The following is a 115343-nucleotide window of genomic DNA, read 5'->3' on the forward strand; positions in this document are numbered from 1 at the left end:
ATCAGGTTCTCGACCGACGCCTTGGTGGCCTGCACCTGCGTCTTCACGTTCGGAATCTTGTCGCCGTAGATCTTCCCGATCGCGACCCCGAGCGGATAGTAGACGCCGGAGGTGCCCCCGGTCAGCACGTTGATGAAGGATTGCGCCTGCGCGCAAGATGCCGACGCCGCCAGAGCAAAAGCCGCGGCCACGCCGAAAATCGTTCGTTTCATGGTTGTTGTACTCCCCAAACCGGCCGGGAAATTGGCCGGATGAGGAGTTCGGGTCAACCCATCCAAAAGGCAAAACAGGACTGCGGTAAATGGCCGTTCCGGCTGGACTTTTGGGAACCGGGCGAGATGCGGCCAGGTGGCGCAGGCAAGACGTGGCGGCCCCGGCAAGCCTTATTGGAACGTCATGTCCAGGCATTTGGAGATGTCGGAGCCGAGGCCGGAAGAGATGGTGATGCAGCCGCGGATCTTCCGCGCGGCCGTGTCGGCAGCCCAGACCGAGTAGCCGCCGGGGCCGAAGAACGAGTTGGTGTTCGGCGGCTCGGTCTCGGTAGCGTCGAAGTCGTAATGACCGTCGGTCTCGAAGACGCGCGGCTTCTTGGTGCAGCCGCCGTCCGTCTGGACGTTGATGACTTCCTTGTTGTCACGGGTCAGCGCCAGGGAGACCTGGCAGCGGAAATATTCCGAGGTCTTGGTGTTGAAGAGGTAAGTATAGGACTTGCAGGTCGCCGTGTTCAGCTTGCCCGGGGCAAGACCGCGGCTGCACGAAATCCGCTGGTTATGACTGAGTTGATAATCATCGGCCCGGGCGGCCGGCGCCAGCGCCGTCAACGACAATGCAGCAGCCCAGCAAAGTTTCACATGGCGCATCCGAATCATCCCCACCAATAATTTTGTCGAGTTGCGTTCTAGACGGAAAGCGGAACATAGTCGCGCGGGGTCGAAGGGAAAATCACAAACTGCTGGGCAGGATTTGATGCGCTGCGGCGCTTTCGCAAATTGACCTGTAAATGCCGTTCGTGATTTGTTCGAGACGGACAACCCCAATGGCGGGGAGGATGGATGATGGCATTTTCAAAAATGACATTTGCAGTTGTTTCGGCTGCACTCGCAGCCGCGTTCAGCGCGCCTGCGGTGGCACAGACCGCGGCAACGCCGTGGGAGCTCAAGCCCGACACGGGCTATGCCTATGACAAGGACGGCAAGACCTATTCGTACAAGATGGGCACCAGCAATGCCGGCGAGCTCCTGAAGGGCGCCAAGAAGGTGCCGAAGGGCACGCTGTTCTTCATTGGCCATAACGGCCAGCTCTACATGCGCAGCGGCCCGTATCTGGAAGGCGACGGCAAGTTCAAGTTCGGGCCGGATCAGTAAAGGACGCGGCGGCGCTCGTACCCGCTGTCGTCAACCACGTCATGCGCAACTGGTTGTCGCAGGCGCTGACGCCGCGGCTGGAGCGGTGTCTCCTCCGGCAATTCTGAACATCAATCGCCATCAAACGGCCGTTGCCGCCCTGCGCCAAACTGCGCATCATCTCACTGGTGAAGCGCAGGAGCATGTCATGGCCAGATCGGAATGGAGCTTCAAGAGCGCGGTCGAACTGTCGGCCGCATTGACCGCAAAGAAGGTCTCCGCGGTCGAGCTCACGCAGGATGCGATCGACCGCATCGAGCGGCACGACGGCAAGGTCAACGCCATCTGCGTCAGGGATTTCGACCGCGCGCTGAACGCGGCGCACGACGCGGACGCCGCATTGGCCCGCGGCGAGCGCAAGCCGCTGCTCGGCCTGCCCATGACGGTGAAGGAATCCTTCAACGTCGCCGGCCTGCCGACGACCTGGGGCTGGACACCGCAGAAGGATTTCAAGCCGGCGGAGGACGCGCTGTCGATCTCTCGCGTGAAGAGCGCCGGCGGTGTCATCCTCGGCAAGACCAACGTTCCCGTCGGGCTCGGGGACTGGCAGAGCTACAACGACATCTACGGCACGACCAACAACCCCTACGATCTCGGCCGCACGCCCGGCGGCTCATCGGGCGGCTCGTCCGCGGCGCTCGCGGCAGGCTACGGACCGCTCTCGCTTGGGTCGGACATCGGCGGCTCGCTGCGCGTGCCCGCCTTCCATTGCGGGGTCTATGCGCACAAGCCGACCTACAATCTCTGTCCAACGCGCGGACATACCCCGCCACCATTTCCGGCCGTCCCGATGGACCGCGATATGGCGGTGATCGGTCCGATGGCGCGGAGTGCAGCCGATCTGACCCTGCTCCTGGACGTGATGGCAGGCCCCGATCCGCTGGACCTCGGCATCGGATACAAGCTCGCACTGCCGGAGGCGCGGCACCAAGCCCTGAAGGATTTCCGCCTGCTGGTGATCGACAGCCACCCGCTGCTGCCTGCGAATGCCGATATTCGCGGCGCGATCGAGAAACTGACGGGACAATTGTCTCGCGCAGGCGCGAGCATCGCGCGCGAAAGCCCGCTGTTTCCCGATTTCACGGAAGCCTCGCGCCTCTACATGCGCATGCTGATGAGCTTTCTCGGCGCCTTCCTTCCGCCGGACGTTCTTGCCGGCGCGCGCGCCGGCGCCGCGCAGCTCTCGCCCGACGACAAGAGCCTTGCCGCCGAGCGGCTGCGCGGCATCACCAGCACCCACCAGGCCTGGGTGTTCGACGAGGGAGCCCGCGCCGGACTGCGCGCGCAATGGCGGCAATTGTTCAAGACATTCGATGCGGTGATCTGCCCGATCATGCCGACCCCGGCCTATCCCCATGATCATTCACCGCAGCAGGAGACGCGCCGGATCAACATCGACGGCAAGGACCACGTCTACCCGGACCAGCTTGCCTGGCCCGGCATTGCCACGCTGACGGGCCTGCCGGCAACGGCCATTCCGCTCGGCCTGTCGAAGGACGGCCTGCCGGTCGGTGTTCAGATCATCGGCCCCTTCCTCGAGGACCGCACGCCGCTCAAGCTCGCCGAGCTGATCGAGCGCGAGTTCGGCGGATTCGTGCCGCCGAAGGCATTCGAGGATTAGGCCCACCCGTCATTGCGAAGAGCTTTTGCGACGAAGCAATCCGCGCTCAACTATCGAACATGATCACACTGCGCAGCGTCTTGCCCGCTTTCATGTTGGCAAAACCTTCGTTGATCTCCGACAGCTTCAACTTGGCGGAGATCCAGTCCTCCAGGTGCAGCCGGCCGCGCAGGTAGAAGTCGACCAGCCTTGGCATGTCGACGCGAAAATGGTTCGAGCCCATCGACGAGCCCTGAATCCGGCGCTCGCGCAAAAAGTCAAAACCGTGCAGCTCGATCTTTTGGCCAAACGGGATCATGCCGACGATGGTGGCGGTACCGCCCGAGGCCAGCATCGCAAAGGCCTGCTCGGCGGTTTCCTTGCGGCCGAGCACCTCGAAGGAGTGATGCACGCCGCCGTTGGTGAGATCGCGCACCTGCTTCACGACGTCGCCGTCCGCGGGATTGATGATGTCGGTCGCGCCCAGCTTGGTTGCGAGTTGGAGCTTTGCCGGATTGGTGTCGATGGCGATGATGCGCCCCGCGCCTGCGATCTGCGCGCCGTTGATCGCGGCCATGCCGACGCCGCCGCAGCCGATCACGGCGACGGTCTCGCCGGCCGTCACCTTTGCCGTGTTCACCACCGCGCCATAGCCGGTGATGACGCCGCAGCCGATCAGCGCGGCGAGATCAAGCGGCATCTCCTTCCTGATTTTGACGATTGCGTTCTCGTGCACCAGCATCTGCTCGGCGAAGGACGAGAGGTTGAGGAACTGGTGTAGCTTCTCAGGCCTGGACCATTGCATGCGGTCGGAGACGCCGGGCAGCATCTTCACCGTGGTGTCGGTACAGAGCACGGTACGGCCCGTGGTGCAATTGTCGCACGTGCCGCAGAACACGGACAGGCAGGTGACGACGTGGTCGCCCGGCTTTACATAGGTGACATCGGAGCCGACCTGCTCGACCACACCGGCGGATTCGTGCCCGAGCACCGCAGGCAGCGGATGCGGATAAAGGCCCTCCATGAAATGCAGATCGGAGTGGCAGAGGCCGGCGACCGCGGTGCGGATCAGGACTTCGCGCGGGCCGGGCTTCGGCAGGCTGACCTCCTCGATGACCAGCGGCTGGTTGATTTCATGGAGGACGGCGGCCTTCATTGAACACTCCCTAACGTGTTTTTTTGTTTGATCGTAGCGCGCAGCCTACGCCGCCAGAACAACTTCGCCAACCTCGCTCATGCCGGCTGAGCTGTCGCCGAGCAGCAGCGCGGCGATCTTCTGCTGCGCAGCATTTTCCGTCAGCCGGAACGGATCGCTCGGCGATACCCGATGATCGATCACCAGGCGCGACAACAGCAGCCGGCGTGCGTCGCCGCGCATTTCGTGGATGCGATGCGCTTCCCAGGCGAGTGCGACTGCGCTCGCGACATGATAGAGCAGGCTGGTGGCGCGGCGCGCATCGGCCTCGTTCTCGGAAGTCCCTGCAACTTCGCGCGCAAAGCTGACCGCGCGATCGGTGAGGCCGGCCAGCCGGTCGCGCCAGGCCTGCGGCACCAAGGCGCTGTCGTCGAGCCGCGCGTGCAGATCGGCCGCGAGCGCGGATTCCGCGCCGTGACGGCCGACCGCGCGCCGGAGCGCATCGATGGCGACGATGTTGCCGGTGCCTTCCCAAACCGAACCGAGATGCGCATCGCGCAGCAGCCGCGCGGTGGCGAATTCCTCGATATAGCCGATGCCGCCGCGCATCTCGAGCGCATCGCCGCAAACCTTTCGCGCATCGCGCGTGGCGCGGAATTTCAGCGTCGGGGTGAGGATACGCAGCAGCGCCGCCGCATCCTGGCTGCCAGCCTCGGCGCGGTCGAGCGCGTCCGCGGTGAGGAAGCTCATCGACAGCGCCTGCTCGACCGGCAGCATGATTTTCAGCATCTGCCGCCGTCCGAGCGGCAGGTCGATGATGCGATTGCCGAACACCACGCGGTTCTTCGCCACCGTCATCGCGTCGTGATAGGCGCGCCGCATCAGCGCGGCGGATTTGACGCCGTTGGACAGCCGCGACGAATTCACCATCTCGGCCATCTGCACAAAGCCACGGTCGAGCTTGCCGACGGCGTAGGCGATCGCGCCATCGAGCTTGATCTCGCCCGAGGCCATCGAGCGGGTGCCGAGCTTGTCCTTCAGCCGCACGATCCGGTAGTGGTTCTGTGCGCCGTCGTCGAGGAAGCGCGGCATCAGGAACAGGCCGACGCCGCGCGTACCGGGGCCGGCGCCTTCGGGCCGCGCCAGCAGCATCACGACCTTGGCGTCGGCATTCGAGCAGAACCATTTCTCGCCGTACAGCCGCCAATGGTCGCCCTCCTCGACCGCGCGCGTGGTCAGCGTGCCGACGTCGGAGCCGCCCTCCTTCTCGGTCATGAACTGGCCGCCCTGGGTCAGCTTGCTCATGTCGGTCTGGGTGAGGCCGTCGAGATACTTCGCCTTCAGCGCCTCGCTGCCGAAATTCGCCAGCAGCTTGGCGCAGCCGTCGGTGACGTTGATCGGGCAGCCCATGCCGAATTCGGTCTGGTTGAAGAGGAAGGTGAAGGCGTGTTTTGCCACCACGGGATATTTTTCCGGCCAGCCCATGATGCCCTTGCGGATCGAGAGCGCGTGGATGCCGAACTCGCCGAACGCCGCGTTCTCCAGCTCGCGATAGGCCGGATGGTATTCGATCCACTGCACGTCGCGGCCGAACTTGTCGCGCTGGTGCAGAATGGGCGTGTGCCGGTCGGCGAGTCGCGCGCAGTCGTCGAGCGGGCCGCCTGCGAGTTCGCCGAGGCGGTCGAGATGTGGCTCGATGTGACGGAACAGCATCTCCGGCAAGTGAATGCGCAGCAGATCCGTCAGCGCCGGATCGGCCCGATAGAAATTCATGCCGGTGGTGTCGGGGGCCAGCAGCCCGGATTGCCCGGCCGCGACATTCTCTAGCTGACCTGTGGCCGGCTTGTGCATGATCGTCCTCTTCGTTCCCGCCCGACGGCAATTCTTTAGTGCTTGCCGCTTTGGATGATGTCGATCATGCTCCAGTGGCGAATGCGGTTAAAGCCGCAAATTGTCAGGGAGGCATGATCGCGGCGAAGGAGCCGTCCGCTCTGCGGAATTGTGGTTGTCCCCGCTGGTTGTCCGCGCGGCGGATGCATAGATCAGCGGCGTCCCGTCCCCGAGAGATCACGCCATGGAACACCCGAACTACAAGATCGCCCTCATCGTCGGTGCCGGCGAGGGCCTGAGCGCCTCGCTTGCGCGGCTGCTGTCTGCCCAAGGCATCCGCGTCGCGCTTGCCGCACGCAAAATCGAGAAGTTGGGCGCGCTCTGCAGCGAGACCGGCGCCAAGGCCTATGCCTGCAACGCCACCGAACCTGACGAGGTCGAGCGCCTGTTCGGCCTCGTCGAGCGCGAGATCGGCACGCCCGACGTCGTCGTCTACAACGCCAGCGGCCGCACCCGCGGGCCGTTCGTGGACCTCGTTCCGGCCGACGTCGCGCAGGCGATCGCGGTCAGCGCCTATGGCGGCTTCCTGGTGGCGCAGCAGGCGGCGAAGCGCATGCTGCCGAACCACCACGGCGCGATCCTGTTCACCGGCGCATCCGCGAGCGTCAAGGGTTATGTGCAGTCGGCGTCGTTCGCGATGGGCAAGTTCGCGCTGCGCGGTCTCGCGCAGAGCTTGGCGCGCGAACTGTCGCCGCAAGGCATCCACGTCGCGCATTTCGTCATCGACGGCGGCATCCGTAGCGCGGCGCGCACCGAACCGGCCGACAAGCCGGACTCGATGCTGGATCCCGACGCAATCGCGGCGAGCTACTGGAATGTGCTGCAGCAGCCGCGCAGCGCCTGGAGCTGGGAGCTGGAGCTGCGGCCCTGGGTGGAGAAGTTTTGAGGGCGGTATTTTGAGGCAATAACGTCACAATAACCGTCATTGCGAGCGAAGCGAAGCAATCCAGAGATGTCTCCGCGGAAGCAGTCTGGATTGCTTCGCTTCGCTCGCAATGACGAAAGAGAGGGAGCGACAATGACCACGGAAACCACCGTCGAGACCGGCACTAATGAACTGCTCTGCGTCATCCGCGACCGCGTCGCGGTGATCACGCTGAACCGGCCGGAGGCGCGCAACTCGCTGTCGGACGCGCTGACGCCGGCCCTGCGCACGATGATCCGCAGCTGCGGCGAGAACCCCGGCGTCGGCGCGCTGCTGCTCACCGGAGCAGGCGAAGCGTTCTGCGCCGGCGGCAACGTCAAGGGCATGGGCGCGCATCGCGACAAGGCCAAGCTCGATATGTCCTTTGACGACAAGGTCGCCGATCTTCAGGAGCGGCAGCGGCTGCTCACCGGTGCGCTGGTGTCGGTGCGCAAGCCGACCATCGCCGCCCTGCCCGGCCCCGCGGTCGGTGCGGGACTAGCCATCGCCATGGCCTGCGACATCCGCATCGCCGCGCAATCGGCCTTCGTTGCCGCCGGCTATGCCCGCATCGCGCTCAGCGGCGACTACGGAATCGCCTGGCTGCTCACCCGGCTCATCGGCACCGCGCGGGCGCGCGAATTGATGTTCACCGGCGATCGGGTCGATGCCGCGCGTTGCGAGGCGATCGGTCTCGTCAACCGCGTCGTGCCGGATGACAAATTGCAGGCCGAGGCATTTGCGATGGCCAAATCGCTGGCCGAAGGCCCGCGCCTCGCGCTGCGCTACATGAAGGACAATCTCGACGAGGCCTTGCAATTCGACTTCGAGACCGCGCGCGATCATGAGGCCGAACGATTGATCCGCTTGACCACGACGGCCGATCACAAGGAGGCCGTGCAGGCCTTCATCGAGAAGCGGAAAGCGGTATTCACGGGGAAGTAAGGGCAGTAGCCCGGATGCAGCGCAGCGAAATCCGGGACGGCTGCGAATGTGGCGCGAATCCTGGATTACGCTTACGCTCCATCCAGGCTACAAAAAAATGCCCGGCTCTGGTTTCACCAGGCCGGGCTCGCAGTGATGTCAGGCCGAGGCTGAGGGGCTTTCGGCCTGACGGGAAAGTGCTGCAAGGCGCCAGCTCGCGCAGGGAATGTCTTTCGGTGCGAGCCTGATCTCCTTGTCGAAGCGCACCAGCTTCCAGTCGTCCGGATGATTGACGAAGGCGAAGCCGGATTTGCGCGCGAGCGCGATCATGGTCTCGTTGGATCGCAACGTGTCGCCGAACATGTGCTCGGCGCCGAGCGCAGCGGCGCGGCATTCGAGATTCTTCATCAGCACGCTCGCGATGCCGTGGCCCTGCCAGCGGTCGTCGACCGACAGGCCGAACTCGAGTGTTGCGGTTTCGGCATGCAAGGCGTAGCGCGTTTCGGCGACGATGGTCTCGAAGCCATCGACCATCTTGGTCGCGACGACCGTGAACCGTTCGCGCTCGCCGACCTGAAGGAAGTCGTTCAGCAGGCCCTTCGGCAGTTCACTGATCGCACCGAAGAAGCGGTTGTAGCGAGAGCGAGTCGAGAGCGAGCGGAAATAGTGCTGAAGCTCTTCGGTGTCGCGCGGCTCCACGAAGCGAACGTTGATCGGCTCGCCGTGCCGGGTCCGCAGCACGTCCGAATATTGCTTCAAATCTTCCAGGCGGAGGGTGCTCATCACACGTGCTCGAGACGGAGGGGGACCGCCGGCGCCCCTGTGATCAGGCGGCGCCGGCCTGGCGGCCGATCAGGCCCGCCAGAAGGGTTTCTCTGCCTCGACGGCAATGTCCGACCAGGACAGCCCGACGTCGTTGAGATCGCGGCTGCTCCATTGCGCCAGCTCGCGACGGGTCCGGTAGCGCTCATGCCAGACATGGAGGCTCTCGCCGATCTGCTGGAGCAGGCCTGGCGCATGATCATTTGTCATCGAATTCTGGGTCAACGTAGACATTTTCAGCTCCTTGAGCTAACTTGACCGCCAATATCTGCTTCTTAGTGCACTGCGACAAACGACATTTTGTACCCTTTCGCATGAAATAAGCTCATGCATCCTGCTGCCCGATGACTGCCAGATTACCCTCCCTGAACGGATTGCGGGCCTTTGAGGCCGCCGCGCGCCATCTCAGCTTCACGCTGGCGGCGTCCGAGCTGAACGTGACCCAGACCGCGATCAGCCATCAGATCCGGCGGCTCGAGGAGGAGCTCGGCATCCGCCTGTTCATCCGCCAGAACCGCGCGCTGGCGCTGACGCCGGAGGCGCGCGACTATCTGCCGGGCGTCCGCGCCGCGTTCAACGACCTCCGTCTCGCCACCGACCGGCTGCTGCGCCGGGACGACGACAAGGTGCTGACGGTCTCGACGCTGGCCTCGCTCGCGGCAAAATGGCTGCTGCCGCGGCTGACCGATTTCCAGGAGAGCCATCCCGGCATCGACGTCCGCATCACCACCTCGACCAGCCTCGTCGACTTTCAGCGCGACAATGTCGATGCCGCGATCCGCTACGGGCGCGGCCAGTGGCCGGGCCTGCGCGCCGACTGGCTGATGGCGGACGAGCTGTTTCCGGTGTGCAGCCCCTCGCTGCTCCGGGGCACCAAGTTGCTGCGCACGCCCGAGGACCTCAAAGACCATGTGCTGCTGCACACCAACAACAGCGACGACTGGCGCCTATGGCTGACTGCGGCAGGCCTGCCTGCCGGCATCTCACGGCAGCCGGGCATCACCTTCGACATGACCTTCATGACGGTGCAGGCCGCGATCGACGGCATCGGCGTGGCGATGGGGCGGACCTCCTACGTCCAGGACGACATCGCCAAGGGCCGGCTCGTGGTGCCCTTCAAGATCGCGCTGCCGGCCGATGCCGGCTTCTATCTGGTCGCGCCGGAGGGCCGGCGCGAGGCGCCCAAGCTGGCTGCATTCCGCGAGTGGATGATTGCTGCAACGCAGAATAAAGCCTGAAAAATCATCAGTTTTCCCGGCAAATTCGATTGACTCCCAACGTCCCGCGCGAGAGGGGTATGACAGATTGTCGCAGCATCAATCTGTCGCCTTGCCGTGAACTCAGTTCCGGTCCGGCCACGCCTTTCAGGGGAGTCAATTCATGGCTGGATCAGCAACCAATCCGCCCGAGATCAAGTCGCGCATCGGCGCGATCCTGCGCGCCACGTCGGGCAATTTCCTCGAGCAATTCGACTTCTTCCTGTTCGGCTTCTATGCCGCCGCAATCGGCAAGGCGTTCTTTCCCTCGACCGACGAGACGGCATCGCTGCTCAACACCTTCGGCGTGTTCTGGCTCGGCGCGTTGATGCGTCCCGTCGGCGCGATCGTGCTCGGCGCCTATATCGACCGCATCGGCCGCCGCCAGGGCCTGATCGTCACGCTCGCCATCATGGCGATCGGCACGGTGGTGATCGCGTTCTGCCCGAGCTATGCGAGCATCGGCATCGCCGCACCCGTGATCGTGCTGATCGGCCGTTTGCTGCAGGGCTTCTCCGCCGGCGTCGAGCTCGGCGGCGTGTCGGTGTATCTTGCGGAGATCTCGACGCCCGGCAATCGAGGCTTCTACACCTCGTTCCAGTCCTCGAGCCAGCAGGTCGCGATCTTCGTGGCCTCGATCCTCGGCTTCATCCTCTCCGAGGTGATGCCGGCCGACACCGTCGCCGCCTGGGGTTGGCGCATTCCCTTTTTCGTCGGCTGCATGATCATCCCGCTGATCTTTTTCCTGCGGCGGACGCTGGAGGAGACGCCGGCCTTCCTCGCGATGAAGAAGCATCCGACCGCAAACGAAGTGTTCGCCTCCGCGCTCTCCAACTGGCGCATCGTCCTGCTCGGCATGATGATCGCGATCCTGACGACGACGACGTTCTACTTCGTCACCGTGTACACGCCGACCTTCGGCAAGACCGTGCTGAAACTGTCGACACAGGACGCGCTGCTGGTCACGCTCCTCGTCGCCGTCACCAACTTCTTCTGGAATCCGGTCGGCGGCGCGCTGTCCGACCGCATCGGCCGCAAGCCGGTGCTGCTCGCCATCGCCGGCCTTGCGCTGGTGACGGCCTATCCGGCGCTGCACTGGCTGGTGGCCGCGCCGAGCTTCGGCAAACTGCTCGCCGTGGAGATGATGTTCTCGTTCTATTTCGGCGTCTACAGCGGCACCATGCTCGGCGCTCTCGTCGAGATCGTGCCGGCGCACGTCCGCACCACCTGCTTCTCGCTCGCCTTCGCGCTCGCTGCAGCGCTGTTCGGCACCTTCACGCCGTTCGCTTCGACCTTGCTGATCGAGCACACCGGCGACAAGGCCTCGCCCGGCTATTGGCTGATGCTTGCGGCGCTGCTCGGTATCATCGCGGCCTCGACGGTGTATCGCGGTGGCAAGACGGTGCCGACATATGACGCGGTGGCCGAGCCGGTGGCGGGGCATTAGCTCGCTGTCATTCCGGGGCGCCCAAAGGGCGAGCCCGGAATCCATTTCTCCCAGCATTCCTGCCGCACAATGGATTCCGGGCTCGATGCTTCGCATGGCCCCGGAATGACGGTGGAGAGACTACAACTCCACCACCACGTAATCGCTCTCGACTTTCACCGGGATGGTCTCCGCGACATACGGCCCCTTCACCACGCTCGCGCCCGGCTCGACATGGGCCGGATAGGCCTTCACGCGGAAGCGGCGGGGATCGCAATAGGACTGGCCGGTGCGAATGTCGAATTCCCAGCCGTGCCAAGGGCAGCGGATGATCTCGCCCAGTTTCGTGTACTCGATCTCGCCCGGATCCTTTGACTGCGCAAAACCGATCAGCGGGCCCTCGCACAGCGCCGCGCCCTGATGCGGGCAGCGGTTCATCAGGCCGAAATACTCACCGTTGATGTTGAAGACCGCAATCGGCCGTCCGTCGATCTCCAGAAATTTTCGCGTGCCCGGCGGGAGCTCATCAACCGCGGCAATCACATGCCGCGCCATCAACTCATCCCGTACAGCTTGCGCGCATTGCCCAGATAGAACGCCTGGCTATTGGCCTCGCTCACGCCAGCCGGCAGCACACGCGACGGCTCATCATAATCCCAATGCGGATAGTCCGTCGCGAACAGCAGGCGATCCCAGCCGATCCACTTGATGACGTCGAACAGGTCCTCGCGCCGCTCCGGATCTTCCATCGGCTGCGTGGTCCACCACACCTGCTCGCGAATGTATTCGGATGGCGGGCGCTTCACATGCGGCACCTCGCTGCGCAGGCGCTGCCAGACCTTGTCCAGCCGCCAGGCGAGCAACGGGGCCCAGCCGAAGCCGGCCTCGATCATCACCATCTTCAATTTCGGAAAGCGCTCGAACACGCCTTCGAGCACCAGGCTTGCCAGCGCCGATTGCTGGCACTGCGAGTGGCCGACCATCTCTTCAATGTAGTAGCTCGGCCAGCCCGACGGCGTGATCGGATTACCGCCGAAGCCAAAAGCATGGACGCCGATCGGAAGGCCAGCCTCTTCCGCGGCCTGGTAGATCGGCCAGTAGCGGCGCTGGCCGAGCGGCTCGACATTGCGGCTGAGCAGCAGCACCTGCACGAAGTTCTTGTCGCCGGCGCGCTCGCGGATTTCGGCGGCGGCCGACAGCCCGTCCTCATTGCCGACGACGATGGACGCCTTGAGCCGCTTGTCCTTGCTGGTCCATTTGTCGATCTGCCAGTCGTTGATCGCCGAACACAGCGCAGCCGAGAGCTCGTGATTGCGGATGCCCTGCCCGGTGTTGAGCGGGTTGAGCACGCCCAGCTGCACGTTGTTGGGGTCGAGCAGCTGCTTCTGCATGAAAGACAACGAAGAGCCTTGCGGTCCACCCTCCGGCGGATAAGCATCGCGGCGCGAGGCGTTGGGCTGCGCCTTCGGATAGGGCGGCCCTTCCATCATGCCCTGATAGGCATGGACTCCGTAGACTTCGAGATGATGCTGCCAGCGTTTGGCCAGGTAAGGATAGAGCTCGGTGCGGGTGGCGCGTGCCGGATGGATATCGCAGTCCGCGATCGCGGTTTTGACGGTCAGCGGGGAAGCGGCGTCTTGGCTCTCGCGAAACTGGATATTCATCGCCTTGCCTCCTTTGGCAGCGGGCTCACGTCAGGCGGGGATAGGTCGCATGTGGATTGTCGATCATGATCTTGCGCACGAGATCGGGGGTGAGGCCCTCCGGCAGCGCGTCCTGGCCATCGAATTGCCAGTGCGGATAGTCAGTGGAGAATACGACCAATTCGTCCGACTGCATATGATCAAACAGGCGAATTAATGTCGCGTCATCTGGCGGCGCATCAAATGGCTGTAACGAGAAGCGGATGTTGCTTCGCACAATCTCCAGCGGCGCGCGATCGACCCAGGGTGTCTCCATTCGTACCCCGCGCCAGAACTTGTGCAGCCGCCAGAGATAGGGCGAGATCCAGGAGACGCCGGATTCCAGCATCACCATCTTCAACCGCGGATATTTGGCGAACACGCCCTCGACGATCAGGCTGGTGAGCTGGGTCTGGAACGCTTGGGCCTGACCGACATAATCCTCGATGTGGTAGGAACCCCAGCCCACCGCGGTTGGCGGATTGTGATAGGCGGAACCGGCATGGATGCCGACCGGAAGTTCCAGGCGTTCCGCAGCTTCATAGATCGGCCACAGCGCGCGCTTGCCGAGCGGCGTATCGCCCATCACCAGCATCAAGACCTGCACGAAGCGCCGGTCCTGCGCGCAGCGCTCGATCTCGGCGACCGCCTTCTCGACGCGTAGCGTCGGGATCACGATCGAGCCGCGCAGCCGCTTGTCGCGATCGAGCCATTCCTTCACCAGCCAATCGTTCAGCGCGCGGCAGAAGGCGGCCTGCAAATCTTCCGAAAACACCATCTGCACGCCGTAGAGCGGATTGCAGATGGCGTAACTCAGCTGGAAGGGATCGAGCACATGGCGCTGCATGTCCTCCAGCCTTTCGCCGGGCTTGCAGGTCTCGGGGCGCCAATCGGGACGCGCCGTGATCGGTGAGTTCTGCGGATAGGATTGTGAGACAAGGTCGACCATGCCGCGCGTCGTCACCTGATCGCGCCAATAGTCGTTCAGATACGGCAGCAGGCTGGTCAGATGCGGCACGGCCGGATGCACATCGCAATCCACCCCGCCGGCGATCAGGGACGCCATGACGTCTCCCTTCTCACGTTTCCTCGCATGTCTCTTCTTGTGCCCACCATTCAAGCAGGCCTGCCCGTCGCCCGCAACTCGGCCAAGCAGGCCACCGTATGCTAAGAAGGCGCATCTCGGTTGCGGGGAATGAGAGGTTGAAGGAATGAAAGAGCTCGTCAGCATTGCGGAACGGGTCGCGGCCCAACTGATCGCGCGCAAACAGACCATTGCTGTGGCCGAATCCTCGACCGGCGGCCTGATCTCGGCCAGCCTGCTCGCGGTGCCCGGCGCATCCGCCTACTTCCTCGGCGGTGGCGTGGTCTACACCCGCGATGCCAGGCGCGTGCTGATGGATATTTCGGATGAAGGCATGAAGGGCTTTCGCTCCTCGTCGGAGCCCTACGCAAAACTATTGGCCGAACGGATGCGCGGCCGCTTCGGCTCGGACTGGGGCCTCTCCGAAACCGGTGCAGCCGGCCCGACCGGCAACCGCTACGGCGATGCCGCCGGCCATAGCTGCATGGCGGTCGCTGGACCTGCGGCGGAGGTGATCACGCTGGAGACGGGCAGCAATGACCGGCTTGGCAACATGCAGGTGTTTGCGGCGACGGCGCTGAAGCTGTTGCTGAAGAAGCTGGAGGAGTGAGCAACATCGACGGTGCCAGTGACTCGGGTCGTTCTAACCACAAACACCGCCGTCATCGCCCGGCTTGACCGGGCGATCCAGTATTCCGAGACGATTGTGATTGAATCGATTGGCTACGGCGTACTGGATGCCCCGGTCAAGCCGGCGCATGACCGCGGAGAAATTGGGGACCCTCACCGCCCCAAATGCCGCATGAAAATCCGCACCACATAGCCCCTGAACCGCGGCGCCTCGTCGTAGAGATCCGACGCGATCCGCTCGACGGTCTCGCGCAGGGACAGGAACTGCGCCTGCCGCGCGCTGCTTTCGGTACCCTGCATGCCTGCAAGCTCGTCCATCGCGGCATCGCTGATCTGGCATTGCACGACCTCGTCGCCGCTCAGCATGGTGAAGCGGAAGGCCAGCCGTTCGAGGTCGTGGCCGATGATCCTGTCGCGCATGAGCGGCATTGAAACAGTCCGGTCGGCCCCGCGCCGATGCTGAATATCCCCGCCCTGCCAGCAGCGAACAGCGGAAGGATCGCTCCTACTGGAACGCAACTTCGGCAAAACTGCGGAGCTTTCGCGAATGCAGACGTTCCGATTCCTGCTGCTTGAGCCGCTCCAGCGCCTTCAGGCCGATCTCGAGATGCTGGCCGACGCGGCGGCGGTAGAACTCGCTGGCCATCCCTGCGAGCTTGATCTCGCCATGGAGCGGCTTGTCGGAAACGCAGAGCAGCGTGCCGTAGGGGACGCGGAAGCGGTAGCCGTTGGCGGCGATCGCAGCCGATTCCATGTCGAGCGCGACCGCACGCGATTGGGACATGCGGCGGATCACCTCGGGCCCCGAGATTTCCCAGTTGCGGTTGTCGACGCTGGCGACGGTGCCGGTGCGCATCAGCCGCTTGAGCTCAAAGCCTTCGAGGCCGGTGACGTCCTCGACCGCCTCCTCGAGCGCGACCTGCATTTCGGCCAGCGCCGGGATCGGCACCCACAGCGGCAGCTCGCGGTCGAGCACATGGTCCTCGCGCACATAGCCGTGGGCGAGAACGTAGTCGCCGAGCCGCTGCGTGTTGCGCAGGCCCGCGCAATGGCCGAGCATCAGCCAAGCATGGGGGCGCAACACCGCGACGTGGTCGGTGACGTTGCGCGCATTCGACGGGCCGGTGCCGATATTGATCAGGGTGATGCCGCGATAGCCGGGCGCGGCCAGATGGAAGGCCGGCATCTGCGGCGCGCGGACGGGCGCCACCCCGCTCGTTGCACCGCCGTTGCGCGTGATCACATTGCCGGGCGCGACAAAGGCTTCAAGGCCGGCCTCGCCGGACTGGAGCCGCTGCTGGCAGAGCTGCGCAAAGGCGTCGACATAGAACTGGTAGTTGGTGAAGATGACAAAGTTCTGGAAATGCTCGGGGTCGGTGCCAGTGTAGTGATAGAGCCGGCGCAGCGAATAGTCGACGCGGGCGGCGCGGAACAGCGACAACGGCTCGGGCGCGCCAGGCTGAAGCTCGAAGGTGCCGTCGGCGATGGAATCGTCCATGGTGGCGAGATCAGGCACGTCGAACGCGTCGCGCAACGATCGCACCACAGGCGAATTCTCGCTGGTGGTGATGGCAGCCTCGATGTTGATGTCGCGGCGATAGGCGAAGTGGACGGGGATGGGTTCGCTGGACTCACCGATCTCGACCGGGACACCGTGGTTCTGGATTAGCAATCCGATCTGCTCGGTGAGATAGGTCCGGAACAAATCCGGCCTGGTCACGCTGGTTTCATGCACACCGGGCCGTGCGACGAAGCCGTAAGCGAGACGCGAGTCCAGCCGTGCATGCGTCGCGGTGGTGACGCGGACGAAGGGATAATAGGCCCGCACCCGCGTCGTGATCGCCTCGCCGCCGACGTAGGCCTCGAACCGGTCGCGCAGGAACTTTGTGTTGCGCTCGTAGATCTCCTCGAGGCGGGCGACGGCAAGGCCGGCGTCGGAGAAGGACTCGGTGGCGATGGAGGGTGGGGATTGCATGGTTCGACCGCCGGGTTGCTGTTTGCAATCGCAGTATAGCAAACTGGCAGCCCACCCGTCATTGCGAGCGCAGCGAAACAATCCAGAAATGTCGCCGCGGGGACAGACTGGATTGCTTCGCTACGCTCGCAATGACGGGCGGGATGCCGCGCTTACGCGCGTCATCTCTCGCGGAACGCCCGCATCAGCTGGTCGTGCAGGGGCTTCATCAGATAGGACAACATGGTGCGGTCGCCGGTCTGGACGAACGCCTCCACCGGCATGCCGGGGATCATCTTGACCTCGCCGAGCTTGGCGACCTCTTCCGCCGGCATCGAGACGCGGATGGTGTAGTAGCTCTGGCCGGTGCGCTGGTCGGTGGTGACGTCGGGCGAGACACGGCTGACGACGCCGCTGAGCTCGGGCGTGGTGCGCTGGTTGAAGGCGGAGAGGCGCAGCAGCGTCTTCTGGCCGATCTGGAGCTTGTCGATATCGACCGGATTGACCTTGGCCTCGACCTGGAGATCGTCGGCCTGCGGCACGATCAGCATCAGCGCGTCGCCGGCGGTGACGACGCCGCCGACGGTGTGCACCGTCGATTGTAGCACCATGCCGTCCTGCGGCGCGCGGATGTCGACGCGACGAAGCTGATCCTCCGCTGCAACCTTGCGCTCGACCATTTCGCCGATCTTGTCATTGGTCTCGCGGAGATCCTTGGAGACCTCGCTGACCATGTCCTTGTCGACCTGGATGATCTGGAGCTCGGTCTCGGTGATCTTGCCCTTGGCCTGTGCCCGCGCGGCAATGTATTGGGCACGCTCGCCGTTGAGGCGGGCACTGTCGCGCTCGAGCGTGGTCAGGCGTGAGATCTGCACCAGACGCTTCTCATAGAGATCGCGTACACCGACGAGTTCCTGCTGCACCAGCGCGATTTCCTTGTCCTTGGCCTTCTCCTGTGCGGAGAGGCCCTGGATCTCCTCGTTGAGCTGCTGAATGCGCTCGCGAAGCTGCGCCTTCTGGCCGGCGCGGCCATTGACGCGGACGTCGAACAGCTTGGTCTCGGCAGAGAGCAGCACATTGACGTCAGGGTCCTTGGCGCGATCAATCAGCTGCTGCGGGAACTCGATCGTGTCGATACCACGCTGCTCGGCTTGGAGCCGGGCCGTCCGCGCCAGCGCGGCGTCGAGATTCTTGGTGACGATGGCGAGGTTGGCCTTGGTGACGGTGTCGTCGAGCCGAATCACGATGTCGCCGGCCTTGACCAAATCGCCATCGCGGGCGCGCAATTCACCGACCACGCCGCCGGTCGGGTGCTGCACCTTCTTGACGTTGGACTCGACCACGATCTGGCCCGGCGCGATCAGCGCGCCCGAGATCAGCACCGTCGATCCCCAGCCGCCGAGACCGACGACGAGAACCAGCACGATCCCGAGCCCGAGCATCAGGTGAAATTGGATCGACTGCCGCACGGTCTTCTTCGCAGCGGGCTTGCCGCCGCCAATCGCCATCGTGCTCATGACTTGGCCACTCCGCCTTCGCTGACGATCTTGATCGGCGCCGGTGGCGTCACACGCGGCTGGAGCACCTGGGCGAGGATCTGCTCCTTCGGTCCGAACGCCTGCATGCGGCCGTCGCGCAGCACCAGGATCTGGTCGACCGCCTCGACGCCGATCGGCCGGTGCGCCACCACGATGACGATGGCGCCGCGCTCGCGCGCGGAGCGGATGGCGCGGGTCAATGCCTCGTCGCCCTCGGTATCGAGATTGGAGTTGGGCTCGTCGAGCACGATCAGGAACGGATTGCCGTAGAGCGCGCGCGCCAGCGCCACGCGCTGCGCCTGGCCTGCGGAAAGCGAGGTGCCCTGCTCACCAACCTGCGTGTTGTAGCCCTCGCGCATCTTGATGATCATCTCGTGCACGCCGGCTTCCTTCGCCGCGGCGATGATGCCGTCAGAGGTCGCCTCGGGATCGAAGCGGCTGATGTTCTGCGCGATGCTGCCGCCGAACAGCTCGACGTCCTGCGGCAGATAACCGATGTGGCGGCCGAGCATGTCCGACGACCATTGATCGAGCGCCGCGCCGTCGAGTCTCACCTTGCCACGCACCGGCTGCCAGACGCCGACCAGTGCGCGGATCAGCGACGACTTGCCGGAACCGCTCGGCCCGATCACGCCGAGGCCGGTGCCGGCTTCGAGCGCAAAGGTGATGTCCTGGACGATGAGGCGCTGATCGCCCGGCGGCACCATGGCGATGCCTTCGACCGAGAGCCGGCTGGTGGGCGCCTGCAACTGGGTCGGCATGGTCGGCGCCGGCATCTGCTCCAGCAGGCGCGTAAGGCGCTGCCAGCTCTGACGTGCGGCGACAAAGGATTTCCAGTGCGCGATGGCGAGATCGACCGGCGCCAGCGCACGGGCAGAGAGGATCGAGCCGGCGATGATGATGCCGGCGGTCGCCTCCTGGTGGATGACGAGATAGGCTCCGACCGCGAGCACGGCCGATTGCAGCATCATGCGCAGCACTTTTGCGACCGCGCCGAGGCCACCGGCGACGTCGCTCGCACGCTGGTTGCCGTCGAGATATTTTTCGTTGGCCTCGCTCCAGCGCTGGTTCATCCGGCCGGTCATGCCCATCGAGACCATGACTTCGGCATTGCGGCGGCTGGAAGCAGCGAGATCGTTGCGCTGGGCGGCAAGGCCCATCGCATCCCGCGCCGGCTGGCGAGACAGGAACTCGGTGAGGACAGTCAGCCCGACCAGGATGATGGCGCCGACCAAGGCGGTCACGCCGATCATGACGTGGAAGGCGAAGCAGATGGCGAGGTAGAGCGGCAGCCAGGGCAGGTCGAAGAACGCGCTCGGGCCCATGCCACCGAGGAAGGACCGGACATTGTCGAGATCGCGCAGCGGCTGCAGGCCCTCGTTGCGGCTGCCGACCAGAAGCGGCAGGCGCACGACGGTGTCGAACACGCGCTTGTTGAGGGCCTCATCAAGTGCCGTACCGATCCGCCCCAGGATCCGGTTGCGGATCATGTCGAGCACGCCCTGCGCCATATAGAGGAAGCTGGCGAGGATGATCAGGCCGACGAGGGTTGGAATGCTGCGGCTCGGCAGCACGCGGTCGTAGACCTCCAGCATGAAGATCGACCCGGTCAGATAGAGCAGGTTGATCATGCAGCTCATCAAGCCCACGCCGACGAACGCCGTGCGACAAGCGCGCAAGGCGTCACCGAGCTCTGAACGGCGGACGCCAGGTACGGCTGCCATCAGTCTGATCTCTTTCGGGTAAGGGGCAAAGCCCCTGATTTCAAAGGCAATTCAGGGATACTCGCCCCGGATTAACATCGTGTTCTCACCTGCGACAGGCACAGCGAATTAATCCAGGACCCTGATGGGCCACATCTACCCCTGATAGCCCCGTGCGCAAGTCCGGTATTTCACAGTCTTTTGCGGCTTTTTATGGCAGAGATCGTGCCTCTCCCTGGGCTGGGAGAGGCGGAAAGTGCCGATCGACCGGGCAAAAGCGGCGGCTAGAACCGGCCGCCGCCGCGTACCAGTCGCACCACCAGGAGCAGGATGACCGCGCCGATGGCGGAATAGACGATCTCGGACACGAGGCCGGTGCCGAGACGAATGCCAAGCTTGGGAAACAGAAAGCTCGCCACCAGCGCGCCCGCGATGCCGACCACGATGTCGCCGATGATGCCAAAGCCGGTTCCGCGCACCACCTTGCCGGCGAGCCAGCCGGCGACGAGGCCGACGAACAGGATGACAAGCAGGCCTTCGTTGGAAATGTACATAAGTCAGATCCCTCTCCCTGAACGGCCGCATGGAACGGGAACCGGGATGAATGGGGCCTGAATGGTGTGCATCGCACTCCGGTCGAGGGAGCGCATCCGCTACGACGCGATCACCGTTTCCGCCAGCACGCACCTTGCCGCCCGGCCCGGCCCGGCCTCCACATTCGCAGGCAATTGCTCGAGGCAGCGCGGCTCCGCAAACCTGCAACGGGGGGCGAAGGAGCAGTTGTGGGGCTTTTCGGCCAGCGACGGCGGGGTGCCGGGGATGGTCTCAAGGCGCTGCCCACGCTTGGCGCCGTGGATGGTGGAGGCGAGCAGGCCCTTGGCGTAGGGGTGCACCGGCGAACGAACGATGTCGCGAAGCGTGCCCTGCTCTACGATCTGGCCGGCATACATCACCGCGACACGGTCGCAGATCTCGATGGCGACGCCGATGTCGTGGGTGACGAAAATGACGGACATGCCGAACTCGCGCTGTAGTTCACGCAAGAGCAACAATATCTGGATCTGCACGGTGGCATCGAGCGCGGTGGTCGGCTCGTCCGCGAGCAAAATCTTGGGACGGCAGGCGAGCGCCAACGCGATCATCGCGCGCTGGCGCATGCCGCCGGACATCTCGTGCGGATAGGCATCGAGCCGACGTTTTGCGGAAGGGATGCGCACGACCTCCAGCATTTCGAGCGCTCTCGCGCGGCCCTCCGCATAGCTCTTGCCTTCGTGGCGCACGACGCTTTCGGCGATCTGCGCGCCGATGGTGTAGACGGGATCGAGTGCGAGCGCCGGCTCCTGAAAGATCATCGACACGGTCTGGCCGCGGAACGACGACAACTCCTCGTCGTTCATGGCGAGCACGTCGCGGCCCATGACGTTGACCTTGCCCGTGATCTGCGTGCGCTTCTTCGGCAGCAGCCGCATCAAGGCACGCAGGGTCACGCTCTTGCCCGAGCCGGATTCGCCGAGCAGGCCCAGCACCTCGCCGTCGCCGAGCGAGAGGCTGAGATCGTTCACGGCGTAGACCGTGCGCTCGCCGGTGAAGCGGATGTTGAGGCCTGAGATGTCGACGAGCTTTGTCATGACGGCAGTTTCGGCAATCGATCGTGATAATCGGTGACGCGCTGGAAGGCGGCGCCGATCGTGAGCAAGGTCGCTTCATCGAAGGAGCGGCCGATCAGCTGCATGCCCACAGGCAGGCCGCTCTTGGTGAAGCCTGACGGCACGGTAAGCGACGGCAGGCCGAGGAAATTCACCGGGCGGGTGAACAGCGTCAGGCGCTGCACCATCGCCGGCGCATTCGGCCCGCCGCCGAGGTCGCTCTCCTCGATCGTCGGCGCCGGCACCGGCGATGCCGGTGCGAGGATCGCGTCGACACCGGCCGTGGCCGCATTGTGCGCGGCGAGTGCCGGACCACGCCAGCGCATTGCCTCCAGATAGGTGATGGCGGGAACGGCGAGACCGTTCTGAAGCCGCATCAGCACCTGCGGGCCATAATCCTGCGGACGCTCGATCATCCAGCGCTTGTGGAAGGCGGCCGCTTCCGCCGCGAGCACGAGCTGGCTCGCCGCGGACAATTGCCGCTGGTCGGGCAGCTCGACCGTGACGATGTCGGCGCCTTCGCGCTTGAGCACGGTGATGGTCTCGTCGAGTACGCGCGCGACCTCGCTGTCGAGATCGTCGACGTAGAAGGACGTGGGCACGCCGATCTTGAGGCCCTTCAGCGAGCCCCTGGTCGCGGCCACATAGTCCGACAGCGGCTCGTGGCTGCAGGTGGAATCCGCAGGGTCCGCGCCGGCCATCAGCGCCAGCAGCAGCGCGCAGTCTTCCGCTGTCCGGGCGAGCGGGCCGACGGTATCGAGCGATTGCGACAGCGGCATCGCGCCGGCGCGGCTGACGCGGCCGACGGTGGTCTTCAGTCCCGTGACGCCGCAGAAATGCGCGGGCATGCGGATCGAGCCGCCGGTGTCGGAGCCGAGCGCGGCATAGGTCAGGCGCGCGGCGACCGCCGAGCCGGAGCCGGAGGACGAGCCGCCGGTGATGTGCGCGACGTTCCAGGGATTGCGCACCGGGCCGTAATGGGCGTTGTGGCCGGTCGGACCATAGGCGAATTCGGCCAGATGCAACGTGCCGAGGCGGACCTGGCCGGCATCCTTGAGCCGCTGCAAGGCGGTGGACGTGGTGGTCGGCACGAAATCGCGGCGGATCAGCGAGCCGCAGGTCGAGACCTTGCCGGCATCGTAATACATGTCCTTGTGCGCGAGCGGCACGCCATGCAGCGGACCGCGCACATCGCCCTTGGCGAGCTCGGCATCGGCGGCCTCCGCGGCCTTCAGCGCAGCCTCGGCTTCAATCGAACTGAAGGCGTTGAGATGCGGCTGCCACTGCGCAATGCGATGCAGCAGCGCGCGCGTGACCTCATGCGAGGACAATTGCTTCATCGCGATCGCACGCGCGACCTCGGTGAGCGTCATCAAGGCAGGCTCGGTGCTCATTTCGACACCTTCTGCGTCTGCACGATCGGATAGAGCGCGGGCTCGAGATCGAACGGCAGCGTGCCGGCGATGGCCGCAAAACCTTCGAAAGAAGGTCCGATGGAGTTGGAGATGCGCGTCGCGATCTCGTCATCGACGGGAACGCCGGCGATCTGCGCGATTGGCTTGATCTCTTTCGGTGTCGGTCTTGTCATGCGGTTTCCTCTGCGGGCGCGCGGCTATGGCCTGAACCCGGTATCGCCATGTAGCACGCGGCCTCGTGGCCTATCTTATCGACGGCCGTGAGCTTTGGTGCGGCATTTGCGCAGAGCGGCTCCGCAAACGCGCAGCGGGTGTGGAAGCGGCAGCCCGGGGGCGGATCGATCGGATTGGGCGGATCGCCCGTGATCGGCGGCTTCTCGGTTCGACGGTCCGGATCGGAGGACGGCATCGCGGCGAGGAGTGCGCGCGTATAGGGATGCGCAGGGTTATCCCAGACCTGATCGACAGGGCCGAGCTCGACGACCTCGCCGAGATACATCACCAGCACGCGGTCCGAGATGTAGCGGACGACCTTGAGATCATGGCTGATGAAGAGATAGGTCAGGCCGAATTCGCGCTTGAGATCGGCGAGCAGGTTGAGCACCTGCGCCTCGACGGATTTGTCGAGCGCGGAGACGGCTTCGTCCAGGATCACCAGACGCGGCGACAAGGCCAGCGCACGCGCGATGTTGACGCGCTGGCGCTGGCCGCCGGAGATTTCGTGCGGATAGCGGTTGGCGAAATTTGCAGGGACCAGGCCGACCTTGCCGAGCAGCTCGCGCGCCAGGATGCGCGCCGCGCCGTCGGCCATGCCGTGCACCTTGGGGCCGAACGCGATCGATTCCTCGATCGTGAGGCGCGGATTGAGCGATGCGTAGGAATCCTGGAACACCATCTGCATGCCGCGGCGCAGCTCGCGCAAGGACAGCGACTGGCCGACGGCCATGCCGTCATAGATGATGTCGCCGGTATCGCGCGGCATCAGATGCATTAGCAGCCGCGCGGTGGTGGACTTGCCGCAACCGGACTCGCCGACGATGCCGACGGTCTCGCCCTTGGCGACGGAGAAGGAGACATTGTCGACGGCGCGCACGGTGCGTTTCGCGGCGAACAGCCCGCCACGCACCGGAAAGTGCTTTGTGAGGCCGTTGACCTGAAGCAGCGGCTGCGCGACGCCGCCAAGGTCTTCGATCGGCTCCAGCATAGCGACGGAGGTGTTCGTTTCGCTCATGGCTAGTTCCTGATATCCATGGCGCTGCGCAGGCCGTCCGAGAGCAGGTTGAAGCAGATCGAGACCGCGAAGATCATCGCGCCCGGAAGCGCCGCGACCCACGGGTTGACGTAGATCGCGGTGCGGAGCGTGTTCAGCATCAGTCCCCATTCCGGCTCCGGTGGCTTGGTGCCGAGGCCGAGGAAGGAAAGGCCGGCCGCCAAAATCATCGAGACCGAGATCAGGCTGGTGGCATAGACGAAGATCGCGCCCAGCACGTTGCCGAGGATGTGCACGCGCATGATGGTGAAGGGCCCAGCGCCTGAGGCGCGCGCGGCCTCGACGAAATCCATGTTGCGCACGCCGGTGGTAACGCTTTCGGCGACGCGGGTGATCTGCGGCACGAACACGACCGTCAGCGACACGATGGAGTTGATTATGCCGGCGCCGAGCGCGCCGGAGATCGCGATCGCCAGCAGCACGGATGGGAACGCGTAGAACACGTCGATCGTGCGCATGATCGCGGTGTTGAGCTTGCCGCCGACATAACCGGCGATGAGCCCGAGCGAGGTCCCGATGCAGAAGGCGAGGATGACAGGCAGAATGCCGATGACCAGCGACAGTCGCCCGCCATAGATCAGCCGCGCCAGCATATCGCGGCCGAGTTCGTCGGTGCCGAGCGGGTAGCCTGATGTGCCGATGTGGCGCAGGCGGCGGATCATCGAGCCCTTATACGGATCTTCGAGACCGAGCCATGGCGCAAGCACCGCGGACAGGAAGATCAACAGCAGCACCAGCGCGCAAGCCATGCTGACCTTGTCACGCCGGATGCGGCGGCCTACGGTCGCCCAATAGCCGCGCGCCTTGGTGGCGGGCGCCGCCTGCAGCGCTGCGTCGCTGGTGACGGACAACGGAAGCTCGCTCATCAGCTAGCCCCGCTTGATGCGCGGATCGATCGCGGCTTGTGCGATGTCGACCAGCAGGTTGAGGAAGACGAAGAACAGCGCCAGGATCAGGATCGTACCCTGCAGCAGCGGCAGGTCGCGCTGGAAAATTGCCGAATTCAGCAGGAAGCCGGAGCCCGGCCAGGAGAATACCGTTTCGATCAGGATCGAGCCGCCGAGCATATAGCCCAGTTGCAGCCCCATCACCGCGAGTGCGGTCGGTGCGGCGTTCTTGATGACGTGGCGGAACACGCCGGTTTCGTGCAGCCCCTTGGCGCGTAGCGCCTCGACGAAATCCTGCGAGAGGATATCGCCGGTCAGCGCGCGCACCGTGCGGGTGACGATGCCCATCGGAATCACCGAGGTCGTGATCGCCGGCAGCACGAGATATTTCAGGTGCGCCCAATCCCAGGCCCAGGAATTGGAGCCGTTGGGTCCAGCGCCGACCGCGGGCAGCCAGTTGAGCTGCACCGAGAAGATGATGACGAGCACCATGCCGAGCCAGTAATGCGGCACTGACACGCCGGCGATGGCGAAGGAGGTCGCGACCTTGTCGATCCAGGTCTCGCGGAAATAGCCGGCGATCAGGCCGAGCAGGATGCCCATCGTGAAGCCGATGATGGCGGCCGCGATGGCGAGCGAGACGGTGTTGCTGACCGCGCGCATGACCTCGGCGAGCACGGGACGCCCCGTCGCGATGGAATTGCCGAGATCGCCGTGCAGCGCGCGCAGCAGCCAAAGCCCGAACTGCACCGGCAGCGGACGATCGAAGCCATAGGCGGCGCGGAGCTGCGCGGCGAGCTCCTGCGAGGCATCGGCCGGCAGCACGGCAACCAGCGGATCGCCCGGCGTGATGTGCACGAGCAGAAAGCACACCAGCGCGACGCTGATGACGATCGGGATGACATAGACGATGCGTCTGGCGATATAGGCGAGCACGTTTGGTTACTCAGGTTGGCGCGTAGATGCCGTCATGGCCGGGCTTGTCCCGGCCATCCACGCGCCTCCTGCTCCGTCATTCCGGGGCGATGCGAGGCATCGAACCCGGAGTCTCGAGATTTCGGGTTCGCCCTGCGGGCGCCCCGGAATGACTGTGCAAGTGGACGAACGTGGATGCCCGGGCCAAGCCCGGGCGTGACGCGTTGATAGAGCGAGGGCCGCCTCACTACTGCATCGACACCAGCGAGAAGTCGATGAACCAGCTCTTCGGCTGCACGACGCCCGTCAGCTTCGGGCTCATCGCGCGGGGGCCGACGTCGTGGGCGACGTAGAGGAAGGCGGCGTCATCCACCGAGGCTGCGTGCAGTTCGGCGAGCGCGGCGTCACGCGCGGCCGGATCGAAGGTCTGGCGCGCCTTCTTCACCAGCTCGTCGAACTTGGGATCGTTGATGAAGCCCCAATTGTTCGAGACCGGCGGCGCCATGCCCGATTGCAGGAAGCGCACCAGCGCGAAGAACGGGTCCATCGCCGCATAGGTGACGTTGGTCGCATTCGCGCCGTTGGCCGAGGGATCCTTGGCGCCGCGGCGCCAATTGGTGAACAGCGTATTCCACTCGATGACGTCAAGCTTCACGTCGAAATAGCATTCGGCGAGCGCCTGCTGGAGATATTCGTTCATCGGTAGCGGCTGCATCTGGCCCGAGCCGGATGCCGAGGTCTGGGTCTTGACCGTCAGCTTCTTGTTCGGACCGAAGCCGGCCTCCTGCATCAGCTTTTGCGCCGCCGCCTTGTCATACTTGATCTCGAAGGTCGGCTTGCCGCGCCAGGGATGGCCGGGCTCGAAGGTGCCGGTCGCCGGCACCATCAGGCCGGCGAGCAGGCCGTCCTTGAGGCCTTCGCGATCGACACAGAGGTTGGCGGCCTTGCGCACGCGGATGTCGTTCCAGGGCGAGCCCTCGACACGCGAGAACTGCCACGGCCAGACATGCGGCTGCTCGTTGGCGTAGAGCTTGAAGCCGCGCTGCTTGAGCTCGGGCAGCGCGTCCGGCGCCGGCGCCTCGACCCAATCGACCTGTCCGGAGAGCAGCGCCGCGGTGCGCGCGTTCGCTTCCGGCATCGGCAAGAGCACCATCTTGTCGACCTTGGGCACGCGCGCCTTGTTCCAGTAGCTCGCGTTCTTGATGAGCTCGAGCCGCTCGCGCGGGGTGAAGCTCGCCATCTTCCACGGGCCAGTGCCGGAGGCGTCCTTGGCAAACGCGGTCCAGGCGGCCTGCGACTTGGCCTTGGCGTCGGCACCTTCGGCCTTGTCGTAGAAACCCTGCCACTTCGCCGGGCTCGCCATGAACAAATTGGTGAGATTGATCGGCAGGAAGCTGTCGGGCTCCTTGGTGGTGAGCTCGACCGTCATGTCGTCGATCTTCTTGGCGGAGGCCAGCGTCGGCATGCGTGACGCCGTGACGCCGACCTGGCTGGCGTCGAACTGCGGCGCGTCCTGCTTCAGCACCTTCTCGACGTTCCACACCACCGCATCGGCATTGAAGGGCGAGCCATCATGGAAGGTGACGCCGGGGCGCAGCTTGAAGGTCCATTTGGTCTTGTCGGCATCGTCGACCTTCCATTCGGTGGCAAGGCCGGGGACCACCGTGCTCGCCTTGTCGGCGGAGGACAGATCCCAGCCGGTCAGCGCGTCGTACATGGTGAGGCCGGTGAAGCGATTGCCTTCAAAGCCCTGATCGGGCTGGCCGAGCGTGCGCGGAATATCGGCAGCGGTCATGCCGATACGCAGCACGGTCTCTGCACTGGCCACGCGCGGCCATGCGGCCGCACTGCCGAGCGCCAAGAGCGCGATCAGCGCCGCGCGGGTCTTGTTCTTCTTGATAAGCATTACCTCAGTCCTCTTCCGGCTTTCGATGACTAATTTTGATGCAATCGTATGCAATGGCTATGCCAATGAGAAACCTATTCTGCAAATTGCCCCTGCGACGACAAGTCCTTGTGATCGGACGAGGGCAAAGTAGTCGCACTGCCTATTCTGGCATCAAGATTGCAGGTTTGGCTCCGAAATCTCCTGGGAGCTTTGGGCCATGCGTATCCGTCTATCGACTTGTCTCGCCGTGCTTGCGCTGGCGTCGTTCGCAATCTCGGCGCGCGCCGAAACGGTGGTGCGCTACGGCATCTCGATGGCGGATATTCCGCTGACGACCGGCCAGCCCGACCGCGGCGCCGGCGCCTATCAGTTCACGGCCTACACGATCTACGATCCGCTGGTCGCCTGGGAGATGGACGTCGCCGACCGGCCCGGCAAGCTGGTGCCGGGCCTCGCCACCGAATGGAAGGTGGACGACAACGACAAGACCAAATGGCGCTTCACGCTTCGCAAGGGCGTAAAGTTTCACGATGGCAGCGAGTTCAACGCCGATGCCGTGATCTGGAATCTGGACAAGGTGCTCAACGACAAGGCGCCGCAATTCGACAAGCGCCAGAGCGCGCAGGTGAAGACCCGGCTGCCTTCGGTCGCGAGCTACGCCAAGATCGACGATTCCACGGTGGAGATCATCACCAAGACGGTCGATTCCTTCTTCCCCTATCAGATGCTGTGGTTCCTGGTCTCGAGCCCGGCGCAATATGAAAAGCTCGGCAAGGATTGGGACAAGTTCGCCAGCCAGCCCTCGGGCACCGGCCCGTTCAAATTGACCAAGCTGGTGCCGCGCGAGCTCGCGGAGCTGACCAAGAATCCGGACTACTGGAACAAGAAGCGCATTCCGAAAGTCGACAAGCTGGTGCTGGTGCCGATGCCGGAAGCGCTGACGCGCACCAACGCGCTGCTCGCGGGACAAGTCGACCTGATCGAGACGCCCGCGCCGGATGCCGTGCCGCAGCTCAAGGCGGCCGGCATGAAGCTCGTCGACAACGTCACGCCGCATGTGTGGAATTATCATCTCAGCGTGCTGCCGGGCTCGCCCTGGACCGACATCCGGCTGCGCAAGGCGCTGAACCTTGCCATCGATCGCGAGGCGGTGGTGGGCCTGATGAACGGTCTGGCAAAGCCCGCCAAGGGTCAGGTCGACCCGTCGAGCCCATGGTTCGGCAAGCCCAGCTTCGAGCTGAAATACGATCCCGCTGCCGCGAAGAAGCTGGTCGAGGAAGCCGGCTACTCCAAGGCAAAACCGCTGAAGGCCACCTTCATCATCGCGCAGGGCGGCACCGGCCAGATGCTGTCGCTGCCGATGAACGAATTCCTGCAGCAGAGCTTCAAGGAGATCGGCATCGAGGTCGACTTCAAGGTGGTCGAGCTCGAGACGCTCTATACCCATTGGCGCAAGGGCGCTGCCGACGAGATGAACGCCGGCATCACAGCCAATAACATCGCCTATGTCACCTCGGATCCGCTCTACGCTATCGTCCGCTTCTTCCATTCGGGGCAGATCGCGCCGGTCGGCGTCAACTGGGGCGGCTACAAGAATCCCGAGGTCGACGCGCTGATCGACGAGGCCAAGAAGACCTTCGATGCCACCAAGCAGGACGAGCTGCTGGCGCAGGCCCATGCGCGGATCGTCGACGACGCCGTGCTGGTCTGGGTCGTCCACGACACGAATCCGCATGCGCTGTCACCGAAGGTGAAGCAGTTCGTGCAGGCGCAACACTGGTTCCAGGATCTGACCACGATCGGGATGGAGTGAGAGCTCAGGCTGCCGCGTCAAATGCCGCTGTCGTCCCGGGGCGCGACGTAGTCGCGAGCCCGGGATCCATAACCACGGGGCGTGGTTTTGCGAAGACTCGGAGTTACCAGCTTGCACCACAACATTTCGCTGGGGTTATGGGTCCCCGCCTACGCGGGGACAACACCTCTAGCGGAACGGCGGTAACGCCCACTCACAACGCTACTTCGTCAGCAACGCATACGCTCCGGTCCAGCCGTCCGCCGGCGGATTGACCTGGAATTCCCTGATGCGCACTTCATAGAGCTTGAACAGCTTTTCCAGCGTGTCGGCGTCCTCGCTACGGCGGCCGCGCTCGATGGCGTCGAGTGCGCCCTGCCAGTCGCGGCTGCGGTAGCAGCCGAGCATCTCGATGGTAATGTTGCGCAGGCGCTGGAACGCGCCGGAATGCATCACGTCCTCGCGGCCGGCGATGGCGTAGATCACCTCCGGTTCGCTCTTGCCCTTGACCATGATGAAGTCGAGCTCGAGGATGGCGAACTTGTCCTTGGCGGCGAGCGCGGTCTTGGATCCGACGATGATCGGGAAGCCGTATTCCTTGGTCTGGCCCTCGAGGCGCGATGCAAGGTTCACACTGTCGCCGAGCACCGAATAGTTCTTCTTCAGGTCGGAACCCATGTTGCCGACGACGCCGATGCCGGTGTTGAGACCGATGCCGACATTGAGCGGGATGTAGACGTGGCCGCCGTCGGCGGCTTCCTGCTCGCGTTCCTTGTTGACCGTGTCGATCTGCTCCAGCATCTGGATCGCGGCTTCGCACGCGTTGACCTCGTGCTCGGTATCGTCGAGCGGCGCGTTCCAGAACGCCATGATGGCGTCGCCCATGTATTTGTCGATGTAGCCCTTCTCTTCGATGATGACGTCGGTCAACGGCGTCAGGAAGCGATTCATCAGCGCAATGAGCCCCTGCGGATCGTGCTTGTAGCTCTCCGAAATCGAGGTGAAGCCGCGCACGTCGGAGAACATGATCGTCATCTCGCGCTCCTCGCCGCCGAGCACGAGCTTCTCCGGCGACTGCACCAGCTGCTCCACCAGCACCGGCGACATATATTGCGCGAATTGTCCGCGGATCTGCACCCGCTGCCGCTGCTCGCGCACGAAGCTCGCGAAGATCAGCGTCAGATAGATCGCGGTGGTCGAGAGCAGCGGATAGGTGAAGTCGATCAAATAGCGGTACTGCGCGTAGAAGAACCAGGACACACCGACCAGGATAGCGGCGAAGGCAGCGCCGGCGAGCACGAGGCGCACGGGGCCGAGATTCGGCGTGAAGATGATGACGAGCAGGCCGATGACGAGCGCGGCGAGCAGCTCGACACCGAGGGCATAGTTCGGCTGCGAGATCACCGCGCCGCTCAGCACGCTCTCCAGCACCTGGGCATGGATTTCGACACCCGGCATGGTCGAGGACACCGGCGTGGTCTTGATGTCGTTCAAACCGACCGCGGAGGTGCCGACCAGCACCAGCTTGCCGGCGATTTTTGCAGGCGGCGCGGTGTTGTCGAGCACGTCCGCGGCGGAGACGTAGATCGAGGGATCCTGGCGCGCATAGTGCACCCAGAGCTGGCCGTTCCTGTCGGTCGGAATCTCCGCGCCCTTGAGACGCACGGCCCTGATGCCGGACTTGTCGGTGCGGACCAGCAGCGTCGGCGTTCCCGTGACGACGCGCAGGATCTCGAGGCTGAGCGAGGGCATGATGTTGCCTTGCGCGCGCATGATCATCGGCACGCGGCGGATCAGGCCGTCGCGTTCGGTCCTGATCGAGAACAGGCCACGCCCCGCCGCGACCTTCTCGATGACGGGCACGTTGCGCAGCAGGCCGGGGAATTCGAACATGAAGCGTTCGGGGTTCTCCTCCCCGACGGTGGCGACACCGGTGAACGGCAGCGTCTTGTCGAGCTCGGATGAGATCGCCCGCTGCCCGGTCTCGCCCAGCACCACGCGCGAGCGCTTGATCGCGTCGGCGAGGATCTGGTCGTTGCTTGGCAAATCGCGCAGCCTGGCACGGGTGGCCTCGTCGAGATAGCGCATCTGGCTGGCGACCAGGTCCGGATTGAGCCGGTCCGCTTCCGAGAACACCATGTCGAAGCCGATCACAACGGCGCCGTTAGCGGTGAGATTGAGGATTAGGTCGGCAATCCGCGTGCGCGGCCACGGCCACTGGCCAAGCTTGGCCAGGCTTTTGTCGTCGATGTCGACGATGGTGACCGGCCGCGCCGCCTTGTGGCGCGGGTCGATCAGCTGAAACATGTCAAACGTGCGCAGCCGCAATTCCTGGATCGGCGGCGGATCCCACAGCCGGGCGCCGGCGAACAGGATCAGCAGCGCAAGGCACATCAGCCGCGCAAGGCCGAACTTCCGCGCAAACCACCGCCGCAGGATCTTGAGACGTTTCATGGTGGTTGAATATCACGCTTTCGCGGCGAACGGCAGCGCGGATCAGGCTTGCAGACGGCCGGCCGCGCCGCTCAAGCGGCGATCAGGCATGGAGTATGTCGCTCGCCTGAAGACTGCTGATGCCCTTCAAGAGAATTGTATCTGCTGCATCGATCGTGATCAGGGTGTCGGCCGTCCCGGACGCCGCCACATGTTGGGTCATCCACGCCCCGATGTCGCCGATCGCCCCTAAGGCCGTCAGGTCGATATGGTCCGTACCGGAGGTGAAGTCCAATATCTTGTCGTGGTTGGAGTTGGCCGCGAACACGAACTGGTCCTGATAGCCGGTCCCGAACAACACGTCCTTGCCGGTCGTGCTGGCGAGCGTCACCGGGCACTCTTCCGTCAGGTTGAAGATCAGATTGACCGTGTCGGTCGCACCGTGACCGTCGGTCACGGTGACTGCGACCTTGTCGGTCGCAGGGCCGTCCCACGGCTCGGAGTAGGTCAGCTCCTGGAGCGCCGAATTGACGTTGGCGAGGGTATCCGTCGTCGAGGAGGGGTCCACACTAGTGCCGGAATCCGCCGTCGCGGTGAGCGTGAAGCTTTCATCGGTGCCGGCATCGACGTCGGTGATCGAGAGCCCGTGGACGAAGACCTGGTCTCCCTCCTGCGTAACGCTGATCTGATCGGTATTGACGACAGGCGCGTCGTTCGCACCGTCCACGTCCACCGTGAGCGTCGCCGTGGCGGTGGCGTTATGCGCGTCCGTCGTCTGTACCGTGAACGTATCTGTATGGGGCCCGTCCGGCAGCGCGTTGATCGACGCCGCGTCGGGAACATAGGTGTAGCTGCCGTCGGGGTTGACCGTCAGAGCCCCGTACAGACTCGTCGCTGTCCCATGGCTATCCGCGTTCTGAACAGCGTAGGTCAGCGTGTCGCCCGTGTCGACATCGGTCGCGGCCAACTGGCCGGTGAAATCGGAGAAGTGGTCCACGATGGCCGTGTCGGTGAGCATCCCGATGCTGCCATCGGACAATGCCGGCGCGTCGTTGGCGCCGGTCACGTTCACCTTGAACGTCGCCGTGCCGACAGCGCCCTGCGCGTCCGTGGTCTGGACCGTGAACGTGTCAAAATAATCTCCTTCCGAGAGCGCGTTGATCGCCCCGGCATTCGGAACGTACTTGTAGGTGCCGCTGTCGTCGACCGTCAGCGCGCCGTAATCACCAGCGAGCGTCGCCACTGCGGTCGCCCCATCCAGCACGGCATAATGCAGCGTTGCCGTCTCGCCATGGTCGGCGTCGGTCCCGACCAGCGTCCCCGTGATATGCGAGAAGGTGTCGGAGATAGCTGTATCGACGAGCGGACCAGTCGTCACCGCGGCCAGTGCCGGCGCGTCGTTCTTGCCGGCGACCGTGATCGTGACGTCGGCCGTGTCGGTCTTGCCGTAATCGTCGGTGAGCGTGATGGTGGAGACCATCTTTGCGGTCTGGTCCCTGGCCAGGAAATCCAGAACGCCGTCGGCGATCGAATAACTCCAGGTGACCGTGCCGTTGTTCAGGCCGGCCTGTGGCAGAAGCGTCAGCCCGCTCTTGAGCGCAGCGATCTCGTCGAGTGTCAGCGATGCGGTGAGGTCGGTGCTGTGATCGGCGCCGAGCGAGGTCACGGCCTGGCCCGTGATCTGTGCGGTCGGCAGATCGGTCAGGTCGATGTCGGTGAAACCGATCGCGCCGGTCGCGGGCGTTGAAGTATCGATCGTGGCGAAGTCGCCAGTGGTGTCCGCCTGTTCGGAGACGCTGGCGGCCAGCACCCCGCCGTCGGTGATGGCCGGCGCGTCGTCGTCGGCATGGATCGTGATCAGCGTGTGACCGCCCTCATCACTGCCCGCGAAGTGCGCGTTGCGATAGTCTCCGACGAGCGTCAGACTGATGCTCTGGCCATCGTCGCCGGTGACGGTCAGCACGCCGCCGCTCTCGGGATGGTCCGCATCGGGGACGTAGACCGCGCTGGTGCCCAGCCCGTACTTGATCATGGTCAGGTCGATCTTGTCGTTCGCGGACAGCTCCGCGATCGAGCCGCCGAACGTCGCCGTATCGATCTCGAGTTCGGCGCCGTCGCCGTCGAGCGTGATCGTCTGCGAGACCGCGCCCTTGACCTCGAGCGTCGCATCGGCATCGACGATGACCGAGGCCGTGATCGAGCCCGACAGCGAGCCAAACAGCGTCAGCGTCCCGGTGTGAACCTCGATTGATCCGGTGCCGGTGTTGACGATGTTGCCCTTGATCGACGCGGTGCCCCAGCTATCGATGTCATCGTAATTCTCGATGCTCAGCCCGGTCCCGGAGATCGACGCACCGTGCAGATCGATATCACCATGGTTGATGATCGAGGACGCATTGCCGAACACGCTGCTGCCGGCAACCGTCCAGGTGCCGCCGGCATTGTTGTTGAACGTCGCGGTGGCGACCGAGATATTGCCGTTGATGTCGCCGTTGTTGTTGATGATGATGGCGCCGCCGGTCTCGACGATCGCATAGGTCGCCGCGGTCACGGTGCCGGCATCGTCGGGCCCGATGGTGCCGGAATTGTGGATCGTCGCCGTGCCGGACGTGTTCTCCTGGATATAGATCGCCGCGTGAGCGGTCGGAGCCACGATCGAGCCGGTATTGGTGATATGCGTCGAGCCGGTCGCGCCGGCCTCGTTCTGGGTGACGCTGATGCCGGCCAGGCTCGTGCTGGCGATATCACCATCGTTGACGATGGTGATATCGCCCGCGCCAGTTGCAAGGGCGGCCAGGCCGACAGCGCCTGTGGCGGAGCCTTCATTGGTGACGCTGACATCGCCGCCGCCGTGATCGAAGGCGCCGATCGCGGTGCCGGCAGCGGCAATCGATGAAAGCGCGCCGGTCGTGACCGTGACGTCGCCGGCGCCCCAGGTGAACGCCTCGATGCCATAGCCCGCGGCAGCGGTGATCGTCGCGTCGCTGGTGACGATGACATCACCGTGGACGGCACCCGAGAAAGTGCCGTTCCCGCCAGGCTTGTAGCCGGCGATGATCGCGCCGGGGGTCGTGCCGTCGTTGTTGAGCGTGGAGCCGGAATGGATGATGCCGTGCGCCTCGACAGCGATCGTGCTGCCGATGCCGCTTGCGATCGCGGTCGCGAAGTTGACGGCCACGATGCCCGAGCTGCCGGACGTGATGCTGTCGCCGTTCGCCATGGTGACGCTGATGTCGCCCTGGTCGACGCTGTAGGCCCGAATGCCGTAGCTCGTCGCACCCGAGATCGTGACATTCTCGCCGAGCGTGACGGTCACGTCGCCGGTGCCGCCGCTCAATGCCGCGGCGTTGATGCCGACGCTCTGGGAGCCCGACACAGCGATCGTCGTCCCGGCGAAGCTGTTCACGGTGACGTCGCCGTTCCCGTAATTATAGGCATTGATGCCGTAACCGGCCGAGGCGGTGATGTTGGCGTGGTTATTGACGACGACCGTGCCATAGACGCCGGTGTTTGCGCTGGTGCCGTTCGTGGCGCCGGTGTAGCCGGCTTCGATGCCGCCCGGCAAATTGCCGCTCAGGTTCGGGCTGCTGCCCGAATTGATCGCGCCGGAGGTGTTGACGGTGATGGTGCTGCCGGATGCCGCGCCGAGCGCGGTCGCGCGATTGACGGCGACGATGCCGGAGCTGCCCGAGGTGATGGTGCTGCCGGCCTCCGTCGTGACGGTCTGGCTGCCACTGCCATAGCTGCGCGACCGGATACCGTAAGTGGAGCCGCCCGTGATCGTGCCGCCGGCGTCGATCATGACGTCGCCACCGCCCAGGGTGACCACGTCGAGGCCGTACGAGCCGCCCACGGCACCGCCGAGCTGGGTGATCGAGATGTTGCCGCCGTTCGCGCTGTTCAAATTCTCGACGAAAACGCCGACCGAATTCGCACCGGTGCCGCTCGCCTTGCCGGTGATGTTGTTGACCGTGATATCGCCGGCGCCGGTAGCGCTGTCGCGCAGCGTGATGCCGTTGCCGGCGAACCCCTTGATATCCCCGGTCGCGGTCAGCGAGATGTCGCCGGTGCCGTTCTGCGTCACGACCACGCCACCGGCCGCGCCGGTCAGATTTCCCGTGGGCGTGAGGACGATGTCGGCAGGCTTGGCAAGCGTGCCGCCCGACGCGGTGAAGCCGAGCGCGTTGCCGCTCGACGTCGTGATGTCGGCCGCGCCCGTGATGGTGAACGTGCCGCCCGTCGACGACTGGCCGGCGATGGTGCCGGTAAAGCTCTGGCCCGCGACCTTGTCGAGCTTGAGCGTGTCGGCGCCGCCGGCGAACGTGACTGTCTGTGCCGTGGCTCCGGCAAGCTCCAGCGTCGCGCCGTCGTCGATGATCAGCGAGCCGATGCCGGTGATGCCGCCGGACAGGTTGAGCGTGCCGGCCTGGACCTCGATGGTGCCGGTGTTGGTAACGCTGCCTGTGACCGTATTGAGGCCGACGCTGTAGAGATTTCCGGCATTGGTCAGGCTGCCGCCGTTGATCGAGACGTCGGTCAGATAGAGCTTCGAGGTGCCGTCGACCGCGATCGTCGCGCCGGTATTGGCGATGGTGGCGGTCGTCAGCTTCAGCGCGCCGCCGGTCACTGCCTCGATCCGGCCGTGATTGGTGATGGCGTGAAGAATGCCGGGATCGATCGTCAGCGTTCCGCTGGTGACGGAGATCGTGCCCGCGCCGGCAATGGTGATGTCGGCGTTGTCGACGGCGCTCGTGCCGGTCGATTCCAGCGTACCTGCGACCGTCACCGTACCACCGTCGATCGTTGCACTGACGAGATCGAGCGTGGAGCCCGTTCCGACCGACACCGTACCGCCGGTGTTGGTCACCGTCATCCCGATCAGCTTCAGCGTGCCAGCATCGGTCGCCGCCAGGGCGCCGGTGTTGGTGACGTTCTGATGGTCGATGTCGAGCTCGGCGCCCTTCGCCTGAAGCGTGCCGGCATTGGCAATGGCGGTCGAAGTCGTGGCGGCAAGCGTCAGCAGGCCGCCAATCGCTTCGATCAGGCCATTGTTGGTGATGGACGCATTGGTGGCCGTGGTCGTGCCGGTCGAAGCCAGCGTGCCGGAGACGTTCAGCGCGCCCCCCGTCAGGCTCGCACCGTTCAGCGTCAGCTTCTTGCTTGCGTCGACCTTGACGGCGCCGTGGTTGGCGATCGCCGTGCCCGCAACGGTCGCGTCGCCGAACGTCAGCGCGATGCCGTTCTCGACCGTCACCGCGCCCTGATTCAGCGTCGCATCGCCGCCGATCTTGCTGTCGCCGGTAATGTCGATCGTGCCGCCCTGCGCGCCGCTGTAATTGTTGATCGTGCCGCCTGATATCTCGGTGCCGGACAGCGTCAGCGTCTGGCCATCGTCGATCTCGATGACGTGGCCGCTGTTGGTCAGGACGTCGTTGAGCAGCGTCGCGGCGCCGGCGATCTCCAGCGTGCCGTTGTTGGTGATCGCGCCCTTTGACGCGGCGGATGCGCCCTTGATCGTGGCGCCGTCCTTGAGCTTGACGGTGTTGGCGAGCGCGATGCTGGAATTGTCGGTGATGAGGGTGCCGGAGACGGTGACGCCGTCCAGCGTCAGCGCGGCGTCGGCGGTGATCGCGCTGACGCTGACCGTGGCCCCGCCGTCGATCTTGCTGTCGCCGCTGACATCGATCGTGCCGGCGCCCGTGATGGCACCGCCGCTGATCGTGGCCTCGTCCAGCGTCAGCGCGGCGCCACCGTCGACGGTGATGCTGCCGGCCGAATTGGCAACGGTCGAGCCCTGATCGATCGCGAGCGCGCCGCCCGCCACCACTTCGATGGCGCCGGCATTGGTGACGATCTCGTCATCCAGCGCATTGCCGCTGCCGCTGACCTTGAACGTCGCGTTGTTGTTCAGGATGCCGCCGCTCAGCACGGCGTTGCCGGTCAGATCGATCTCGCCGTTGCCGGTGACCGTACCGGCGCCGCTGATGGTGGCAGCATTGACGGTCAGCTTGCCGGCGGCATCGACGGTGACCGCGCCGCTGTTGGTGACACTGGAACCCTGGTCGACGGTCAGCCAGCCATTCGCCAGCACCTTGATCGTGCCGCTCAAGGTGTTGGAGACGGTCTCATTGGCGAATTCGGCCGTGCCCTTGACGTTGACGGTGCCGGAATTGTTCAGCGCGCCGTTCTCGATCAGGCTGGCGCCGTCGAGCTCCAGCGTGCCCAGAATGGCGACGGTGCCGCGATCGATCGTCGTGCCGTCGACGATCAGCGTCGTGCCGGCACCGGCCTTCAACGTGCCGCCGGCATTGTGGATTTCGGCGAGCGTCTTCAGCGTGCCACCGGACAGCTCGATCGTGCCCGAATTGGTGATCGTAGTGCCGCCGGCGAAATCGCCACCGCCTGCGAGCGTCAGATAGCCGGCATTGGTGAATACGGCCGTGTCCAGGATCTCGGCCTTGCCGCCGACGGACATCGTGCCGGTCGCGGCATTGGTAAAGATCGAGTCCGCGCTCATGTTGAGCGCACCCGAGATCGTAAACGAGCTTTGGTTGATCACTTTCGGCGGCGGCCCACCGAAATCGTTCATCGTCACCGACTTCGCATAAGCGGCCGTGTCGATCGTCACCGGATAGGACGGCGTCAGGCCGTGCAGTTGATCGGTGATGACGATGACGTCGTCGTCGATGGTCGGGACCGTGCCGGTTGCCCAGTTGGCCGCGTCCTTCCAGAACCCGCCGGAGGGAACGCCGGGCTTGTCGGTCGCGATCCACACCACCGCGGGCGCGTCGGTGCCGGTGATGGTGACGGTGATGGTCTGCTGCGAAATGGCGCCCTCCGCATCCGTCAGCGTCACGGTGTAGACCAGCGTCAGCACCGCGTCCTTCGGGATGAAGTCGGCGAGATAGACCGGCAGATCGGCCAGCGACCAGTTGATGGTGCCGGTGCCATCGCCGGTGCTGTCGGCGCCCGCTGCGATCGCGACCGACATCGCGCTCTGGAATGCCGCGAGCGGGCCCGGCGGCACCGTGCCGTCAGGTAGGGTCGCGCTGGTCAGCGCCACCGAGACCGTATGCTTGTCGGTGAGATCTACATCGGTGAAGTCCAGCGTGCCCGAGGTCGGAACATCGCTGGTGAGCGGACCACCCGGCACGCTGGTGCCGCCTTCGAAGGTGATGGCCGGAACGTTGGTGGAGATCACCGGCTTATCGTTGGTCCCCGTGATCGTGATGGTGATCGGGATGAAGGCGGTTTCAGGGCTGACCGAGAAATTGTTGTCGATGCGGACCATATAGGTCAGCGTCAGGGTTTCGCCGGCCGCGAGGAAGTCGAAGACGTGGTCCGGAATTGTGTAGGTCCAGACCGCCGAGCCGTTGTTGTTGTTAGCACCGTCGGGGACGACGTTGATCTGGATCTGCGTCGCCGCGATGTCCTGCTTCTGCAGAGTGCTGAGCGAGCCGGTGACGTCCTGATGGCCGGCGCTCTGGTAGATGAAATTCGGCGCGCCCGCGAGACTCACGCTCACCGTCGGCCGATCGCCCAGATTTTGGTCGAGGAAGGTGATCCGGCCGGAGACCGTGTCGAAATCCGTGGTGTCACCGGTCTTGCCAGCGCGCTCGGTCAGCGCAAACGCCGACGTCACATTGCCGTTGGCATCGAGACTTCGGGAAAGAGGCGGGCCGGGAATACGGTTGCTGGTCTGCGGCGTATGGCCCGGCCCGTCCGATCCCTGCGGGTTGAGGTTCGTGAATGTCGCGATCACGACAGCGCCGGACCCAGACTTGAACACCAGGTCCTGGCTGGTCGGCGTGAGCGTGTCGGTGAAGTGGGTCAGCTTGGTGTTGGTGTTGTTGTCGGTGAACTTCAGCGTGAACACGTCCGTGATCAGCTTCTGAATGTCCGGCGACATCAGCGCGTTGGAGATCGAGACGTTGCCGCCGCTGATCTGGATCATCTGGCCGGCCTGGTTGACGGTCGCGATCGGCAGCAGCGTGACCTTGTCGAACAGGATGTAGGAGCCCGTCGTACCGTTCGGCTCGACCAGCACCTGGAAGCTCGCCTGCGGCTGCGGATCGCCGCCGCCGGCGGGAACGACGAAGTTGATCTGGGTCAGCACTGCCGTGCCGCGGATGCCCATGGTGGCGACCGGCGTGTCGATCTTCATGTCGCCATGCTTGGCGGTCTCGCCGGCGACAAAGGTGATGGTGCCGGCGACGAGGCTCAGCAGCGAGGAGTTGCTCGACCCGTTGGGGTCGTAGACCATCTCGTTCAGCACCATCCGCGCATTGGAGGACAGGCCGAACACGGTGCCGTCGATGAAGGTGATGCCGAGCGTCGAGTCGCCGCCGGTCGAGACCACGTCGCCCTTCTCGACATTGTCGCCATTGTTCAGGATGACCGAGACGCCGTTGCGGATCGCGGTTGCGCTGCCGGACAGCTTGGTGACGTGGCCGATGACCTGCGCCGCGGCAATGCCGCCAGCGGCCTGCGCATATTGCACATGACCCGTCAGCGCGTTGACGATATCGCCGGTGAGGTGGGCGCCATCGGGCGAGGCGATCGCCGCGCGCTTGTCACCCCTGAAATAGTCGTGAACGACGAACTCGTGCCCGTCGTGGGACAGCACCAGATCGAGGCCCGCGCGCTTGAATTCGCCGTTGAAGATCAGGTTCGGGTCGGGAACAACGAACGCGCCGTCAGGCACGTGACCTTGCGCCTTCGCGATAAACGGCTTGGCTGCAAAGGAATCGACATGGACATTGGCAGGGGAACTGGAACCCTGACCGTCCAACGAAATCGCGGCGTCAAATTTGCCAGCGTAATTCAATCGGGCACCAAAAAAAGGGGTTAAAATCTATGTAAGTATCGCTCGCCTAAACTTGCATATCATTACCAAGTCCTTAGCGAAACCACCTATTGCTTGTGTGATTTCGCATCACCAAGCGGTCGATGCCCCTGAGCGGCTGGGCGACCGTAGAGGAGCTAAAGTAGTTTTTGAAATACTTGTCAGTAAAGCGGCGCCATTTTTCGGTCATTTCAAGTCACCCCATGTATTCTAGTGTAAAAGTGCACAACAGATACTTATGTCATCTTTTCTTCGTGGTGCCCTGCAGCATCCTGCGGCAAATACGGGGCCAAATCTGTGATCCAACTAACAGAACCCGTGAAATAGCGGGTCGTTAGCCATAGGCGCAGAATTGGCACTCTCACAACTTCTGCTTGCAATTGGCTCCGTTTAGCGCTTGCGGGGCCCTCCTAGCCTCCGATTCGTAAAATTTTACGCAATTTGGCCAAGCCCGTTTCAGCCTGTCCCTCGGTTTTGAGACCCCTGCCGGGCGCGTTAAGCAGAACAAAACGGCCCGTCTCGCACTATCTCCGCGAAAGCAACAAAGCCCGGCACGTTCAGGTCTAGGGGACCTGACGAAGCCGGAAGGGGATGTCAGATGGAGACCGCTGCTCGCTCGCGCACCTTTCGCGCAATCCTTGTCCTGTGCGGATTGATCCTGCTCGGATCGGCCGCCGACCTCCGCGCCGGCACGCTGCTGTCGCCGGGAGCAGGCGTCCTCGTCCGCAAATCCGCCGAACCGTTCGGCGTGTTCGCCTTCGCCATCTCGTCCGGCAGCCTGCAACAGAAATGGTTCGCGCTGAGGCAGAAGCTCGACGACGACATGGTGCAGCTCGCGCTGTGCGACGGCGACCGGGACAATTGCGCCTCGCCCGCGGCACTCAAGCTGCTCTCCATCGTCGACCAGGCCCGCAGCCGTGACGGCCGCGCGCGGTTGGGCGAGACCAATCGCGCCATCAATCTGGCCATCCGGGCCGCCGATGACGGCTCCGACGACGTCTGGAGCTCGCCGCTCGCGACCTTCACGCGGGGCGCCGGCGACTGCGAAGACTATGCCATCGCCAAGCTGGCCGCGCTGCGGCTCGCTGGCGTCGCCAATGAGGATCTCCGCATCGTCGTGGTGCGCGACGTCAGGGCCGGTGCAGAGCATGCGGTTGCCGCAGCCAAGCTCGACGGCCATTGGCTGATGCTCGACAACCGCCGCATGGCGATGGTCGAGGACGACGCCGCGCGCACTTACCAACCGCTGTTCGTGCTCTATCCATCGGCCGTGATGAAATATGTCGACGAACCGGTGCGGTTGTCGGTGGCGGCTGCCGAGGCGCAGTAATTGATCTTGTAGCCTGGATGGAGCGCAATCGGGGACTCCGACCGCTGGCACTGGCCCTGGATTGCGCTTGCGCTCCATCCGGGCTTTTGGGTCTCGTACCAACCACCCGCCACAAAACCATTCCACCGCGCGATCCGGGACGCTAGCATGGCATCGGCTAAGCGGGGGCGACTGGAATGCGGTTCATCGTGCTGTCTGTGCTTGCGCTGCTGGCTTGGCGGGCGGCACCAGCCTCCGCGCAATCCGGCCCATCCGACCGCTCCATCACCGACCGGCTGCCGCTGTTTGCAAAGAACAAGTGCCAGCAGATCCGCGACCCCGGCAATCAACTGTTTTGCGGCGATGCCGAGCTTGCCGCCGCCGCCGAGAAACTGAGCGCGGCGATCGAGGCACGGCTCGCCCGCCTGCCCGATCGTCTGCCGGCGATCGAGGAAAATGCGATCTGGATCCGACAGCGCAATCTCGGTTGCGGCATCCTCGGCCAGACCGCGATCCACACCGATGATTTCGACCGGGTGAAGGCCTGCCTGCTCAAGGTCACCCAAGGTCGTGCCGCGATCGTGCGGGATCCGGATTTTGACTGTCTCGCGGCCAACACGGCCGCGGGCGCGCTGATCTGCGCCGACCCGTCGCTGGCGCTGGTCGAGACCGAGCTGAACAGCGAGGTGCTCGGCCTGATCGGCAAGCTGGACCCGACCGCGGCCCGCTTTGCCTTCGCCGAATATGGCCGATGGACGCGAGAGCGTGATCGCAAGTGCAACCTGGTCGGCAAGGAGAACGTGCCGCTCCACGAGCTCGAATCCGCGGAGGACTGTCTCGCCGACCAGTTGAAGCACAGGAACGATGAGGTCCGCGCGGCGAAAGGCGATCCAAAAAAGGTGTTCGGACGCCAGGTCGCGGCCCGCTCGCCGGACACCGATGCCGTCGATTTCTGTGCCGCGCGAATCCACGCCGCCAATTCCTGCGGCAACTTCCTCCGCATCAATCGCGTCTACGCACTCGACAGCCAGGTAACCGATCAGGAGGCGCAGGTCACGGGCGAGATCGAGATGGCCGTGCTGGCGCCCTTCTCGACGTGCAGCAAGGTCGCGTCCGCCTGCACCGGCACCTGCTGGGACCCGAGGACGGGCCGCCCGCAATCGGGCGGCGACAACAAGGAGCGAACCGGCGAGGCCTTCAACGTGACGCGCCGGATCAGGATCCAGCGGACTTTTGCATTCGTCAAAGCCGCCGACGGCTGGCGCTGCCGCGAGGACGAACTGGCCCCGGTGAATTCGGGGACGGCGGGCGGAGGGTCGTGAATTCTTACTTACCCTCCCCTGGAGGGGAGGGTCGGCTCATATTGAGCGTAGCGAGATATGAGACGGGCTGGGTGACGGTCTCTCCACCTCGCACACTGCCCGTGTTGAGAGATCACCCCACCCCGCTCGCGCTTCGCGCGATCGACCCTCCCCCTCCAGGGGCGGGTAAACCGGCTCACATCAAAACATCAGATTGTCCTTTACCAGAACCCAGCGGCCGCCCTTGACCTGTTGCACCTGGGTGATGGTGCTGGCGAGATGGTCGGTCTTGGAGAACTTCGTCGGAGGCGAGTTGAAGATATCGACGAACTTGTCTCCGGACTCCAGCGCGTCCAGCATCTTCTGGCCGGTCAGGTCCTTGCCCGCCTTGTTCGCATAGAACGCGAACGTCATCACCGCGTTGTAGCCGATGATGGCCTGGGTGTTGGCGTCGGTGCCGAACGTCTTCTTGTAGGTGGCGAGCCAGTCCTTGACCTTGCCCTTGGCCGTGTCCTCGTAAGGAATCTCGAAGAGTGCGGCGGCGTAGAGGCCTTCCACCGCGTCTTTGCCGAGCATGGGCACCTCCATCACATTGGTCGGCGTGGCGCCGAGGAAGGTCACCTCCCAGCCGAGCTTCTTGGCCTCGGTCATCGCGCCGATGGGCTCGCGAAGCACCGCGCCGAGCACGACGAGGTCGCAGCCGTCGGATTTCATCTTGGCGACCTGCGCGCTGAAGTCGGAGGCGCCGCGCTTGTAGCTCGTGATCGAGGCCGGCTGCACCTTCATGGCGGTGAGCTGCTGGTTGAAGCCGTCGAGCACGTTCTTTCCGTACTCGTCGTCCTGATGCATGATGCAGGGCTTCTTGAAGTTCTTCCACTCCATCATGTATTTCAGCGCGGCGCGGGTGCTCTCGACGTAAGGCAGGAGGTTGTTGAACTTCAGCCGCTCCTGCGGCTTGGCCGGATCGAACTTGAAGGTGAACTCGGCCGCCGTCAGCGGGAACAGTTGGAGCACGCCGGCGTCGAGCAGGATGTCCTGTGCGGCCAGAACGGTCGGCGATCCCATTGCGCCCACCATGGCGAAGATCTTGTCGCGCTCGATCAGCTTCTGCGACGCTAGCACGGCCTTCTTCGGATCGTAACCACTGTCCTCGACGACCAGCCGGATCTTGCGGCCATGGATGCCGCCGGCAGCGTTGACCTCCTCGACGGCCATCTTCATGCCGTTGGAGACCGGAACGCCCCAGCCCTTGATCGGGCCTGACAGGTCCTGATGGGTGCCGATGACGATCTCGGTCGCCGAGATGCCCTCGTTGGTGACCTTGGTTTGCGCTAGGGACGGCTGACAAGTGAGCGCCATTGCGCTCACAGCAAGGCCGAACGCTCTCAACGACTTCGACATTGACGTCTCCTCTCCTTCGGCCCGTGTTGTGCGAGGGGCCGGGCCAATTCTCCCCTCGCTTTCTCGAATTGCTGGTCGGCTCACGCCACCGCCCTCGCGTGATACATCGCCTCGATCTCGGCGGCGTAGCGCTTGTTCACGAAGCCGCGCTTCAGCTTCATGGTCGGCGTCAGCTCCTCGTCCTCCGGGGTGAGCTGCCGCTCGATCAGGTAGAAGCGCTTGATGGTTTCGACGCGGGCTAAATTGCCGTTGACCGCCTCGATCTCGCGCCAGATCAGGTCCTGGATCTCCGTCGCGCGGCACAGGCTGGCATAATTGGTGAAGGGGATGTCGTGGTCCTGCGCGAACTTCTCGACATTCTCCTGGTCGATCATCACGAGGCAGGTCAGATACGGCCGCTTGTCGCCGATCACGACGGCATCCGAGATGTAGGGCGAGAATTTGAGCTGGTTTTCGATCTCGGACGGCGTGATGTTCTTGCCGCCGGACGTGATGATGATGTCCTTCATCCGGTCCGTGACGCAGACGAAGCCCTCATTGTCGATGGTGCCGACGTCGCCGGTGTGCAGCCAGCCGCGGGAATCGATGGTCTCGGCGGTCTTCTCCGGCTGGTTGAGGTAGCCCATGAACAGGAAGTCGCCCTTGATCAGGATCTCGCCTTCGGGCGACAGTGCGACCTCGCCCCAGGGCACGGCGGTGCCGACCGAGCCCAGCTTGATCCGCTCCGCCGGCATCATGGTCGCGACCCCGCAATTCTCGGTCTGGCCATAAACTTCGTGAATGTCGATGCCGAGCGCGAGGTACCAGCGGATCAGCTCCGGCGCGATCGGCGCCGCGCCGGAGAAGGCGATGCGGCAGCGATCGAGGCCGATCATGCGGCGGATGTTGCGGAAGGCGATCCGGTACGCGATGCCATTGGCGATGCGCAGCCACAGCGGCGGCGCCCTGCCCTCGATCCGGCAATCGACCATGCGGTAGCCGACCTCGATGGCGCGGCGATAGACCCATTGCTGCAGCGGCGTCGCGTCCTTCAGCGCGATGGTGATCGCGGAATAGAATTTTTCCCAGATGCGCGGCACCGCGAGAAAGACGGTCGGCTGCACCTCGCGCAGATTGTCCGGCACGGTCTCCGTGCTTTCGACGAAATTCATCACCGAGCCGAGCGCGACCGAGATGTAGTAGCCGCCGATGCGTTCGGCGACGTGGCAGAGCGGCAGGAAGATCAGCCGGTCTTCGTCCTCTTGCGCCGGGATGAAATCGTTGGCGTGGCGCATCTGGTGCGTGACACTGCGGTTGGCGTGCATCGCGCCCTTGGGCGGCCCGGTGGTCCCCGACGTGTAGACGAGCACTGCGAGATCTTCGGCGCTGCGGCTGTCGGTCATCTCCCGCCATAGCGCCTCGCGACCAACCATGTGATTGCGGCCGAGCGCGCGAAACTCGTCGAGCGACATCACCATCTCGTCGGAGAAGCCGCCGAGGCCCTCCATGTCGAACACGATGATGCTTTGCAGGGACGGACAGCGCGCGCGGCAGGCGAGAATCTTGTCGAGCTGCTCCTCGTCCTCGGCGAAGATCACTTTGGTGCGGGAATCGTTGACGAGGTATTCCACCTGGGACGACGCATCGGTCGGATAGATGCCTGAGGAGACGCCGCCGGCGCACAAAATGCCCATGTCGGCATGGACCCATTCCGGGACGGCATTGGCGATGATGGAGGCGACGTCGCCGGGGACGAAGCCGGTCGCATGGAGCGCGTAGGCGATCTCCCTGGAGATCTCCAGCCATTCGCGCCAGCTGGTCGGCTGCCATATCCCGAACTTCTTCTCGCGGATCGCCGGCCTGTCGCCCCGCATCTCCGCGGCGCGCAGAAAGCTGTTCGCGATCGTATCAGCGACCGTCAGCACCGCCGGTCGGGCCATGCGCGTCTCCTCCTTGTCGCCTTCCGCCCGCTGCCTGCCTTGCCGGCGGTCTATGTTGGCGGACGGGCTCGTCCAGTCTACGCCAGTTCAACGCCACGTCTTCTTCTTTTTCCAGCGCCGCTCGCCTCGTGCGCCCGCTTCCTTGGCGCCAAGGTAGAATTCCTGGATGTCCTTCGAATGCATCAAGCGGTCGCAGGTGTCGTTCATGACGATGCGGCCGATCTCGAGCACATAACCATAATGCGCCGTCTCCAGCGCCACCTTGGCATTCTGCTCGACGAGCAAAATCGACATGCCCTGCTCCTCGTTGACGCGGCGGATGATCGTGAAAATCTCCTTCACCAGCAGCGGCGACAGGCCGAGCGAGGGCTCGTCCAGCAGCAGCAGCGTCGGCCGGTTCATCAATGCGCGGCCGATCGCGAGCATCTGCTGCTCGCCGCCGGAGAGCTGGCCGGCCGGCTGGTTGATGCGCTCTTTCAATCGCGGAAAATAGCCGTAGACGCGCTCCAGATCCTCCACGACGCCGTCGCGGTCCTTGCGTGGATACGCCCCCATCATCAGGTTCTCGCGCACCGAGAGGAACGGGAACACTTCGCGTCCCTCGGGCACGTGGCTTAAGCCCAGCCGGACGATCCGGTCGGCCTCCACACGCTGGATCGGCTTGCCCATGAATTCGATCGCACCCTTCTGCGGATCGAGAATGCCGGAGATGGTCTTCAGCACGGTGGTCTTGCCGGCCCCGTTGGCCCCGAGCAGCGTGATGATGCGGCCGCGCGGCACCTCCAGCGAGATGCCGCGGATCGCCATGATCGGCCCGTAATAGCTCTCGATGTTGGAGAGCTTCAGGATGATATCCGGCGTCGCGGTCGCATCCATCGCTTACGCTCCCAGATAGGCGGCGACGACGTCGGGGTGCTGCTGCACCTGGGCGGGCGAGCCCATCGCCAGCACGCGGCCGTAGTTCAGCGCAACGACGCGATCGGAGACGCGGTTGACCAGCGACATGTCGTGCTCGACCATCAGCACGGTGACGCCGAGCTCGCTCTTCATATCGCGGATCCAGAACGACATGTCGTCGGTCTCCTCCACGTTCAGACCCGACGACGGCTCGTCGAGCAGGATCAGCTTCGGCTCCGAGCAGAGCGCGCGCGCGAGCTCGATCACCTTGCGCACCCCGTAGGGCAGGCCCGAGATCAGCTTGTCGCGATAAGGCTCGAGATCGAGGAATTCGATCACCTGCTCGACCCGGCGGCGGTGCAGCTTCTCGCCCGCGCGCACGCCCGGCAGAAACAGCAGTTCCTGCCAGAGCTGGGTGGTCGAATGGCGGTGGCGTCCGACCAGCAGATTGGAGAGCACCGTGGCGTTTTCGAACAGCTCGATGTTCTGGAAGGTGCGGGCGATGCCGAGCCTGGCGATGTCGTAAGGCGGCTCTTCCGTGATGTCCTGGTCCTCGAAGAAGATGCGGCCCGAGGTCGGCCGGTAGATCCGCGAGATCAAATTGAAGATCGAACTCTTGCCGGCGCCGTTCGGCCCGATGATCGAGAGGATCTCGCCCTTCTCGACCGCGAACGACACCGCATCGACGGCCTTGAGGCCTCCGAAATGCAGCGACAGGTTCTCGGCGCGGAAATAGCTCATCGGTTCCGCTCCGACTTCACGTAGATCTTCTGCCGCTTGAAGGTGGCACGCTTGTAGAGCGGAAACAGCTGGAAGAAGAGTTTTACCTTCAGCCAGCGGCCGTAGAGCCCGAGCGGCTCGAACAGCACGAACAGCACGATGATGATGCCGTAGATCGCACCCTTCAGGCCGTTGAGCGAGGCGAAGGCAGCGACATTCGACTGGACGTTGCCCGCAGTTGCCGAGCTCGCGCCGAACGTCGCGGCAATGCCGGCGATGATGCCGGGCATGTCATCCTTCAGATAGGTCAGGAACGGGTCGATCATCACGATGAAGATCGCGCCCAGCACCGCGCCGTGCAGGCTGAAGGTGCCGCCGATCAGGATCACGATGATGAACTCGATCGAGAGCTGGAGCGTGAACATCTCCGGCGAGATGAAGGAGAGCTTGTGTGCGAACAGCACGCCGGCAAAGCCGGTGATCGCCGCCGAGATCGCGAACGACTTCACCTTGTAGAGCGCGACGTTGATGCCCATGCTGCGCGCCGCGGTCTCGCTGTCGCGGATCGCGACGAAGGCACGCCCGGTCGGCGAGCGCAGCAGATTGAGCGTGCCGACGATGGTCAGCACCAGCACCGCAAGGCACAGGAAGTAAAAGGTGGGGCTGTCGCGCGGCACCGCGACACCGAGCAACGACAGCGTCTTGACTCGCATGCCCTCGTTGCCGTGGGTGACACTCTCCCAGCGCGCCAGGATTTCCTCGACGATCAGGGCAAACGAGATGGTGGCGATGACGAGGTAGATCCCGGTCAGGCGCAGCGCCGGGAAGCCGACCATCGCGCCGATCAATCCGGTCAGGGCGCCCGCAGCGAGGAAGTAGACCGGGAACGGCACGTTGTATTTCTGCAAATACGCCGCCGTGTAGGCCCCGATCGCGAGAAACGCGGCGTGGCCGAGCGAAGCCTGGCCGGTGAAGCCGGTCAGGATCAGCAGCGCCACGCCGACGGTTGCATAGATGCAGACGAAGACGAGCTGGCTCATCAGATAGCTGGAGAGCACATAGGGCGCGATCAGCAGCAGCGCGAGCAGGATGCCGTAGGAAACCATGTAGCCCGAATGCGGAAACAGCTTGATGTCGTCTTCGTAGTCGGTCTTGAACAGGAAGCGCATTGCGTTCAGACTTTCTTGCGGACGTGGAGGCCGAACAGACCTTCGGGCTTGAGCAGCAGCACGGCCAGCAGCACGACATACGGCGCGACGTCCTTCCAGCCCTCCGCCAGATAGAAGCCGGCCATGCTCTCGATCATACCGATCAGGACGCCACCGACGACGGCGCCCGGGATCGAGCCGAAGCCGCCGAGCACGGCGGCGGGAAACGCCTTCAACCCGAGCACGAGGCCGACATTGGAATGGATGAAGGTGATCGGCGCCAGCAGCACGCCGGCGCAGGTCGCTACCGCCGCGCTGATCGCCCAGACGATCGAGACCACGCGCTTGACCGGAATGCCCATGTAGTAGGCCGCCAGCATGTTCTCGGAGCTGGCACGCATCGCGGTGCCGAGCGTGGTCTTGTTGAAGAACAGCCACAGCAGCGCGCACAGGATCATCGTCGCCGCGATCACCGACAGCTTGTCATGGGCGAGCACCAGTGAGCCGACGCGCAGCACGCCCTGGCTGAACGGCGTCTCGATCTTCAGATCGTCGGTGCCCCAGACCATGCCGGCGATCGAGCGCAGGAAGTAACCGAGGCCGATGGTGGCCATGATGATGGAGAATTGCGGATAGCCGAGGATCGGCCGCACCACCACCCGCTCCGCCAGCATGCCGAACATCGCCATGGCGGCCACCGCACCGGCAAAGCCGATCCAGTAGTTCAATCCCATCATGCCGATGAAGGTAAAGGCGAAGAAGCCGCCCAGCATCATCAGATCGCCCTGGGCGAAATTGACGACCTCGGTGGCCTTGTAGACGAGCACGAAGCCGAGCGCGATCAGGCCGTAAACGCAGCCGAGCGCAACACCGCTGACCAGCTGCTGAACGAAATCCAGCATCGCCGCGCATCCTCCCCATGCAACCAGCGGCTCTTCGTGACCGCCTCATCGCATCTTGTGTCCAGTCGCTACGCAGTCGTTTCGCCGCGTTAGCGCCATTTGTCCGTAACCAATTCAGCCTGAACCACCGAGCGCTGTCAACAAACGGTGACTTGCCTTTAGTCGATCCCGGATGGCGAATTTGTCGGCCGTAGATTCACGGTGCCGAAACATCTTCGGATCATGGTCGCGGGCGATGCAAAACCGCAAGGTGTGGCCGTCATGAAGCCGGACAATTCGGCGCTGGAAGTCCGAGGGTTAACGAAGCGTTTTGACCGTTTGGCGGTCGACAGCCTCGATCTGACCATTCACGCCGGCGAATTCTATGCTCTCGTCGGCCCCAACGGCGCCGGCAAGACCACCACCTTGCGCATGGTTGCGGGCCTGCTCAGGCCCGATGCCGGCGCGGTCTCGATCTTCGGCATCGATGCGCTCGTAAATCCCGTCGCCGCCAAGCAGGTGATGGCGTGGGTCTCCGACGAGCCCATGATCTATGACAAGCTCACCCCGCTCGAATATCTCGAATTCGTCGCCGGCCTCTGGGGCATTGCACCATCGATCTCCGAGCCGGTTGCGCAGGAGCTGCTGAGTTCGCTCGGGCTGGAGCCGCACCGGCACGAACGCTGCGAAGGCTTTTCCAAGGGCATGCGCCAGAAGGTCGCTCTCGCCGGCGCGCTGGTGCACGATCCCCGCCTCATCATCCTCGACGAGCCGCTGACCGGTCTCGATGCCGTCTCCGCCCGCCACGTGAAGGGCCTCCTCAGCGAGCGCGTTCAGGCCGGCTGCACCATCATCATGACCACGCATATTCTGGAGGTCGCCGAACGCATGGCTGACCGCATCGGTGTGATCGCCTCGGGGCGCCTCGTCGCCGAGGGCACGCTCGCCGAGCTGCGTCAGCAGAACGGCCATGCCGGCACCAGCCTTGAAGATCTCTTCATCGCGCTGGTGACGCTTTCGGAAGCCGCATGAGCTCGGCGACCGCGCTGTCCTGGTTCGCCCGCCACGAGCTCCGGCTCGCCTGGCGCGAATGGCTGGCCATGATGACCGGCGGGCGACGCAAGCGGGCACGCGCCGCCGTCATCGGCCTGCTCTCCATCGCGGCACTGCTGCACGTGCCGGCCTGGGCCGTGATCGGCCGCTTCGCCGACCTGCAATTGCCGCTCGACAAGTCATCACTGATCATGATCTCGGCGACGATCTTCCTGGCCTGGACGCTGATGCTGTCGCAGGCGATCGAATCGGTGACGCGGGTGTTTTACGCGCGAGCCGATCTCGACCTCATCATGTCCTCGCCCGCGACGCTCGCCAATCTGTTCTCGGTGCGCATCGCCGCGATCGCGCTCACCGTCACCGTGATGGCGCTGCTGTTCTCGACGCCCTTCATCGACGTGCTGGTGATCGGCGGCGGGCTGCGCTGGCTTGCGGCGTTCGGCGTCGTCGTCGCCATGGGCCTGTCGGCTGCGGCGGTCGCGATTGCCGTCACCATCCTGCTGTTCCGGCTGATCGGCCCAGCGCGCACGCGCCTCATAGCCCAGATCCTCGCCGCCATTATCGGCGCCGGCTTCGTGATCGCGCTGCAGGTCGCCGCGATCATGTCCTATGGCACGCTGTCGCGCGTCACCATCCTGACATCAGGCACCTTTGCCGAACACGCCCCCGACGTCGACAGCATCTGGTGGTGGCCGGCGCGGGCGACGATGGGCGACAGCGAGGCGCTGCTGCTGCTTCTGGCGCTCGGCCTCGTGCTGCTCGGTAGCGTCATGGCGATCTTTTCCGGCCGCTTCGCCGACACCGCGTTCGATGCCGCCGCCCATGGCAAGTCCGGCAGCAAGCGCGCGAGGGAACGTCCGTTCCACGGCGGATCGCGGCAGCGAGCGCTGCGGCGAAAGGAGTTCATGCTGCTGTGGCGCGATCCCTGGCTGATCTCGCAAACGCTGATGCAGCTTCTCTATCTGGTGCCGCCGGCGCTACTGCTCTGGCGCAGCTTTGCCGACAGCTCGGCGGCGCTGACGCTGATCACGCCGGTGATGGTCATGGCGGCAGGACAGCTCGCCGGCGGGCTCTCCTGGCTGACGATCTCGGGCGAGGACGCCCCCGACCTGGTCGCGACTGCGCCGCTGACGCCATCCAGCGTCATCCGCGCCAAGATCGAGGTGGTGCTGATCGCGATCGCCGCCATCTTTTCTCCGCTGGTCGCAGCACTTGCTTTCGCCTCGCCCTATCAGGCCGCAATCAGTGCCGCCGCGATCATCATCAGCGCGTCCTCCGCCACCGCAATCCAGCTCTGGTTTCGGGTTCAGGCCCGGCGCAGCCAGTTCCGCCGCCGCCAGACCTCCTCGCGGCTTGCGACCTTCGCCGAAGCCTTCTCCTCGATCGGCTGGGCCGCCACCGCGGCGCTGGTGCTCGCGCTGCCGCTTGCCGGCCTCATCAGCGGCCTGATCACCGCGGGCCTGATTGCGATGACCTGGAAGTTCAGCCCAAGGAGGGAGTGAGGGCGGCGCCTCACCCTTTCCCTCGCTCAGCGAGCGGTGCATTATGTTTGCATCTCAAAGCCCGTGAGGCGACTCTGGTTGAGCTTGCCAAGCCTGGGCGGTCAGGTGTCGAAAGCCGGTTGTGCGCTGCGGACCGAGCCGACCTTCCGCCGATCCAGCAACCGCCTGCTCCAGTTACGCCCGGGCTCTTCGATATAACGATAGGTTGCAACCGACAGCAGGACAGTCAACAGCAGCATCGCAACCTGCAGCACGTCACCGAACCACAGCGATCCATTCATCGAGACCACCTTGGTCGGCTCATGGTCCGCGCTCAACGCATACGAGACCAACAGCTCGATATGCGTGAGACGCTCGACGACCATAAGGATCGCCCGCACCACTGCCCGGACGAGCGGATGCAGCATGTAGATCGAATAGGTCAGCGTCCCCACGGTGAGCATGAATGGCACCGTCAGAAGGCGGCTGACCGCGCCGGCCTCACGCGCGAACACCAGCACGACCAGCATAAACAGCAGCGGCGAGGCCACCTGCAGGGTGGCGCTGCTTCCCGCGATCGAAACATAGCCCACGACGAGCACGAAACTGGCCATCTCGAGCAATGTCTCGCCCGACGGCGCCAGGCGTGCGCGCAGCGCCGGAAAGCGCTCGCGTAGATCGAAGGAGAGCACGCCAAGCGCAAAACCATAAAGGCAGCGCACCAGGCCGTAATCGTAAGTGGCATTCATCCCATCCGGGCTGATCGTGGCGAGCATGACCGGCCCGGCAATGATCGGGAGCAGCCAAGGCCAGATCGTCGGCCCGATCCTGCTGACGACGGCGGCGAAGATCACATAGGCCGCGAACTCGGCGCTAATGCTCCAACTCGCGAAGTTCAGCCAGTTCTGTGGGTTGACGCCGAGTCCCTGCAGGAGAAGAACGTTGGTCACGATGGCCTGCAGGAGGTTCGGACCAATACCGTCCTTCGCAGCATCAATGGGAATGAACAACAACAACGTCACAAGATGCAGCGGATAGATCCGCCCAAGCCGCAGGACGAGGAAGCGGCCGAGGCCAAACCCCTCAGCGAGGCGTGAGCGATAGTTTGACGCGATGACAAAGCCGCTCAACACGAAGAAGAAGTCGACGAACAGGTAGGCATGTCTGGTCAGCGGCAGCAACGACAGGTGGCTGATGACGTCGAAGTGAAACAGCGCAACCATGCAAGCGCAAATGCCGCGCCAGCTGTCGAGAGCATGATACCGGGTGATATTTTCAGCCGAGTCCATCGAGAACGGGTACGGAGGAAGCGGCAACCGCTCAAGCAACGGTTGAGTCTATGCTTAATGGCTCCATGCGCGAGCGAAGGGCGCCATTTTCGGGAGGCAGCCCGGCTCAATGACCTTGGCCGGCCGCCGCGTCGGTCGGATCTCGGCCTGTGCGTTGAGCATCCAGAACACGGCGGGCGTGAGGGTGCGACACTGACGCGCTCTTGATCGCAAGCCCATTGGCCACGCGCTGCGTTGCACGCTAGACTTTCCCTGAAATCATGGGGACGGATGCATGTGGCGACTGGTTTCGGCGGCTCTGGCGCTGTTCGGCGCCTTGCTCACCCCTGTCCTCGCGCAGCAACCCCAGCGCAGCGAATGCCTGGCGATGGCGAATGCTCCGCCTCGTGCGGTGCCGGTGGCGTTCCGGCGGGCGGCAGCTGCGGCCGAGGTCGAGATCACCTATGCCGGCCACTCCACCTATTTCATCGATACGCCCGGCGGCTTGCGCATCGCCACCGACTATAGCGGCGCCTACCAGGTCGGGCGGCTGCCCGACGTCGCCACCATGAACCGGGCCCACAGCACCCACTACACGCTCTTCCCCGACAAGCGCATTCCCCATGTTCTCCACGGCTGGAGCGAGGACGGCAAGCCGGCCATCGTCTCGGAGCGCATCGGCGACACTTTTGTCCGCAACGTCACCACCGACATTCGCCGCTATTTCGGCGACGATGCCGGGGCGGACATGATCCGCGACGGCAATTCGATCTTCATCTTCGAGGTCGCCGGCCTCTGCATCGGCCATCTCGGCCACCTCCACCACAAGCTCGACGATAGCCACTTTGCCCAGATTGGCCGGCTCGACATCGTGATGGTGCCGATCGACGGCACCTACACGATGTCACTGGGCGGCGTCTCCGAGATCACAAAGCGCCTGCGCGCGTCGGTGGTGCTGCCGATGCACCGCTTTGCCACCCCGTTCGACGAGTTCATGCGCGGCATCGGCCAGCAGTTCGAGATCGACCGGCGCATGGAGCGCTCGTTCCGGATGTCGCGGGATACCTTGCCGACGAATCCGACGGTGATCATCCTCGACGGCGTTTGAGGCGCAATTTTCTCCAAGTCGATTGCCGTCCGGTCGTGCTGACCTTCTCGCAACAGGAGATCGGTATGAGCGATTTTGCAAGATTGCTGCACGCGGACGGACCCAACCCCGAGCACGCCGCGGCGCTCCGGCTTTACGGCCGCTTTGTCGGCGATTGGGACGCCGAGATCACCGCCCACGCGCCCGATGGGACCAAGCACACCGCTCCCGGCGAGATTCATTTCGGCTGGGTGCTGGAAGGCCGCGCCGTCCAGGACGTCTGGATCATTTCCCGCCCCGCAGGCTTTCAGGCCTTTCCGATCGCCGGCAATTGGTACGGCACGACGCTGCGGGTCTATGACCCCTCCATTGCTGCGTGGCGGATTTTCTGGTTCGATCCGGGCCGCAGCGTATTCCGCCAGCAGATCGGCCGCGCGCACGGCGAGGACATCGTGCAGGAGGGCACGACCGAGTCAGGCGAGCTGACGCGCTGGAGCTTTACGGAGATCACCGGCGATTCCTTCCACTGGCTCGGCGAGGTCAAGCCTGCTGCGGCAACCGATTGGCGGCTGGTGGTGGACGTGAAGGCGAAGCGGCAGACTACTTGCGAATGGCCCGCGACACTCGATTGGGCTTGATGCTCTGCACAACAGGCGCAACCGACTATGCGAACAGCTTGGCCACCGGACTGAACGAACGATCCTTCAGTGCGATCAGGTCGATTGCGCCGCGCGTGGTCGGCAGCCTGACGTCGACGGCGGTCAATTGCGAGCGTTCGGTCGGCGTCGCCAGCATCGCGCCAGGATGAATGCCGAGGAAATTGCCGTTGCCGACAAGGACGCTCAGCGAATGGGTGCACGACGTCGTCACAGTCGCCTGCGGAAACTCCAGGCCCTGCTCCTCGAAGGCCGGCGCAAAGCCTCGCGAGAAGTCCCCGTTCTCCGAGGAGCTTGCCGCGGCATGGCGGCGCTGTTCTCGCAGACCGCGACCGAATTCTACCAGCTCGAATTGCAGTCATGACGAGAAGAGGGGCCGGGATGTTGATCCCGCCCCCTCTTCGTCGTGGCCGCTGGGAAGCGTCCTTGAATTTGCGGTTGAGCTCTAGCCGGCCCCCATCAGCGAGGCCGGACGGCGGTCGCCGGTGGAGACGAAGATCTTCTTGAGCTTGTTGACGACGCGGATCAGGAAGCCGATCATCACGGGATTGGTCTTGCGGCAGAAGGCAATCTTCTTGACGTGGCCTTCGACATGCCATTTGGCATGCGCGCCGTCGCGGAAGAAGATGACGTCGCCGGGGCCGTAGCGCTTCGGCGGCATGCCGTCGCTTTCGAGCACGATCGATCCCTCCATGATCATGATCGTCTCGTCGATGTCGTAGTACCAGTTGAAGCGGCCTTCGGTGCACTGCCAGATGATGGTCGAGGCGGTGCCGTCGTCGCTGGTGGACAGGATGTGCGAGCGCGATACCGGATTGCCCTCGATGATCCAGGACGGCTCGATCGGCCGCAGCTCGAGTTCGACATTGCAACTACCGATTTCAATCAATGCGCGCGACATCTGCTTCCTCGGTGAATATAATATGCATGGCCGGGTCTCGGCCCGGATTGCTGAAAAGATGTTGGAACGCTAGTAGCCGGTTTTTAATTCTTTCTTACGCAATGCCCGACAATCAGCCGCAAGTTGCGGAAGCGAAACGGTTAACGTCGCGATTTCCCTGCAGATTCACGCAGATGAACCCATCTTTTCCCGGGTGCGACAAAGTGCGCGGAATTGACCATCGAAGGAGCCATGCAGATGCCCCTCACTCCAGAGGTCCTGAGCGCACAAGGCGAGGTCGTCGCCTGGCTCGGCAGCCTCGATGTTTCCTTCGCGCCCGACGAGGAGCTCTGGTTCACCATCGACGGCGTCGAAGACCCTCGGCAGATCGGCAGTGACCGCTCCGGCGGTTCGTTCGTGCTGCTGCCGTCGCGGCATGTGCTCTACGCCTCATCGGAGGGACGCGCCGGAATTATCGCCGGTACGTTCGAGGCGTTCGTCCAGCTCGTGGTCGCCCGCCCCTACTGGCTGGACATCCTCAAATTCTCCGCCGGCGGCGATCTGGCTGAGATGCGGCGCGCGGCGGAGGCGCTGGAGGCGACACTCGAGGACGAGGACGACGTCAACGAGGCCCGCGAGGAAATTCGCAGGGGCCTGGACCTGCCGGAGGCGGACGATCCGGTTGGCGCGCTCTACGAGGCAGTCGCGGCTTCCGACGCCATCGTGCGAGCCACCGACGGCAGCCCTTTTACGACGCTGTTCAACCGCTTCAGCATCGACAACAACCCGGTGCTGCGCAACGCGGCGGCGTGAGAGGGGCCACCAGAGTTTGAATTTCAGCAGAAGACGTCGCGACGATGTTCACCTCTCCCCAGCGGGGAGAGGTGAACAGCCTACTTCGCCCACTCGCCCTTGCGGAACACCGGCACCTTGCTGCCGTCTGCCAGGATGCCGTCAATGTCGGTTTCGGCCGAGCCGATCATCCAGTCGATATGGATCAGGCTCTGGTTGCCGCCTTGCGCCGCGATCTGCTGCGGCGTCAGCTGTGCGCCGTTGACGAAGCACTTCGAATAGCACTGGCCGAGCGCGATGTGCGAGGCCGCGTTCTCGTCGAACAGCGTGTTGTAGAACAACAGCCCGCTCTGCGAGATCGGCGAGGAATGCGGCACCAGCGCCACTTCGCCGAGCCGCCGCGCGCCCTCGTCGGTGTCGAGCACCTTGTTCAGCACCTCCGCTCCGCGCGAGGCCTTGGCGTCGACGATCTTGCCGTCCTCGAAGCGCACCGCGATGTTGTCGATCAGCGTGCCCTGGTAAGACAGCGGCTTCGAGCTCACGACATGGCCGTAGACGCGCCGGCAATGCGGCGTGGTGAAGACCTCTTCGGTGGGGATGTTGGCGTTGCAGCTGATGCCGTTCTTGGACAGCGAGGCGCCGCCCTCCCACTCGTGTCCGTCGGCGAGCCCGATCGTGAGGTCGATGCCGGGACCTGAATATTGCAGCGCGCGGAAACGCTGGCCATTGAGCCAGTTGGTGCGCTCGCGCAGCACCGCATTGTGGCTCGCCCAATTGCCCATCGCGTCCTCGCGGTCGACGCGCGAGGCGGCGAAGATCGCTTCCGCAAGCTTGCCGATCGCAACGTCTTCCGGATCGTTTGGAAACACCTGCTTGGCCCAGGACGGACTCGGATAGGCGATGATGTTCCAGTTGGTGTCGAAATTGACGATTTTTTCCAGCGCCGGCTGATAGGCCATCGAATTGGCCTTGCTTGCACGCGCGACCTTGGAAGGATCTTCGCCCGACAGCAGCATCGGATTGTCGCCGACGATGGCGAGCCGCGCGGTATTGTCCGAGAATGCCTTGGCCATGCCCTCATAGAGCCAGTTGGCGGCGCGATCAAAACTGTCTTCATGGCCGTGGCGATACCGCGCCAGCGTCATTTCCTCGTCGGAGAGGATGGGCGTGACGATGCCGGCGCCGGCCTGATAGGCATGCACGGCAATCCGCCGCACCAGCGGCAGCGCGATCGCAGGTGCCGTCAGGAGCAGATCCTGCCCCGGCCGCAAGCCCAGGCCCACCTTCACCGCCACCTCGGCCAGCCGGTCGAGTTTCACGGGATCGATGGGAGTGGTGGAATTGCGGTGATCGGTCATGCGGGGTCCTCTGCCGAAGCTCTCTCTTCAATCTAAGTCTAGCATCGCAAGACGCAAGTACGCGAGCGTCTTGCGATACGGAGAAGATACGCAGTTTCGCGCATTTTGGTTTTCAACGCGTTGCCGATTTCAGCACCCGGTCGACCATGGCGGGCGCAAGGCCAAGGTAGTTTTTCGGTGAGGTCAGCGCATCGATCGTGGCACGGTCAATCCTGGCAGAGACGCGGCCGTCGGACGAGAGCGCATCCGCCAGCGTCAGGCCGTTCTCGTTGGCGAGCCGGCAGGCGTCGTAGACCACGTCATGTGCCTCCTGCCGCCCGATCTGGGGCGCCAGTCCCATCATGACTGCTTCGGCCACGATCAGGCCACGGCTGATGGCGAGATTGTCGTTCATCCTAGCCTCGTCCACGATGAGGCCGGCCAGCGCGAACTTCGCCTGGTGCAGGGCGCCGGCGGTCAGCACGAAGCTTTCCGGGATCGCCATCCATTCGGCGTGCCAGGGCCCGGTCGCGCGCTCGAAATCCTGCACCATGGCGTCCAGCATGAGGCCGGCGTGCTGGCGCACCGCCTTCGACGCCGCGAGCATCAGCTCCGAGGAGATCGGGTTGCGCTTCTGCGGCATGGTCGAGGAGGCGCCGCGGCCCTTGACGAAGGGTTCGTAGACCTCGGCGAACTCGGTCGAGGCCATGATCATGATGTCGAGCGCGATCTTGCCGAGCGAGCCGGTGACGAGCGCCAGAAAATTCACCGCTTCAGCGAAGCCGTCGCGTGCGACGTGCCAGGTCGAGGCGGGAACGCCGAGCTCCAGCTCGGCGCAGAGCGCCGCCTGGACCTCAAAGCCCTTGTCGCCGAGCGAAGCCAGCGTGCCGGCGGCGCCGGCGAACTGGCCGACCAGGACGCGCGGCTTCAATTGCGCCAGACGCTCGGCGTGGCGGTCGAACATCGCGAGCCAGATCGCGGTCTTGTAGCCGAACGTCACCGGCAGCGCCTGCTGGAGATGGGTGCGGCCCGCCATCGGCGTGTCGCGGTAGCGCTTCGAGAGGTCTGCGAGGATTTTGCGCAGCTCCGCGATGTCCCGCTCGACGATCGCGAACGCGGCGCGCAATTGCAGCACCACGGCGGTGTCCATGATGTCCTGCGTGGTCGCGCCCCAATGCACGTAGCGGCCGGCCTCGCCGCATTGCTTCGCCATCTGATGCACCAGCGGCAGGATCGGATAGCCGACAATGTCGGTCTCTTGCCGGAGCAGGTCGAAATCGAGCGTGGCAACGTCGGTGCGCGCAGCGATCTGGTCGGCGGCTTCCCGCGGGATCACGCCGCATGCCGCTTCCGCCTTCGCCAGCGCGACCTCGACCTCGGCATAGCGCGCGACCAGTGCGACGTCGGAAAACACCTCGCGCATCTCGGGCGTGCCGAAGGCGTCGCGGAACAGCACGGAATCGATCACGGTCGTCGAGGCGGCGAAAGCGGGCATGGGGCGTTTCTTCGTGGTTGATGTTGCTTGTATGGAGGGCAGCTTACGCAGGCCGCGCTGTTCGGCAATGGAGAAAGCCCGATACTCCCGTCATTCCGGGGCGTGCCACCTGGCGCGAGCTCCGGAATGAGGGGAGTGTGTAGCCTCGCCGCATTCACGCTGCGGCTGCATTCCCGTCCGAAAACAGCATGGTTGCCATCACGCGATCGTGGTGAACCGGATCGACCGCTCAGTGGACTCACAGACTTCGAGCCGAACTCCATTTTGATTTCATCATTGCCTGATGTCGTTGTGAGGTCTGGGCTTTCGACGTGCAGTTCATGTTCCGGGACCACCTTCTCGATACCGACCGGCGCGAGCTGAGCCGCGAGCAGGTTCCCGTGGCCGTGGAGCCGCAGGTGTTCGACCTCGTCGTCCACCTCATGGAGAACCGCAACCGGGTGGTTAGCAAGGACGAGCTGATCGACAAGATCTGGCACGGGCGCAGCGTCTCCGAATCCACCCTGACCAGTCGGATCAACGCGGCCCGCAAGGCGGTCGGCGACAGCGGTGCGAGCCAGGCGCTGATCCGCACCATCGCACGCAAGGGCTTTCGTTTCGTCGGTGCCGTCCAGACGCAGCTCGGCATGGCTGCGCCGGAGCCCCGCCGTATCGTCCAAGCGCGACAGGCCATGCTCGCTCTGCCGGACCGGCCTGCGATCGCGGTGCTGCCCTTCACCAACATGAGCGGCGACCGCGAACAGGACTATTTCTCCGACGGCATCAGCGAGGACATCATCACTGCGCTGTCGAAGCTGCGCTGGTTCTTCGTCGTCGCCCGCAACTCCTCCTTCGTCTACAAGGGCCGCGCCGTGCATATCCACGAGGTCGCGCGCGAACTCGGCGTGCGCTACGTGCTCGAAGGCAGCGTGCGGCGGAGCGGCGAGCGCCTGCGCATCTCGGCGCAGCTCAACGACGCCTCAACCGGCAGTCATCTCTGGGCCGAGCGCTACGATCGCGAGCTTGCCGACATCTTCGCCGTGCAGGACGAGATCACCGAGGCGATCGTCGCCGCGATCGAGCCGCAGCTTTACGCCGCCGAAAGCTTTCGCGCCCAGCAAAAGCCGCCGGGTAGCCTCGACGCCTGGGATCTCGTGATGCGTGCGCTATCGCGTTACTGGCGCAGCACGCGCGAGGACAATGCCGCCGCGCAAGGGCTGCTGGAACAGGCCACCGCCATCGATCCCGCCTATGGCAAGGCGCTCGGCCTGCTCGCGACCAGCCATATTTTCGGTGCGCATATGGGCTGGACCGACATGGCCGCGACGGTGCCGGTCGCCGAACGCGCGGCGCTGGCGGCAGTGGAGGCCGATCGCGAGGACGCTTGGGCCCATCACGGCCTCGCCTATACTTATCTATTCCGCCGCCGCTTCGACGATTCGCTGGCGGAGTTCGAGCTGGCCTTGAGGCTTAATCCGAACTTTGCGATGGCCCACGCCTTTTACGGCGTGACGCTGTGCTACGCCGGGAGATGGCAGGACGGCGATGCCGCCGCCCGCCGCGCGCTGCGGCTGAGCCCGCGCGATCCGCTCGCGGCGATCTATTGCGGGGTTGCCGCCTATGCCCAGTTCATCGGCCGAAATTACGAGGCTGCCATCCAGATGGCGCGGGAATCGATGCGCCAGCGCGGCGATTTTGTTGGTGCCCATCGCGTGCTGACGGCCGCCGCCGGCATGCTGGGTGATCCTCAACTCGCGACTTCCGCGCTGCAGGGCCTGTATCGCACCCAGCCCGGCCTCTCGCTGGCCTGGCTCACACGCGAACTGCCGATGCTGCGGGCAGAGGATCGCGAGCATTATCTAGAAGGATTTCGGCGCGCTGGGATGAGGTAGGCGGCGGTCTCGGTTTACCCTCCCCTGGAGGCTGAGGGTCGGCTCGCATTTGAGCGCAGCGAAAATGTGAGACGGGGTGGGGTGACGGTCTCTCCTCATCGAACACTGCCCGAGGGGAGAGATCACCCCGCCCCGCTCGCGCTTCGCGCGATCGACCCTCCCCCTCCAGGGGAGGGTAAGAACGCCTGCTACTCCTGCATCATCTCGCCGCTGCCGCCGAACTCGGCCGGAAAATCCTTCAGCTTGGGAAGGCCGTCGCGCATCGGCAGCACCGTCTCGGAATAGTTGACGTGGACGCCGGGCGTGAAGGCGAGCGTGGGGATGGTGGCGGTGAAGACGTCGATCAGGTCGAGCGGCGGATGGTTGGTCATGAGATGACCGCCGCACTTCTTGCAATATTTGCGCTGGCTGAGCGGCGTCTTGGCGAAGGTCTCGACGTGCTGGCCGCCTTCGGTGACGCGCACGGCTTCGGGCTTCCACAGGCTGAAGGCGTTTACCGGCCCGCCCGACCACGAGCGGCAGGAGCGGCAATGGCAATAGCCCATCGCCGCCGGCTCGCCCGTGACCTCGATCGTGACCGCGCCACAGAAGCAATGTCCGACATGTTTCATTGGGTCGTCTCCGTTGATAAAGGCTCGGGAAATCATCCCGAGGGACGTCAAAGGCTGGAGTCCGGTAAGATCGGTTACGCGCTTCGGTTCCGCCGCGCGTCCTCCTTTCGGCGGACGCGCTGGGAAGACGCGTGAATTATACTGACCTGCGCCAGGGAATAAGCATCGACACCCGTTGTTTGTACTGCCGGTATTCGTCGCCGAAGAGATCGATGAGGTCGTGCTCCTCCAGCGCGATGCCGACGAAGATGTAGGCTGTGGTCACGGCCGCAAACAGCAGATGGCCTGCGGTCATGACCGGCGCCGCCCAGAACGCGATGATGAAGCCGAGATAGATCGGATGACGGACGAACTTATAGAGCAGAGGCGTCTTGAAGCGCGGCGGCGCCGTCTCCTTGCCGATCAGATGATTGGTCACCTGATGCAGGCCGAACAGCTCGAAGTGGTTGATGATGAAGGTCGAGGTGAACACCAGAACCCAGCCCACCAGGCACAGCGTGACGATCGTCACAGCAAGATCCGGGTTCGCGACGTTCCATACGACCGCGGGCAGCGGACGCCACTGCCAGAACAGGAGCAGCAATGACAGGCTTGCCAGCAGCACGTAGGTCGAGCGCTCGACCGGCTTGGGGACATACTGCGTCCACCATGCCTTGAATTGCTGGCGCGCCATCACGCTGTGCTGAACGGCGAACAGCGTCATCAGCAGCAGATTGATGATGACGGCCTCGGCCGTCGGCGTGTCGGTTCCGGTGTCGATGGACTTCGGCACCACCAGCCCCATGACGAAGCCGATGGCGTAGAGAATGGTGACGAAAAACACGAGATATGCCGCAATTCCGTACAGAAAGGCGATGAACCTGAAAATGCGAGAGCCCGCAACCTCCGGGCCGATCGAGTGAACCTGGTGATCAATTTGGGACATGAAAAGCTCCGTTGTGCCAAAACGCCGGCACTTCATTGGTCATTGCACCATGCCGGATCGGACGGCCCAAGACTTTCGCGGACGGTTGATTTTAGCCTGAGACGACTTTGATTTTTGCTTGAGACGACAGAAACGTGCGATTTCTCTTTGAAAACAACGTGCTCGACGGCGACCTGCGGGAGCTCACCTGCGGCGGCGCAGCCGTGCCACTGCAGCCGCAGGTGCTCGATCTGCTGCTATATCTCGTCGCGCAGCGCGCCCGAGTGGTCAGCAAGGATGACCTGATCAGCCAGATCTGGAGCGACCGCATCGTCTCGGATTCGGCCCTGAACAGCCGGATCAACGCGGCGCGAAAGGCGCTTGGTGACGACGGCGCGACGCAGCGGCTGATCAAGACCATCCCGCGCAAGGGCTTTCGTTTCGTCGGCAATGTCCGGGAAGAATCGGCAAAAGCACTTGCGCCGGCCGAGCCCGGTCCCGCTCCCGCGCGGGCCATGACGGACCGGCCGGCGGTCGCGGTGCTCGCCTTCGAGAACATGAGCGGCGACCCCGCGCAGGAGTATTTCGGCGACGGCATCAGCGAAGACATTCTCACCGCGCTGTCGAAGCAGCGCTGGTTCATGGTGATCGCCCGCAACTCGTCATTCACCTACAAGGGACGCGCCGTCCATATCAGGCAGATCGCCGAGGAGCTCGGCGTGCGCTACATCGTCGAAGGCAGCGTGCGCAAGGCGGACAACCGGGTGCGCATCACCGCGCAGCTCAACGACGCCACCACCGGTAGCCATCTCTGGGCCGAGCGCTACGACCGCGAGCTGGTCGACGTCTTCGCCGTGCAGGACGAGATCACCAACGCAATCGCCGCGGCGATCGAGCCGCAGATTCATGCGGCGGAGAATTTTCGCGGCCATCGCAAGCCGCCCGCGAGTCTGGACGCCTGGGACCTGCTGATGCGCGCGCTGTCGCATTACTGGCGCGTGACGCGGCAGGATCACGAGGCCGCAAGAGCGCTGCTGGAACGCGCTATTGCGATCGATCCGGATTACGGCCAGGCGCTGTCGGTGCTGGCGGTGAACTATATGTTCGGCGTGCATCTCGGCTGGGCCGAGCTGGCCGTGGTCGCGCCGGTCGCGGAAGCCGCGGCGCTCACGGCTGTGCGCTGCGACCACGAGGATGCCTGGGCGCATGCCGCACTCGGCTGCGTCTGCTTCTCGACGCGCAGGCTTGCCGACGCGCTGTCCGAGTTCGAGCAGGCGCTCGCGCTCAATCCGAACTTCTCGCTGGCGCAGGGCTATTACGCGCTGGCGCTATCCTATGCCGGGCGCTCCAGGGATTCGTTCGACGCTGCGCAAAAGGCGATCCGGCTCTCGCCGCGCGATCCGTCACTGGCGATCTATTACGGCATCGCCGGTTATGGGCGCTTCACCGAGCGGCATTATGACGAGGCCATCGCGCTGGCGCGCGAGGCGATCCGGCATCGGGGCGACCTCACCGGCGCCTACCGCGTGCTCGCCGTGTCCGCCGGCATGACCGGCGACGGCGCGCTTGCGGAGACGGCGCTGGCCGAACTCCGTCGCACCCAGCCCAACATCTCGCTGCACTGGATCGCGACGCAACTGCCTTGGGTGAACGAGCCGGACCGCGAGCACTATCTAGAAGGATTCCGCCGCGCGGGGTTGGATTAGGCCCGCTGCCGCTCTTGCGGAGAGCCGTCGTGCCGTGCGGCCGCGACGTCATGTCGCTGGGGCTTTGCCCAGTCGGTCAATGGCCCATCTGGCCGCTCCATCGGCGACAAAATCAAAACAGGACGCGCTGTACATTTTTTGTGCGGACACTGTCGAGACTTTCATCTTGCGGCGCCGAATGGGACTGTGTGAGCCTCGATATCGGATGGGGACTGGGATGGGCCGGCCGTAGCTTTGCGCGCCATGACGTGCGAAGCGTTTACGGCTGGTCACGCTTGAGAAAGAATACGACATGTCAAAACGAGTGTTGCTTGGTCTCCTGCTGGCTTGCGGCCTCGCGGCCCCGGCTCTTGCGCAAGAGCCGAAGACGGGGGGCGTGATCAATGCCGTGATCCAGCCGGAGCCGCCCGGCCTGATGCTTGCGATGATCCAGAACGGTCCGACCCAGATGGTGTCGGGCAATATTTTCGAGGGCCTGCTGCGCTACAGCCCCAAGCTCGAGCCGCTTCCGGAACTCGCCGAGAGCTGGAGCGCCAGCGAGGACGCCAAGACCTATACCTTCAAGCTCAGGAAGGGCGTCACCTGGCATGACGGCAAGCCCTTCACCGCCGCAGACGTGCTGTTCTCCATCGAGATGCTGAAGCAGACGCATGCGCGCGCCCGCAACAACCTCGCACAGGTCGACAAGGTCGAGGCGCCCGACGACTACACAGTGGTGTTCACGCTGAAGCAGCCGTTCGGCCCGTTCCTCGGAATTTTCGAGGTCGGCTCGATGCCGATGGTGCCGAAGCATCTCTATGAAGGCACCGACTTCAAGACCAATCCCTACAACAACGCGCCTGTTGGCACCGGCCCGTTCATGTTCAAGGAGTGGCAGAAGGGCTCATTCATCCGCCTGGTCAAGAACCCGAACTATTACGAGAAGGGCAAGCCGTATATCGACGAGATCTACTGGCAGATTATTCCCGACGCCGCCGCGCGCTCGGTGGCCTACGAGACCGGCAAGGTCGACGTGCTGCCCGGCGGCTCCGTCGAGAATTTTGACGTGCCGCGCCTGTCCAAGTTGAAGGACACTTGCGTCACCGGCGCCGGCTGGGAGTTCTTCTCGCCGCTGGCCTGGCTGTGGCTCAACAACCGCCAGGGCCCGCTCGCCGACAAGCGGGTACGTCAGGCGATCATGTATGCGATCGACCGTGACTTCGCCAAGGACGTGATCTGGAACGGGCTCGGCAAGATCGCGACCGGCCCGTCCGCCTCGACCATCAAGTACTACACATCCGACGTGCCGAAATATCCGTACGATCCCGCCAAGGCCAAGGCGCTGCTGAAAGAAGCCGGCTACAAGGGCGAGAAGATCCGCCTGCTGCCGCTCGCCTATGGCGAGACCTGGCAGCGCTGGGGTGAAGCCGTGAAGCAGAACCTCCAGGACGTCGGCATGAACATCGAGACCATCGCCACCGACGTTGCCGGCGGCAACCAGAAGATCGGCGACTGGGACTACGATATCGCCTTCACCTATCTCTACCAGTACGGCGATCCCGCCCTCGGCGTGGGCCGCAACTATGTCTCCAGCGCCATCGCCAAGGGCCAGGTGTTCAACAACGTCGAGGGTTACTCCAACCCAGAGATCGACAAGCTGTTCGCCGACGGCGCCGTCGCGACCCCGGATTCGAAGCGCAAGGAGATCTACGAGAAGGCCCAGAAGATCCTGGTCGAGGACGTGCCGGTGGCCTGGATGCTCGAGCTGCAATTCCCGACCATCACGCGCTGCAAGGTCAAGAACCTGATCACCACCGGCATCGGCGTCAATGACGGGTTCAAGGACGCATGGCTCGACAAGTGAGCGTGTGTCATCCTTCACCTCTCCCCGCTTGCGGGGAGAGGTCGACGCGCTTCCGGAGCGCGGCGGGTGAGGGGGTACAGATCCATCGGCATTCTCGCGCGCGGAGAGAGGCCCCTCACCCCAACCCTCTCAGCGCGAGCGAAGCTCGTCGCACCCCCGCAAGTGCGGGGCGAGGGAGCGCACTGCCCATGTGGCTCCATGTCACGTTACAAGATATGACTGTCTAAATGCTCTCCTTTGTCGCCCAGCGTGTCGTGAAGGGCGTGATCGTCCTGCTCGCGATCGTCGTCCTCAATTTCTTCCTGATCCGGCTTGCGCCCGGCGATCCCGCGGTCGTGATGGCGGGCGAGGCCGGCGCCAGCGACCAGGTCTTCGTCAAGCAGCTCCGGGAAAAGTTCGGCCTCGACAAGCCGCTGCCCGAGCAGCTCTTCATCTATGTCAAGGGCGTCGTCACCCTCGACCTCGGCTTCTCCTTCCGCCAGCAAGCGCCGGTCGCGAAGCTGATCGGCGAGCGGCTGCCGGCGACATTGCTGTTGACGCTGACGGCATTTGCGATCTCGCTGATGCTCGGCGTTCTCTTCGGCACCTTCGCCGCGCGCTTTGCAGGAACCTTCCTCGACACCGCCATCACCGTGTTCGCCCTGATCTTCTACGCCATGCCGATCTTCTGGGTGGCGCTGATGGGCATTCTCCTGTTCTCGGTCACGATGGATTGGCTGCCGAGCTTCGGCTACGAAACGGTCGGCGCCAATCTCACCGGCCTTGCCCACGCGGTCGACGTCGGCGCGCACCTGATCATGCCGGCGATGACGCTCGGCCTGTTCTTCATGGCGACCTATACCCGCATGACGCGCGCTTCGATGCTGGAAGTGAAGCGCCTCGACTTCGTCAAGACGGCGCGCGCGAAGGGCCTCTCCGACGCCGTGATCCAGCGCCGCCATGTGCTGCGCAACGCGCTGCTGCCCGTCGTGACGCTCGCCGGCGTGCACTCCGGCACGCTGATCGGCGGCGCCGTCATCACCGAGACGGTGTTCGCCTGGCCCGGTATCGGTCGCCTGATGTACGACGCGCTGCTGCAGCGCGACTACAATCTGCTGCTCGGCGTCTTCGTGATCTGCTCCGCCATGGTGCTGATCTTCAACCTCATCACCGACCTCGTCTACCGACTGGTCGATCCGCGTATCGAATTCGCCTCATGAAACAGTTCTGGAAATCGATGCTAAAGAGCCCGAGCGGCGTCATCGGGCTCATCATCCTGGTCCTCGCGATCTCGGTCGCGGTGTTCGGACCGATGCTGTTCCCGAATTCGCCCTGGCGCATGGTGCAGCGGCCGTTCCTGCCGCCGTTCACGCTGTCGACCGTGCCGCTCGGCACCGATGCGCTTGGCCGCGACGTGTTCGCCGGCATGATCTTTGGCGCACGCGTCTCGCTGCTGGTCGGCCTCGTCTCCACGCTGGTCGCGCTGGTCGTCGGCGTGCCGGTCGGCGCCATGGCCGGCTATTTCGGCGGCAGGGTCGACGACGCATTGATGCGCTTCACCGAATTCTTCCAGACCATTCCGAGCTTCGCGCTCGCGATCGTGCTGGTCGCGATCCTGCAGCCCTCGATCTATTCGATCGTGGGCTCGATCGCGGTGGTGAGCTGGCCGCCGGTCGCCCGCCTCGTGCGCGGCGAGGTGCTGTCGCTGCGCACGCGCGAATATGTCCAGGCCGCCGTCGTCACCGGCCAGAGCAACACCTGGATCATCATGCGCGAGATCCTGCCGAACGCGCTCTCGCCGGTGATCGTGCTGGCCTCGCTGATGGTCGCGACCGCGATCCTGCTGGAATCCTCGCTGGCGTTCCTCGGCCTCGGCGATCCGAACCTGATCTCCTGGGGTTACATGGTCGGCGCCGGCCGCACCGTGATTCGCCAGGCCTGGTGGATCACCGTGTTCCCCGGCATCGCCATCCTGATCTCGGTGCTGGGCCTCAATTTGATCGGCGAAGGCCTCAACGACGCGCTCAATCCGCGCCTGTCGCGGGAGGGACGCTGAGGATGACCGCCCCGCCCGCCGTCTCCATCAAGAACTTGCGGATCGCCCTGCCCAAGGGCGCCGAGCGTCCCTTCGCTGTCGACGGCGTCTCGCTCGACCTGCGGCCCGGCAAGATCGTCTGCGTCGTCGGCGAGTCCGGCTCCGGCAAGTCGATGTGCGCGCATGCGCTGATGGGCCTCCTGCCGGACACGGTGTCGATCACATCAGGCGAGATCCAGTTCGAGGGCCGCGACCTGCTCAAGCTGGATGACGACGGCTGGCGCGATCTGCGCGGCCGCCGGCTGGCGATGATCTTTCAGGAGCCGATGACCGCGCTCAATCCCTTGATGCGGATCGGCGACCAGATGGCGGAGATGTTCGAGGCCCACGCGCTGCTCACGCCGAAGGAGCGACGCGCCAGGGCACTGGCACTGGCGCGCGAAGTCGGCCTGCCCGACCCCGAGCGCATCGTGCGCGCCTATCCGCACCAGCTCTCCGGCGGCCAACGCCAGCGCGCCATGATCGCGATGGCGCTCGCGCTTGAGCCGGCCGTGCTGGTCGCGGACGAGCCGACCACCGCGCTCGACGTCACCACGCAAGCGCAAATCCTCAAGCTGATCCGCAATCTCCAGCGCAACCGCAACATGGCGGTGATGTTCATCACCCATGATTTCGGCGTGGTCGCCGATATCGCCGACCAGGTCGTGGTGCTCCGCCATGGCAAGGTCGTGGAGGAAGGCCCCGCGAGCTCCGTCTTCAACGAGCCGCGACACGACTACACCAAGGCGCTGCTCGCCGCCGTGCCGTCGATGGATCCGCCTGCGCGCGAGCCACTCTCCGATCAGGCCAGGGCCGTCGAGGTGATCGGACTGGACAAGACCTACGTCACCTCGGGCGGCTGGTTTCGCGAGGACCGCCGCGTCGATGCCGCGCGGCAGGTCAACTTCACGATCCTCAAGGGCGAGACGCTCGGCCTCGTCGGCGAATCCGGCTCGGGCAAATCCTCGGTGGCGCGCCTCGTGATGCGGCTGATCGAAGCCGACCGCGGCACGGTGCGAATCGGCGAGACCGATCTCACCTCGCTGTCGGGCAAGGCGCTGCGCGTCGAGCGCCACCGCATCCAGATGATCTTTCAGGATCCGTTCGCCTCGCTTAATCCGCGCCGCAAGGTCGGCCACATCATCGCCGACGGCCCGATCGCGGCCGGCCTTGATCCCAAGGTGGCATTCGACCGTGCCCGCGATCTGCTCCAGATGGTCGGCCTGGACGCCGGCGCGCTGGAGCGTTATCCGCACGAATTCTCCGGCGGCCAGCGCCAGCGCATCGGCATTGCGCGGGCGCTCGCGCTGGAGCCGGAGATCATCGTCGCGGATGAGGCCGTCTCCGCGCTCGATGTGTCCGTGCAGGCGCAAGTGCTGAGACTGCTCGAAGACCTTAAGGCCCGCCTCGGCCTCTCGATGCTGTTCATCACGCACGATCTGCGCGTCGCCGCGCAAATCTGCGATCGCATCGCAGTGATGCAGCGCGGCGCCATCGTCGAGCTGAAGCCGACGGTGCAACTCTTCGCCGCGCCCGAGCACGCCTACACGCGCGAGCTGCTCGCCGCGGTGCCGGGCCGCAAGGAGCGCGCGCCGGCGGCGTGAGATGGCGGTATCTCGGTCTGACCGGAGACCGACATCACGGCGGCTTGTCCTAGGAACAGGCCTGTCACGCGTTTGTTATTGCGGCGTCCTACATCCATGGCATGATGAACGTCATCCAATGATGGCGTACCCCGACAACGTTTTGGAGCGATCATGGGCGAAGTCATTCAGTTCGTCTCGAAATCGGAGCGCGAGCGAGAGCGTCTCATTCGAGAGGCACGCGCGATCTACGACAGCATCTTCCCGTCGACCGACCCGATCGGCGAGCAGGCTGGAACCCATGCTCGTCGCAACGACGGGAGCAGCCGCTCGTGATCAAGATCATTGCCGTACTCTGCAGCCTCGCCTCTCCGGCGAATTGTCACGAGCAGATCGTCACCACGTCGGACTTTGCTCAGATCTCGGTGCAGTCCTGCCTGATGGGCGCGCCACAACTCGCCGAGTGGATGAACCAGCATCCGGCCGAGCGCCTGGCGGGATGGCGCTGCGTGATCGGTCAGCAGGGCGGCAGGGGTATCTGAGGTCAGGCCCGCCGCTGATCGGAGCGCGCGATCCATTGAACCGGTGACGAACAAGCATCGCCAAGCTAGGATGGGGGTGCTGCCTGGCAGAGGGGGGAAGCCATGGAGGTCGCCAGCCTCGTTCTTCCCGTGTTTGCTATCATCGTCACCGGCTGGTTCGCGGGAGAGCTCGGTTATCTGTCCCGCTCGCTGGCGGATGGGTTGGTGCATTTCGCCTACAACGTCGCGATGCCGGCACTTCTGATCGTCACGATCGCCCAGGAACCGGCGCGCAATCTGCTGGAATGGCGCTTCCTGCTCGCCTTCGGCGGTGGCTCGCTGATCTGCTTCGCACTGGTCTTCGTGGCGGCCCGCGCCGGCGGACAGCACGATCTTGCCAGCAGCACGATCCATGGCATGGCGGCCGCGATGACCAACACCGGCTTCGTCGCACTGCCGATCCTGCATGCGATCTACGGCCAGCCTGCGGTCCTGCCTGCCGCGATCGCGACGGTGTTCGTAGCGGCCGTGATGTTTCCGATCACGGTCATCCTGCTGGAAAAGCGCGACCCGCGCGGGCCGTCGGCGCCATCCGCCGGGCTGGTCCGGCAGATCCTGCTCAATCCGATGGTCCTGTCGACACTCATCGGTCTGCTCTGGGCGATCACGGGCCTGCCGATCCCGGCGCCGGTCGCGGCCTATCTGAACGTCATCGCTGCGGCGCTCACGCCTTGCGCGCTGTTTGCCATCGGGCTCGGCCTGTCGGTCGAAGGCCTATGGTCGAACCTCGGCGCATCGTTCGCACTCGCCGCCGTGAAACTGGTGATCATGCCGCTGATCGTCTACGGACTTTGCTTGATCACCGGCCTCGATCCCCTCTACACGGTCGCGGCCGTGATATGCGCGGCCGTGCCGACGGCGAAAACCGTGTACGTGCTGGCGCACGAACACAAGGTCGAGGAGAAGCTGGTTGCGGCCACGGTCTCGGTCACGACGATGCTGTCGGTCGCGACATTGCTGTTCGCGCTCTACCTGCTCTCCGGACTTGCGACCAGCACGCGCTGACCCGCGCGGGCGCGCCTCTACCTCGTGGTGTTGCTCCACGTCGGGACCGAATTGGTCACACCGACCGACGGCCAATTGTACGTTCCGACCGACGGCGCCGTGACCGTGCCGACCGTCTGTCCCGACGAGCCGTAGGCCGCCCCCGGCTGCGCGGCCGGCGATCCGGCACCGCTATAGGTCGGCGCCACCACACCCGTGTTGTAATGTTGCCTGCTCGAGCGGTACTTTTTCGCTTCGGCCGCGAACGGCGCGGCAAGCAGTCCGGTCGTAATGAGCGCCGCAACGGCGAGTTTGATGGTTGTCATGGCTGATCCCTTAGCTGGGCGGGCCCCGTTCTGGCATCTGTTGCTTCATCGGCAGATTTCCATAGGCCTTCCGTTCATAACTCCGTGCGCGCGCGAAGGTGCCGGAGCGAAGCGTTCGCTGCCCGCCTTCGGATCGACCCGAATCAGCGCTAGTGCATGGCCTCTGGTGACTTCCCTGGACGCAAGCAGCATGACCGGCCCCGAACTGAAGCAGCTCCGCAACGACCTCTCCGATGCTCTCGGTCGCAAGCTCACTGCGGCCGACATGGCCAAGCTGTGCGGGCTGCCGGAGAACGGCGGCGCCGACACCATCCGGCGCTGGGAGGTGAGCGGCCCGACGCCATCTGCGACCAAGGTGCTGCTTGTGCTCGCGATGGCGAGCGAGCGCCATCCGATCCTGGAGAAGTTCGACATCTTCGATCGCCACGACGTGCGCGAGGAAGACCGGCCCGCAAGGCGCGCGGCGTTCCGCGAGCAGATGCGCGACGAGGCGCGGCGGCGTCTTGGTTAACATCGGACGCACCGAGGTTACCGAGGAAGCGCCTGGTTAAGCCTTCCTTCAGCATTTCTTAAGCCGCCATTAAGCACGAAAATCATTTGTGGCCCAATAAGTTAGGTCGGCTGCCGCTGTGCCACGGATGTGACAGCATTTTCGTCAAAAGCGAGCTATCTGCAAAACCAACGCGGCGCGGACAGCGCGCCTGCCGGGGACCTTAGTGCTGGAGTTTGGACGATGAAGAAGATTCTGTTTGCGACCGTTGCGCTGCTCGTGCTGGGCGCTGCTGCGCCGGCGATCGGTGCCGATCTCGGCAACCGCAACTACTACAAGGCGCCCGCCCCGGCCTACGCCGCGCCGATCTACAACTGGACCGGTTTCTACATCGGCGGCCATCTCGGCGGCGCGTTCTCCAGCGACAACAATTTCAGCGGGCTCTCCACCGGCAACAACGGCAACGGCCGTTTCCTCGGCGGCGTGCAGGTCGGTGCGGACTGGCAGTTCAACCCGAACTTCGTAGTCGGCGTCGAAGGCCAGTATTCCTGGCTCTCCGGCAGCGTCGGCGCGGTGTTCCCGGGTGGCGTCGCCTACACCAACGATCAGCGCGGTCTCGGCTCGATCACCGGCCGTGTCGGCTACACCTGGGGTCCGGGCCTCATCTATGTAAAGGGCGGCTATGCCTATTCGGACAACAACGAGAAGGTGACCGTCGGCGGCGTGCCGACCGGCTTCATCATCGATGGCGATCACCGCAACGGCTACACCGTCGGCGCCGGCCTCGAATACATGTTCGCGCCGAACTGGTCGGCGAAGGCCGAGTATCAGTACTATAATTTCGGCGATGCGCACTTCACCGCGGGTCCGCTGGCGGGCACCGGCAATTTCACCACCGACGACCACACCATTAAGGCCGGCCTGAACTACCGCTTCAACTGGGCAGGCCCCGTCGCCGCGCGCTACTGATCGGTTAGCAAAACCTTGTTCTGACGAAGGGCCGGCCACGCTGCCGGCCCTTCTTTTTTCGCTCTGCGGAACCAACGCAAGCAATTGCAGGAATTGCGATTTCTTAACCGGCCCTGCCGATACTGCCCGCCACAAAACAGAAGCAAGAGCGTGGGGGAATTTCGATGGCGATCCGTCTGGGCCTTGGCCGTGTCTTCGGCCGTTTCAAGCCTCGCTTCAAGATGCCGAAATGGGGCGTGCGCGGCAGCCTGTTTACGGCCTTCGCGGTGATCGCGGGCATGGGCCTCGTGATCGCGACCGGCGCCGGGTTCGTGTTCAATCATCTCGGCGCGACCATGATGGATCTGAGCAGCCGCGACATTCCTCGCCTCTCCGCCAGCCTCCAGCTTGCCTCGCAGAGCGCAACGCTCGCGGCGCAAGGCCCGGGCCTGCTGGCTTCGCCGTCCGACGAAGCGCTGAAAGAACGTACCAAGAGCGTGAAGGACATCCAGCAGCTCACCATGGCCAAGCTCGGCGAGATCATCGAGCTCGGCGCCGACAAGCAAATCGCCACCGCACTGCGCGACACCGCCAAGAGCATCGACGAGGCGACCCAGAGCCTGGTGTCGGCCGCACGCGAGCGGCTCGACACCGGCGCATTGCACGACAAGCAGTACGATGCGCTCCGCAAGGCCCAGCTCGCCTTCGTCGACGCGGCCGGCCCTGCGATGCTCGACGCACAGACGCGGCTGAACGCCATCCTCGGCGCCGCGGACGTTTCCGCCGACGATGCCACCGAAGCCGCCCGCGCCGTCGCCCAGATCTCGACCGTCTCCGCCAACGGCAATCTGATGGCCGCCGACATGATGGCGGCACTCTCGGCCAACAACAGCGACACGCTGGAAGCGATCGAGAAGCAGTTCAAGGCGACGCGCGACCGCGTCAAGTCGAATCTCGAGGATCTGCCGAACATGCCCTCGATGCAGGCCGTGCGCGACGCCGTGCAGAAGCTGTTCGCGTTTGGCGAAGGCAAGACCGGCGTGTTCAAGATCCGCCAGAAGGAACTCGACGCCATCGATTACGGCCAGACCATTCTGGACGAGACCCGCAAACTCAATGTCGGCCTCGGCATCAGCGTGCAGCAGCTCGTCGAGGGCGTGCAGAAGGAGACCAATGCGTCGACGTTCCAGGCCCGGCAGGAAATCTCGCTCGCCACCACGGCCATGCTGGCACTGGGCGCGCTGATGCTGGTCGGCTCGGCACTGTTCGTCTGGCTCTATGTCGGCCGCAACATCCTGCGCCGGATTCGCGAGCTTCAGCGCGCCATGCAGTTGCTCTCCGCCGGCGACCTCGACACCGAGATCGTCCGCTCCCGGCAGAACGACGAGATCGGCGCGATGAAGGAAACGCTGACGGTGTTCCGCGACAGCATGATCGAAGCTCGGGCGCTTGCGAGCGAACAGGAAAAAGATCGTGTCGCCAAGGCCGAGCGTGCGGCGCAGATGGAGGCGAAGATCGCAGAATTCGAGGGTACGGTCCGCACCGCGCTCGATAATCTCGCGCAATCGGCCAATTCGATGCAGTCGACCGCGCAGAGCATGTCGACCACCGCCGACCAGTCCAATGCGCTGGTGAACGCGGTCGCCTCCGCTGCCGAGGAGACCTCGGTCAACGTGCAGACCGTGTCGTCAGGCACCGAGCAGCTCTCGTCCTCGATCGAGGAGATCAGCAAGCAGGTCGTCACCTCGGCCGCGATCGCCAAGAAGGCGGTCGACGAAGCCGGTGCCACCGACGCGACGGTGCAGAGCCTCGCCGACAGCGCGAGCCGCATCAGCGTCGTGGTCGATTTGATCCAGACCATCGCCTCGCAGACCAATCTGCTCGCGCTGAATGCTACGATCGAGGCGGCCCGCGCGGGCGAGGCCGGCCGGGGTTTTGCGGTGGTCGCCTCCGAGGTGAAGAGCCTCGCGAGCCAGACCGCGAAGGCGACCGAAGAGATCCGCACCCAGATCGTCAGCATGCAGCAGGTTACGACCTCTGCGGTCGGCGCCATCCAGGGCATCGGCCGGATCATCGGCGAGATCGACAACGTCACCACGACGATCGCGGCCGCGGTCGAGGAACAGGGCGCGGCCACCCGCGAGATCGCCCGCAACATCCAGCATGCGGCCGGCGGCACCAGCGAGGTCTCCAGCAACATCGTGGGCGTCTCCACCGCGTCTGCCGAAGCCGGCGCCGCGGCGAACGAGGTGCTCGGCGCCTCCGATGCACTCCGCCGCGAAGCCGACATGCTGCGCGGGGAAATCGACGCATTCCTCAACAGCATGCGGGCGGCATAAGACGCCGGACCAGTCGTTCCGGGCTACGGAAAACTGCCGGGAATGACCGTTATGCGGGCCACGCTCGCGCAGTTTTTCGGCTGGCGCCCCGCGCCCGGCGGGTTTAAGCCGGTGGCATGAACCCGAAAACCGATATCGCGCAGTCCTCCGCCGAGGCTCTGCGCTACCCCTGGGAACAGCATCCCGGCCCCGAAGAGGTCGTGGAGATCCGCCCCGGCGTGCTGTGGGCGCGGCTGAAATTACCGTTCCGCCTCAACCACGTGAACATCTATTTGCTCGCCGACGGCGACGGCTATGCGATGATCGATGCCGGCTTCGGCAACGAAGAATCGATCGAGGCCTGGACGAAACTGTTTGAGGGGCCGCTAAGGGGCGTCCACATCACGCGCCTGATCGTCACCCATTCGCACCCCGATCACGTCGGGCTCGCGGGCTGGATCGTCGAGCGGTTCAACTGCCCGCTGGTGATGTCGCAGGTCGAATACCTGCAATCCGTCTATCACCAGAACCGCGGTACCGACGAACGGCGCGAGGCGCAGCGGCTGTTCTTCCGCCGCCACGGCATGGACGAATCGCTCACCGAAAAGCTGCTCGGCCGCGGCCAGGACTATCTCAAGCGCGTCTCGGTGCTGCCGCCGTCCTACCGCCGCATCTCGCATGGCGACGAGGTCGTGATCGGCACCCGCCGCTTCAAGGTGATCACCGGCGGTGGCCACGCGCTCGACCAGGTGATGCTGTATTGCGCCGACGACAAGCTGTTCCTCTCCGCCGACCAGGTGCTGAGCAAGATCTCGCCCAATGTCAGCGTCTGGGCGGTCGAGCCCGACCAGAACTCGCTCGGCGAATATCTGGCCTCGCTCGCGAGCCTCACCACCACCCTGCCCTATGATTTGCTGGTGTTGCCCGGCCACCGCGTGCCGTTCTACGGGCTGAAGACCCGCATCAAGCAGCTCGCCGACCACCACGAGGAGCGCTGCCGCCTGATCGCGGAAGCCTGCCGCGAGGTGCCGCAGACCTCGCGCGCCCTGGTGCCCGTCGTGTTCAACAAGCACGTGCTGGACGAGCACCAGATGGGCTTTGCCGCCGGCGAGCTGGTCGCCCACGTCAACTACATGATCGTCGAGGGCCGGCTGACGGCGGAGACGAAGGACGGCGTGCTCCAGTTCAGGACGACGTGAGCCACGACGTCGTGGCCGAGTTTGTGGACGCCACTCACTTCATATTCGCGATTGCGTGCAGCGCCGCGATATAGCCGAACGGCCCAAGCCCGCAGATCACCCCCGTCGCCACGAACGAGATCTTGGAGTGGCGGTGATATTCGTCGCGGGCGTGGATGTTGGAGATGTGGACTTCCAGCACCGGGCCCTCGAATGTCTTGATCGCGTCCATGATCGAGACCGAGGTGAAGGACAAGCCGGCTGGATTGATGACGATGGCATCGGCATCCTGCCGCGCCGACTGGATCAGGTCGACCAGCACGCCTTCATGGTTGGACTGGTGGAAGGCGAGCTTGAGCCCGAGCTTCGCGGCGGCTTCCTCGCAGCTCGCACTGACCTCCGCAAGCGTCGTGGTGCCGTAGATGTGCGGCTCGCGGATGCCGAGCATGTTGAGGTTGGGACCGTTGAGGATCATCACGCGCTTCATGGACATGTCCTTTGTTATCCACCTAACCACTTCGCTGGGCCGGTGACGAGAACGGGAAACAGCGTCAGCAAGGCTAGCACGGCCAGCTGCGCGATCATGAAGGGCCAGACGCCGCGGATCAGATCCTCCATCGAAACGCGGGAGACGCCGGCGACGACATTGAGCACCACGCCGACCGGCGGCGTGATCAGGCCGATCGCGTTGTTGATGATGAAGAGCACGCCGAAATAGACCGGATCGATGCCGGCCTGCTTGACGATCGGCATCAGGATCGGCGTCAGGATCAGGATCGTCGGCGTCATGTCGAGCGCGGTGCCGACGATGACGACGATGATCATCAGGACGATGGTCAGAAGGGTCTGGTTGCCGGCGAACGGCTTTGTCAGCGCCACGATCTGTTCGGAGATTTCCGCGACCGTGATCAGCCAGGACGAAACCAGCGCGGCGGCGACGAGGAACATCACGACAGCCGTGGTCTGCGCGGACGAGACCAACAGCGCCGGCAGTTGCGACGGCTTGAGCTCGCGATAGATGCCCATCGCCACGACAAGCGAATAGACGGCGACGACGACGGCGGCTTCGGTCGGCGTGAAGATGCCGAAGCGCAGGCCGAAGATGATGATCATCGGCAGCATCAGGGCCCAGAAGCCGTCGATCAGTGCCCGCCGGATCTCGGCGATGCTCTTGCGCGGCAGCCGCGCCGGATTTTCCTTGCGCACCACCCACCACCAGGCGAAGCAGAGCCCGACGCCGAGCAGCAGTCCCGGCACGATGCCGGCCAGAAAGAGTTTCGAGATCGAGACGTTGGCGGCGACGCCAAAAATGACGAAGCCGATCGAGGGCGGGATCACCGGCGCTATGATGCCGCCGGCCGCGACGAGGCCGGCCGCGCTGGCGCGATTGTGGCCCGCGGCGGCCATCATCGGCACCAGCAGCGCACCGAGCGCCGCGGCATCCGCCACCGCCGAGCCCGACAGCGAAGCCAGGATGCAGGACGTCAGGATCGCGACATAGCCGAGCCCGCCGCGGAAATGGCCGACCAGCGCGATCGCGACGTTGAGGATGCGCCGCGCCAACCCGCCGGTGTTCATGACCTCGCCAGCGAGGATGAAGAACGGCACCGCCATCAGCGGGAAGGAATCGACGCCGTTGATGACGTTCTGCGCGATGATCTGGGAGTCGAACATCGCCAGATAGGTCATCAGCGCGATGCCGCAGACGATCAGCGCGAACGCGATCGGCATGCCGATCGCCATGGCGCCGAGCAGCGAGAAGGTGAAGACGGCGACCGTCATGCCTGGAGCTTCCCGCCGGCGGCGCCGGGAGAATGCGAGAGCTCCTCGGATTCACTGATGGCGATCAGGTCGGCATCGGCGATCTGCCCGGTTACCAGCCGATAGAGCTCATAGGCGATGATCACGCAGGAGGAGGCGCCGAAGATAATGCCGGCGGCGTAGAACAGCCCGACCGAGAGGCCCGAGGCCGGCGCCACCGTGTCCCAATTCAGCACCGTCTGTTTCCACGATCCTTCCGTCAGCAGCACGGAGGCATAGAGCATTAGCACATGGCTGAGACCGTAGCAGGCCTTGCGCCCAAGCGGCGGCAGCACCTTGACGAGACTGTCGACACCGAGATGGGCGCGCTCCTTCATGCCGACGATCGCGCCTAAAAACACCATCCAGACGAACAGCCAGCGCGATAGCTCCTCCGAGATGGCTATCCCGGAGTTGAAGCCGTAGCGCAGCACCACGTTGCCGAACACCAGCACGACCATGGCGGCGAGCAGCACCGCGATCACCGCACGCAGCAGCCAGAAACAGGCGTCGACGATCGCTTCCATGACATCAGGCTCGCCGCGCTCAGGGCTTGAGCGCGTGGACGCGGTCGAGCTCGCTGTTGAACAGCTTGACGATGGCCGGCTCGTACTCGGCGGAGAATTTTTCCGCGATCGGCTTCGTCTTCTCGCGCATGCGGTCGAGCTCGGCCGGCGCGATCTCGTTGACCGACATGCCCTTGGCCTTCAGCTCGTCGATCGCGGCCTTGGCCTGCTCGCGGCTGATCTTGCGCTGATAGTCGCGCGCCTCGATCGCGGCGTCCTGCAGGATCTTCTGCTCGTCGGGCGAAAGCCCGTCCCAGAATTTCTTGGAGATCAGGATGATGTTGGTCGAATAGGTGTGGTTGGTGACGCTGAGATATTTCTGCACCTCGAAGAACTTGTTCGACAGGATGACGGAGAACGGATTCTCCTGGCCGTCGACGGTGCGGGTCTCCAGCGCACTATACAGTTCCGAAAAACTCATCGGCACCGGATTGGCGTTGAACGCCTTGAATGTCTCCAGATACACCGGGTTCGGGATCACGCGGATCTTGATGCCGTCGAGGTCCTCGCCTTTGGTGATCGGACGCCGGCTGTTGGTGACGTTGCGGAAGCCGAGATCCCAATAGGCGAGGCCGACGAGACCCTTCTCCGGCAGTTTTGCCAGCAGCGCCGCGCCGAGCGGACCGTCGAGCAAGGCATCGGCCTGCTGCGGCGTCGACACAATGAAGGGGAAGTCGATCAGGCCATAATCCTTGACGATGCCGACCAGCGACGTCGTCGCCGGCGACTGCATCTCCTGGGTGCCGGCGCGCAACGCCGATTGCTGCTGCATCTCGCTGCCGAGCTGATTGGCCGGATATTCGCGCACCTTGATCTTGCCGCCGCTCTTGGCCGCGACGAGTTCGGCGAACTTTTGGACGCCTTTGCTGATCGGATGGTCGGTGTTGTTGAGATGCCCCCAGCGGATGGTGCGCTCCTGGATGGCCTGTGCCGAGGCCGGCCCCGTTGCGCCCAAGGTGATCGTGCCGACCGCCGCGACCCAAGCCAGACGTCTAAACCCACGCATCGCGCCCTCCCCTGATGATCACCGTTCTTGGGTGGGAAGATCTTATATGACGAATTATAAATCAACCGATATTTTCTATTATCTATGGTGATATAAGAAACGCTTGATAAAGCTCGGAAATTTGTCAAACCACATGTCCAAAGCGCTAGGATCAGGCATGGACACACTTCCCGACACGACCGCCGAGACGGTGGGCGACAGCGCCTATCGCCGCATCCGTACCGACCTGATCTTCGGCAAGCTGACGCCGGGCCAGAAGCTGAAGCTCGAGCGAATGAGCAGCGCTTACGGCACCAGCATCTCGACACTGCGCGAGACGCTGAACCGGCTGTGCTCGGAGGGATTCGTCGTCGCCGAAGGCCAGCGCGGCTTCGAGGTCGCGCCGATCTCGGCGACCGAATTCCAGGAGATCGCGGAGCTGCGCGAGCTGCTCGAAGGCCAGATGATCGAAAAGTCGTTCGCCGCCGGTGATCTCGACTGGGAGGCACACATCGTCTCTGCACATCACAAGCTCGCGGCGATGGAGCGGATGCTGTTGTCGGGCGAGCGATCCAACGCCGAGAGCTGGAAACAGTGCGATTTCCAGTTTCATCGCGCACTCGTCGCCGCCTGCGGCTCGAAGGTGCTGCTCGATGCGCATGCCGCGGTCTATGACCGCTATCTGCGGTACCAGATGATCGCAGTCGTGTTCCGCGGCGAGATGGCGGCTTCCGAGCATCGCGAATTGAAAGAGCTGGCGCTGAAGCGCGACGCCACGGGCGCCGCAAGAGTCCTGCACACCCACATTCACGATTGCGTGGCGCATGCGCTGCGCAATTCGGATTGGCTCAAGCCAGTGGTGGTCAAGGAGGCGCGCGTCGGGCCGCGCAAGAAGGCAGGGGCTGGCTAAGCCCGCGTTCAGCGGATGGTGCAGAGCAGCAAGATATTTCGCCCGAGCTTGATCGGGATCAAGTTTCAAAACGCACGATAGGGCATTTTGCCCAAATGCTCCTCGCGGCCAAATGTGGGATAGCGCATAGACATTAGAGCTGGAAAAGCTCTAAGAAGTTTGCGCCCCCTTGGTCAGGTTCCGTTGCAGGTTTGCCGATGGATTACGCCCAGTTCTTCAATTCCGCGCTCGATCGTCTCCATGCCGAACGGCGCTATCGCGTGTTCGCCGATCTCGAGCGCATCGCCGGCCGGTTCCCGCATGCGCTCTGGCATTCGCCCAAGGGCAAGCGCGACGTCGTGATCTGGTGCTCCAACGATTATCTCGGCATGGGCCAGCACCCGAAGGTGGTCGGCGCCATGGTGGAGACCGCAACCCGCGTCGGCACTGGCGCAGGCGGCACCCGCAACATCGCCGGCACCCATCATCCGCTCGTGCAGCTCGAAGCCGAGCTCGCTGACCTTCACGGCAAGGAAGCGGCGCTGCTCTTCACGTCCGGCTACGTCTCGAACCAGACCGGCATCGCGACCATCGCGAAGCTGATCCCGAACTGCCTGATCCTGTCGGACGAGCTCAACCACAATTCGATGATCGAGGGCATTCGCCAGTCCGGCTGCGAGCGCGTCGTGTTCCGCCACAACGATCTTTCCGATCTCGAAGCGCTGTTGAAGGCGGCAGGCCCGAACCGGCCGAAGCTGATCGCCTGCGAGAGCCTTTACTCCATGGACGGGGACGTCGCTCCGCTCGCGAAAATCTGCGATCTCGCCGAGAAGTACGGCGCGATGACTTATGTCGACGAGGTCCACGCCGTCGGCATGTACGGCGCGCGCGGCGGCGGTATTGCCGAGCGTGACGGCGTCATGCATCGCATCGACATTCTCGAAGGCACGCTGGCCAAGGCGTTCGGCTGCCTCGGCGGCTATATCGCCGCCAACGGCCAGATCATCGACGCGGTGCGCTCCTATGCGCCGGGCTTCATCTTCACCACCGCGCTGCCGCCGGCGATCTGCTCGGCCGCGACCGCCGCGATCAGGCATCTGAAGACCTCGAACTGGGAGCGCGAGCGCCACCAGGACCGCGCCGCGCGCGTCAAGGCGATCCTCAATGCCGCCGGCTTGCCGGTGATGTCGAGCGACACCCATATCGTGCCGCTGTTCATCGGCGATGCCGAGAAATGCAAGCAGGCCTCCGACCTCCTGCTCGAACGGCACGGCATCTACATCCAGCCGATCAACTATCCGACGGTCGCCAAGGGCACCGAACGCCTGCGGATCACGCCCTCGCCCTATCACGATGACGGCCTGATCGATCAGCTCGCCGAAGCCCTGCTGCAAGTGTGGGACCGCTTGGGCCTGCCGCTTCGCCAGAAGTCGCTGGCGGCGGAGTAGGCTTGGCTTTCACCCTCCCCTGGCGGGGGAGGGTAAGTGCCGGCCATTGGTCTCACCGCTTAACGACAACCCCAGTTCCCGCGACCTCGCGCATTTGGCTGTCGCCTCCTTCCGCCCAACGCGCTAGATTTACGGGGAAAATGAGAGCGGGCGCGGCCGGCGCCCAGGGAGAAGCACGCTCGCCATGCTGCACGACTGGGGCGTGATTGCCGCCGCCTTCGGCTATATCGGCTTCCTGTTCCTGGTGGCGAGCCATGGCGACCGCCGCTGGCAGGCCAAGGCCGGCCGCGTGTCGGGGCTGATCTATCCGCTCTCGCTGGCGATCTACTGCACCTCCTGGACCTTCTTCGGCTCGGTCGGCTTCGCCACGCGCGCCTCGACCGACTTCCTTGCGATCTATGTCGGCCCGATCCTGATGATCGGCCTCGGTGCCGGCGTGCTGCGCCGCGTGATCCAGCTCGCCAAGGCCCACAACATCACCTCGATCGCCGACTTCATCGGCGCGCGCTACGGCAAGAGCCAGGCGGTGGCGGCCACCGTGGCGCTGATCGCGATCATCGGCTCGGTGCCCTACATCGCGCTCCAGCTCAAGGCGGTCGCGTCCTCGCTCGAGACCATCCTGAGCGAGGACCAGGCCTTCTCCCATATTCCAATCGTCGGCGACATGGCGTTGATGGTGACGCTGGCGATGGCAGCCTTCGCCGTGCTGTTCGGCACCCGACAGACCGACGCCACCGAGCATCAGCACGGCCTGATGCTGGCGGTCGCGACCGAATCCATCATCAAGCTGGTCGCCTTCCTCGCCGCCGGCATCTTTGTCACCTTCTGGATGTTCTCGCCGCACGAACTGATCGAGCGCGCGATGAAGACGCCGGAGGCGGTGCGTGCCATCAACTATTCACCGTCGATCGGCAACTTCCTGACCATGACGCTGCTGTCGCTGTGCGCGATCATGCTGCTGCCGCGCCAATTCCACGTCAGCGTGGTGGAGAACTCCAGCGATGCCGAGGTCGGCCGCGCGCGCTGGCTGTTTCCGCTCTACCTCGTCGCCATCAACCTGTTCGTGATCCCGATCGCACTGGCCGGCCTCGTCAGCTTCCCGTTCGGCGCGGTCGACCCTGACATGTACGTGCTGGCGCTGCCGATCGAGGGCGGCGCGAACCTGCTCAGCGTCGCCGTCTTCGTCGGCGGCATGTCGGCGGCGACCGCGATGGTGATCGTCGAATGCGTCGCGCTCTCCATCATGGTCTCGAACGACCTCGTGGTGCCGCTGGTGCTGCAACGGCGGCCCGAGGGGCGCACCGGCGGCGCCGATTTCAGCGACTTCCTGCTGCGCTCGCGCCGGCTCGCGATCTTCGCCATCATGGTGATGGCCTATTTCTACTACCGCGCGCTCGGCAACACCCAGCTCGTGGCAATCGGCCTGCTGTCCTTTGCCGCCATCGCCCAGCTCGCACCAAGCTTTTTCGGCGGGCTGCTGTGGCGGCGCGCCACCGCGCGCGGCGCCATCGGCGGCATGCTGGTCGGCTTCGCGGTGTGGCTCTACACGCTGTTCGTGCCGAGCTTCATGGACTCCTCGACTTCAGGCATCCTGCTGCTCCAGCACGGTCCGTTCGGGATCGAGGCGCTGCGGCCGCAGGCACTGTTCGGCGCCGACCTGCCGCCGCTGATGCACGGCGTCATCTGGTCGCTGGCGCTCAACATCCTCACCTATGTGCTGCTGTCGCTGGCGCGCCGGCCGTCGTCGATCGAGCTGGTGCAGGCCGATCTGTTCGTCCCCAACACGCTCGCCCCGATCTCTCCGAGCTTGCGCCGCTGGCGCACCACCGTCACGGTGCAGGACATCCAGACCACGGTCGCGCAATATCTCGGACCCGACCGCGCCCGGCATTCGTTCGAGGCCTTCTCGGCTCGGCGCAATGTGCGGCTCGAATCCGGCGCGCCCGCCGATTTCGAGCTGCTGCAACACGCCGAGCACCTGATCGCCTCCTCGATCGGCGCGGCCTCCTCGCGCCTCGTGATGTCGCTGCTGCTGCGCAAGCGGACGGTCTCGGCGAAAGCCGCACTGAAACTGCTCGACGATTCCCACGCGGCGCTGCATTTCAACCGCGAGATCCTCCAGACCGCGCTCAACCACGTCCGCCAGGGCATCGCCGTGTTCGATGCCGATTTGCAGCTGATCTGTTCCAACCGGCAGTTCGGCGACCTCCTCAACGTTCCCCCGCATTTCATCCAGTTCGGCACGCCGCTGCGCGAAATCCTGGAATTCATGGGTGTGAGCGATCCGGCCGACCAGGCTGACCGCGAGGCGATGATCGAGCAGCGGCTTGCGGCCTACACCACCGACAGCGAGCCCTATCTGGAACGCTTGCCGGAACGGCACATGGTGATCGAGGTGCTCACCAACCGCATGCCCGGCGGCGGCTTCGTCATCACCTTTACCGATGTTACGCCCACCTTCGAGGCAGCCGAGGCGCTCGAGCGCGCCAATGCGACGCTGGAAAAGCGGGTGCGCGACCGTACCGAGGAATTGACCCGGCTCAACTCCGAGCTGGCGCGGGCCAAGAGCGCGGCCGAGGACGCCAGCATCTCCAAGACGCGCTTTCTTGCGGCAGCCAGTCACGACATCCTCCAGCCCTTGAACGCGGCGCGGCTCTATGTCACGAGCCTCGTCGAGCGCCAGCACGGCGGCGAGGAGACGCGGCTGGTCGAGAACATCGACGAATCGCTGCAGGCCATCGAGGAGATTCTCGGCGCGCTGCTCGACATCTCCCGGCTCGATGCCGGCGCGATGACGACGTCGATCTCGAGCTTCAAGATGGCCGATCTGATGCGTTCGCTGGAGATCGAGTTTGCGCCGGTCGCACGCGCCAAGAACCTGGAGCTCGCCTTCGTGCCCTGCTCGCTCCCGGTCGAATCAGACCGCTTGCTGCTGCGGCGGCTGCTCCAGAACCTGATCTCCAACGCGATCAAATACACCCCGCGCGGACGCGTGCTGGTCGGCTGCCGCCGCCGCGGCGCTTCGCTCAAGATATGCGTCTACGACACCGGCGTCGGCATTCCGCCCGTCAAGCGCGGCGAGATCTTCAAGGAATTCCACCGCCTCGAGCAGGGCGCGCGGATCGCGCGCGGCCTCGGCCTCGGGCTCTCGATCGTCGAACGGCTGGCGCGCGTGCTCAACCATGGCATCGCCATCGATTCCAACAAGGGCGGCGGCTCGGTGTTTTCGGTGACGGTGCCGACGGCGAAGGCGGTCACCCACACCGCCGCCGTGACCAGCGCGACGCCGCTGGCGCGCACACCGATCGCGGGCGCGCTGATCGTCTGCATCGAGAACGACGCCGCGATCCTCGACGGCATGCGCACGCTGTTGAAGGCGTGGGACGCCGAGGTGATCGCGGTCGCCGATCCCGAAGGCGCGATTGCCGCGATTGAAGCCGCCGGGCGGCGCGTCACCGGCCTGCTCGTCGACTACCACCTCGACCGCGGCAACGGCATCGCCGCAATCCGCGACATCCGCCGCCGCTTCGGCGACGCCATTCCCGCGATCCTGATCACCGCCGACCGCAGCCCCGCCGTGCAGGTCGCCGCGCGCGATGAGAAGATCGCGGTGCTCAACAAGCCGGTGAAGCCGGCCTCGCTCCGCGCCCTGCTCGGACAGTGGCGGACACAGCAATTGGTGGCGGCGGAGTGAACCTCGGCACTTAAGGCGCAAGCCGCGTGAAAACGTAATCGCGGCTCTTGGCGCGCGCGTCATGGCAGGCAAAGCAGGTCCGGTGCTGGGCTTCATCGACGGGCCTGCCGTTGATGAAGCGGCCAAAACCCCAGCCGCCGGTTGAGGCGTATTGCTTGGAATCCTTGACCATTACCTGGACCGTGGTGGCGGCACCGGGAATCGTCGCGGACGCAAATTCCGGCGATTGCTTCCGCTTCCAGGCGCGCTTGACCAGAATGGTGCCGTCCGGAAACGGAAGCGTTCCGGACTGATAGGCATCGATCGCGGTCTGGTTGCCCACGACCGCACGCAGCTCGTCCAGGGGAGCCGCCTCCTCGGCCGGCGCGATCAGCTCCCACTGCTTGTAGCCCTGCGGGACGGTGACGCCGAAGATCGGCGAGGCATCCGTCGTCACCGGCCCCTCTGCAAAGGCGATCGTGACGAGGTACGGCACGCAGGTCAGGACGACCACGAGGAGGAGCACGGCCAGCACGACCATCGTCGTATAAGATGGAAATTTGGTCTTTTCAGATGTCATGGTCGTCATGATGCTTCATCGAATTGAGAACGCATGTGGTGCCTCGGTCCAGCCGCGCCGGACCGAGGTGCCGGGCCGAGCTTTCAGGCGTCGGCGTCGATGACGGCCTTGGCAAAAGCCTGCGGTGCTTCCTGCGGCAGATTGTGCCCGATGCCGCCGGTGATCAGGCGAAAGTCGTACCGGCCGGAGAATTTCTTGGCGTAGGCGCTCGGGTCGGGATGCGGCGCGCCGTTGGCGTCGCCTTCCATCGTGATCGTCGGGACGCTGATCAGCGGAGCCGCTGCAAGCTTCTTCTCGAGTTCCTCATATTTCGCCTCGCCCTGGGCGAGCCCGAGCCGCCAGCGGTAATTGTGGATCGTGATCGCGACATGATCCTTGTTGTCGAGCGCCGCCGCGCTGCGAGCGAAGGTGGCGTCGTCGAACTTCCACTGCGGCGAAGCCAGCTTCCAGATCAGTTTTACGAAATCATGCGTGTACTTCTCGTATCCGGCACGGCCGCGCTCGGTCGCGAAATAGAACTGGTACCACCATTGCAGTTCGGCCGGTGGCGGCAGCGGCGCGTTGCCGGCGGCCTGGCTGGAGATCAGATAGCCGCTGACCGACACCAGCGCGCGGCAGCGGTCCGGCCATAACGCTGCGATGATGTCGGCGGTGCGCGCGCCCCAGTCGAAGCCGGCGACGACAGCCTTCCTGATGTCGAGCTTGTCCATCAGCGCGATGATGTCGGCGGCCATCGCCGCTGGCTCGCCGTTGCGCGGCGTCCCGCTGGAGAGGAAGTGCGTGGAGCCGTAGCCGCGCAAATAGGGGATGATCACGCGATAGCCGGCCTTTGCCAGGATCGGTGCAACGTCGACGAAAGCGTGAATGTCATAGGGCCAGCCGTGCAGCAGGATCGCCGCCGGACCGTTCGAGGGTCCGGCCTCGGCATAGCCGACATTGAGGACGCCGGCGTCGATCTGCTTGATCGTGCCGAAGGATGCATTCGATGCGGCCGATTTCGGCGCTTCCGTCTCGGCGCGGGCGAACTCAATGACGCCGAGGCCGACAGCGACGGTGCCTGCGGCGAGGCCAAAAAACTTGCGGCGATGCTGGTCGATGATCTGTTTCATGGTGCTACCTTGTTGATGGTTGGTGATGGCGGGTCAGATCAGCGCGACCGTGACCTCGATGTTGCCGCGGACGGCTTTGGAATATGGGCAGGTCTGGTGCGCATCATCGAGGATGCCGCGCGCGATTTCGCGATCGAGGCCAGGCAGACTCACGTTGAGGCGTGCTCTCAGGGAATAGGCGCCCTCGTCGAGCACGAGGTCGATCTCCGCATCGATCACGCACTTCCTGGGAAGGTCGATCTTCCGCTTGCGGGCCGCGATCTCCATCGCGCCCTCGAAACATGCTGACCAGCCGGCCGCGAACAATTGCTCGGGATTGGTACCGCCGCCGGTGCCGCCCGGCGGCGACAGCCTGACGTCGAGGCGACCGTCGGAGCTGCGCGATATGCCGTCCTGTCGCCCGCCGCTGGTGTGGGTCTTGGCCGTGTAGAGCAGTTTTGCCGCTGGCATCATGAAGGTCTCCTTGCCGTCGCACAATGACTAGCAGCGGCCGCCGCAGGAGACCCGTTTGGAGTTGTGAGAAGTTGTGAGGTCTCGGTTTACAACGCCTCACGGGCCTGCATGTGCGGTCTGATGCCGATGCGGCGACGGTCTTGCCGGATCGTCAGCATCTGGCTATCCGATCCGCTCGAAAGGACCACGATTCCGCCATGACCGAGCCGGCCGGCACCGCAACGGGAACATTATCGTTCGGGCCATTCACAGTGACGCCGCATGAAAGACTCGTGACGCGCGATGGAATCGCGCTTGCGCTCGGCTCAAAGGCCTTCGACACGCTGATCGCGCTGATGTCGCGGCCGAACGAAGTCGTCAGCAAGCGGGATCTGATGGCGCTGGTCTGGCCCGGCACGACGGTCGAGGAAGCCAATCTGCGCTTTCACGTCGCAGCCCTTCGCAAGGCACTCGGCGACGGCAAGGACGGCGCCCGCTACATCACGACGCTCTCGGGACGCGGCTATTGCTTCGTGGCGCCGATCTCGCGAACGGAGATCCCCGCAGCGCGGCGCCCTGCACCGCGGATAGACTTGCCGCCCGTGAAACTGCCGAACCGGCTGCAACGGATGGTCGGACGCGACGACGCCGTCGCCGCCGTCTCGGACAGGCTCATCACCTCACGCTTCGTGACGATCACCGGCCCTGGCGGCGTCGGCAAGACCGCCGTTGCGGTCGCGATCGCGCACGACCTGCTCGAGACGTTCTCCGATGCCGCGCACTTTGTTGATCTTGCTGCCCTGAGCGATCCCGATCTCGTGATCACCTCGATCCTGCTGATGCTCGGCCTGCCGGCGCAAACCGACGATCCCCTGCCCGCGCTGCTCGCGCATCTACGCGACAAGCGGATGCTGCTTATTCTCGACAATTGCGAGCACGTCATCGCCGCTGCGGCTCCTCTGGCCGCGGAGATCTTCCACGCCGCGCCGCATGTCCATATCCTCGCCACGAGCCGCGAGGCCCTGCGCGTCGAAGGCGAGCAGGTCTACCGGCTGGCGCCGCTTTCCGTCCCCCCTGACAGTGCGGAACTGACGGCGGCGGCCGCCCGGACCTATCCCGCGCTTCAACTGTTTCTCGAACGGGCGGCAGCCGGCGGCGCACAGATCGCGCTGGACGATGGCAATGCCGCGATCGTCGCCGGGATCTGCCGCAAGCTCGACGGCATGGCGCTGGCGATCGAGCTCGCCGCGAGCCGTGTCGAAGCTTTTGGCCTGGAGCAAACGGCCGCGCTGCTCGACGCGCGTCTCAGTCTGCTTTGGCAGGGTCAGCGCACCGCCCCACCGCGCCAGAAGACCTTGCAGGCGACGCTGGACTGGAGCTACCGGCTCCTGTCCGACACCGAGCGCCTCGTGCTGCGCCGGCTTGCAGTCTTCGCCGGCCACTTCACTATCGACGCCGCATTCGAGGTCGTACCGGACGAGCACCTCGATCGATCCCGCCTGTTCGACGCGATCGACGGCCTCGTCGCCAAATCGATGGTCGCGCCGCGGCCGATCGGTGCCATGATGCGTTACCGTCTGCTCGACACGACGCGCGCCTATCTGCTCGAGATCAAGCCTGACGACGCGGCGCTCGCCGCCCGCCATGCGACCTACTACCGGCGATGGCTGGAACAGGCCGGCACGACATGGGCGACGGTGCCGAGCGCCGATGAGCGCGCGATCCATTTCTCCGCGCTTCACAACGTGCGCGCCGCACTGGACTGGTGCTTTGGCGCGAACGGCGATACCGCCATCGGCGTTGCACTCGCAGCTGCGGCCGCTCCCATCTTTCTCGCCATGTCGCTGCTGATCGAATGCCGGCGCTGGTCTGAACGGGCGCTGCTTGCGATCGATCGGTGCGCACGGGGCAGCGCCGAGGAAATGCACATCCAGGCTGCGCTCGGACTGACCTTGATGTTCACGCGCGGCGGCAGCGAAGCGGCGCGTGCCGCCTTGAAGAGAAGCCTTGCGATCGCCGAGGCGCGCGGCGATGCACCGAACCAGCTCCAGCTGCTTGGCCGCATGCACATCTTCCACGAACGGATGGGAGAGTTCGACGCTGCGCTCGGCTATGCGCAGCAGAGTCTTGCGGTTGCCGAGGCGCTCGGCGATGCCGCCTCGCTCGCCCTCGCCCATTCGCTGCTGGGTGTCTCGCTGCATCTGGCCGGCGAGCATCGCGACGCAGTGAAGCTGCTGGAGGCCGCCTGGCACGGGCCGGGCACCGAGCGGATCAGCACCGTCCATGGCTTCGATCACCGCAACCGGGCCGGCATCTCGCTGGCGCGTGAGCTTTGGCTGCAGGGTCGTCCCGCCGATGCGCGGCAACTGGCGCGGCAGACGGTCACCGAGGCCGCGCAGATGGACCACCCGATCACGCTCTGCATCGCACTGATCTGGGCGGTCTCGATCGATCTCTGGAGCGGAGACATCGACGCGGCAGATCAGAACATCGATCGCTTCATCGCCCATGCCGAATCGCGCTCGATGGGCCCTTATCTCGCAGTCGGTCGCGGCGTCAAAGGCGAGCTGGCGATCCGGCGCGGCGAGGCCGCTGCCGGCGTCGAGACGATCAAAGCCTGTCTCCGCGAGCTCCACGAGGCCGGCTATGAGCTGCTCACCACGACATTCAACATCGCGCTGGTTCAGGGCTTATTGGCGCTTGGACAAATCGAGCAGGGTGCCCGCCTGATCGACGATGCGATCCGCCTCGTCGAGCAAAGCGGCGATCACCTCTACCTGCCCGAGCTGCTGCGCATGAAAGGCAGGGTTCTCCTGGCTCGGCCGCAGGCAGAGACTGATCAAGCAGAAGCCCACTTCGTGCAAGCACTGGAATTGAGCCGTCGCAAAGGCGCCAAAGCCTGGAAACTGCGGGCCGCGATGGATCTCGCCGGATTGCTGGCCGAACGCGGCCGGCGTGAGGAAGCGAAACGGCGGCTTCGATCGGCGCTCGAAGGCTTTGCCGAGGGCTCCGGGACCGCGGATATCGCGAGCGCCAACAGGCTGCTGGAGGAGTTGTAAGCGGCTCACCCGGTCGGGGTGCCCTGCCTCCACTGCCCGCCGGCGATCTTCGCCGCGGCGATCACCGCTTGCGTGCGGCTCTCGACGCCCAGCTTTTGCAGGATCGCCGAGACATGCGCCTTGATGGTGGCCTCGGAGACGCCGAGCTCATAGGCGATCTGCTTGTTGAGCAGCCCCTCCGACAGCATCATCAAGACCCGGACCTGTTGCGGCGTCAGCGTGACCAGCCGGTCGCGCAGCTTCGTCATGTCGGGGTCGGTGGCGGCCGACAGGTCGGTGTCAGCGGGAACCCAGACGTCGCCCTCCATCACCTTGAGGATGGCGTCGCGCAACGTCTCGACGCCGAATCGCTTGGGGATGAAGCCGGAGGCACCGAAGTCGAGCGAACGGCGGATTGTGGCGCTGTCGTCGGAGGCCGAGACGATCACGACCGGAATGGCCGGATACTGCGCACGCAGATAGATCAGGCCGGAAAAGCCGGAGATCCCGGGCATCGACAGGTCGAGCAGGACCAGATCGACGTCGGAGGTCTGTTCCAGCAGTTTCGTCAGATCCTCAAACGATCCGGCCTCGTCGATCCTGGCCGAGGGCAGGACGCCCGCCACCGCCTGCCGCAACGCGTCGCGGAAGAGGGGATGGTCATCGGCAATGACGAGATGGGTCGAAGGAGCGTTCATCGTTCTCTTGCTGGCAATCGCACCGGGCCAGTAGGCCGGCCCGGGACCTCGGTCAATTCTTTCCCGACCAGCCGTGGCATGCAAGTGGACATTATCCCTTTGCGGGAACGGGGTTAACCCGCAGGTGGAGGCCGCGACGCCCGGTCCAGGATATGCGGTGTTCAGGTGCGCGTCAGTGCGCAAGGCCGAAAGTCGTATTGGGGCGGGTTTCACGCCGATGTTACCTTGCAGGCAAGGCCTGGGTCGATCCGGCATGACCGGACATCTAGGGCGCGAGGAAACGATTTTTCGGGGAGCGACTCAACATGTCCACAATGGCTGTGTCTCAAACAGGCGCGGGAGGGATGACGAAGGACGAACGGTTCGTCATTCTCGCCTCCTCGCTCGGTACCGTGTTCGAGTGGTACGACTTTTACCTCTACGGTTCGCTGGCCGGCATCATCGGCGCGCAGTTCTTTTCGGCCTATCCCCCGGCCACCCGCGACATCTTCGCGCTGCTGGCGTTTGCCGCGGGCTTCCTGGTGCGTCCGTTCGGTGCGATCGTGTTCGGCCGCGTCGGCGACATCGTCGGCCGCAAATACACCTTCCTCGTCACCATCCTGATCATGGGTCTGTCGACCTTCATCGTCGGCTTGCTGCCCAACGCGGCGACGATCGGGATCGCGGCCCCGATCATCCTGATCGCGCTGCGCCTCGCCCAGGGCCTCGCGCTCGGCGGCGAGTATGGCGGTGCCGCGACCTATGTCGCGGAGCATGCGCCGAACGGCAAGCGCGGCTATTACACCTCCTTCATCCAGACCACCGCAACGCTCGGCCTGTTCCTGTCGCTGCTGGTGATCCTGTTCACGCGCTCCGCTCTCGGCGAAACCGATTTCGCGGCCTGGGGCTGGCGCATTCCGTTCCTGGTCTCGGTGCTGCTGCTCGGCATCTCGGTCTGGATCCGGCTCCGCCTCAACGAATCGCCGATCTTCCAGAAGATGAAGGACGAGGGGAAGAGCTCGAAGGCGCCGCTGACGGAAGCCTTCGGCAACTGGCAGAACGGCAAGCTCGTGCTGCTCGCGCTGCTCGGCGGCGTGATGGGCCAGGGCGTGGTCTGGTACACCGGCCAGTTCTACGCGCTGTTCTTCCTGCAATCGATCCTGAAGGTCGACGGCTATACCGCCAACCTCTTGATCGCCTGGTCGCTGCTGCTCGGCACCGGCTTCTTCATCGTGTTCGGCATGCTCTCCGACAAGATCGGCCGCAAGCCGATCATCCTCGGCGGCTGCCTGATCGCCGCGCTGACCTTCTTCCCGATCTTCAAGATGATCACCACCAACGCCAACCCGGCGCTGGAAAAGGCGATCGAGTCGGTCAAGGTCGACGTAGTGGCGGATCCCACGGGTTGCGGAGACCTGTTCAATCCGGTCGGCACCCGCGTCTTCACCGCGCCTTGCGACACCGCCCGTGCCTATCTGTCGCAATCGTCGGTCAAGTACTCGACCTCTCCCGGCCCGGCCGGCTCCGGCGTGAAGGTGGTGGTCAACGGCAAGGACGTTGCCTACGCCAACGCCAAGGACGGCAATCCGGCGCTGCTCGCAGCGGTGCAGGCGGCCGGCTATCCGAAGCCCGGCGACGCAGGCATCGTGAAGATGTCGAATCCGTTCGACATCTTCCGTCCGCAGGTGGCGGCGGTCATCGGGCTGCTGTTCGTCCTGGTGCTCTTCGTCACCATGGTGTACGGCCCGATCGCCGCGATGCTGGTTGAACTGTTCCCGACCCGCATCCGCTACACCTCGATGTCGCTGCCCTACCACATCGGCAACGGCTGGTTCGGCGGCCTGTTGCCCGCAACAGCGTTCGCCATCGTGGCCTCCACGGGCGATATCTATGCGGGTCTCTGGTATCCGGTCATCTTCGCATCGATTACCGTCGTGATCGGCTTGTTCTTCCTGCCCGAGACCAAGGACGTCGACATCAAGGCGACCTGATCGAACGCACCGATCGACCAACACGAACCGGCCGCGTCTTTCGCGGCCGGTTTTATTTTATCCCTATTGATGACTGCCGACGAATTGCAGCACGACCTCGCGCCGGTGCGGGCGGTTGCGATGCTCGATCAGGTAGATCGCCTGCCAGGTGCCGAGCGCGAGCTTGCCGTTCAGGACCGGGACCTGAAGCGAAGTTTGGGTCAGCATGGTCTTGACGTGCGCCGGCATGTCATCCGGTCCCTCGGTGTCGTGGGTCCACCCGGCATTCTCCGGCGCGAGCCGCGACAGTGCCGTGGTGAGATCGACCAGCACGGATGGATCAGCATTTTCCTGGATCGTCAGCGAGGCCGAGGTGTGGCGGATGAACAGCGTCAGCGCACCGTCATCGGCGTGGACCTCATCGACAAATTTCGCGATTTCAGCCGTGAGATCGGTGAAGCCGCGCCCCGGCGTCTGCACGGTAAGCAGGGACGACGCGATGGTGGTGGCTTGTACTGACGATGGCGCCGAGCGCGAGATCGATTTGGCTGATGTCATCATCACTCTCTCAATTCGAACACCATCTCGCCACGGACTAGATCTTCCCCGACACGTCCTTCTGCACGCGATTGGCCATGTCGATCAGCCGGCGCCACGCCTTTTCCAGGAAGGACATGACGCGATCGACATCCTGGTCGCTCGGCAGCGGAATCTCGATCTTGCGCTCGCCCTCGGCAACCTTCGGCTCCGCCTTCTTCAATGAATCGGCTTTCGGCAGCGCCTCGTCGACCTTGCCCGATGCGGTCGGACCGGCCGCGAGCTGCCCCTTCAGCTTCTCGACCTCGGCCTGAAGCCGGCCGATCTCGGCGTCGAGCGCGGTCCGTTCGTCGGGCACCGCGTAGCAGGCCCAGCCGGCGCCGTTCCTGGTGCAGGTCGACACGGTGCCGGTGCGGGTATCGAGCCGCAGCACGCCTTCCGGGATCGGCGTCATGCTGTAGCGTCCGTTTTCGCTGTCGGGGGCGGACTGTGCGGCAACGAGGCCGCCGCCGAAGGTCGTCACCGCGGCAAATACCGCCGCTGCAAGCCATGATGCTGTGGGTGAATTCGCTGGTCTCATCGCGCTCTCCGCCATGGCGCTTCTGTGGCGTCTCTTCTCAATTCTACACCCCGGGAGGCAATCTGCCGCCCAAAACACGCATCCGACATCAAACATCGCGGCAATCCCTTTGATCCCGTCAGCAGGGCGAAATGGCGGTCGTATTCGCCGATCATGATGAGAGCTGCTGCGGTGCGGCGTCACGCTGTGTGCAGCGCTGCCGCGCGCGCCAATATCATCAAATAAATCAGTTACATAATGGAAATCGACACAATCGTGACTTGGCTTGACTTGATTATGGGCCATCAGTATGGTCCGCGCGGCTTTTGAGGGTGGCGGGCGTAATTTCCATTCAGCCGCGGCGTTTCGGGTCTTCGTTGCATGACACAGGGCACGGGACACGGCGAGAATGGAGATCGCGATAGATCGTCCGAGGAAGCTGCGCTTTCCGAACGGCTCGGAAATCTTGATCAGCGGTTGTCCGAGTTTCGCGGCCGCCACATCAAGACCGAGCAACCCGCAGGTGACGGCGAAGACAGAGCGGCCAGAGCTTCGGCGATGGCGCTTGGTTTCCGGTTATCATCGGAGTTGGTCGCCGGGGTCGTTGTCGGAGCGGGGATTGGCTGGGGGTTCGACCGCTTGCTGTCGACGTCGCCTTTCGGATTCATCGTGTTCCTGCTGCTGGGCTTCGTCGCCGGCGTGGTGAACGTGGTGAGAACGGCGGGCGCGGGTCAAAACAGGCGCGGTGGTTCTTAGCCGATCCACAGGAGAGGAACTGATCGTGCCGGCCTTCGCCGGTACGGGCCGGCCCGGCCGGCAGACCGAGACCCGCCGGCATCGCCCGGCAGACCAAGAGATGCCGCGCTGATGAAAATCGACCCGATCCACCAGTTCAACATCGAGCCTCTCTTCACCCTGGGCCATATCGGCAACCACACGATCGCCTTCACCAATTCGTCGCTCTACATGCTGGTGGCGGTCGCGATCATCTCGCTCCTGATGCTCGCCAGCGGCACCCAGCTAGTCCCCGGGCGCCTCCAGTCGGTCGCCGAGATTTCCTACGAATTCGTCGCCTCGACCATCCGTTCGACGGCCGGCGCGGAAGGCATGAAGTTCTTCCCGCTGATCTTCTCGCTGTTCATGTTCATCTGCGTCTCGAACCTGGTCGGCATCATCCCCTACACCTTCACGATCTCGAGCCATCTGATCGTCACCGCGGCGCTCGCGCTGCTGGTCTTCTTCACGGTCCTGATCTACGGCCTCTACAAGAACGGCCTGAAATTCTTCAAGATCTTCGTTCCCCACGGCGTCCCCATCTACATCCTGCCGCTGGTGATGTTCATCGAGATCCTGTCGTTCTTCCTGCGGCCGGTCTCCCACAGCGTCCGTCTCTTCGCCAACATGCTGGCCGGCCATATCGCGCTGAAGGTGTTCGCGGGCTTCGTCGCCATGCTCGGCTTCTCGCTCGGTGCGCTGGGCTGGGTCGGCGGCGTGCTGCCGCTGGCGCTCACGGTCGCGTTGTACGCACTCGAGATTCTGGTCGCGTTCCTCCAGGCCTACGTGTTCGCGATCCTGACCTGTATCTACCTCAACGACGCCATTCATCCGGGACACTGAGCAGTCCGGGGAATTTCCACCCAAAACCCAATCTTTCTTCCAAGGAGTCTAAAATGGATCCGGCAGCAGCAAAACTTATCGGCGCGGGCATCGCATGCATCGGCATGGGCGGTGCGGGCGTCGGCGTGGGCGTGATCTTCGGCAACTATCTCGCCGCGGCCGTTCGCAACCCGTCGGCGGCTCAGGGCCAGTTCGGCAATCTGATCTTCGGCTTCGCCGTGACCGAAGCGCTCGGCATTTTCTCGCTGCTGATCGCGCTGCTGCTGCTGTTCGTTCCGCTCTGAGGACGAAGTTTCGCGCCGCTTCAACCGAAGCGGCGCGCATGACGGCAACAGGAGTAATCCATGGCTGAAAGTCATGGCGGGGCGAAAAGTCCGGCGGCGGGCGCCCACACGGGGGCCGAAGGCGGTCACGGTGGCGGTTTTCCGCCGTTCGAGAGCAGCACCTATGCTTCGCAGCTGGTGTGGCTCGCGATTTTCTTCGTCGCGCTTTACGTGATCGTGTCCAAGCTCGCTCTGCCGCGTGTCGGCGGTGCGATCGAGGCGCGTCAGAACAAGATCGAGGGCGACCTCGCCGAAGCGCAGAAGCTGAAGGACCAGTCCGAAGCGGCGCTGAAGGCCTATGAAAGCGAGCTCGCTGCGGCGCGCTCGCGCGCGCAGGCGATCGGCAACGAATCCCGCGATAAGGCGAATGCGCAGGCGGACGCCGAGCGCAAGGCGCTGGAAGAACAATTGGCGACCAAGCTCGCCGAGGCGGAGAAGACCATCGCCTCGACCCGCACCGCCGCCATGAGCAACGTCCGCGGCATCGCGGCCGATGCGGCAGGTTCGATCGTGCAGCAGCTCACCGGCGTCGTTCCCGACGCTGTGTCGGTCAATGCCGCGGTCGATGCGTCTCTGAAAGGTTAGTCGAGATGTTCTTCGATCCTGAAACCTGGGTCGCCATCGCCTTCGTGATCCTGATGGTCGTGTTCGGCTATCTCGGGGTCTTCAGGTCGGCGATGACGGCGCTCGATCATCGCGCCGCCCGCATCAAGGCCGAACTCGACGACGCGACGCGCCTCAAGCAGGAAGCGGCCAAGGTGCTCGCCGACTACAAGGCGCGCAGTGCCACGGCGGAGCGCGAAGCTGCCGACATCATCGCCAACGCCAAGTCCGAAGCCGAGCGCATCGCGACCGAGGCCAAGGCGAAGATGGAAGACTTCGTCGCCCGCAGGACCAAGACCGCGGAGGGCAAGATCGCGCTCGCCGAGGCCCAGGCGCTGGCCGATGTCCGCGCCGCGGCCGCGGAAGCCGCCGTCCAGGCCGCCTCCACGATCCTGTCGCAGTCGGTCAAGGGCCAGATCGCCGACGATCTGCTCGCCAAGGGCATCACCGAGGTCCGGCAGAAGCTGAACTGAGGGATTTCGCCTTCACCAATCAAAAAGCCGGCGCGATGAGCGCCGGCTTTTTTGTTTTTCGGGCTCCTTCTCGTGTCCCGGACGCGGCGCAGCGTGCAACGCTGCTCCGCAGAGCCGGGACCTAGGCCTCACCCGATAACGCTGACCGCAACATAGGCCCCGGCTCTGCGTCGCACCGCTACGCGCTGCGCCGCGTCCGGGGCACGAGACCGACCTATTTCTTCTTCCCTCTTGCTTTCGGCTCGGGCGAGAGCGCCTGCGGATCGAAGCCGACATAGAAGATGTAGGAATCGGCGACCTTGGCCGAGGGCATCGGATAGGCTAGATCCTCGGCAACGAAGGTGAAGGGCACGCTGCCGCCCTCCGACATCTCGACCGTGGTCCGGTAGGCCTTGGAGGCGATCACCTTCTCGCCGACGCCGCCCTGCACCACGGCAATGCGCAGCGGCACCTCGACGGTCGCAGGCGCACCGGCGGGACCGGCGATGACGCGACCCTGGATGCCGATCCGAGCCATGATATCGCCGCCGTTGCGGGAGCATTCACGCGCCATCTTGGTGATGGTGGCCTGGAAGCGGATCTCGTTGCCGACGGCCGGCTTGCCGGTGGCGCCGACCGCGTAGGTCGAGGCCCCGGCGCGCACCGTGACCTGCGGGCAATCGACGTCGTCATCTGCGGCCGGCTGGCCCGGCGCAGGCGCTGGCTTGGGCTCTTCGGACTTGCCGCCGAACAGGCTCTTGAAGCGGTCGCCCAGCGACTGCGCCGAGGCCGGCGAGACGGCCCCAAGCGACACCGAGAGCGCCACGACGATCACCGGCCCCTGCCGCAGCACATTCCGCAGTGATCGAAACTCCTTTACCATCAACGCCCATACTCCATGACAACATCCCAGCCGATCGCCGGCCGGCCCTGCCGCGTTATATCGCCAAAACCGGCGAACCCAAGGCAAGCAAATAAGGCAGGACGACAGAGACATGGCCGCACGAATCGACAGGCTCAGCCGCGGAAATCCTCGTGCAGCAGGCCGAACAGCAAATGGTCCTGCCAGACCCCGTTGATGCAGAGATAGCGGCGCGCAAGCCCCTCGCGGGAGAAGCCGCACTTCTCCAGCACCCGGATCGACGGCGCATTGGTGGGAATGCAGGCGGCCTCGACCCGGTGCAGGTTGAGCTCGCCGAACAGCGTCGGCAGCAGCACCCGCAGCGCGGCCGTCATGTAGCCGCGATGGGCATGGGGCTGGCCGACCCAATAGCCGATGGTGCCCGCCTGCACGATGCCGCGCCGGACATTGGCGAGCGTGATGCCGCCGACCATGGCGCCATCGAGTTCGCGGAAGATCAGAAAGGGATAGGAGCGATCCGCCGCGATGTCCTCGGAATAGCGGCGCAGGCGGCGGCGGAAGCCGGACCTGGTCAGATCGTCCGACGGCCAGATCGGCTCCCAGGGCGTCAGGTAGTCGCGGCTCGACTCGCGCAAATGCGCCCACTGCAAGAAGTCCGACATCTGCGGCGCGCGCAGCAAAAGCCCGTTGCCGCGCGGCGCGAGGGCGGCGGGTCCACTGGATGGCAGGCGAAACAGGGCCATGGCGATGCTTCCGGGGCGGGTCAGCCCGTGCGCGGCTCCTAATGCAGCCGCGCCTTGGCACGTGCCCGGGTCAATCCTTCCGCAAAAGACACCGCCGTGTCCAGACCCCTGCCGCTGCCTAATGCGACAACCGCAGGCCGGCTCCGCGAAAGCAGTGCACGCGCCGCATCCCGGGTCGATTCGACGCTGACGGCGTCGATCCGGGCCACCAGCTCCTCGACCGTCTGCGGCCGGCCATAGGCCAGCACATGCCGGGCGAGCTGCTCGGCGCGGGAGGAACAGCTCTCCAGCGCCATCAGCAGGCCGGCCTTCATCTGCGCCTTGGCCCGCGCGATCTCGGCTTCGGTCAGCGTCTCCACCGAATCATTCATGATGTCGACCACGACCTCCATCATCTCCGGCGCGTCGGCCGGATCGGTACCGGTGTAGAGGCCGAAGAAGCCGGTGTCGGTATAGGGGGCGTGGAACGAGTAGATCGAATAGCAGAGCCCGCGCTTCTCACGCACCTCCTGGAACAGCCGCGACGACATCCCGCCGCCGAGGATATTGGTGAAGACCTGGAGCGAGAACAGCGACAGATCGTTCTGCGGCACGCCTTCCAGCGCCAGCGTCAGGTGCGCCTGCTCGAGCTCGCGATGCACCACCTTGGTGCCGCCCTTGCCGAACTGGGCGGTTTGCGGCTTCGGGCCCGGCGTTCCCTCGAAACTCGCAAAGCGCTGCTCGACCTCGGCGACCACTTGCTTGTGATCGACCGCGCCTGCCGCTGCCACGACCATGTCGGGGCCGCGATAATGCGTCGACAGGTAGCCGCGCAGCATGTCGCGGTTGAAGGCGCGCAAGGTCTTGGCGGTGCCGAGCAGCGAGCGGCCCATCGGCTGGTCGGGATAACAGAGCTCGTTGAGATGCTCGAACACGACGTCGTCCGGCGTGTCCTGCGCGGCGCCGATCTCCTGCACGATGACGTTCTTCTCGCGCTCGAGCTCGTCGGGCTCGAAGGCGGGATTGGCCAGGATGTCGGCGAGCACGTCGAGTGCGAGCGGCACGTCGGCCTTCAGCACCCGCGCGTAATAGGACGTGGTCTCGGTCGAGGTGCCGGCATTGAGGTCGCCGCCGACCGCCTCGATCTCCTCGACGATCTCGCGCGAGGAGCGCTTTGTCGTGCCCTTGAACGCCATGTGCTCGAGCAGATGCGAGATGCCGTGCTCGTTCGGCTTCTCGTCGCGTCCGCCGACGCCGGCCCAGACGCCGAGCGCCGCGGTCTCGAGATGGGGCATTTTATCAGTGACGACGGTCAGGCCGGAGGCAAGCTTAGAAATCTCGACACTCATCCGGCAACTCCCTGTTTCGCGGCGCGGCTGACCGACAGCACGAACCGCTCGACCTCGGCCTGGTCGTTCTTCATCACCTTGATGTGTTCGGATTTGGTCATGAGACCGTCGAGCCAGGCCGGCAGTTGCGGCCGCTGGCCGCAGGCCGCTTCGACCGCGTCGGGGAATTTGGCGGGATGGGCGGTGGACAGCACGATGCTGGGCACCGTCGTGTCGGTGGTGTCGCGGTCGGCGACGGCGAGCGCAACTGCGGTATGGGGATCGACCAGTTCGCCTGCCTCACGCCGGGCCGCACGGATCGCGGCGGCCGTTTCGGTCTCGTCGGCGCGGCCCGCGTCGAACTCCTCGCGGATTGCCGCCAGCGTTGCATCGGGCAGCACGAAGCGCCCCGATTGCTTCAGCTGCTCCATCAGACGGCGCACACCGGCCGCATCGCGCCGGCCGGCCTCGAACAGCAGCCGCTCGAAATTCGAGGAGATCTGGATATCCATCGACGGTGACGCGGTGGCATGCACCTCCCGCACCTCGTAGATCCCGGTCTTGAGCGTGCGCGCCAGGATGTCGTTGACGTTGGCGGCGATGCGCAACGTGCGCACCGGCAGGCCCATGCGCTTGGCGACATAGCCGGCGAAGATGTCGCCGAAATTCCCGGTCGGCACGACGAAATCCACCTTGCGTGCCGGCGCACCGACGGCCACGGCGGAGGTGAAGTAGTAGACCACCTGGGCGACGATGCGCGCCCAGTTGATGGAATTGACGCCGGAGAGCGAGGTGATATCGCGGAAGCGATGGTTGTTGAACATCCCCTTCACGAGTGCTTGGCAGTCGTCGAAATTGCCCTCGACGGCGAGCGCATGAACATTGGCAGCGCCTGTCGAGGTCATCATCCGCCGCTGCACCTCGGAGATGCGGCCGTGCGGGAACAGCACGATCAGATCGACGTTCTCGAGCCCGGCGAAGGCTTCGACTGCAGCGCCGCCAGTGTCGCCGGACGTCGCGACCACGATGGTGGTGCGCTGGCCGCGCTTGGCGAGCACGTGGTCCATCAGCCGCGAGATCAGCTGCATCGCCACGTCCTTGAAGGCGAGCGTCGGGCCGTGGAACAGCTCCAGCACGAATTGATGCGGCGTCATCTGGCGCAGCGGCACCACCGCCGGATGGCGGAACGTGGCATAGGCCTCGTTCGCCATGCGCCCGAGGTCGGCGTCCGAAATCTCGCCGCCGACGAAGGGATGGATCACGTCGACCGCGACTTCCCAATAGGGGCGGCCGAAAAAGCCGGCGATGGCCTCGGTCGAGAGCTGCGGCCAGGTGGCCGGCACATACAGGCCGCCGTCGCGGGCAAGCCCGGTCAGCATCACGTCGCAGAAGCCGAGTTCGGGGGCCTCGCCCCGGGTCGAGATATAACGAGTCAAACTGCCCTCCAAAGGCCGATCGGGCTTGAGCCAGACCGTAAGCCTTTGATTTTATGAAACTACTTGTTAACAGCCAGAGGCTTTGGGCCACCATAAAGTGTTTTGCGGCATCGGGAAACCGCTTCCCGCCTGGGCCCGGCCCAACGAAAAAGGGCTGCGGCGATACCGCAGCCCCTCTCTTGGAAGGCCTGTCGTTGATATGTGCAGACCAGTTTGCCTCATCCGGGTCGCCGACCCGCTATAACCGTCGGCCAAGTTCTCGGCGCCCGTCACGAAATCGTCAGGGGCGAAAACGACGAACCCGGGAAGATGTTCCTATTTTTCCCGACATGCTTCAGCCTTCGCGGCTCCATCTGCGCGATCTCCCGCATCACATTGCCATTTGTTCCCGAGCCCTCGGACAACCACGGAACGAAGGGTAGCTCCGCTTATTGTGCCCGAGGATGGTGTCGGCAGCAGCCGGTTCGGCGCCCGGCCGACCGTACCGGGCGTCAGCTCATCCCGATTTCCACCGCGATCCTGATCAGGTCGGAATGATTCTTGGCGCCAAGCTTCTGCTTGAGCAGTGACGTGGTATTGGCGACGGTCTTGTAGGAGATCCCCAGCGCTTCGGCGACCTCGACGATCTTGTCGCCGCGGCCGAGCAGGCGGAGAATTTCGAGCTCCCGCGGCGTCATCTGCGAGGCCGGATTGGCCTTGATCGCTGCACCGGAGAACGTCACGGCTTCCGCGAGCTGCGGCGAGATGAAATTGTCGCCCGCGACCACCTTGCGCACAGCCTTGAGCAGAATCCGGGGATCGTCGCCCTTGGAGACATAACCCTGCGCGCCCAGCTCGACCGCCCGTACCACGAAAGCGGGATCGTCGTTCATGCTGAACATGATGATCTTGGCGCCGGGGTCGTCCTTGCGGATCCGCCGCATCAGCTCGAACCCGGAGACGTCAGGCAGACTGATGTCGATCACGGTGACGTCGGGCCGCTTGCTGACATAGGCGCGATGCCCCGATTTGGCGTCGGTCGCCTCGTCGATACGGATCGAATGGTCGGACGCGAATAGGGTGCGGCAACCGGACAGCACCACGGGATGGTCATCGACGATCAGAACCTTGGTCGCCGGCCTGGCGGTATCTTGCATCGCGCGCTCTCTTGTTTTTCAACTCATAGACCTGCGGGAACAAATGGAAAGAGAGAATCCGGCCAATGCGCGTTAGAATTGACCTAATGTGGCAACGACTCTCGTTCAGAACGCAATTGTTCCTCCCGCTCGGCGTGATGTTCGTCACCGCCCTGATCATGGGCGGCGTCCTGCTGCACGCCTTCACGACCGGCCAGCTCGCCGAAGAGAACGAGCCGACGCGGCGATCGACCCGGGCGGTGGCCGAGGCCCTGAACAGCGCCCTGCGGTCGTCCGGGAACCCGCGCAGGACATTGGACGACTTCGTCCGGATGCTGGACGCATCTTCGAATATCCAATTCCGTTCTGCGGAAGCTGGTTCGCCCCCGCTTGCGCCAAGGCCTCTGCAAGGTCCGCATGGCCCGCCGGCATGGTTCGTCAATCTCCTCACCATCCCGGACCTGCATATCGCATTTCCGGTTACGATTGACGGCCAGCGCGCCGGTGACATCGTGTTCACGCCCGATCTGTCGGCTGCACTGTTCGAGACGTGGGTTGGTTTTCTCGCGCTGGCCGGCTTCGTCCTCGTCTTCATGGGACTGACGGCGATCATTGCTCATGTCCTTGCAGGCTCGGCGCTACGCCCCCTGGAGGATCTCGGCGACGGGCTCACGCGGTTACGGGGCGGCGACTACGCAACGCCGATCCCGGTCGCAGGACCGCCGGAAATCCGGCAAAGTTGCGAAGAGGCCAATGCGCTCGCCACCACGCTGGCGCAACTGAGCCAGGACAATCGCGACCTGTTGCATCGCCTGGTGTCGCTCCAGGACGACGAGCGGCGCGACCTCGCGCGCGAGCTGCATGACGAGCTCGGACCGCTGCTGTTCGGCATCCGCGCCGGCACGATCGCGCTGAGCGAGGCCTCGCAGGGAAATCTTGGCAAGCCGGCGCAGGAGGTGATGCGATCAGTCGAGGCGCTCCAGCAGACCAACCGCCGCATCCTCGACCGGCTGCGGCCGCTTTACATCGAGGAATTGGGACTCGCGACCAGCGTGCAGACGCTGCTCCAGAACTTTCGCAGGCAGGCCCCGCATGTCGGCCTGACGGCCACGATCGATCCTGATCTGAACGCAATCGACGGACCGCTGGCCCAGACCATTTATCGCCTGATCCAGGAGGCGCTGACCAACGTGCTGCGCCACGCCGGGGCGAACAATGCCCATGTGCAGGCGACGATTGCCGGCGAGGTGCTCAGTCTGGAGATTTCCGACGACGGCGGCGGCTTTCCCGAGGGCAACGTCTTCGGCCGAGGCCTGACCGGCATGCATGAGCGCGTGCGCGCGCTCAGTGGGTCGCTGTCACTGTTGCGCGCGAATGATCGAACCTATGTGCGCTGCCGCCTGCCGGTCGCGACGGCGCGAGGCGAGCCGGCAACCGGCTAGCAGGCACCATCGGCATGGGAGGTCTGTCGCGCCGGCTCGCACAGGGTGCTGTAGATCTTGCCTTCCGGACTGAAGCGAAATGAAACGCGGATACGCAGCGAGCTCGCGACGGAATATTCGAGATCGATGCCATGCGGCACCGGATGGATCTCCTCCAGGCCAAAGCCCGCCGACGAGAAGGTGCTGAGCCGTGGTCCCCAGTAGGTTTCGAGCTCGCGCCGACCGCGATGGTGTCGCGAGCCGTTACACATGCATTCGACTTGGGCGTCGTCCGCATGGAGGTCGAGCAGCGTCGCCAGGTCGCCCTTGCGGCAGGCGTCCACCCAGTCGACGACAATTCCCATCGGGTCGAAGTCGCTCACATCAAAATCCTGTCTGGCCGCGAAAATTTGCGGGCGGCTTAGGACCACCCTCGTGAATATGCGCTGAACAATAAACCCCGGGCGATACCGGGTTCCCTGGGAACCTGCGCACAATTCAAGCCGGGTGCCGTCCCCTCACCCAGACGCCGAACGCGATCAGCACCGCGCCTGCGAGTGCGAACCAGGTGATGGCGTATTGCAAATGATCGTCCTTGAGATGCACGTCGAGTGGGCCCGGACGCGGGATGCCGTTCTCGGGCACGGGTTGCTCGAGATCGACGTAGAACGGTGCAACCGTGCCCCAGCCGAGTGTGGCTGCGATCGTCAGATGATCGCGCACGAACCAGAGCCGCTTGTCGCGGCTCTCCGCCGGCGTCAGCCAGCCCCGCGCTTCGGGAAAGCGAAGATAGCCGGTGAGCATGACGGGTCGCCCGGTCACGAGCTTCTTCACCGCACGATCCTCTACGTTGCGGTCCTGCATCGTGTTCTCGACGTAGCCCGCATCGATGACGACCGTCTCGCCGCTCGGGAGCCGCGCCGGCAGAAACGCCCAGGTGCCGGGGCTTGAGGCGTCCTTGCGCACGGCCGAGCCGGACGAATAGACCATCGCATCGGGCGAGGCCGCGTAGGTCGCGGTAAAGCTGACGCGGCGGAATTCGTCGCGCGCGGGATTGAGCGCAGCCCATTGCGAGGGCGGCGGTAATGCGACGGGTGTCTCGGCGAGACGCTCCGTGAGTGCTGCGACCAGCTCATGCTTGGCGGCCCGGCGCTGCAATTGCCAGAGGCCGAGCGCCACGAAGACGGCGGTCAGGAACAGCGTGAACAGCGCGAAGCCGGCCAGGCGGGGCTTGCGGACCGTCTCGTTCATTTCGCGCGGTCGACCAGCCGGCCCGGTGCCGCCTTATGATGGAATTGCAGCGCGATCAGCAGCGACTTCATGACGCGCAACGGCACCAGCGTGGTCGCGAGAATCAACGGCAGCCACAGCACGGCATGCAGCCAATACGGCGGCTGATACTTCACCTCGACGACGAGCGCGCACGCAACGACGATTCCGCCGGCCAGCATGATGATGAAGATCGCCGGGCCATCGCCGCTGTCGATGAAGGCGTAGTCGAGGCCGCAGCGGTCACAAGAAGGCGCGAGTGTCAGAAAGCCCGCGTAGAGCTTGCCTTGCCCGCAGCGGGGGCATTTGCAGGCAAGTCCGCGCATCGCGCTTTGCAGGACGGTGGTCTTGGGCCCGGATGTGCCGGCGGTGTCGTTCATGATGACGGACTCTAGAGCATTATCGGTTCTGATTGAATCAGAACCGAAGCTCTAGATTCTTGTTTTGACGCATTTTCTTCACGCGAACCGGTATCCACTTCGCTCGAAAACGCTTTAGCACGGTTTCCGGCGGAGCTTGCGGCGGCCGCAAAGCGAAAGGGCGGCCGTGCGGCCGCCCTTTCTGATCGATCCAGGGCCGCTCAGTGCGCGCCGTGGGCCATGGTCTCGGCGCCGTGTCCCCAGACATAGATGCAGAGGAACAGGAACAGCCAGACCACGTCGACGAAGTGCCAGTACCAGGCGGCGAACTCGAAGCCGAGGTGCTGGGTCGGCGTGAAATGGCCCGCATAGGCACGCAACAGGCAGACCAGCAGGAAGATGGTGCCGACCAGCACATGGAAGCCGTGGAAGCCGGTCGCCATGAAGAAGGTCGCGCCATAGACGTTGCCGCCGAACGAGAACGCCGCGTGGCTGTATTCATAAGCCTGCACGCAGGTGAAGAGCGCGCCGAGCACGACGGTGAGGATCAAGCCGTATTTCAGGCCCTGGCGATCGTTCTCGAGCAGCGCATGATGCGCCCAGGTTACCGTGGTGCCGGAGGTGAGAAGAATCAACGTGTTCAGGAGCGGCAGGTGCCAGGGATCGAAGGTCTCGATGCCGTGCGGCGGCCAGGTGCCCGGCACGGAGCAGGCGCCGGCCTGGGTGCCAAGGCCACAGCCGAACACCGCATCCCGGGTGGCGTGGACAGCGTCGGCCGGGAACAGCGCCGCGTTGAAATAGGCCCAGAACCAGGCGACGAAGAACATCACCTCGGAGGCGATGAACAGGATCATGCCGTACCGGTGATGGAGCTGCACGACGCGGGTGTGGTCGCCCTTGTACTGGGCTTCCTTGATCACGTCGGCCCACCAGCTCGCCATGGTGTAGAGCACGCCGACGGTGCCGACGCCGAAGACGATCGGCGCGGCCGAGAACATGTGGTGCATCCAGGTGATCGCGCCGACTGCCATGATAAAGGCCGAGATGGAGCCGACGACGGGCCACGGGGAGGGATCGACCAGGTGGTAGTCGTGATGCTTGGTGTGCGCCGTAGCCATTTGCGGTCTCTCTCCTCAATCCCGTGCCTGTCCGGCACTTATCCCCTTGTGTCCAATCCCTTGGGCGTCAGCCCGGCGATCAGAGATTTCCCTTGCGTTTGTCGCCTTCGCCCGATGCCAGCGGCTTCACCACGGGATCACGCACCGGATAGAACGTATAGGACAACGTGATCGTGTTCAGCCCATCGTTCTCGTGATCGTCGGCGACCGACGGATCGACATAGAACACGACCGGCATCTCGCGCTTCTCGCCGGGCGCCATGGTCTGCTCGGTGAAGCAGAAGCAGTTGATCTTCTGGAAGTAGGAGCCGACCGTCAGCGGCGCGACATTGTAGGCCGCCTGGCCTGCGGTGGTGCGCGCGGCCTGGTTGGTCACCGTGTAAAAAACCGTCACGACCTGGCCGATATTGACCTCGATCTGGCTCTGCTCCGGCTCGAATTTCCAGGGCAGGCCGGGCGCGACATTGGAATCGAAACGCACCGCGATCTTGCGCGCGATCGGGCCGGCTGCCGGTGCCGCAGTCGCGACCTGAGTCGTGCCATTGAAGCCGGTAGCGCGGCAAAACCAATTGTAGAACGGAACCGCCGCGTAGGATGCGCCGATCATCAGCGCGACCACACCGCCGCAGATCGAGGCGACCAGCGCATCGCGGCCAAGACCCTTCACAGGCCCACGTCCCTTAAGAGACTGACGCCCCTTGGTGGCCGTCAGGCTCTGATCCTGCGCTATGGTCGGCTCGTGATCCATGTTTCCTACATCGGCCGGACTAGCACCGCCGGCCCCTTGACCATGGTGACGGCGAAGAACAGCACAACGAGCACGCCGAGCGCGAGCGCGATCGCGATCGAGCGCTGACGACGGCTCTTCTTCTGCGCCTCGGTGAGGACGATTCCATCTGGCTCGGGTTTGTCGGCCATCCCAGCGATCATGCGCCCCCAACCATCGGAGCAAGCGCCCGGTACACGACCTCGGCCAGCAGGGTCGCGAACAGCGCGAACAGATACAGGACGGAGAAAGCAAACAGCTTGCGGGTCGCGCGCAGCGAGGCAGATCGCTCGCGGCGTAGATAGACGTTGATCGCGAGCACCAGCATGCCCGCGCCGAGGATCAGCGAGACGACACCGTAGACGGCGTCGAAATAGCCGAGCGCCCAGGGCGCTGCGGCAACCGCGATCAGCACGATGGTGTAGAGCAGGATCTGAAGCCGCGTCGCGTCGGGACCGGCGACGTTGGGCAGCATCGGAATGCCGGCGCGGGCGTAATCGTCGGAGCGGAACAGCGCCAGCGCCCAGAAGTGCGGCGGGGTCCAGAAGAAGATGATCGCGAACAGCAGCAGCGGCTCGACGTCGACCGTGCCTGTGACCGCGGCCCACGCCACAACCGGCGGCAACGCGCCGGCGGCACCGCCTATCACGATGTTCTGCGCGGTCCAGCGCTTCAGGCCGATCGTGTAGATCACGACGTAGAAGAAGATGGTGAAGGCGAGCAACGCGCCCGCGATCCAGTTGACCAGGATGCCGAGCGTCATCACCGAGAAGAAGGCCAGCGTCATGCCGAACGCCATCGCCTCGGGACGGGTGATACGACCGCGCGGAATCGGCCGGTTCGCCGTGCGCGACATCTTGGAGTCGATGTCGCCTTCGAGCGCCATGTTGAGCGCCCCGGAAGCGCCGGCACCGACCGCGATGCAGAGCAGCGAGGTGATCGCAAGAACCCAGTGGAAATGGCCGGGCGCCATCGCCATTCCAACCAGCGCGGTGAAGATCACCAGCGACATCACCCGCGGCTTGAGCAGCGCGAGATAGTCGCCAACCTCCGCTTCGGAGATGCGGGGATTGATGTCGATGGCGTTCTGGTCGAGGACGGACACTAATTCAACTCGCTTCGCTATAGAGCCGCGGCGCCCGTCAGGGGCGCCGCGAGAGATTGATCACTGCACGCGGGGCAGCACTTCGAACTGGTGGAAGGGCGGCGGCGAGGGCAGCGTCCACTCCAGCGTGGTCGCACCCGCACCCCAAGGATTGTCGCCAGCCGGCACCTTGCGGGCGAAAGCCTCGATCACGCAATAGAGGAAGATCAAAACGCCGAAGCCGGAGATGTAAGAGCCGAGCGACGAGATCAGGTTCCAGCCCGCGAACGCGTCGGGATAATCGACATAGCGGCGCGGCATGCCCGACAGGCCGAGGAAGTGCTGCGGGAAGAACACCAGGTTCACGCCGATGAAGGTAACCCAGAAGTGCGCCTTCGCGAGCCCTTCATTGTACATGTAGCCCGACATCTTCGGGAACCAGTAGTACCAGCCGGCAAAGATCCCGAACACCGCACCGAGCGACAGCACGTAGTGGAAGTGCGCGACGACGTAGTAGGTCTCCTGGAGCACGCGGTCGACGCCCGCATTCGCCAACACGACGCCGGTGACGCCGCCGACGGTGAACAGGAAAATGAAACCCACCGCCCAGATCATCGGGGCGCGGAACTCGATGGAGCCGCCCCACATCGTTGCGATCCACGAGAAGATCTTCACGCCGGTCGGGACCGCGATGACCATCGTGGCGGCGACGAAATAGGCCTGCGTCGCCGAGGACATGCCGACCGTATACATGTGGTGCGCCCACACCACGAAGCCGATGCCGCCGATCGCGACCATGGCGTAGGCCATGCCGAGATAGCCGAACACCGGCTTGCGCGAGAAGGTCGAGACGATCTGGCTGACCATGCCGAAGGCGGGAAGGATCAGGATGTACACCTCGGGGTGACCGAAGAACCAGAACAGGTGCTGGAACAGCACGGGGTCGCCGCCGCCGTCGGGCGCGAAGAACGTCGTGCCGAAATTGCGGTCGGTGAGCAGCATGGTGATCGCGCCCGCGAGCACAGGCAGCGACAACAGCAACAGGAACACCGTCACCAGGATCGACCACACGAACAGCGGCATCTTGTGCAGGGTCATGCCCGGTGCACGCATGTTGAAGATCGTGGTGATGAAGTTGATGGCGCCGAGGATCGACGAGGCGCCCGCCAGATGCAGCGACAGGATCGCGAAATCGACGGCCGGACCCGGATGGCCCGAGCTCGACAACGGCACGTACATGGTCCAGCCGGCGCCGACGCCGTTGGCGCCGGGCTCGCCCTCGACGAAGGTCGACATCAGCAGCAGGGCGAAGGAGGCCGGCAGCAGCCAGAACGAGATGTTGTTCATGCGCGGGAACGCCATGTCGGGCGCGCCGATCATCAGCGGCACGAACCAATTGCCGAAACCGCCGATCATCGCGGGCATGACCATGAAGAAGATCATGATCAGGCCGTGAGAGGTCACGAACACATTGTAGGTGTGCGTCTCGTGGAAGATCTGCACGCCCGGATACATCAGCTCGGCACGGATCGCGATCGACATCGCGGCGCCGATGACGCCGGCGATGACCGCGAAAATCAGGTACATCGTGCCGATGTCCTTGTGGTTGGTCGAATAGACGTAGCGCCGCCATCCGGTCGGATGGGCATGCTCGTCATGTCCGTGGTCTTGCGCGTGATCGCCGTGTGCCGCTGCGCTCGTTGCCATTTTCAAATCCTGCCTTGCGTCCCATGCGGACCTGATGCGGTCCCGCCCTTTATGTCGCTTTCGGTCCCCTCGCGCCTTCGCCCGGCGCTTACTGCGTCGGGCCGGCCGCGGAGGCGTAGGTGCTGGCGCCGCCGCTCGCATATTTCTTCTTCGCCGCCTCGACCCAGGAGGCGAAATCCTTGTCCTCCACGACGCGAATCGCGATCGGCATGAAGGCGTGATCCTTGCCGCAGAGCTCCGAGCACTGGCCGTAGAACATGCCGGTCTTGCTGGCCTTGAACCAGGTCTCGTTCAGCCGCCCCGGAATGGCATCGATCTTGACGCCGAAAGCCGGCAGCGCGAAGGCGTGGATGACATCCGCACCGGTGACCTGGACACGGACCACCTTGTTGACCGGCACCACCATCTCGTTGTCGACGCCGAGCAGGCGGGGCTGCTTGTCCTGGGCCATCAGCGAGTCGAACTCGAACTTGCCGTTGTCAGGATAGGCATAGGACCAATACCACTGCTTGCCGGTCGCCTTGATCGTCAGGTCCGCCTTCGGCACGTCGAGCTCGAGGAACAGCAGGCGGAACGACGGCACCGAGATACCAACCAGGATCAGCACCGGAACCAGCGTCCAGGCCACCTCGATCAGTGTGTTGTGGGTGGTCCGCGACGGCACCGGATTGGCCCGCGCGTTGAACTTGATGACCACGATCACCAGCAACGCCAGAACGAACAGCGTAATCAGGGTGATCAGCACGAACAGGAAGTTGTGGAACCAGACGATATTGTCCATCACCGGAGACGCGGATTGCTGGAGCGTCCACTCCCACGGCGCCGGTTGCCCGAGCTCGGCGAATGCCGCACCGCCCGTCGCCAGCGTCAGACCCGCCACGGCCAATCCCAGCAAGTGCCGGCCAACCTGGCCCATCGACATCCTCATGCCGTTCGCGCTCCCCTAACGAAATCACCCCAAGTGCATCCCCCTATTTCCGGGAAACGCTTATTCGATCCGCCCGTCCGTCAAACCGCCGCGCAAGAATACCTCTAAGAGGAATTGGGGCCAGATCGCGAGAACGCCGAAATCAAGCCTCTCAAACCATAATTCTTGATCTATCGCAATGCAGTCTTGAACCCTTCTGTCAGCCATCACCCGCAAGATATTTCCCAGTAACATCAGACAAAAATACCGTTTCCCGGGATGCTGCGGCTTGACAGCGGAATTGCCCGCGGTAGGCACTGGGAGATAGCCGCGCAGGAACCTGATTCGTGCGGGCGATGGCGGCGTGGCCGGCGCGGAATTTGCTTGCGAATCGCCTTCAAGACGCCGTCATTCCCCGTATCAGTCCGCCAGGCGCGAGCGGCCCAGGCGAGCAGAGGGACCGACCCGATGGGGTTTCCGAGAGGCATGGCAAGGCAGCCTAAATGGCAGGCTAAAAGGCAGGCTGGCAGCCTCACGATGCTGGCCGCGCTGTTGGCGGGGGTGGTCGTCCTGGCGCTTCCGGGCCTCGCCCATGCGCAGGGCGCGGTGCGCTCCGTCCATGGCGACTGGCAGATCCGCTGCGACACCCCGCCGGGCGCCCAGACCGAGCAATGCGCCCTGATCCAAAGCGTGGTGGCCGAAGATCGCTCCAATGCCGGCCTGACCGTGATCGTGCTCAAGACCGCCGACCAGAAGAGCCGCCTGATGCGCGTGGTCGCCCCGCTCGGCGTTCTCCTGCCGTCCGGCCTGGGCCTCAAGCTCGACAACCAGGATGTCGGCCGTGCCGGCTTCGTTCGCTGCCTGCCCAATGGCTGCGTCGCCGAGGTCGTCATGGACGACAAGCTGCTCGGCCAGCTCCGCACCGCCAAGACCGCCACCTTCATCATCTTCGAGACGCCGGAAGAAGGCATCGGCTTCCCGCTCAGCCTGAACGGGCTCGGCGAGGGCTATGACAAGCTGCCGTAACGCAGCCGGACGTATCGCGGCCAGACCTATTGTTTCCGTAATGTGAGGCTTCGTGCCCTCGCGGAACCGGTCCGAAACCATTATCTTGCCGCACATCCCTCCGAGAACGGAAGCCAGATGACCAACCCTGCCACAACCTCCCTGCTCGACCGCGCCAATCTCGACCGCGACCAGGTTCGCAGCGAGCTCGCGCGCGGGCTTGCCGGCGCCGACGACGGCGAATTGTTCCTCGAATACAGCCAGACCGAAGCGCTGATGTTCGACAATGGGCGGCTGAAGCAGGCGACCTACGACACTTCCCAGGGTTTTGGACTGCGCGCCGTCAAGGACGATGCCGTCGGCTATGCGCATTCCTCCGACGTGTCGCTGCCGGCGCTGATTCGCGCCGCGGACGCCGTGGCGGCCGTGCGCGGCGGCTATTCCGGCAGCTTTGCCGCCCCGCCGGCGCATACCAACGTGCGGCTCTATAGTGACGACAATCCGCTCGATGCCCCCGGCTTCGAGACGAAAGTAAAACTGCTCGCCGAGATCGACGCCTATCTGCGCGACAAGGATCCGCGGGTGCGACAGGTCAGTGTCAGCTTGGGCGCGACTTGGCAGGTCGTCGAGATCCTGCGTCCCGACGGCGAGAGCTATCGCGACATCCGCCCGCTCGTGCGTGTCAACGTCTCCGTCGTCGCAGGCCAAGGCGACCGCCAGGAGAGCGGCAGCAAGGGCTATGGCGGCCGCGCTGGCTATGCCGAATTCATCGAAAGCAAGAACTGGCGCGAGGCCGCCGACGGCGCGCTGCGCGAGGCCCTCGTCAATCTGGAATCGATTCCCGCCCCCGCCGGCGAGATGGACGTCGTGCTCGGCGCCGGCTGGCCCGGCGTGATGCTGCATGAAGCGGTCGGCCACGGCCT

Annotated in this window: 102 protein-coding genes (2 of these 102 running past the window's edge); 41 read left to right on the forward strand and 61 right to left on the reverse strand. The window is 64.4% G+C overall.

The features are described from left to right. Both QSV46_RS17010 and QSV46_RS17015 read right to left on the reverse strand, forming a co-directional pair. Positions 1 to 212: the 5' end (the start) of a TAXI family TRAP transporter solute-binding subunit gene (locus QSV46_RS17010; RefSeq protein ID WP_314953060.1), read on the reverse strand. It extends 736 nt beyond the left edge of the window; 212 of the gene's 948 nt are visible here — the first part of the coding sequence; it begins with the start codon at positions 210 to 212; the stop codon falls past the left edge of the window. Between the two features lie 171 nt (positions 213 to 383). Then, positions 384 to 860: a hypothetical protein gene (locus QSV46_RS17015; protein WP_314953061.1), complete on the reverse strand. Its 477-nt coding sequence runs from the start codon at positions 858 to 860 to the stop codon at positions 384 to 386. Between the two features lie 195 nt (positions 861 to 1055). Between QSV46_RS17015 and QSV46_RS17020 the strand changes: the two genes are divergently transcribed. Together QSV46_RS17020 and QSV46_RS17025 are read left to right on the forward strand one after the other, a co-directional pair. After that, positions 1056 to 1364 carry a hypothetical protein gene (locus QSV46_RS17020; protein ID WP_314953365.1) on the forward strand — a complete coding sequence of 103 codons (309 nt, stop codon included), beginning with the start codon at positions 1056 to 1058 and terminating at the stop codon, positions 1362 to 1364. 187 nt (positions 1365 to 1551) lie between these two features. After that, positions 1552 to 3024 (forward strand): amidase, encoded by a 1473-nt coding sequence (locus QSV46_RS17025; protein WP_314953062.1) that lies wholly within the window; start codon positions 1552 to 1554, stop codon positions 3022 to 3024. Positions 3025 to 3070: 46 nt separating this feature from the next. Here the strand turns inward: QSV46_RS17025 and QSV46_RS17030 are convergent, their stop codons facing one another. Beyond that, positions 3071 to 4159 carry a Zn-dependent alcohol dehydrogenase gene (locus tag QSV46_RS17030; RefSeq protein ID WP_314953063.1) on the reverse strand — a complete coding sequence of 363 codons (1089 nt, stop codon included), beginning with the start codon at positions 4157 to 4159 and terminating at the stop codon, positions 3071 to 3073. Between the two features lie 45 nt (positions 4160 to 4204). Then, on the reverse strand, positions 4205 to 5989 hold the full coding sequence (locus tag QSV46_RS17035) for an acyl-CoA dehydrogenase family protein (protein WP_314953064.1): 1785 nt from the start codon (positions 5987 to 5989) through the stop codon (positions 4205 to 4207). 223 nt (positions 5990 to 6212) lie between these two features. Here QSV46_RS17035 and QSV46_RS17040 point away from each other — a divergent pair, with 223 nt between their 5' ends. Both QSV46_RS17040 and QSV46_RS17045 read left to right on the forward strand, forming a co-directional pair. Then, positions 6213 to 6914: an SDR family NAD(P)-dependent oxidoreductase gene (locus QSV46_RS17040; protein WP_314953065.1), complete on the forward strand. Its 702-nt coding sequence runs from the start codon at positions 6213 to 6215 to the stop codon at positions 6912 to 6914. Between the two features lie 132 nt (positions 6915 to 7046). Then, a complete protein-coding gene (locus tag QSV46_RS17045) occupies positions 7047 to 7877 on the forward strand; it encodes an enoyl-CoA hydratase (protein WP_314953066.1) in 831 nt (276 codons plus the stop codon). Between the two features lie 138 nt (positions 7878 to 8015). Here the strand turns inward: QSV46_RS17045 and QSV46_RS17050 are convergent, their stop codons facing one another. Next, positions 8016 to 8639, reverse strand: a complete 624-nt coding sequence (locus tag QSV46_RS17050) for a GNAT family N-acetyltransferase (RefSeq protein WP_314953067.1) — start codon at positions 8637 to 8639, stop codon at positions 8016 to 8018. A 69-nt stretch (positions 8640 to 8708) separates the two neighbouring features. After that, positions 8709 to 8912 carry a DUF1127 domain-containing protein gene (locus QSV46_RS17055; RefSeq protein ID WP_314953068.1) on the reverse strand — a complete coding sequence of 68 codons (204 nt, stop codon included), beginning with the start codon at positions 8910 to 8912 and terminating at the stop codon, positions 8709 to 8711. A gap of 110 nt (positions 8913 to 9022) precedes the next feature. On the opposite strand from QSV46_RS17055, the gene QSV46_RS17060 reads away from it, so the two are divergent. Together QSV46_RS17060 and QSV46_RS17065 are read left to right on the forward strand one after the other, a co-directional pair. Next, positions 9023 to 9916 (forward strand): transcriptional regulator GcvA, encoded by an 894-nt coding sequence (locus tag QSV46_RS17060; protein ID WP_314953069.1) that lies wholly within the window; start codon positions 9023 to 9025, stop codon positions 9914 to 9916. A 142-nt stretch (positions 9917 to 10058) separates the two neighbouring features. Beyond that, positions 10059 to 11381 carry an MFS transporter gene (locus QSV46_RS17065; protein WP_314953070.1) on the forward strand — a complete coding sequence of 441 codons (1323 nt, stop codon included), beginning with the start codon at positions 10059 to 10061 and terminating at the stop codon, positions 11379 to 11381. Between the two features lie 120 nt (positions 11382 to 11501). Here QSV46_RS17065 and QSV46_RS17070 read toward each other — a convergent pair whose 3' ends face one another. The 3 genes from QSV46_RS17070 to QSV46_RS17080 are packed head-to-tail and all read right to left on the reverse strand — an operon-like array spanning position 11502 to position 14108. Beyond that, entirely contained in the window at positions 11502 to 11915 is a 414-nt protein-coding gene (locus QSV46_RS17070) for a Rieske (2Fe-2S) protein (RefSeq protein WP_314953071.1), read from the reverse strand. Beyond that, entirely contained in the window at positions 11915 to 13024 is a 1110-nt protein-coding gene (locus QSV46_RS17075; RefSeq protein WP_314953072.1) for an amidohydrolase family protein, read from the reverse strand. The genes QSV46_RS17070 and QSV46_RS17075 overlap by 1 nt, the downstream gene beginning before the upstream one ends. Positions 13025 to 13049: 25 nt before the next feature. Next, entirely contained in the window at positions 13050 to 14108 is a 1059-nt protein-coding gene (locus QSV46_RS17080) for an amidohydrolase family protein (RefSeq protein ID WP_314953073.1), read from the reverse strand. A gap of 145 nt (positions 14109 to 14253) precedes the next feature. On the opposite strand from QSV46_RS17080, the gene QSV46_RS17085 reads away from it, so the two are divergent. Further along, positions 14254 to 14736 carry a CinA family protein gene (locus QSV46_RS17085; protein WP_314953074.1) on the forward strand — a complete coding sequence of 161 codons (483 nt, stop codon included), beginning with the start codon at positions 14254 to 14256 and terminating at the stop codon, positions 14734 to 14736. A 173-nt stretch (positions 14737 to 14909) separates the two neighbouring features. Here QSV46_RS17085 and QSV46_RS17090 read toward each other — a convergent pair whose 3' ends face one another. From QSV46_RS17090 to QSV46_RS17145, 12 genes are all read right to left on the reverse strand, one after another. Beyond that, positions 14910 to 15185 (reverse strand): DUF1488 family protein, encoded by a 276-nt coding sequence (locus QSV46_RS17090; protein WP_314953075.1) that lies wholly within the window; start codon positions 15183 to 15185, stop codon positions 14910 to 14912. Between the two features lie 76 nt (positions 15186 to 15261). Then, positions 15262 to 16731, reverse strand: coding sequence for an AMP nucleosidase (locus QSV46_RS17095; protein ID WP_314953076.1), 1470 nt, complete (start codon positions 16729 to 16731; stop codon positions 15262 to 15264). A gap of 161 nt (positions 16732 to 16892) precedes the next feature. Further along, positions 16893 to 18227: an HlyD family type I secretion periplasmic adaptor subunit gene (locus QSV46_RS17100; RefSeq protein ID WP_314953077.1), complete on the reverse strand. Its 1335-nt coding sequence runs from the start codon at positions 18225 to 18227 to the stop codon at positions 16893 to 16895. Next, positions 18224 to 19972, reverse strand: a complete 1749-nt coding sequence (locus QSV46_RS17105; protein WP_314953078.1) for a type I secretion system permease/ATPase — start codon at positions 19970 to 19972, stop codon at positions 18224 to 18226. The genes QSV46_RS17100 and QSV46_RS17105 overlap by 4 nt, the downstream gene beginning before the upstream one ends. A 263-nt stretch (positions 19973 to 20235) precedes the next feature. After that, a complete protein-coding gene (locus QSV46_RS17110) occupies positions 20236 to 20505 on the reverse strand; it encodes a GlsB/YeaQ/YmgE family stress response membrane protein (protein ID WP_018321362.1) in 270 nt (89 codons plus the stop codon). 99 nt (positions 20506 to 20604) lie between these two features. Then, entirely contained in the window at positions 20605 to 21579 is a 975-nt protein-coding gene (locus QSV46_RS17115; protein WP_314953079.1) for an ABC transporter ATP-binding protein, read from the reverse strand. After that, on the reverse strand, positions 21576 to 22991 hold the full coding sequence (locus QSV46_RS17120) for an amidase (RefSeq protein WP_314953080.1): 1416 nt from the start codon (positions 22989 to 22991) through the stop codon (positions 21576 to 21578). The genes QSV46_RS17115 and QSV46_RS17120 overlap by 4 nt, the downstream gene beginning before the upstream one ends. Next, positions 22988 to 23185, reverse strand: coding sequence for a hypothetical protein (locus QSV46_RS17125; protein ID WP_314953081.1), 198 nt, complete (start codon positions 23183 to 23185; stop codon positions 22988 to 22990). The genes QSV46_RS17120 and QSV46_RS17125 overlap by 4 nt, the downstream gene beginning before the upstream one ends. Then, on the reverse strand, positions 23182 to 24243 hold the full coding sequence (locus QSV46_RS17130; protein WP_314953082.1) for an ABC transporter ATP-binding protein: 1062 nt from the start codon (positions 24241 to 24243) through the stop codon (positions 23182 to 23184). The genes QSV46_RS17125 and QSV46_RS17130 overlap by 4 nt, the downstream gene beginning before the upstream one ends. A gap of 2 nt (positions 24244 to 24245) precedes the next feature. Then, a complete protein-coding gene (locus QSV46_RS17135) occupies positions 24246 to 25148 on the reverse strand; it encodes an ABC transporter permease (protein ID WP_314953083.1) in 903 nt (300 codons plus the stop codon). Between the two features lie 3 nt (positions 25149 to 25151). Next, positions 25152 to 26105, reverse strand: a complete 954-nt coding sequence (locus QSV46_RS17140) for an ABC transporter permease (RefSeq protein WP_314953084.1) — start codon at positions 26103 to 26105, stop codon at positions 25152 to 25154. Between the two features lie 226 nt (positions 26106 to 26331). Next, a complete protein-coding gene (locus QSV46_RS17145) occupies positions 26332 to 27990 on the reverse strand; it encodes an ABC transporter substrate-binding protein (protein ID WP_314953085.1) in 1659 nt (552 codons plus the stop codon). 199 nt (positions 27991 to 28189) lie between these two features. Here QSV46_RS17145 and QSV46_RS17150 point away from each other — a divergent pair, with 199 nt between their 5' ends. Continuing rightward, entirely contained in the window at positions 28190 to 29785 is a 1596-nt protein-coding gene (locus QSV46_RS17150; protein ID WP_314953086.1) for an ABC transporter substrate-binding protein, read from the forward strand. Between the two features lie 201 nt (positions 29786 to 29986). Here QSV46_RS17150 and QSV46_RS17155 read toward each other — a convergent pair whose 3' ends face one another. Next, positions 29987 to 32218 (reverse strand): adenylate/guanylate cyclase domain-containing protein, encoded by a 2232-nt coding sequence (locus QSV46_RS17155; RefSeq protein WP_314953087.1) that lies wholly within the window; start codon positions 32216 to 32218, stop codon positions 29987 to 29989. A gap of 82 nt (positions 32219 to 32300) precedes the next feature. Continuing rightward, on the reverse strand, positions 32301 to 40901 hold the full coding sequence (locus QSV46_RS17160) for a VCBS domain-containing protein (RefSeq protein WP_409997176.1): 8601 nt from the start codon (positions 40899 to 40901) through the stop codon (positions 32301 to 32303). 739 nt (positions 40902 to 41640) lie between these two features. On the opposite strand from QSV46_RS17160, the gene QSV46_RS17165 reads away from it, so the two are divergent. Then, complete coding sequence (locus QSV46_RS17165) at positions 41641 to 42372, forward strand: transglutaminase-like cysteine peptidase (protein WP_314953091.1); 732 nt, start codon at positions 41641 to 41643, stop codon at positions 42370 to 42372. A 176-nt stretch (positions 42373 to 42548) separates the two neighbouring features. After that, positions 42549 to 43673: a lysozyme inhibitor LprI family protein gene (locus tag QSV46_RS17170; protein ID WP_314953094.1), complete on the forward strand. Its 1125-nt coding sequence runs from the start codon at positions 42549 to 42551 to the stop codon at positions 43671 to 43673. 180 nt (positions 43674 to 43853) lie between these two features. On the opposite strand, the gene QSV46_RS17175 is transcribed toward QSV46_RS17170, so the two are convergent. The 6 genes from QSV46_RS17175 to QSV46_RS17200 form a co-directional block, all read right to left on the reverse strand. Beyond that, positions 43854 to 45053: an ABC transporter substrate-binding protein gene (locus QSV46_RS17175; RefSeq protein ID WP_314953096.1), complete on the reverse strand. Its 1200-nt coding sequence runs from the start codon at positions 45051 to 45053 to the stop codon at positions 43854 to 43856. A gap of 80 nt (positions 45054 to 45133) precedes the next feature. Then, a complete protein-coding gene (locus tag QSV46_RS17180) occupies positions 45134 to 46972 on the reverse strand; it encodes an AMP-dependent synthetase/ligase (protein WP_314953098.1) in 1839 nt (612 codons plus the stop codon). An 87-nt stretch (positions 46973 to 47059) separates the two neighbouring features. Further along, positions 47060 to 47848: an ABC transporter ATP-binding protein gene (locus QSV46_RS17185; RefSeq protein ID WP_314953101.1), complete on the reverse strand. Its 789-nt coding sequence runs from the start codon at positions 47846 to 47848 to the stop codon at positions 47060 to 47062. A 3-nt stretch (positions 47849 to 47851) separates the two neighbouring features. Continuing rightward, the gene (locus QSV46_RS17190; protein ID WP_314953103.1) at positions 47852 to 48610 is read right to left on the reverse strand and encodes an ABC transporter ATP-binding protein; all 759 of its coding nucleotides are present in this window, start codon (positions 48608 to 48610) and stop codon (positions 47852 to 47854) included. Beyond that, positions 48607 to 49758, reverse strand: coding sequence for a branched-chain amino acid ABC transporter permease (locus tag QSV46_RS17195; protein ID WP_314953106.1), 1152 nt, complete (start codon positions 49756 to 49758; stop codon positions 48607 to 48609). The genes QSV46_RS17190 and QSV46_RS17195 overlap by 4 nt, the downstream gene beginning before the upstream one ends. 5 nt (positions 49759 to 49763) lie before the next feature. After that, complete coding sequence (locus QSV46_RS17200; RefSeq protein WP_314953108.1) at positions 49764 to 50639, reverse strand: branched-chain amino acid ABC transporter permease; 876 nt, start codon at positions 50637 to 50639, stop codon at positions 49764 to 49766. A 261-nt stretch (positions 50640 to 50900) separates the two neighbouring features. On the opposite strand from QSV46_RS17200, the gene QSV46_RS17205 reads away from it, so the two are divergent. Together QSV46_RS17205 and QSV46_RS17210 are read left to right on the forward strand one after the other, a co-directional pair. Continuing rightward, positions 50901 to 51650: an ABC transporter ATP-binding protein gene (locus QSV46_RS17205; RefSeq protein WP_314953368.1), complete on the forward strand. Its 750-nt coding sequence runs from the start codon at positions 50901 to 50903 to the stop codon at positions 51648 to 51650. After that, positions 51647 to 53173 carry a permease gene (locus tag QSV46_RS17210; protein ID WP_314953110.1) on the forward strand — a complete coding sequence of 509 codons (1527 nt, stop codon included), beginning with the start codon at positions 51647 to 51649 and terminating at the stop codon, positions 53171 to 53173. Before QSV46_RS17205 ends, QSV46_RS17210 begins: the two co-directional genes overlap by 4 nt. A gap of 101 nt (positions 53174 to 53274) precedes the next feature. On the opposite strand, the gene QSV46_RS17215 is transcribed toward QSV46_RS17210, so the two are convergent. After that, on the reverse strand, positions 53275 to 54480 hold the full coding sequence (locus QSV46_RS17215; RefSeq protein WP_314953112.1) for an acyltransferase: 1206 nt from the start codon (positions 54478 to 54480) through the stop codon (positions 53275 to 53277). A 235-nt stretch (positions 54481 to 54715) separates the two neighbouring features. Here QSV46_RS17215 and QSV46_RS17220 point away from each other — a divergent pair, with 235 nt between their 5' ends. Next, positions 54716 to 55528 carry an MBL fold metallo-hydrolase gene (locus QSV46_RS17220; protein ID WP_314953114.1) on the forward strand — a complete coding sequence of 271 codons (813 nt, stop codon included), beginning with the start codon at positions 54716 to 54718 and terminating at the stop codon, positions 55526 to 55528. Positions 55529 to 55593: 65 nt separating this feature from the next. Continuing rightward, positions 55594 to 56145 (forward strand): hypothetical protein, encoded by a 552-nt coding sequence (locus QSV46_RS17225; protein ID WP_314953116.1) that lies wholly within the window; start codon positions 55594 to 55596, stop codon positions 56143 to 56145. 25 nt (positions 56146 to 56170) lie between these two features. Here the strand turns inward: QSV46_RS17225 and QSV46_RS17230 are convergent, their stop codons facing one another. Together QSV46_RS17230 and QSV46_RS17235 are read right to left on the reverse strand one after the other, a co-directional pair. After that, positions 56171 to 56377 carry a hypothetical protein gene (locus QSV46_RS17230; RefSeq protein ID WP_314953118.1) on the reverse strand — a complete coding sequence of 69 codons (207 nt, stop codon included), beginning with the start codon at positions 56375 to 56377 and terminating at the stop codon, positions 56171 to 56173. 231 nt (positions 56378 to 56608) lie between these two features. Continuing rightward, positions 56609 to 57064 carry a cupin domain-containing protein gene (locus tag QSV46_RS17235; RefSeq protein WP_314953120.1) on the reverse strand — a complete coding sequence of 152 codons (456 nt, stop codon included), beginning with the start codon at positions 57062 to 57064 and terminating at the stop codon, positions 56609 to 56611. A gap of 237 nt (positions 57065 to 57301) precedes the next feature. Here QSV46_RS17235 and QSV46_RS17240 point away from each other — a divergent pair, with 237 nt between their 5' ends. Next, a complete protein-coding gene (locus QSV46_RS17240; protein WP_314953122.1) occupies positions 57302 to 57856 on the forward strand; it encodes a hypothetical protein in 555 nt (184 codons plus the stop codon). Positions 57857 to 57936: 80 nt separating this feature from the next. Here QSV46_RS17240 and QSV46_RS17245 read toward each other — a convergent pair whose 3' ends face one another. Both QSV46_RS17245 and pcaB read right to left on the reverse strand, forming a co-directional pair. Beyond that, positions 57937 to 59193, reverse strand: a complete 1257-nt coding sequence (locus QSV46_RS17245; RefSeq protein WP_314953124.1) for an aminopeptidase — start codon at positions 59191 to 59193, stop codon at positions 57937 to 57939. Positions 59194 to 59305: 112 nt separating this feature from the next. Continuing rightward, positions 59306 to 60667, reverse strand: coding sequence for a 3-carboxy-cis,cis-muconate cycloisomerase (pcaB, locus tag QSV46_RS17250; protein WP_314953125.1), 1362 nt, complete (start codon positions 60665 to 60667; stop codon positions 59306 to 59308). Between the two features lie 311 nt (positions 60668 to 60978). Between pcaB and QSV46_RS17255 the strand changes: the two genes are divergently transcribed. After that, a complete protein-coding gene (locus QSV46_RS17255; RefSeq protein ID WP_314953126.1) occupies positions 60979 to 62538 on the forward strand; it encodes a winged helix-turn-helix domain-containing protein in 1560 nt (519 codons plus the stop codon). 188 nt (positions 62539 to 62726) lie between these two features. On the opposite strand, the gene QSV46_RS17260 is transcribed toward QSV46_RS17255, so the two are convergent. Then, positions 62727 to 63149: a GFA family protein gene (locus QSV46_RS17260; RefSeq protein ID WP_314953127.1), complete on the reverse strand. Its 423-nt coding sequence runs from the start codon at positions 63147 to 63149 to the stop codon at positions 62727 to 62729. Between the two features lie 136 nt (positions 63150 to 63285). Beyond that, positions 63286 to 64074, reverse strand: coding sequence for a methanethiol S-methyltransferase (mddA, locus tag QSV46_RS17265; protein WP_314953129.1), 789 nt, complete (start codon positions 64072 to 64074; stop codon positions 63286 to 63288). Positions 64075 to 64208: 134 nt separating this feature from the next. Here mddA and QSV46_RS17270 point away from each other — a divergent pair, with 134 nt between their 5' ends. The 8 genes from QSV46_RS17270 (at position 64209) to QSV46_RS17305 (ending at position 72824) form a co-directional block, all read left to right on the forward strand. Then, on the forward strand, positions 64209 to 65759 hold the full coding sequence (locus tag QSV46_RS17270; RefSeq protein ID WP_314953131.1) for a winged helix-turn-helix domain-containing tetratricopeptide repeat protein: 1551 nt from the start codon (positions 64209 to 64211) through the stop codon (positions 65757 to 65759). 292 nt (positions 65760 to 66051) lie between these two features. After that, entirely contained in the window at positions 66052 to 67602 is a 1551-nt protein-coding gene (locus QSV46_RS17275; protein WP_314953133.1) for an ABC transporter substrate-binding protein, read from the forward strand. A 227-nt stretch (positions 67603 to 67829) separates the two neighbouring features. Beyond that, positions 67830 to 68801: an ABC transporter permease gene (locus QSV46_RS17280; protein WP_314953135.1), complete on the forward strand. Its 972-nt coding sequence runs from the start codon at positions 67830 to 67832 to the stop codon at positions 68799 to 68801. Continuing rightward, positions 68798 to 69637 (forward strand): ABC transporter permease, encoded by an 840-nt coding sequence (locus QSV46_RS17285; protein WP_314953137.1) that lies wholly within the window; start codon positions 68798 to 68800, stop codon positions 69635 to 69637. The genes QSV46_RS17280 and QSV46_RS17285 overlap by 4 nt, the downstream gene beginning before the upstream one ends. A gap of 2 nt (positions 69638 to 69639) precedes the next feature. After that, on the forward strand, positions 69640 to 71259 hold the full coding sequence (locus tag QSV46_RS17290) for an ABC transporter ATP-binding protein (RefSeq protein WP_314953139.1): 1620 nt from the start codon (positions 69640 to 69642) through the stop codon (positions 71257 to 71259). A 153-nt stretch (positions 71260 to 71412) separates the two neighbouring features. Beyond that, positions 71413 to 71574 carry a hypothetical protein gene (locus tag QSV46_RS17295; RefSeq protein WP_314953141.1) on the forward strand — a complete coding sequence of 54 codons (162 nt, stop codon included), beginning with the start codon at positions 71413 to 71415 and terminating at the stop codon, positions 71572 to 71574. Next, positions 71571 to 71780, forward strand: coding sequence for a hypothetical protein (locus QSV46_RS17300; RefSeq protein ID WP_314953143.1), 210 nt, complete (start codon positions 71571 to 71573; stop codon positions 71778 to 71780). The genes QSV46_RS17295 and QSV46_RS17300 overlap by 4 nt, the downstream gene beginning before the upstream one ends. A gap of 102 nt (positions 71781 to 71882) precedes the next feature. Beyond that, the gene (locus tag QSV46_RS17305; protein ID WP_314953144.1) at positions 71883 to 72824 is read left to right on the forward strand and encodes an AEC family transporter; all 942 of its coding nucleotides are present in this window, start codon (positions 71883 to 71885) and stop codon (positions 72822 to 72824) included. Between the two features lie 17 nt (positions 72825 to 72841). Here the strand turns inward: QSV46_RS17305 and QSV46_RS17310 are convergent, their stop codons facing one another. Further along, complete coding sequence (locus QSV46_RS17310; RefSeq protein ID WP_314953146.1) at positions 72842 to 73129, reverse strand: hypothetical protein; 288 nt, start codon at positions 73127 to 73129, stop codon at positions 72842 to 72844. 190 nt (positions 73130 to 73319) lie between these two features. On the opposite strand from QSV46_RS17310, the gene QSV46_RS17315 reads away from it, so the two are divergent. The 4 genes from QSV46_RS17315 to QSV46_RS17330 all read left to right on the forward strand — a co-directional run bounded on the left by QSV46_RS17315 (position 73320) and on the right by QSV46_RS17330 (position 78084). Next, positions 73320 to 73640 (forward strand): hypothetical protein, encoded by a 321-nt coding sequence (locus QSV46_RS17315; protein ID WP_314953148.1) that lies wholly within the window; start codon positions 73320 to 73322, stop codon positions 73638 to 73640. A 222-nt stretch (positions 73641 to 73862) separates the two neighbouring features. Next, positions 73863 to 74588 (forward strand): porin family protein, encoded by a 726-nt coding sequence (locus tag QSV46_RS17320; RefSeq protein ID WP_314953150.1) that lies wholly within the window; start codon positions 73863 to 73865, stop codon positions 74586 to 74588. A gap of 164 nt (positions 74589 to 74752) precedes the next feature. Next, a complete protein-coding gene (locus QSV46_RS17325) occupies positions 74753 to 76906 on the forward strand; it encodes a methyl-accepting chemotaxis protein (RefSeq protein WP_314953152.1) in 2154 nt (717 codons plus the stop codon). A 116-nt stretch (positions 76907 to 77022) separates the two neighbouring features. Further along, the gene (locus QSV46_RS17330) at positions 77023 to 78084 is read left to right on the forward strand and encodes an MBL fold metallo-hydrolase (RefSeq protein ID WP_314953154.1); all 1062 of its coding nucleotides are present in this window, start codon (positions 77023 to 77025) and stop codon (positions 78082 to 78084) included. A 34-nt stretch (positions 78085 to 78118) separates the two neighbouring features. Here the strand turns inward: QSV46_RS17330 and aroQ are convergent, their stop codons facing one another. From aroQ to QSV46_RS17350, 4 genes are read right to left on the reverse strand one after another with little or no spacing between them, the layout of a single operon-like run. Then, a complete protein-coding gene (aroQ, locus tag QSV46_RS17335) occupies positions 78119 to 78550 on the reverse strand; it encodes a type II 3-dehydroquinate dehydratase (RefSeq protein ID WP_314953156.1) in 432 nt (143 codons plus the stop codon). A 14-nt stretch (positions 78551 to 78564) separates the two neighbouring features. Beyond that, a complete protein-coding gene (locus QSV46_RS17340) occupies positions 78565 to 79845 on the reverse strand; it encodes a TRAP transporter large permease subunit (protein ID WP_314953158.1) in 1281 nt (426 codons plus the stop codon). Then, on the reverse strand, positions 79842 to 80390 hold the full coding sequence (locus tag QSV46_RS17345) for a TRAP transporter small permease (RefSeq protein ID WP_314953161.1): 549 nt from the start codon (positions 80388 to 80390) through the stop codon (positions 79842 to 79844). Before QSV46_RS17345 ends, QSV46_RS17340 begins: the two co-directional genes overlap by 4 nt. Before the next feature lie 19 nt (positions 80391 to 80409). Beyond that, positions 80410 to 81435 carry a TRAP transporter substrate-binding protein gene (locus tag QSV46_RS17350; RefSeq protein ID WP_314953163.1) on the reverse strand — a complete coding sequence of 342 codons (1026 nt, stop codon included), beginning with the start codon at positions 81433 to 81435 and terminating at the stop codon, positions 80410 to 80412. A 157-nt stretch (positions 81436 to 81592) separates the two neighbouring features. Here QSV46_RS17350 and QSV46_RS17355 point away from each other — a divergent pair, with 157 nt between their 5' ends. The 3 genes from QSV46_RS17355 to QSV46_RS17365 all read left to right on the forward strand — a co-directional run bounded on the left by QSV46_RS17355 (position 81593) and on the right by QSV46_RS17365 (position 87445). Then, positions 81593 to 82324 carry a GntR family transcriptional regulator gene (locus QSV46_RS17355; protein ID WP_314953165.1) on the forward strand — a complete coding sequence of 244 codons (732 nt, stop codon included), beginning with the start codon at positions 81593 to 81595 and terminating at the stop codon, positions 82322 to 82324. A gap of 197 nt (positions 82325 to 82521) precedes the next feature. After that, positions 82522 to 83751 carry a 5-aminolevulinate synthase gene (hemA, locus tag QSV46_RS17360; RefSeq protein WP_314953167.1) on the forward strand — a complete coding sequence of 410 codons (1230 nt, stop codon included), beginning with the start codon at positions 82522 to 82524 and terminating at the stop codon, positions 83749 to 83751. Between the two features lie 184 nt (positions 83752 to 83935). Beyond that, the gene (locus QSV46_RS17365; protein ID WP_314953169.1) at positions 83936 to 87445 is read left to right on the forward strand and encodes a hybrid sensor histidine kinase/response regulator; all 3510 of its coding nucleotides are present in this window, start codon (positions 83936 to 83938) and stop codon (positions 87443 to 87445) included. A gap of 10 nt (positions 87446 to 87455) precedes the next feature. Here QSV46_RS17365 and QSV46_RS17370 read toward each other — a convergent pair whose 3' ends face one another. From QSV46_RS17370 to QSV46_RS17380, 3 genes are all read right to left on the reverse strand, one after another. After that, entirely contained in the window at positions 87456 to 87965 is a 510-nt protein-coding gene (locus tag QSV46_RS17370; RefSeq protein WP_409997177.1) for a cytochrome P460 family protein, read from the reverse strand. Positions 87966 to 88087: 122 nt separating this feature from the next. Beyond that, positions 88088 to 89113, reverse strand: a complete 1026-nt coding sequence (locus QSV46_RS17375) for an alpha/beta hydrolase (RefSeq protein WP_314953173.1) — start codon at positions 89111 to 89113, stop codon at positions 88088 to 88090. 33 nt (positions 89114 to 89146) lie between these two features. Then, positions 89147 to 89566 carry an organic hydroperoxide resistance protein gene (locus tag QSV46_RS17380; RefSeq protein ID WP_314953175.1) on the reverse strand — a complete coding sequence of 140 codons (420 nt, stop codon included), beginning with the start codon at positions 89564 to 89566 and terminating at the stop codon, positions 89147 to 89149. A 197-nt stretch (positions 89567 to 89763) separates the two neighbouring features. Between QSV46_RS17380 and QSV46_RS17385 the strand changes: the two genes are divergently transcribed. Next, the gene (locus tag QSV46_RS17385) at positions 89764 to 92604 is read left to right on the forward strand and encodes an ATP-binding protein (RefSeq protein ID WP_314953177.1); all 2841 of its coding nucleotides are present in this window, start codon (positions 89764 to 89766) and stop codon (positions 92602 to 92604) included. A 5-nt stretch (positions 92605 to 92609) separates the two neighbouring features. On the opposite strand, the gene QSV46_RS17390 is transcribed toward QSV46_RS17385, so the two are convergent. Beyond that, the gene (locus QSV46_RS17390; protein ID WP_314953179.1) at positions 92610 to 93281 is read right to left on the reverse strand and encodes a response regulator transcription factor; all 672 of its coding nucleotides are present in this window, start codon (positions 93279 to 93281) and stop codon (positions 92610 to 92612) included. A 344-nt stretch (positions 93282 to 93625) separates the two neighbouring features. Here QSV46_RS17390 and QSV46_RS17395 point away from each other — a divergent pair, with 344 nt between their 5' ends. Next, entirely contained in the window at positions 93626 to 95251 is a 1626-nt protein-coding gene (locus QSV46_RS17395; RefSeq protein WP_314953181.1) for an MFS transporter, read from the forward strand. Between the two features lie 63 nt (positions 95252 to 95314). On the opposite strand, the gene QSV46_RS17400 is transcribed toward QSV46_RS17395, so the two are convergent. Together QSV46_RS17400 and QSV46_RS17405 are read right to left on the reverse strand one after the other, a co-directional pair. Beyond that, positions 95315 to 95788, reverse strand: coding sequence for a secondary thiamine-phosphate synthase enzyme YjbQ (locus QSV46_RS17400; RefSeq protein ID WP_314953370.1), 474 nt, complete (start codon positions 95786 to 95788; stop codon positions 95315 to 95317). 37 nt (positions 95789 to 95825) lie between these two features. Then, positions 95826 to 96347 carry a hypothetical protein gene (locus QSV46_RS17405; protein WP_314953182.1) on the reverse strand — a complete coding sequence of 174 codons (522 nt, stop codon included), beginning with the start codon at positions 96345 to 96347 and terminating at the stop codon, positions 95826 to 95828. A 360-nt stretch (positions 96348 to 96707) separates the two neighbouring features. Between QSV46_RS17405 and QSV46_RS17410 the strand changes: the two genes are divergently transcribed. The 5 genes from QSV46_RS17410 to QSV46_RS17430 all read left to right on the forward strand — a co-directional run bounded on the left by QSV46_RS17410 (position 96708) and on the right by QSV46_RS17430 (position 99342). Further along, entirely contained in the window at positions 96708 to 97082 is a 375-nt protein-coding gene (locus QSV46_RS17410; protein WP_314953184.1) for an AtpZ/AtpI family protein, read from the forward strand. Positions 97083 to 97193: 111 nt separating this feature from the next. Next, entirely contained in the window at positions 97194 to 97943 is a 750-nt protein-coding gene (locus QSV46_RS17415; protein ID WP_314953186.1) for a F0F1 ATP synthase subunit A, read from the forward strand. 53 nt (positions 97944 to 97996) lie between these two features. After that, on the forward strand, positions 97997 to 98227 hold the full coding sequence (locus QSV46_RS17420) for a F0F1 ATP synthase subunit C (protein WP_007599451.1): 231 nt from the start codon (positions 97997 to 97999) through the stop codon (positions 98225 to 98227). A 60-nt stretch (positions 98228 to 98287) separates the two neighbouring features. Further along, positions 98288 to 98851, forward strand: coding sequence for a F0F1 ATP synthase subunit B (locus QSV46_RS17425; RefSeq protein WP_314953275.1), 564 nt, complete (start codon positions 98288 to 98290; stop codon positions 98849 to 98851). A 5-nt stretch (positions 98852 to 98856) separates the two neighbouring features. After that, the gene (locus QSV46_RS17430; protein WP_314953278.1) at positions 98857 to 99342 is read left to right on the forward strand and encodes an ATP F0F1 synthase subunit B; all 486 of its coding nucleotides are present in this window, start codon (positions 98857 to 98859) and stop codon (positions 99340 to 99342) included. 214 nt (positions 99343 to 99556) lie between these two features. Here QSV46_RS17430 and QSV46_RS17435 read toward each other — a convergent pair whose 3' ends face one another. The 5 genes from QSV46_RS17435 to QSV46_RS17455 form a co-directional block, all read right to left on the reverse strand. After that, a complete protein-coding gene (locus QSV46_RS17435) occupies positions 99557 to 100204 on the reverse strand; it encodes a hypothetical protein (RefSeq protein WP_314953281.1) in 648 nt (215 codons plus the stop codon). Between the two features lie 134 nt (positions 100205 to 100338). Further along, entirely contained in the window at positions 100339 to 100926 is a 588-nt protein-coding gene (locus QSV46_RS17440) for a GNAT family N-acetyltransferase (protein WP_011084002.1), read from the reverse strand. Between the two features lie 38 nt (positions 100927 to 100964). Beyond that, a complete protein-coding gene (locus QSV46_RS17445; RefSeq protein WP_314953295.1) occupies positions 100965 to 102254 on the reverse strand; it encodes a pitrilysin family protein in 1290 nt (429 codons plus the stop codon). Then, the gene (thrC, locus tag QSV46_RS17450; protein ID WP_314953298.1) at positions 102251 to 103669 is read right to left on the reverse strand and encodes a threonine synthase; all 1419 of its coding nucleotides are present in this window, start codon (positions 103667 to 103669) and stop codon (positions 102251 to 102253) included. The genes QSV46_RS17445 and thrC overlap by 4 nt, the downstream gene beginning before the upstream one ends. Positions 103670 to 104160: 491 nt before the next feature. Continuing rightward, positions 104161 to 104805, reverse strand: coding sequence for a response regulator transcription factor (locus tag QSV46_RS17455; protein WP_314953302.1), 645 nt, complete (start codon positions 104803 to 104805; stop codon positions 104161 to 104163). A gap of 86 nt (positions 104806 to 104891) precedes the next feature. Between QSV46_RS17455 and QSV46_RS17460 the strand changes: the two genes are divergently transcribed. Next, a complete protein-coding gene (locus tag QSV46_RS17460) occupies positions 104892 to 106226 on the forward strand; it encodes a histidine kinase (protein WP_314953305.1) in 1335 nt (444 codons plus the stop codon). On the opposite strand, the gene QSV46_RS17465 is transcribed toward QSV46_RS17460, so the two are convergent. From QSV46_RS17465 to coxB, 9 genes are all read right to left on the reverse strand, one after another. Further along, complete coding sequence (locus tag QSV46_RS17465) at positions 106223 to 106588, reverse strand: nuclear transport factor 2 family protein (protein WP_314953308.1); 366 nt, start codon at positions 106586 to 106588, stop codon at positions 106223 to 106225. The two genes, QSV46_RS17460 and QSV46_RS17465, sit on opposite strands and share 4 nt — an antisense overlap. 115 nt (positions 106589 to 106703) lie before the next feature. Beyond that, complete coding sequence (locus tag QSV46_RS17470; RefSeq protein ID WP_314953311.1) at positions 106704 to 107456, reverse strand: SURF1 family protein; 753 nt, start codon at positions 107454 to 107456, stop codon at positions 106704 to 106706. Continuing rightward, a complete protein-coding gene (locus tag QSV46_RS17475) occupies positions 107453 to 107854 on the reverse strand; it encodes a DUF983 domain-containing protein (protein WP_314953314.1) in 402 nt (133 codons plus the stop codon). The genes QSV46_RS17470 and QSV46_RS17475 overlap by 4 nt, the downstream gene beginning before the upstream one ends. Before the next feature lie 200 nt (positions 107855 to 108054). Beyond that, a complete protein-coding gene (locus QSV46_RS17480) occupies positions 108055 to 108951 on the reverse strand; it encodes a cytochrome c oxidase subunit 3 (RefSeq protein WP_314953318.1) in 897 nt (298 codons plus the stop codon). 79 nt (positions 108952 to 109030) lie between these two features. Next, the gene (locus tag QSV46_RS17485; RefSeq protein WP_314953321.1) at positions 109031 to 109699 is read right to left on the reverse strand and encodes a cytochrome c oxidase assembly protein; all 669 of its coding nucleotides are present in this window, start codon (positions 109697 to 109699) and stop codon (positions 109031 to 109033) included. A gap of 5 nt (positions 109700 to 109704) precedes the next feature. Further along, positions 109705 to 109881, reverse strand: coding sequence for a CoxF protein (locus tag QSV46_RS17490; RefSeq protein WP_200457479.1), 177 nt, complete (start codon positions 109879 to 109881; stop codon positions 109705 to 109707). Then, positions 109878 to 110822, reverse strand: coding sequence for a heme o synthase (locus QSV46_RS17495; RefSeq protein WP_314953327.1), 945 nt, complete (start codon positions 110820 to 110822; stop codon positions 109878 to 109880). The genes QSV46_RS17490 and QSV46_RS17495 overlap by 4 nt, the downstream gene beginning before the upstream one ends. A gap of 60 nt (positions 110823 to 110882) precedes the next feature. Further along, entirely contained in the window at positions 110883 to 112508 is a 1626-nt protein-coding gene (gene ctaD / locus QSV46_RS17500; RefSeq protein ID WP_314953330.1) for a cytochrome c oxidase subunit I, read from the reverse strand. An 88-nt stretch (positions 112509 to 112596) separates the two neighbouring features. After that, positions 112597 to 113436: a cytochrome c oxidase subunit II gene (coxB, locus tag QSV46_RS17505; protein ID WP_314953333.1), complete on the reverse strand. Its 840-nt coding sequence runs from the start codon at positions 113434 to 113436 to the stop codon at positions 112597 to 112599. A 447-nt stretch (positions 113437 to 113883) separates the two neighbouring features. Here coxB and QSV46_RS17510 point away from each other — a divergent pair, with 447 nt between their 5' ends. Both QSV46_RS17510 and tldD read left to right on the forward strand, forming a co-directional pair. Then, positions 113884 to 114441, forward strand: a complete 558-nt coding sequence (locus QSV46_RS17510) for an invasion associated locus B family protein (protein ID WP_314953335.1) — start codon at positions 113884 to 113886, stop codon at positions 114439 to 114441. 117 nt (positions 114442 to 114558) lie between these two features. After that, on the forward strand, positions 114559 to 115343 hold the 5' portion of the coding sequence (gene tldD, locus QSV46_RS17515) for a metalloprotease TldD (protein WP_314953338.1). It continues 643 nt past the right edge of the window; 785 of the gene's 1428 nt are visible here — the first part of the coding sequence; its start codon is at positions 114559 to 114561; its stop codon lies beyond the right edge, outside the window.

Source organism: Bradyrhizobium cosmicum, from assembly GCF_032290525.1.
Taxonomy (GTDB): domain Bacteria; phylum Pseudomonadota; class Alphaproteobacteria; order Rhizobiales; family Xanthobacteraceae; genus Bradyrhizobium; species Bradyrhizobium cosmicum_A.

Coding starts and splice junctions, on each gene's coding strand:
- QSV46_RS17015 (WP_314953061.1), bottom strand. CDS start 860: ATGCGCCATGTGAAACTTTGCTGGGCTGCTGCATTGTCGTTGACGGCG.
- QSV46_RS17020 (WP_314953365.1), top strand. CDS start 1,056: ATGGCATTTTCAAAAATGACATTTGCAGTTGTTTCGGCTGCACTCGCA.
- QSV46_RS17025 (WP_314953062.1), top strand. CDS start 1,552: ATGGCCAGATCGGAATGGAGCTTCAAGAGCGCGGTCGAACTGTCGGCC.
- QSV46_RS17030 (WP_314953063.1), bottom strand. CDS start 4,159: ATGAAGGCCGCCGTCCTCCATGAAATCAACCAGCCGCTGGTCATCGAG.
- QSV46_RS17035 (WP_314953064.1), bottom strand. CDS start 5,989: ATGCACAAGCCGGCCACAGGTCAGCTAGAGAATGTCGCGGCCGGGCAA.
- QSV46_RS17040 (WP_314953065.1), top strand. CDS start 6,213: ATGGAACACCCGAACTACAAGATCGCCCTCATCGTCGGTGCCGGCGAG.
- QSV46_RS17045 (WP_314953066.1), top strand. CDS start 7,047: ATGACCACGGAAACCACCGTCGAGACCGGCACTAATGAACTGCTCTGC.
- QSV46_RS17050 (WP_314953067.1), bottom strand. CDS start 8,639: ATGAGCACCCTCCGCCTGGAAGATTTGAAGCAATATTCGGACGTGCTG.
- QSV46_RS17055 (WP_314953068.1), bottom strand. CDS start 8,912: ATGTCTACGTTGACCCAGAATTCGATGACAAATGATCATGCGCCAGGC.
- QSV46_RS17060 (WP_314953069.1), top strand. CDS start 9,023: ATGACTGCCAGATTACCCTCCCTGAACGGATTGCGGGCCTTTGAGGCC.
- QSV46_RS17065 (WP_314953070.1), top strand. CDS start 10,059: ATGGCTGGATCAGCAACCAATCCGCCCGAGATCAAGTCGCGCATCGGC.
- QSV46_RS17070 (WP_314953071.1), bottom strand. CDS start 11,915: ATGGCGCGGCATGTGATTGCCGCGGTTGATGAGCTCCCGCCGGGCACG.
- QSV46_RS17075 (WP_314953072.1), bottom strand. CDS start 13,024: ATGAATATCCAGTTTCGCGAGAGCCAAGACGCCGCTTCCCCGCTGACC.
- QSV46_RS17080 (WP_314953073.1), bottom strand. CDS start 14,108: ATGGCGTCCCTGATCGCCGGCGGGGTGGATTGCGATGTGCATCCGGCC.
- QSV46_RS17085 (WP_314953074.1), top strand. CDS start 14,254: ATGAAAGAGCTCGTCAGCATTGCGGAACGGGTCGCGGCCCAACTGATC.
- QSV46_RS17090 (WP_314953075.1), bottom strand. CDS start 15,185: ATGCCGCTCATGCGCGACAGGATCATCGGCCACGACCTCGAACGGCTG.
- QSV46_RS17095 (WP_314953076.1), bottom strand. CDS start 16,731: ATGCAATCCCCACCCTCCATCGCCACCGAGTCCTTCTCCGACGCCGGC.
- QSV46_RS17100 (WP_314953077.1), bottom strand. CDS start 18,227: ATGAGCACGATGGCGATTGGCGGCGGCAAGCCCGCTGCGAAGAAGACC.
- QSV46_RS17105 (WP_314953078.1), bottom strand. CDS start 19,972: ATGGCAGCCGTACCTGGCGTCCGCCGTTCAGAGCTCGGTGACGCCTTG.
- QSV46_RS17110 (WP_018321362.1), bottom strand. CDS start 20,505: ATGTACATTTCCAACGAAGGCCTGCTTGTCATCCTGTTCGTCGGCCTC.
- QSV46_RS17115 (WP_314953079.1), bottom strand. CDS start 21,579: ATGACAAAGCTCGTCGACATCTCAGGCCTCAACATCCGCTTCACCGGC.
- QSV46_RS17120 (WP_314953080.1), bottom strand. CDS start 22,991: ATGAGCACCGAGCCTGCCTTGATGACGCTCACCGAGGTCGCGCGTGCG.
- QSV46_RS17125 (WP_314953081.1), bottom strand. CDS start 23,185: ATGACAAGACCGACACCGAAAGAGATCAAGCCAATCGCGCAGATCGCC.
- QSV46_RS17130 (WP_314953082.1), bottom strand. CDS start 24,243: ATGAGCGAAACGAACACCTCCGTCGCTATGCTGGAGCCGATCGAAGAC.
- QSV46_RS17135 (WP_314953083.1), bottom strand. CDS start 25,148: ATGAGCGAGCTTCCGTTGTCCGTCACCAGCGACGCAGCGCTGCAGGCG.
- QSV46_RS17145 (WP_314953085.1), bottom strand. CDS start 27,990: ATGCTTATCAAGAAGAACAAGACCCGCGCGGCGCTGATCGCGCTCTTG.
- QSV46_RS17150 (WP_314953086.1), top strand. CDS start 28,190: ATGCGTATCCGTCTATCGACTTGTCTCGCCGTGCTTGCGCTGGCGTCG.
- QSV46_RS17155 (WP_314953087.1), bottom strand. CDS start 32,218: ATGAAACGTCTCAAGATCCTGCGGCGGTGGTTTGCGCGGAAGTTCGGC.
- QSV46_RS17165 (WP_314953091.1), top strand. CDS start 41,641: ATGGAGACCGCTGCTCGCTCGCGCACCTTTCGCGCAATCCTTGTCCTG.
- QSV46_RS17170 (WP_314953094.1), top strand. CDS start 42,549: ATGCGGTTCATCGTGCTGTCTGTGCTTGCGCTGCTGGCTTGGCGGGCG.
- QSV46_RS17175 (WP_314953096.1), bottom strand. CDS start 45,053: ATGTCGAAGTCGTTGAGAGCGTTCGGCCTTGCTGTGAGCGCAATGGCG.
- QSV46_RS17180 (WP_314953098.1), bottom strand. CDS start 46,972: ATGGCCCGACCGGCGGTGCTGACGGTCGCTGATACGATCGCGAACAGC.
- QSV46_RS17185 (WP_314953101.1), bottom strand. CDS start 47,848: ATGGATGCGACCGCGACGCCGGATATCATCCTGAAGCTCTCCAACATC.
- QSV46_RS17190 (WP_314953103.1), bottom strand. CDS start 48,610: ATGAGCTATTTCCGCGCCGAGAACCTGTCGCTGCATTTCGGAGGCCTC.
- QSV46_RS17195 (WP_314953106.1), bottom strand. CDS start 49,758: ATGCGCTTCCTGTTCAAGACCGACTACGAAGACGACATCAAGCTGTTT.
- QSV46_RS17200 (WP_314953108.1), bottom strand. CDS start 50,639: ATGCTGGATTTCGTTCAGCAGCTGGTCAGCGGTGTTGCGCTCGGCTGC.
- QSV46_RS17205 (WP_314953368.1), top strand. CDS start 50,901: ATGAAGCCGGACAATTCGGCGCTGGAAGTCCGAGGGTTAACGAAGCGT.
- QSV46_RS17210 (WP_314953110.1), top strand. CDS start 51,647: ATGAGCTCGGCGACCGCGCTGTCCTGGTTCGCCCGCCACGAGCTCCGG.
- QSV46_RS17220 (WP_314953114.1), top strand. CDS start 54,716: ATGTGGCGACTGGTTTCGGCGGCTCTGGCGCTGTTCGGCGCCTTGCTC.
- QSV46_RS17225 (WP_314953116.1), top strand. CDS start 55,594: ATGAGCGATTTTGCAAGATTGCTGCACGCGGACGGACCCAACCCCGAG.
- QSV46_RS17235 (WP_314953120.1), bottom strand. CDS start 57,064: ATGTCGCGCGCATTGATTGAAATCGGTAGTTGCAATGTCGAACTCGAG.
- QSV46_RS17240 (WP_314953122.1), top strand. CDS start 57,302: ATGCCCCTCACTCCAGAGGTCCTGAGCGCACAAGGCGAGGTCGTCGCC.
- QSV46_RS17245 (WP_314953124.1), bottom strand. CDS start 59,193: ATGACCGATCACCGCAATTCCACCACTCCCATCGATCCCGTGAAACTC.
- pcaB (WP_314953125.1), bottom strand. CDS start 60,667: ATGCCCGCTTTCGCCGCCTCGACGACCGTGATCGATTCCGTGCTGTTC.
- QSV46_RS17260 (WP_314953127.1), bottom strand. CDS start 63,149: ATGAAACATGTCGGACATTGCTTCTGTGGCGCGGTCACGATCGAGGTC.
- mddA (WP_314953129.1), bottom strand. CDS start 64,074: ATGTCCCAAATTGATCACCAGGTTCACTCGATCGGCCCGGAGGTTGCG.
- QSV46_RS17275 (WP_314953133.1), top strand. CDS start 66,052: ATGTCAAAACGAGTGTTGCTTGGTCTCCTGCTGGCTTGCGGCCTCGCG.
- QSV46_RS17280 (WP_314953135.1), top strand. CDS start 67,830: ATGCTCTCCTTTGTCGCCCAGCGTGTCGTGAAGGGCGTGATCGTCCTG.
- QSV46_RS17285 (WP_314953137.1), top strand. CDS start 68,798: ATGAAACAGTTCTGGAAATCGATGCTAAAGAGCCCGAGCGGCGTCATC.
- QSV46_RS17290 (WP_314953139.1), top strand. CDS start 69,640: ATGACCGCCCCGCCCGCCGTCTCCATCAAGAACTTGCGGATCGCCCTG.
- QSV46_RS17295 (WP_314953141.1), top strand. CDS start 71,413: ATGGGCGAAGTCATTCAGTTCGTCTCGAAATCGGAGCGCGAGCGAGAG.
- QSV46_RS17305 (WP_314953144.1), top strand. CDS start 71,883: ATGGAGGTCGCCAGCCTCGTTCTTCCCGTGTTTGCTATCATCGTCACC.
- QSV46_RS17310 (WP_314953146.1), bottom strand. CDS start 73,129: ATGACAACCATCAAACTCGCCGTTGCGGCGCTCATTACGACCGGACTG.
- QSV46_RS17315 (WP_314953148.1), top strand. CDS start 73,320: ATGACCGGCCCCGAACTGAAGCAGCTCCGCAACGACCTCTCCGATGCT.
- QSV46_RS17320 (WP_314953150.1), top strand. CDS start 73,863: ATGAAGAAGATTCTGTTTGCGACCGTTGCGCTGCTCGTGCTGGGCGCT.
- QSV46_RS17325 (WP_314953152.1), top strand. CDS start 74,753: ATGGCGATCCGTCTGGGCCTTGGCCGTGTCTTCGGCCGTTTCAAGCCT.
- QSV46_RS17330 (WP_314953154.1), top strand. CDS start 77,023: ATGAACCCGAAAACCGATATCGCGCAGTCCTCCGCCGAGGCTCTGCGC.
- aroQ (WP_314953156.1), bottom strand. CDS start 78,550: ATGAAGCGCGTGATGATCCTCAACGGTCCCAACCTCAACATGCTCGGC.
- QSV46_RS17340 (WP_314953158.1), bottom strand. CDS start 79,845: ATGACGGTCGCCGTCTTCACCTTCTCGCTGCTCGGCGCCATGGCGATC.
- QSV46_RS17345 (WP_314953161.1), bottom strand. CDS start 80,390: ATGGAAGCGATCGTCGACGCCTGTTTCTGGCTGCTGCGTGCGGTGATC.
- QSV46_RS17350 (WP_314953163.1), bottom strand. CDS start 81,435: ATGCGTGGGTTTAGACGTCTGGCTTGGGTCGCGGCGGTCGGCACGATC.
- QSV46_RS17355 (WP_314953165.1), top strand. CDS start 81,593: ATGGACACACTTCCCGACACGACCGCCGAGACGGTGGGCGACAGCGCC.
- hemA (WP_314953167.1), top strand. CDS start 82,522: ATGGATTACGCCCAGTTCTTCAATTCCGCGCTCGATCGTCTCCATGCC.
- QSV46_RS17365 (WP_314953169.1), top strand. CDS start 83,936: ATGCTGCACGACTGGGGCGTGATTGCCGCCGCCTTCGGCTATATCGGC.
- QSV46_RS17370 (WP_409997177.1), bottom strand. CDS start 87,965: ATGGTCGTGCTGGCCGTGCTCCTCCTCGTGGTCGTCCTGACCTGCGTG.
- QSV46_RS17375 (WP_314953173.1), bottom strand. CDS start 89,113: ATGAAACAGATCATCGACCAGCATCGCCGCAAGTTTTTTGGCCTCGCC.
- QSV46_RS17380 (WP_314953175.1), bottom strand. CDS start 89,566: ATGATGCCAGCGGCAAAACTGCTCTACACGGCCAAGACCCACACCAGC.
- QSV46_RS17385 (WP_314953177.1), top strand. CDS start 89,764: ATGACCGAGCCGGCCGGCACCGCAACGGGAACATTATCGTTCGGGCCA.
- QSV46_RS17390 (WP_314953179.1), bottom strand. CDS start 93,281: ATGAACGCTCCTTCGACCCATCTCGTCATTGCCGATGACCATCCCCTC.
- QSV46_RS17395 (WP_314953181.1), top strand. CDS start 93,626: ATGACGAAGGACGAACGGTTCGTCATTCTCGCCTCCTCGCTCGGTACC.
- QSV46_RS17400 (WP_314953370.1), bottom strand. CDS start 95,788: ATGACATCAGCCAAATCGATCTCGCGCTCGGCGCCATCGTCAGTACAA.
- QSV46_RS17405 (WP_314953182.1), bottom strand. CDS start 96,347: ATGAGACCAGCGAATTCACCCACAGCATCATGGCTTGCAGCGGCGGTA.
- QSV46_RS17410 (WP_314953184.1), top strand. CDS start 96,708: ATGACACAGGGCACGGGACACGGCGAGAATGGAGATCGCGATAGATCG.
- QSV46_RS17415 (WP_314953186.1), top strand. CDS start 97,194: ATGAAAATCGACCCGATCCACCAGTTCAACATCGAGCCTCTCTTCACC.
- QSV46_RS17420 (WP_007599451.1), top strand. CDS start 97,997: ATGGATCCGGCAGCAGCAAAACTTATCGGCGCGGGCATCGCATGCATC.
- QSV46_RS17425 (WP_314953275.1), top strand. CDS start 98,288: ATGGCTGAAAGTCATGGCGGGGCGAAAAGTCCGGCGGCGGGCGCCCAC.
- QSV46_RS17430 (WP_314953278.1), top strand. CDS start 98,857: ATGTTCTTCGATCCTGAAACCTGGGTCGCCATCGCCTTCGTGATCCTG.
- QSV46_RS17435 (WP_314953281.1), bottom strand. CDS start 100,204: ATGGTAAAGGAGTTTCGATCACTGCGGAATGTGCTGCGGCAGGGGCCG.
- QSV46_RS17440 (WP_011084002.1), bottom strand. CDS start 100,926: ATGGCCCTGTTTCGCCTGCCATCCAGTGGACCCGCCGCCCTCGCGCCG.
- QSV46_RS17445 (WP_314953295.1), bottom strand. CDS start 102,254: ATGAGTGTCGAGATTTCTAAGCTTGCCTCCGGCCTGACCGTCGTCACT.
- QSV46_RS17455 (WP_314953302.1), bottom strand. CDS start 104,805: ATGCAAGATACCGCCAGGCCGGCGACCAAGGTTCTGATCGTCGATGAC.
- QSV46_RS17460 (WP_314953305.1), top strand. CDS start 104,892: ATGTGGCAACGACTCTCGTTCAGAACGCAATTGTTCCTCCCGCTCGGC.
- QSV46_RS17470 (WP_314953311.1), bottom strand. CDS start 107,456: ATGAACGAGACGGTCCGCAAGCCCCGCCTGGCCGGCTTCGCGCTGTTC.
- QSV46_RS17475 (WP_314953314.1), bottom strand. CDS start 107,854: ATGAACGACACCGCCGGCACATCCGGGCCCAAGACCACCGTCCTGCAA.
- QSV46_RS17480 (WP_314953318.1), bottom strand. CDS start 108,951: ATGGCTACGGCGCACACCAAGCATCACGACTACCACCTGGTCGATCCC.
- QSV46_RS17485 (WP_314953321.1), bottom strand. CDS start 109,699: ATGGATCACGAGCCGACCATAGCGCAGGATCAGAGCCTGACGGCCACC.
- QSV46_RS17490 (WP_200457479.1), bottom strand. CDS start 109,881: ATGATCGCTGGGATGGCCGACAAACCCGAGCCAGATGGAATCGTCCTC.
- ctaD (WP_314953330.1), bottom strand. CDS start 112,508: ATGGCAACGAGCGCAGCGGCACACGGCGATCACGCGCAAGACCACGGA.
- coxB (WP_314953333.1), bottom strand. CDS start 113,436: ATGAGGATGTCGATGGGCCAGGTTGGCCGGCACTTGCTGGGATTGGCC.
- QSV46_RS17510 (WP_314953335.1), top strand. CDS start 113,884: ATGGGGTTTCCGAGAGGCATGGCAAGGCAGCCTAAATGGCAGGCTAAA.